Annotated in this window: 110 protein-coding genes and 1 riboswitch (1 of these 111 running past the window's edge); of the genes, 52 read left to right on the plus strand and 58 right to left on the minus strand. The window is 27.2% G+C overall.

Annotation, left to right across the window (positions count from 1 at the left end; translation table 11 throughout):
• Window positions 1-1,207 (plus strand): N-acetylglucosaminidase (locus tag Q1K13_RS06885; RefSeq protein WP_300348766.1); only part of this gene is annotated, 1,207 nt, incomplete at its 5' end.
• A gap of 167 nt (window positions 1,208-1,374) precedes the next feature.
• Entirely contained in the window at window positions 1,375-1,680 is a 306-nt protein-coding gene (locus Q1K13_RS06890; RefSeq protein ID WP_300348767.1) for a hypothetical protein, read from the plus strand.
• Window positions 1,681-1,700: 20 nt separating this feature from the next.
• On the opposite strand, the gene Q1K13_RS06895 is transcribed toward Q1K13_RS06890, so the two are convergent.
• Window positions 1,701-2,942, minus strand: coding sequence for a 3D domain-containing protein (locus tag Q1K13_RS06895; RefSeq protein ID WP_300348769.1), 1,242 nt, complete (start codon window positions 2,940-2,942; stop codon window positions 1,701-1,703).
• Between the two features lie 320 nt (window positions 2,943-3,262).
• On the opposite strand from Q1K13_RS06895, the gene pepV reads away from it, so the two are divergent.
• The gene (gene pepV / locus Q1K13_RS06900; protein ID WP_300348771.1) at window positions 3,263-4,657 is read left to right on the plus strand and encodes a dipeptidase PepV; all 1,395 of its coding nucleotides are present in this window, start codon (window positions 3,263-3,265) and stop codon (window positions 4,655-4,657) included.
• 39 nt (window positions 4,658-4,696) lie between these two features.
• Here the strand turns inward: pepV and perR are convergent, their stop codons facing one another.
• On the minus strand, window positions 4,697-5,116 hold the full coding sequence (perR, locus tag Q1K13_RS06905; protein ID WP_300348773.1) for a transcriptional regulator PerR: 420 nt from the start codon (window positions 5,114-5,116) through the stop codon (window positions 4,697-4,699).
• Between the two features lie 615 nt (window positions 5,117-5,731).
• Here perR and Q1K13_RS06910 point away from each other — a divergent pair.
• Together Q1K13_RS06910 and Q1K13_RS06915 are read left to right on the plus strand one after the other, a co-directional pair.
• Window positions 5,732-6,067 carry a hypothetical protein gene (locus tag Q1K13_RS06910; protein ID WP_300348774.1) on the plus strand — a complete coding sequence of 112 codons (336 nt, stop codon included), beginning with the start codon at window positions 5,732-5,734 and terminating at the stop codon, window positions 6,065-6,067.
• 27 nt (window positions 6,068-6,094) lie between these two features.
• Window positions 6,095-6,265, plus strand: a complete 171-nt coding sequence (locus Q1K13_RS06915; RefSeq protein ID WP_300348775.1) for a hypothetical protein — start codon at window positions 6,095-6,097, stop codon at window positions 6,263-6,265.
• A gap of 40 nt (window positions 6,266-6,305) precedes the next feature.
• Here Q1K13_RS06915 and Q1K13_RS06920 read toward each other — a convergent pair whose 3' ends face one another.
• Window positions 6,306-7,778, minus strand: a complete 1,473-nt coding sequence (locus tag Q1K13_RS06920; protein WP_300348777.1) for a nicotinate phosphoribosyltransferase — start codon at window positions 7,776-7,778, stop codon at window positions 6,306-6,308.
• A 145-nt stretch (window positions 7,779-7,923) separates the two neighbouring features.
• Between Q1K13_RS06920 and Q1K13_RS06925 the strand changes: the two genes are divergently transcribed.
• From Q1K13_RS06925 to Q1K13_RS06940, 4 genes are all read left to right on the plus strand, one after another.
• Entirely contained in the window at window positions 7,924-9,915 is a 1,992-nt protein-coding gene (locus Q1K13_RS06925; protein WP_300348779.1) for an ATP-dependent helicase, read from the plus strand.
• Window positions 9,916-10,086: 171 nt separating this feature from the next.
• Window positions 10,087-11,283 (plus strand): M20 metallopeptidase family protein, encoded by a 1,197-nt coding sequence (locus Q1K13_RS06930; protein WP_300348781.1) that lies wholly within the window; start codon window positions 10,087-10,089, stop codon window positions 11,281-11,283.
• 50 nt (window positions 11,284-11,333) lie between these two features.
• Window positions 11,334-12,308, plus strand: a complete 975-nt coding sequence (locus Q1K13_RS06935) for an RluA family pseudouridine synthase (RefSeq protein WP_300348782.1) — start codon at window positions 11,334-11,336, stop codon at window positions 12,306-12,308.
• Between the two features lie 21 nt (window positions 12,309-12,329).
• Window positions 12,330-13,946, plus strand: a complete 1,617-nt coding sequence (locus tag Q1K13_RS06940) for a putative polysaccharide biosynthesis protein (RefSeq protein ID WP_300348784.1) — start codon at window positions 12,330-12,332, stop codon at window positions 13,944-13,946.
• Window positions 13,947-13,985: 39 nt separating this feature from the next.
• Here Q1K13_RS06940 and Q1K13_RS06945 read toward each other — a convergent pair whose 3' ends face one another.
• Window positions 13,986-16,589, minus strand: a complete 2,604-nt coding sequence (locus Q1K13_RS06945) for a cation-translocating P-type ATPase (protein WP_300348785.1) — start codon at window positions 16,587-16,589, stop codon at window positions 13,986-13,988.
• 328 nt (window positions 16,590-16,917) lie between these two features.
• Here Q1K13_RS06945 and Q1K13_RS06950 point away from each other — a divergent pair, with 328 nt between their 5' ends.
• The 6 genes from Q1K13_RS06950 to Q1K13_RS06975 all read left to right on the plus strand — a co-directional run bounded on the left by Q1K13_RS06950 (window position 16,918) and on the right by Q1K13_RS06975 (window position 27,237).
• On the plus strand, window positions 16,918-18,297 hold the full coding sequence (locus tag Q1K13_RS06950; protein WP_300348787.1) for an MATE family efflux transporter: 1,380 nt from the start codon (window positions 16,918-16,920) through the stop codon (window positions 18,295-18,297).
• A gap of 187 nt (window positions 18,298-18,484) precedes the next feature.
• A complete protein-coding gene (locus Q1K13_RS06955) occupies window positions 18,485-20,473 on the plus strand; it encodes a YgiQ family radical SAM protein (RefSeq protein WP_300348790.1) in 1,989 nt (662 codons plus the stop codon).
• A 261-nt stretch (window positions 20,474-20,734) separates the two neighbouring features.
• Entirely contained in the window at window positions 20,735-23,662 is a 2,928-nt protein-coding gene (locus Q1K13_RS06960) for an acyl-CoA dehydratase activase-related protein (RefSeq protein ID WP_300348791.1), read from the plus strand.
• Window positions 23,663-23,670: 8 nt separating this feature from the next.
• Window positions 23,671-24,930 (plus strand): 2-hydroxyacyl-CoA dehydratase, encoded by a 1,260-nt coding sequence (locus Q1K13_RS06965; RefSeq protein ID WP_300348793.1) that lies wholly within the window; start codon window positions 23,671-23,673, stop codon window positions 24,928-24,930.
• A 187-nt stretch (window positions 24,931-25,117) separates the two neighbouring features.
• The gene (locus Q1K13_RS06970) at window positions 25,118-25,804 is read left to right on the plus strand and encodes a response regulator transcription factor (protein ID WP_300348794.1); all 687 of its coding nucleotides are present in this window, start codon (window positions 25,118-25,120) and stop codon (window positions 25,802-25,804) included.
• A gap of 17 nt (window positions 25,805-25,821) precedes the next feature.
• Window positions 25,822-27,237: a HAMP domain-containing sensor histidine kinase gene (locus Q1K13_RS06975; protein ID WP_300348796.1), complete on the plus strand. Its 1,416-nt coding sequence runs from the start codon at window positions 25,822-25,824 to the stop codon at window positions 27,235-27,237.
• Window positions 27,238-27,267: 30 nt separating this feature from the next.
• Here Q1K13_RS06975 and Q1K13_RS06980 read toward each other — a convergent pair whose 3' ends face one another.
• Window positions 27,268-27,846, minus strand: coding sequence for a metal-binding protein (locus tag Q1K13_RS06980; RefSeq protein ID WP_300348798.1), 579 nt, complete (start codon window positions 27,844-27,846; stop codon window positions 27,268-27,270).
• A gap of 315 nt (window positions 27,847-28,161) precedes the next feature.
• On the opposite strand from Q1K13_RS06980, the gene Q1K13_RS06985 reads away from it, so the two are divergent.
• From Q1K13_RS06985 to Q1K13_RS07000, 4 genes are all read left to right on the plus strand, one after another.
• Window positions 28,162-29,496 carry an APC family permease gene (locus Q1K13_RS06985; protein WP_300348800.1) on the plus strand — a complete coding sequence of 445 codons (1,335 nt, stop codon included), beginning with the start codon at window positions 28,162-28,164 and terminating at the stop codon, window positions 29,494-29,496.
• A gap of 232 nt (window positions 29,497-29,728) precedes the next feature.
• The gene (gene yjeM / locus Q1K13_RS06990; RefSeq protein WP_300348803.1) at window positions 29,729-31,228 is read left to right on the plus strand and encodes a glutamate/gamma-aminobutyrate family transporter YjeM; all 1,500 of its coding nucleotides are present in this window, start codon (window positions 29,729-29,731) and stop codon (window positions 31,226-31,228) included.
• 123 nt (window positions 31,229-31,351) lie between these two features.
• The gene (locus tag Q1K13_RS06995) at window positions 31,352-31,762 is read left to right on the plus strand and encodes a hypothetical protein (RefSeq protein WP_300348805.1); all 411 of its coding nucleotides are present in this window, start codon (window positions 31,352-31,354) and stop codon (window positions 31,760-31,762) included.
• A gap of 12 nt (window positions 31,763-31,774) precedes the next feature.
• A complete protein-coding gene (locus Q1K13_RS07000; RefSeq protein WP_300348806.1) occupies window positions 31,775-32,545 on the plus strand; it encodes a putative ABC transporter permease in 771 nt (256 codons plus the stop codon).
• Window positions 32,546-32,573: 28 nt separating this feature from the next.
• On the opposite strand, the gene Q1K13_RS07005 is transcribed toward Q1K13_RS07000, so the two are convergent.
• Window positions 32,574-33,839: a VanW family protein gene (locus Q1K13_RS07005; protein ID WP_300348807.1), complete on the minus strand. Its 1,266-nt coding sequence runs from the start codon at window positions 33,837-33,839 to the stop codon at window positions 32,574-32,576.
• A 254-nt stretch (window positions 33,840-34,093) separates the two neighbouring features.
• Here Q1K13_RS07005 and Q1K13_RS07010 point away from each other — a divergent pair, with 254 nt between their 5' ends.
• On the plus strand, window positions 34,094-35,002 hold the full coding sequence (locus tag Q1K13_RS07010) for a DUF2156 domain-containing protein (RefSeq protein WP_300348809.1): 909 nt from the start codon (window positions 34,094-34,096) through the stop codon (window positions 35,000-35,002).
• 103 nt (window positions 35,003-35,105) lie between these two features.
• Here the strand turns inward: Q1K13_RS07010 and Q1K13_RS07015 are convergent, their stop codons facing one another.
• From Q1K13_RS07015 to Q1K13_RS07035, 5 genes are all read right to left on the minus strand, one after another.
• On the minus strand, window positions 35,106-35,324 hold the full coding sequence (locus Q1K13_RS07015) for a hypothetical protein (RefSeq protein ID WP_300348811.1): 219 nt from the start codon (window positions 35,322-35,324) through the stop codon (window positions 35,106-35,108).
• 16 nt (window positions 35,325-35,340) lie between these two features.
• Window positions 35,341-35,529, minus strand: coding sequence for a hypothetical protein (locus Q1K13_RS07020; RefSeq protein WP_300348813.1), 189 nt, complete (start codon window positions 35,527-35,529; stop codon window positions 35,341-35,343).
• 84 nt (window positions 35,530-35,613) lie between these two features.
• Window positions 35,614-36,597 (minus strand): YbgA family protein, encoded by a 984-nt coding sequence (locus Q1K13_RS07025; protein ID WP_300348816.1) that lies wholly within the window; start codon window positions 36,595-36,597, stop codon window positions 35,614-35,616.
• A gap of 159 nt (window positions 36,598-36,756) precedes the next feature.
• Window positions 36,757-37,488 carry a type 1 glutamine amidotransferase gene (locus tag Q1K13_RS07030; protein WP_300348818.1) on the minus strand — a complete coding sequence of 244 codons (732 nt, stop codon included), beginning with the start codon at window positions 37,486-37,488 and terminating at the stop codon, window positions 36,757-36,759.
• A gap of 18 nt (window positions 37,489-37,506) precedes the next feature.
• A complete protein-coding gene (locus Q1K13_RS07035; protein WP_300348819.1) occupies window positions 37,507-38,862 on the minus strand; it encodes a Mur ligase family protein in 1,356 nt (451 codons plus the stop codon).
• A gap of 297 nt (window positions 38,863-39,159) precedes the next feature.
• On the opposite strand from Q1K13_RS07035, the gene manA reads away from it, so the two are divergent.
• The 4 genes from manA to Q1K13_RS07055 all read left to right on the plus strand — a co-directional run bounded on the left by manA (window position 39,160) and on the right by Q1K13_RS07055 (window position 43,608).
• The gene (manA, locus tag Q1K13_RS07040; RefSeq protein WP_300348821.1) at window positions 39,160-40,137 is read left to right on the plus strand and encodes a mannose-6-phosphate isomerase, class I; all 978 of its coding nucleotides are present in this window, start codon (window positions 39,160-39,162) and stop codon (window positions 40,135-40,137) included.
• A 239-nt stretch (window positions 40,138-40,376) separates the two neighbouring features.
• Window positions 40,377-41,291, plus strand: coding sequence for an undecaprenyl-diphosphate phosphatase (locus Q1K13_RS07045; protein WP_300348823.1), 915 nt, complete (start codon window positions 40,377-40,379; stop codon window positions 41,289-41,291).
• A 211-nt stretch (window positions 41,292-41,502) separates the two neighbouring features.
• Window positions 41,503-42,603: a 6-phosphofructokinase gene (locus tag Q1K13_RS07050; protein WP_300348825.1), complete on the plus strand. Its 1,101-nt coding sequence runs from the start codon at window positions 41,503-41,505 to the stop codon at window positions 42,601-42,603.
• Window positions 42,604-42,828: 225 nt separating this feature from the next.
• Window positions 42,829-43,608 carry a serine hydrolase gene (locus tag Q1K13_RS07055; RefSeq protein ID WP_300348827.1) on the plus strand — a complete coding sequence of 260 codons (780 nt, stop codon included), beginning with the start codon at window positions 42,829-42,831 and terminating at the stop codon, window positions 43,606-43,608.
• A 208-nt stretch (window positions 43,609-43,816) separates the two neighbouring features.
• Here Q1K13_RS07055 and Q1K13_RS07060 read toward each other — a convergent pair whose 3' ends face one another.
• The gene (locus Q1K13_RS07060; RefSeq protein ID WP_300348828.1) at window positions 43,817-43,981 is read right to left on the minus strand and encodes a hypothetical protein; all 165 of its coding nucleotides are present in this window, start codon (window positions 43,979-43,981) and stop codon (window positions 43,817-43,819) included.
• A 402-nt stretch (window positions 43,982-44,383) separates the two neighbouring features.
• Here Q1K13_RS07060 and pyrB point away from each other — a divergent pair, with 402 nt between their 5' ends.
• From pyrB to pyrE, 7 genes are all read left to right on the plus strand, one after another.
• A complete protein-coding gene (gene pyrB, locus Q1K13_RS07065; protein ID WP_300348829.1) occupies window positions 44,384-45,307 on the plus strand; it encodes an aspartate carbamoyltransferase in 924 nt (307 codons plus the stop codon).
• Between the two features lie 4 nt (window positions 45,308-45,311).
• Window positions 45,312-45,467: an aspartate carbamoyltransferase gene (locus Q1K13_RS07070; protein ID WP_300348830.1), complete on the plus strand. Its 156-nt coding sequence runs from the start codon at window positions 45,312-45,314 to the stop codon at window positions 45,465-45,467.
• Between the two features lie 17 nt (window positions 45,468-45,484).
• Window positions 45,485-46,684, plus strand: a complete 1,200-nt coding sequence (locus Q1K13_RS07075) for a dihydroorotase (RefSeq protein WP_300348832.1) — start codon at window positions 45,485-45,487, stop codon at window positions 46,682-46,684.
• Window positions 46,685-46,694: 10 nt separating this feature from the next.
• The gene (pyrF, locus tag Q1K13_RS07080) at window positions 46,695-47,558 is read left to right on the plus strand and encodes an orotidine-5'-phosphate decarboxylase (RefSeq protein ID WP_300348833.1); all 864 of its coding nucleotides are present in this window, start codon (window positions 46,695-46,697) and stop codon (window positions 47,556-47,558) included.
• A gap of 22 nt (window positions 47,559-47,580) precedes the next feature.
• A complete protein-coding gene (locus Q1K13_RS07085) occupies window positions 47,581-48,321 on the plus strand; it encodes a dihydroorotate dehydrogenase electron transfer subunit (RefSeq protein ID WP_300348835.1) in 741 nt (246 codons plus the stop codon).
• 17 nt (window positions 48,322-48,338) lie between these two features.
• Window positions 48,339-49,238, plus strand: a complete 900-nt coding sequence (locus Q1K13_RS07090) for a dihydroorotate dehydrogenase (RefSeq protein ID WP_300348837.1) — start codon at window positions 48,339-48,341, stop codon at window positions 49,236-49,238.
• Window positions 49,239-49,326: 88 nt separating this feature from the next.
• Entirely contained in the window at window positions 49,327-49,905 is a 579-nt protein-coding gene (pyrE, locus tag Q1K13_RS07095) for an orotate phosphoribosyltransferase (protein WP_300348838.1), read from the plus strand.
• Between the two features lie 158 nt (window positions 49,906-50,063).
• On the opposite strand, the gene Q1K13_RS07100 is transcribed toward pyrE, so the two are convergent.
• Window positions 50,064-50,486, minus strand: coding sequence for a GNAT family N-acetyltransferase (locus Q1K13_RS07100; RefSeq protein ID WP_300348839.1), 423 nt, complete (start codon window positions 50,484-50,486; stop codon window positions 50,064-50,066).
• A 254-nt stretch (window positions 50,487-50,740) separates the two neighbouring features.
• On the opposite strand from Q1K13_RS07100, the gene Q1K13_RS07105 reads away from it, so the two are divergent.
• Together Q1K13_RS07105 and Q1K13_RS07110 are read left to right on the plus strand one after the other, a co-directional pair.
• On the plus strand, window positions 50,741-51,862 hold the full coding sequence (locus Q1K13_RS07105) for a DEAD/DEAH box helicase (RefSeq protein WP_300349155.1): 1,122 nt from the start codon (window positions 50,741-50,743) through the stop codon (window positions 51,860-51,862).
• Between the two features lie 340 nt (window positions 51,863-52,202).
• Window positions 52,203-52,955 carry an exodeoxyribonuclease III gene (locus tag Q1K13_RS07110; protein ID WP_300348840.1) on the plus strand — a complete coding sequence of 251 codons (753 nt, stop codon included), beginning with the start codon at window positions 52,203-52,205 and terminating at the stop codon, window positions 52,953-52,955.
• Between the two features lie 140 nt (window positions 52,956-53,095).
• Here Q1K13_RS07110 and Q1K13_RS07115 read toward each other — a convergent pair whose 3' ends face one another.
• Window positions 53,096-53,632 carry an ECF transporter S component gene (locus Q1K13_RS07115; RefSeq protein WP_300348842.1) on the minus strand — a complete coding sequence of 179 codons (537 nt, stop codon included), beginning with the start codon at window positions 53,630-53,632 and terminating at the stop codon, window positions 53,096-53,098.
• 167 nt (window positions 53,633-53,799) lie between these two features.
• Between Q1K13_RS07115 and Q1K13_RS07120 the strand changes: the two genes are divergently transcribed.
• From Q1K13_RS07120 to Q1K13_RS07130, 3 genes are all read left to right on the plus strand, one after another.
• Window positions 53,800-54,531 (plus strand): HAD-IB family hydrolase, encoded by a 732-nt coding sequence (locus Q1K13_RS07120; RefSeq protein WP_300348844.1) that lies wholly within the window; start codon window positions 53,800-53,802, stop codon window positions 54,529-54,531.
• A gap of 343 nt (window positions 54,532-54,874) precedes the next feature.
• The gene (locus tag Q1K13_RS07125; RefSeq protein ID WP_300348845.1) at window positions 54,875-55,261 is read left to right on the plus strand and encodes an NUDIX hydrolase; all 387 of its coding nucleotides are present in this window, start codon (window positions 54,875-54,877) and stop codon (window positions 55,259-55,261) included.
• A gap of 74 nt (window positions 55,262-55,335) precedes the next feature.
• Window positions 55,336-55,554 (plus strand): hypothetical protein, encoded by a 219-nt coding sequence (locus tag Q1K13_RS07130; RefSeq protein ID WP_300348847.1) that lies wholly within the window; start codon window positions 55,336-55,338, stop codon window positions 55,552-55,554.
• Window positions 55,555-55,608: 54 nt separating this feature from the next.
• Here Q1K13_RS07130 and Q1K13_RS07135 read toward each other — a convergent pair whose 3' ends face one another.
• Window positions 55,609-56,256, minus strand: coding sequence for a YczE/YyaS/YitT family protein (locus Q1K13_RS07135; protein WP_300348848.1), 648 nt, complete (start codon window positions 56,254-56,256; stop codon window positions 55,609-55,611).
• Between the two features lie 277 nt (window positions 56,257-56,533).
• On the opposite strand from Q1K13_RS07135, the gene Q1K13_RS07140 reads away from it, so the two are divergent.
• The gene (locus tag Q1K13_RS07140) at window positions 56,534-56,866 is read left to right on the plus strand and encodes a hypothetical protein (protein ID WP_300348850.1); all 333 of its coding nucleotides are present in this window, start codon (window positions 56,534-56,536) and stop codon (window positions 56,864-56,866) included.
• Between the two features lie 130 nt (window positions 56,867-56,996).
• On the opposite strand, the gene Q1K13_RS07145 is transcribed toward Q1K13_RS07140, so the two are convergent.
• A complete protein-coding gene (locus tag Q1K13_RS07145) occupies window positions 56,997-58,217 on the minus strand; it encodes a dicarboxylate/amino acid:cation symporter (protein WP_300348851.1) in 1,221 nt (406 codons plus the stop codon).
• 271 nt (window positions 58,218-58,488) lie between these two features.
• Window positions 58,489-58,665, plus strand: a riboswitch (Lysine riboswitch).
• A gap of 121 nt (window positions 58,666-58,786) precedes the next feature.
• Here Q1K13_RS07145 and Q1K13_RS07150 point away from each other — a divergent pair.
• On the plus strand, window positions 58,787-60,226 hold the full coding sequence (locus Q1K13_RS07150; protein WP_300348854.1) for an amino acid permease: 1,440 nt from the start codon (window positions 58,787-58,789) through the stop codon (window positions 60,224-60,226).
• Between the two features lie 55 nt (window positions 60,227-60,281).
• Here the strand turns inward: Q1K13_RS07150 and ilvA are convergent, their stop codons facing one another.
• Window positions 60,282-61,481 carry a threonine ammonia-lyase gene (ilvA, locus tag Q1K13_RS07155; protein WP_300348855.1) on the minus strand — a complete coding sequence of 400 codons (1,200 nt, stop codon included), beginning with the start codon at window positions 61,479-61,481 and terminating at the stop codon, window positions 60,282-60,284.
• 123 nt (window positions 61,482-61,604) lie between these two features.
• Between ilvA and Q1K13_RS07160 the strand changes: the two genes are divergently transcribed.
• Window positions 61,605-61,823 carry a DUF3892 domain-containing protein gene (locus tag Q1K13_RS07160; RefSeq protein WP_300348857.1) on the plus strand — a complete coding sequence of 73 codons (219 nt, stop codon included), beginning with the start codon at window positions 61,605-61,607 and terminating at the stop codon, window positions 61,821-61,823.
• Between the two features lie 798 nt (window positions 61,824-62,621).
• Window positions 62,622-63,707, plus strand: a complete 1,086-nt coding sequence (locus Q1K13_RS07165; RefSeq protein WP_498038040.1) for a tyrosine recombinase XerC — start codon at window positions 62,622-62,624, stop codon at window positions 63,705-63,707.
• A 105-nt stretch (window positions 63,708-63,812) separates the two neighbouring features.
• On the opposite strand, the gene Q1K13_RS07170 is transcribed toward Q1K13_RS07165, so the two are convergent.
• Window positions 63,813-64,211: a hypothetical protein gene (locus Q1K13_RS07170; protein WP_300348860.1), complete on the minus strand. Its 399-nt coding sequence runs from the start codon at window positions 64,209-64,211 to the stop codon at window positions 63,813-63,815.
• A gap of 165 nt (window positions 64,212-64,376) precedes the next feature.
• Between Q1K13_RS07170 and lexA the strand changes: the two genes are divergently transcribed.
• Window positions 64,377-64,988 (plus strand): transcriptional repressor LexA, encoded by a 612-nt coding sequence (gene lexA, locus Q1K13_RS07175; RefSeq protein WP_300348862.1) that lies wholly within the window; start codon window positions 64,377-64,379, stop codon window positions 64,986-64,988.
• Between the two features lie 63 nt (window positions 64,989-65,051).
• On the opposite strand, the gene Q1K13_RS07180 is transcribed toward lexA, so the two are convergent.
• From Q1K13_RS07180 to citC, 15 genes are all read right to left on the minus strand, one after another.
• The gene (locus tag Q1K13_RS07180) at window positions 65,052-65,957 is read right to left on the minus strand and encodes a coiled-coil domain-containing protein (protein ID WP_300348864.1); all 906 of its coding nucleotides are present in this window, start codon (window positions 65,955-65,957) and stop codon (window positions 65,052-65,054) included.
• 180 nt (window positions 65,958-66,137) lie between these two features.
• Complete coding sequence (locus tag Q1K13_RS07185; protein WP_300348866.1) at window positions 66,138-67,418, minus strand: methionine gamma-lyase family protein; 1,281 nt, start codon at window positions 67,416-67,418, stop codon at window positions 66,138-66,140.
• A 100-nt stretch (window positions 67,419-67,518) separates the two neighbouring features.
• A complete protein-coding gene (gene hfq / locus Q1K13_RS07190; RefSeq protein WP_300348868.1) occupies window positions 67,519-67,761 on the minus strand; it encodes an RNA chaperone Hfq in 243 nt (80 codons plus the stop codon).
• A 45-nt stretch (window positions 67,762-67,806) separates the two neighbouring features.
• Window positions 67,807-68,739, minus strand: a complete 933-nt coding sequence (miaA, locus tag Q1K13_RS07195) for a tRNA (adenosine(37)-N6)-dimethylallyltransferase MiaA (protein WP_300348870.1) — start codon at window positions 68,737-68,739, stop codon at window positions 67,807-67,809.
• A gap of 17 nt (window positions 68,740-68,756) precedes the next feature.
• On the minus strand, window positions 68,757-70,841 hold the full coding sequence (gene mutL / locus Q1K13_RS07200) for a DNA mismatch repair endonuclease MutL (protein ID WP_300348872.1): 2,085 nt from the start codon (window positions 70,839-70,841) through the stop codon (window positions 68,757-68,759).
• Between the two features lie 209 nt (window positions 70,842-71,050).
• The gene (gene mutS, locus Q1K13_RS07205; RefSeq protein ID WP_300348874.1) at window positions 71,051-73,771 is read right to left on the minus strand and encodes a DNA mismatch repair protein MutS; all 2,721 of its coding nucleotides are present in this window, start codon (window positions 73,769-73,771) and stop codon (window positions 71,051-71,053) included.
• Between the two features lie 196 nt (window positions 73,772-73,967).
• On the minus strand, window positions 73,968-74,675 hold the full coding sequence (gene pflA / locus Q1K13_RS07210; protein ID WP_300348875.1) for a pyruvate formate-lyase-activating protein: 708 nt from the start codon (window positions 74,673-74,675) through the stop codon (window positions 73,968-73,970).
• A gap of 85 nt (window positions 74,676-74,760) precedes the next feature.
• Window positions 74,761-76,995: a formate C-acetyltransferase gene (gene pflB / locus Q1K13_RS07215; RefSeq protein ID WP_300348877.1), complete on the minus strand. Its 2,235-nt coding sequence runs from the start codon at window positions 76,993-76,995 to the stop codon at window positions 74,761-74,763.
• A 250-nt stretch (window positions 76,996-77,245) separates the two neighbouring features.
• The gene (locus Q1K13_RS07220) at window positions 77,246-78,586 is read right to left on the minus strand and encodes a 2-hydroxycarboxylate transporter family protein (RefSeq protein WP_300348878.1); all 1,341 of its coding nucleotides are present in this window, start codon (window positions 78,584-78,586) and stop codon (window positions 77,246-77,248) included.
• A gap of 25 nt (window positions 78,587-78,611) precedes the next feature.
• Window positions 78,612-79,757: an NAD(P)-dependent malic enzyme gene (locus Q1K13_RS07225; RefSeq protein WP_300348880.1), complete on the minus strand. Its 1,146-nt coding sequence runs from the start codon at window positions 79,755-79,757 to the stop codon at window positions 78,612-78,614.
• Window positions 79,758-79,801: 44 nt separating this feature from the next.
• Complete coding sequence (citX, locus tag Q1K13_RS07230; protein ID WP_300348882.1) at window positions 79,802-80,314, minus strand: citrate lyase holo-[acyl-carrier protein] synthase; 513 nt, start codon at window positions 80,312-80,314, stop codon at window positions 79,802-79,804.
• 20 nt (window positions 80,315-80,334) lie between these two features.
• The gene (gene citF / locus Q1K13_RS07235; RefSeq protein WP_300348884.1) at window positions 80,335-81,894 is read right to left on the minus strand and encodes a citrate lyase subunit alpha; all 1,560 of its coding nucleotides are present in this window, start codon (window positions 81,892-81,894) and stop codon (window positions 80,335-80,337) included.
• Window positions 81,895-81,897: 3 nt separating this feature from the next.
• The gene (gene citE, locus Q1K13_RS07240; protein WP_300348886.1) at window positions 81,898-82,788 is read right to left on the minus strand and encodes a citrate (pro-3S)-lyase subunit beta; all 891 of its coding nucleotides are present in this window, start codon (window positions 82,786-82,788) and stop codon (window positions 81,898-81,900) included.
• Window positions 82,776-83,081 carry a citrate lyase acyl carrier protein gene (citD, locus tag Q1K13_RS07245; RefSeq protein ID WP_300348888.1) on the minus strand — a complete coding sequence of 102 codons (306 nt, stop codon included), beginning with the start codon at window positions 83,079-83,081 and terminating at the stop codon, window positions 82,776-82,778. Before citD ends, citE begins: the two co-directional genes overlap by 13 nt.
• 23 nt (window positions 83,082-83,104) lie before the next feature.
• Window positions 83,105-84,142, minus strand: coding sequence for a [citrate (pro-3S)-lyase] ligase (citC, locus tag Q1K13_RS07250; protein ID WP_300348891.1), 1,038 nt, complete (start codon window positions 84,140-84,142; stop codon window positions 83,105-83,107).
• A gap of 267 nt (window positions 84,143-84,409) precedes the next feature.
• Between citC and citG the strand changes: the two genes are divergently transcribed.
• Entirely contained in the window at window positions 84,410-85,279 is an 870-nt protein-coding gene (gene citG / locus Q1K13_RS07255) for a triphosphoribosyl-dephospho-CoA synthase CitG (protein ID WP_300348894.1), read from the plus strand.
• A gap of 47 nt (window positions 85,280-85,326) precedes the next feature.
• Window positions 85,327-86,292: a sugar-binding transcriptional regulator gene (locus Q1K13_RS07260; protein ID WP_300348896.1), complete on the plus strand. Its 966-nt coding sequence runs from the start codon at window positions 85,327-85,329 to the stop codon at window positions 86,290-86,292.
• A gap of 92 nt (window positions 86,293-86,384) precedes the next feature.
• On the opposite strand, the gene Q1K13_RS07265 is transcribed toward Q1K13_RS07260, so the two are convergent.
• The 3 genes from Q1K13_RS07265 to Q1K13_RS07275 form a co-directional block, all read right to left on the minus strand.
• The gene (locus Q1K13_RS07265; protein WP_300348899.1) at window positions 86,385-86,621 is read right to left on the minus strand and encodes a YcxB family protein; all 237 of its coding nucleotides are present in this window, start codon (window positions 86,619-86,621) and stop codon (window positions 86,385-86,387) included.
• A 292-nt stretch (window positions 86,622-86,913) separates the two neighbouring features.
• The gene (locus Q1K13_RS07270) at window positions 86,914-87,093 is read right to left on the minus strand and encodes a hypothetical protein (RefSeq protein WP_300348902.1); all 180 of its coding nucleotides are present in this window, start codon (window positions 87,091-87,093) and stop codon (window positions 86,914-86,916) included.
• A gap of 14 nt (window positions 87,094-87,107) precedes the next feature.
• Window positions 87,108-87,437, minus strand: a complete 330-nt coding sequence (locus Q1K13_RS07275; RefSeq protein ID WP_300348905.1) for a hypothetical protein — start codon at window positions 87,435-87,437, stop codon at window positions 87,108-87,110.
• 1,205 nt (window positions 87,438-88,642) lie between these two features.
• Between Q1K13_RS07275 and Q1K13_RS07280 the strand changes: the two genes are divergently transcribed.
• A complete protein-coding gene (locus Q1K13_RS07280) occupies window positions 88,643-89,320 on the plus strand; it encodes a lysozyme inhibitor LprI family protein (RefSeq protein WP_300348908.1) in 678 nt (225 codons plus the stop codon).
• Window positions 89,321-89,390: 70 nt separating this feature from the next.
• On the opposite strand, the gene Q1K13_RS07285 is transcribed toward Q1K13_RS07280, so the two are convergent.
• From Q1K13_RS07285 to miaB, 6 genes are all read right to left on the minus strand, one after another.
• Window positions 89,391-89,597: a hypothetical protein gene (locus Q1K13_RS07285; RefSeq protein WP_300348910.1), complete on the minus strand. Its 207-nt coding sequence runs from the start codon at window positions 89,595-89,597 to the stop codon at window positions 89,391-89,393.
• A gap of 517 nt (window positions 89,598-90,114) precedes the next feature.
• Entirely contained in the window at window positions 90,115-90,954 is an 840-nt protein-coding gene (locus tag Q1K13_RS07290) for a hypothetical protein (protein ID WP_300348912.1), read from the minus strand.
• 239 nt (window positions 90,955-91,193) lie between these two features.
• Entirely contained in the window at window positions 91,194-91,724 is a 531-nt protein-coding gene (locus Q1K13_RS07295; RefSeq protein ID WP_300348913.1) for a tyrosine-type recombinase/integrase, read from the minus strand.
• A complete protein-coding gene (locus tag Q1K13_RS07300; RefSeq protein ID WP_300348914.1) occupies window positions 91,725-91,889 on the minus strand; it encodes a hypothetical protein in 165 nt (54 codons plus the stop codon).
• 195 nt (window positions 91,890-92,084) lie between these two features.
• Window positions 92,085-93,698, minus strand: coding sequence for a phosphoenolpyruvate carboxylase (gene ppcA, locus Q1K13_RS07305; RefSeq protein WP_300348915.1), 1,614 nt, complete (start codon window positions 93,696-93,698; stop codon window positions 92,085-92,087).
• 382 nt (window positions 93,699-94,080) lie between these two features.
• On the minus strand, window positions 94,081-95,427 hold the full coding sequence (miaB, locus tag Q1K13_RS07310) for a tRNA (N6-isopentenyl adenosine(37)-C2)-methylthiotransferase MiaB (RefSeq protein ID WP_300348916.1): 1,347 nt from the start codon (window positions 95,425-95,427) through the stop codon (window positions 94,081-94,083).
• Window positions 95,428-95,783: 356 nt separating this feature from the next.
• On the opposite strand from miaB, the gene Q1K13_RS07315 reads away from it, so the two are divergent.
• Both Q1K13_RS07315 and Q1K13_RS07320 read left to right on the plus strand, forming a co-directional pair.
• Window positions 95,784-96,302, plus strand: coding sequence for a hypothetical protein (locus Q1K13_RS07315; protein ID WP_300348919.1), 519 nt, complete (start codon window positions 95,784-95,786; stop codon window positions 96,300-96,302).
• Window positions 96,303-96,491: 189 nt separating this feature from the next.
• Complete coding sequence (locus Q1K13_RS07320; RefSeq protein ID WP_300348922.1) at window positions 96,492-97,010, plus strand: hypothetical protein; 519 nt, start codon at window positions 96,492-96,494, stop codon at window positions 97,008-97,010.
• A 171-nt stretch (window positions 97,011-97,181) separates the two neighbouring features.
• Here the strand turns inward: Q1K13_RS07320 and Q1K13_RS07325 are convergent, their stop codons facing one another.
• Complete coding sequence (locus Q1K13_RS07325; RefSeq protein WP_300348924.1) at window positions 97,182-97,898, minus strand: hypothetical protein; 717 nt, start codon at window positions 97,896-97,898, stop codon at window positions 97,182-97,184.
• Between the two features lie 224 nt (window positions 97,899-98,122).
• On the opposite strand from Q1K13_RS07325, the gene Q1K13_RS07330 reads away from it, so the two are divergent.
• The 3 genes from Q1K13_RS07330 to Q1K13_RS07340 all read left to right on the plus strand — a co-directional run bounded on the left by Q1K13_RS07330 (window position 98,123) and on the right by Q1K13_RS07340 (window position 101,893).
• Window positions 98,123-99,901: a transglutaminase domain-containing protein gene (locus Q1K13_RS07330; protein WP_300348927.1), complete on the plus strand. Its 1,779-nt coding sequence runs from the start codon at window positions 98,123-98,125 to the stop codon at window positions 99,899-99,901.
• Between the two features lie 584 nt (window positions 99,902-100,485).
• Window positions 100,486-101,223 (plus strand): YjgB family protein, encoded by a 738-nt coding sequence (locus tag Q1K13_RS07335; RefSeq protein ID WP_300348930.1) that lies wholly within the window; start codon window positions 100,486-100,488, stop codon window positions 101,221-101,223.
• Between the two features lie 343 nt (window positions 101,224-101,566).
• Window positions 101,567-101,893: a hypothetical protein gene (locus Q1K13_RS07340; protein WP_300348933.1), complete on the plus strand. Its 327-nt coding sequence runs from the start codon at window positions 101,567-101,569 to the stop codon at window positions 101,891-101,893.
• Window positions 101,894-102,107: 214 nt separating this feature from the next.
• On the opposite strand, the gene Q1K13_RS07345 is transcribed toward Q1K13_RS07340, so the two are convergent.
• Window positions 102,108-102,689: a hypothetical protein gene (locus Q1K13_RS07345; protein WP_300348935.1), complete on the minus strand. Its 582-nt coding sequence runs from the start codon at window positions 102,687-102,689 to the stop codon at window positions 102,108-102,110.
• A gap of 129 nt (window positions 102,690-102,818) precedes the next feature.
• On the opposite strand from Q1K13_RS07345, the gene Q1K13_RS07350 reads away from it, so the two are divergent.
• A complete protein-coding gene (locus tag Q1K13_RS07350) occupies window positions 102,819-102,965 on the plus strand; it encodes a hypothetical protein (RefSeq protein ID WP_300348938.1) in 147 nt (48 codons plus the stop codon).
• A 153-nt stretch (window positions 102,966-103,118) separates the two neighbouring features.
• Here the strand turns inward: Q1K13_RS07350 and Q1K13_RS07355 are convergent, their stop codons facing one another.
• The 7 genes from Q1K13_RS07355 to Q1K13_RS07385 form a co-directional block, all read right to left on the minus strand.
• A complete protein-coding gene (locus Q1K13_RS07355) occupies window positions 103,119-103,913 on the minus strand; it encodes a GNAT family N-acetyltransferase (protein WP_300348941.1) in 795 nt (264 codons plus the stop codon).
• Window positions 103,914-104,017: 104 nt separating this feature from the next.
• Entirely contained in the window at window positions 104,018-104,866 is an 849-nt protein-coding gene (locus tag Q1K13_RS07360; protein ID WP_300348944.1) for a 4-hydroxy-3-methylbut-2-enyl diphosphate reductase, read from the minus strand.
• 2 nt (window positions 104,867-104,868) lie between these two features.
• Complete coding sequence (gene cmk / locus Q1K13_RS07365; protein WP_300348947.1) at window positions 104,869-105,522, minus strand: (d)CMP kinase; 654 nt, start codon at window positions 105,520-105,522, stop codon at window positions 104,869-104,871.
• Between the two features lie 49 nt (window positions 105,523-105,571).
• Window positions 105,572-106,792, minus strand: a complete 1,221-nt coding sequence (locus Q1K13_RS07370; protein WP_300348950.1) for a BaiN/RdsA family NAD(P)/FAD-dependent oxidoreductase — start codon at window positions 106,790-106,792, stop codon at window positions 105,572-105,574.
• A 143-nt stretch (window positions 106,793-106,935) separates the two neighbouring features.
• On the minus strand, window positions 106,936-107,811 hold the full coding sequence (locus tag Q1K13_RS07375; protein ID WP_300348953.1) for a MurR/RpiR family transcriptional regulator: 876 nt from the start codon (window positions 107,809-107,811) through the stop codon (window positions 106,936-106,938).
• 137 nt (window positions 107,812-107,948) lie between these two features.
• Window positions 107,949-108,497: a tRNA 5-(aminomethyl)-2-thiouridylate-methyltransferase MnmM gene (gene mnmM / locus Q1K13_RS07380; RefSeq protein ID WP_300348956.1), complete on the minus strand. Its 549-nt coding sequence runs from the start codon at window positions 108,495-108,497 to the stop codon at window positions 107,949-107,951.
• Window positions 108,498-108,502: 5 nt separating this feature from the next.
• Window positions 108,503-109,213 carry a pseudouridine synthase gene (locus tag Q1K13_RS07385; RefSeq protein ID WP_300348959.1) on the minus strand — a complete coding sequence of 237 codons (711 nt, stop codon included), beginning with the start codon at window positions 109,211-109,213 and terminating at the stop codon, window positions 108,503-108,505.
• Between the two features lie 215 nt (window positions 109,214-109,428).
• Here Q1K13_RS07385 and Q1K13_RS07390 point away from each other — a divergent pair, with 215 nt between their 5' ends.
• Complete coding sequence (locus tag Q1K13_RS07390; RefSeq protein ID WP_300348962.1) at window positions 109,429-110,247, plus strand: TIM barrel protein; 819 nt, start codon at window positions 109,429-109,431, stop codon at window positions 110,245-110,247.
• Between the two features lie 62 nt (window positions 110,248-110,309).
• Here Q1K13_RS07390 and Q1K13_RS07395 read toward each other — a convergent pair whose 3' ends face one another.
• On the minus strand, window positions 110,310-110,522 hold the full coding sequence (locus tag Q1K13_RS07395; RefSeq protein ID WP_300348965.1) for a hypothetical protein: 213 nt from the start codon (window positions 110,520-110,522) through the stop codon (window positions 110,310-110,312).
• Window positions 110,523-110,647: 125 nt separating this feature from the next.
• Here Q1K13_RS07395 and Q1K13_RS07400 point away from each other — a divergent pair, with 125 nt between their 5' ends.
• Window positions 110,648-111,037: a PadR family transcriptional regulator gene (locus Q1K13_RS07400; RefSeq protein ID WP_300348967.1), complete on the plus strand. Its 390-nt coding sequence runs from the start codon at window positions 110,648-110,650 to the stop codon at window positions 111,035-111,037.
• Window positions 111,038-111,096: 59 nt separating this feature from the next.
• Here Q1K13_RS07400 and Q1K13_RS07405 read toward each other — a convergent pair whose 3' ends face one another.
• The 6 genes in view from Q1K13_RS07405 to fabF are tightly spaced (at most 11 nt apart) and all read right to left on the minus strand, a layout consistent with a single transcriptional unit that may run on beyond the window.
• On the minus strand, window positions 111,097-111,912 hold the full coding sequence (locus tag Q1K13_RS07405; RefSeq protein WP_300348970.1) for an acetyl-CoA carboxylase carboxyltransferase subunit alpha: 816 nt from the start codon (window positions 111,910-111,912) through the stop codon (window positions 111,097-111,099).
• Complete coding sequence (accD, locus tag Q1K13_RS07410; RefSeq protein ID WP_300348972.1) at window positions 111,905-112,783, minus strand: acetyl-CoA carboxylase, carboxyltransferase subunit beta; 879 nt, start codon at window positions 112,781-112,783, stop codon at window positions 111,905-111,907. Before accD ends, Q1K13_RS07405 begins: the two co-directional genes overlap by 8 nt.
• Window positions 112,776-114,128, minus strand: a complete 1,353-nt coding sequence (locus tag Q1K13_RS07415) for an acetyl-CoA carboxylase biotin carboxylase subunit (protein ID WP_300348975.1) — start codon at window positions 114,126-114,128, stop codon at window positions 112,776-112,778. Before Q1K13_RS07415 ends, accD begins: the two co-directional genes overlap by 8 nt.
• 11 nt (window positions 114,129-114,139) lie before the next feature.
• Window positions 114,140-114,559, minus strand: coding sequence for a 3-hydroxyacyl-ACP dehydratase FabZ (gene fabZ, locus Q1K13_RS07420; protein ID WP_300348978.1), 420 nt, complete (start codon window positions 114,557-114,559; stop codon window positions 114,140-114,142).
• A gap of 2 nt (window positions 114,560-114,561) precedes the next feature.
• Window positions 114,562-115,059 carry an acetyl-CoA carboxylase biotin carboxyl carrier protein gene (accB, locus tag Q1K13_RS07425; RefSeq protein WP_300348980.1) on the minus strand — a complete coding sequence of 166 codons (498 nt, stop codon included), beginning with the start codon at window positions 115,057-115,059 and terminating at the stop codon, window positions 114,562-114,564.
• An 11-nt stretch (window positions 115,060-115,070) separates the two neighbouring features.
• Window positions 115,071-115,343: the 3' end of a beta-ketoacyl-ACP synthase II gene (fabF, locus tag Q1K13_RS07430; RefSeq protein WP_300348982.1), read on the minus strand. Its footprint extends 969 nt past the window's final position; 273 of the gene's 1,242 nt are visible here — the last part of the coding sequence; its start codon lies beyond the right edge, outside the window; its stop codon occupies window positions 115,071-115,073.

Consider the following 115,343-nt stretch of genomic DNA (forward strand, 5'->3'; position numbering starts at 1 on the left):
AACTAGCTCATTAAATGTAAGAGAGGGAGCTAGTACAAGTAGTAAAATAATAGGAAGTTTAAAAGGACAAACACAAGTAACAATAGTTGGAGAGTCAGGAGCATTTTATAAGATAGAATATAAAGGATCACATGGATATGTAGCTAAGGAATATATAACAAATATAAAAGATATAGAAAAGCCAATAGAACCGAGTGAACCGGTAGAACCTGAAAATAAAGTAGGAATTGTTAATTCTACAAATGGATTAAATGTAAGAAAAGAAGCTAATACTTCTTCTCAAATACTTGGTGTTTTAAGCTCAGGTGAAAGTATTGATATATTAGGAGAGGAAAATGGATTCTATAAGATAAATTATAAGGGGAAAGAAGCTTATGCTTCATCTAAATATATAAGTATATTTGATGGAGATTCAACTGTTAATCCAAATTTAGATTTAGGAAATCATACTACAATTCCATATGGTGTATCAATGCAAGAATATATAAAAATGCAACAAAAGAGTAATCCTGTTAATTACTCATATTCTGAATTTGAAAAATATATAAATCCTGCAAAGGCTACAAATAGACTTCAATTTTTAAGAATTGATAAGTTTAGATCAGTAAATGTAGAAGAACTAAGTAGTAGATTAACTAATAAAGGTATTTTAACTGGGCAAGGCCAAGCTTTTGTAAATGGTGCTAAAGCGTACAATATAGATCCTATATATTTAGTTGCTCAATGTTTGCATGAAACAGGAAATGGCACAAGTAAACTTGCAAAAGGAGTTACAATAACTGAAATTGCAGATGAAAGTAAACCTATATACAATAGTTATGGTCAATTAATAGGATATCATATGATTAAATTGCCAAGTCCAGTTAAAGTATATAATTTATTTGGAATAGGAGCTAAGGATAATTCATCTGTATTCCCTAACAGAGCTTTGATATTAGGAACAACTTATGCATATAACAAAGGATGGACAAGTGTAGAAAACGCAATAAAAGGAGCAGCACAGTTTGTTTCTTTAAATTATGTTCATAGTTCAAGATATGAACAAAATACACTTTATAAGATGAGGTATAATCCTAATATTGCTAATATGTGGCATCAATATGCAACGACTCCTTGGTATGCATCAAGTATAGCAAATATAATGAGTGGTTATGAAGATTTATATTTAGATAAAAACTTTACATTTGAAGTTCCTAAATTTTCATAATGCAAATTAAATTAGAAATTAAAATTAGTCAAATTAAGTATTGTTTAATCATATATATAAGGAGTCTTTTTTAAGACTTCTTTTTTTTATTTAAATTAAGAGAGAGTAATAATTAATCACCATGAAAAGTAAAATAATAGTGATATTATTTTAGGGAGAAATATAATTTGGAAATTTTAGATTTGAGATTTATTTTTGTAATAATTACCTTTGCTATCATAGGCATAGTCTGTATAGTAAATAGGTCTAAAATAGGTTTAACAGCAGCATCTTTTAGTGTTGTTGCTGCTTTGGTGATTTGGGGTGTTATTAAAATAAATATTAAGATGCAGAATATATTAAAACAAGTTGGTCTTACTTTTAAAGATGTTTTAGCTTTTTTAGTAATAATTTTAATGTCAATTCTTGTATTTATGTTAATACTTTTATTTCTTAAAATTTTTAATAAAAATAAAGGTATTAAAAAAAGATAAGACAAAATGTCTTATCTTTTTTACCATTCTCCAGGGTATGCTACTATATTAAGAGTAACTTGACGTCTTCCCCAAGATATACATTCATCATGAGAATTCATATATAAGTCTATTATATTTCCTTTAATAGCTCCACCTGTATCTGATGCAATTGCATATCCGTATCCAGGTATATAAACCTTTGAACCTAAAGGTATTACACTAGGATCTACAGCGATGGTACTTATTCCATTAGGATTTCTAACAGGTGTTAATCCCATTTTAGTGATTGTTCCTCCAGAATAAGCTGTTGCTTGTACAGAAAGCGTCTTTTTATAACTTCCACTACTAGGTTGGTTTGAACTACCATTAGAATCACTAGATGGATTATTAGAAGTTTTATTTTTAGCAGCCTTTTCTTCAGCTTTTTGTGCTTCTTCTTTAGCTTTTTCAGCCTTTAAAGTGCTTATCTTACTATTAGCGGCTTGTACAGCATTAGTGGCTGTAGTTTTTACTGAATCAATATTAAGTTGTGGTATTAATTGATTTAAAGTGTTTACAGCACTTTCAAGTTCATTAATAGCATTTGATGAATTAATAGTTGAAACTGAGTGAGAAATAAGAGAATTTTCATTTTCTTTTATTAATTCTAAAACAGCTTCTTTTTGATTGTTTAATTCTTTTGCTTTTTCTTGTTCTTCAGACTTTTTACTATCTAACTCTTTTAATGAGTTTTCTGTTGAAACCTTAAGTTCATTAAGTTCGAGTTTTTCTCTTTCTAATTTGGAAATATCATTATTAAGATTTTCTTTTTGAGAATCTAAGCTATTTATAAGGTTTTTATCTAAGGCAGTAACCTTAGCTAAGGCCTCTATTCTGTTTATTAAATCTGCTAAATTATCTGATTTAAGTAAAAAAACTATTGGATTCATAGAATCTTTAGTTTTGTACATAGCTCTTAATCTTTGGCCTAGAATATTCTGTTTTTCATTAATTTTTTCTTTAATAGAACTAACCTTACTTTCAGTTTCTTTTAAATTTTCTTCTGTAGCTTTAAATTTTGTCTTATTTTCTTCAAGTTTAGAATTTAATTCTTCTATTTGAGTAGTTAATTCTGCAACTTGAGAGTTAAGAGACATAATTTCGTTATCTAGTTGTACATACTTTACTTTGTTTTCCTGTATTGTTGATTTTGTTTCACTAACTGAATCGGCAAGTACTATTTGAGAAGTTGAAAGACTAATGGTAATTACCAATAAAGTTGATAAAATCTTTTTTTTCATAATAAAGTACACTCCTTTTATTATTATGTCCACAACTTAAGTATAGTTAACACTATATTATTGAATTATATCACAATATTGAATAAATAAAAAATAAATTGTATAAAGAAATATAATAAAGAAGAAATTAAATTTTATAAAAATAGAGAGTTTGTTTTTAAAAATTGTAATTTTAATATGGGTTATTGTGAGAGAATACTAATATTAGGTTAAAATTTAAGTTTATATTTATAAATAATAAATTGGAAATATTTATAGTGATATGATATTATATTTTTAATAAATATTAATAAGAAGTTAAGTTATAAGGAAGTGTAATAATGGATTTAAATAGTAAAATTGATGAATTAAGAGATGAATTAATTGAATCAGTACAAGGGATTATTAGAATAAAAAGTGTAGAAGGTGAAGCTAAAGAGGGGATGCCTTTTGGAGAAGGAGTTTCTAAATCTTTAGAATATGCATTAAAGGTTTCAGAGGAACTAGGATTTAAAACAGTAAACTTAGATGGTAATGTTGGATATGCTGAATATGGTGATGGAGAAGAATATGTTGCATCTTTAGGACACTTAGATGTTGTTCCAGAAGGTGATGGATGGAAGTACCCAGCTTATGGTGCTGAAATACATGATGGAAAGATATATGGAAGAGGAACAACTGATGATAAAGGTCCTATAATGGCATCTTTATATGGTTTAAAAGCAATAAAAGAATTAAACTTACCTTTATCTAAAAGAATTAGAATAATATTTGGAACTAATGAGGAAACAGGAAGTAAGGATATTGAATATTATATGGAACATGAAAAAGCACCAGTTTCAGGATTTACTCCAGATGCGGATTTTCCAATTATAAATGGAGAAAAAGGAATTACAATTTTTGATATAGTTAAATCTTTTGAAAATATAGATAAAGATGCAGAAGTTATTATTGAAAGTATAAAAGGTGGAGTAGCTTCTAATGTTGTTGCAAGTTTATGTGAGAGTAAGTTAAAAGCTAAAGATTCTAAAAAGGTATGTTCTATACTAGAAGAAAATATTAAAAAACTTGGAATAAAAGCAGAAGTAAGTTTAGAAGAAAAGTCAATATTATTAAAGGTATTTGGAGTATCTGCCCATGGAAGTACTCCTGAAAAAGGAGTAAATGCCATTATGCAAAGTATTAAGCTTTTGACAATGCTTGATTTGTCAAATGATGATTTAAAAGAGTTTTTAGTATTTTTAGATAAGAATATAGGCGAAGATGTTTATGGAGAAAAGTTTGGAATATTCTTAGAAGATGAAGCATCAGGAAAAGTAAGCTTTAATGTAGGAATTATAGATTTAAATAATAAAGAAGGAAAACTTACTTTAAATTTAAGATATCCTGTTACAAAAACTTTAGCTGATATGATGGATCCATTTAATGATAGAATACAAGGAACAGGAATAAAAATTGAAAACTTTGAACATCAAAAACCATTATATTTCTCACCAGAAGAGGATTTAATTAAAACACTTCAAAAAGTTTATAAAGAAGAAACTGGAGAAGAGGCTAAATTAATGTCAATTGGTGGGGGAACTTATGCAAAAGAAATGCCTAATATAGTTGCATTTGGACCAATATTTCCTGGAGAACCAGATGTTATACATAAACCAAATGAGTATATAAAAATTGAGGATTTAGTTTTAATAAGTAAAATATATGCTAAAGCTCTATATGAATTAGCAAAATAATAAAATTTAAAAAATAAAAGAGTGGAGAGTTCCACTCTTTTATTCATGTCTATTTTGACAGTCTTCACAGATTCCATAAAAATACATTTTATTTGAAAGTACTCTATAATTTGAATGTTTCTGTGCCTCTTCATTTAAATGTGTATAATCTAAATGTTCTATGTCATCAACCTTACCGCATGCTAAACATTGAATATGACAGTGATCTTTAGCATTACCATCATATCTAAAGTTACCTTCCCCAACATTTATTTCTTGAATAAGTTCTACTTCTACAAGGGTTTTTAAAGCTTTATACACTGTAGCAAGTGACATTGTAGGGTAATCTTCTTGTAAAGCTTTGTAAATTGTCTCAGCTGAAGGATGTTCTTTTGTACTTTTTAAGTATTTATAAACAGCGATTCTCTGAGGTGTTAATTTTAATTTTTTTTCTTTAAAAATAGTAGTTATATTGTCCATTTGCACCATTCCTATCATATTAATAATTAATCTTATTATATAATAATAATTATTATATGTCAAAAATTATCTTTTAATATTAATGATAATTTTTGAAAGTTTTAAAAATAACTTGCAAAAAAACATATTATATGATAAAATTAATATAAAAGTTGTTAATTAATTAACAAAGTTTTTCCGTGTTCATTTCATTTTCCTTTAAGAACAGTAAAACTGTTCTTTTTTTTATTTTATAAAAATATTTATAACAACATGCATTTTGTTTAGTATAATAAAAATTTTCTTTGAAAGAAAAAAAGGTATTAAAGTGTTAACTTTAAATACCTCTAAAAATTATTTGCTTAACCAATAGAATTTTAAGTTGAATATTTTAAATCACTATTAATATTTTACTCGATAAAAAAATAATTGCAAGCATAAGTAATTATTTTTTTATAATAATATGTTATAAATGAAGTGTATTTTTAAGTAATTTAAAATGTAAATTACTTAAAAATAAGAAAAAAAGACTTTATAAGAAGTAATATAAGTTGTATATAAAGGTATAATTACTTTACTTGTGTTTCAATAAGTGGTAAACTTTACTATATAAATTAATTACATAGGAGGTTAATTATGTCAAAGTATAAAGTTGGAGATGAATTAATAATTGTTACAGATCCTAATCAAGAAAAAGAGAGATTAAAGGATTTAAGTCTTCTAAAGAAAGAAGGGGATTATGCTTCTTTATCTTGGGGAATTAAAATCGTAGATGTAGAATATGACAAACCTAATGTTACATTAACTTATAGAAATGTTATGGGTGAAACAAATAAAGTTTTTGCTGTATGTAAAGATGTAGAAAACTTTGATCATGAAAAAGTTTTAGAAAAAGCTTTACTTAAAGCTTTCCAAAATGAACTTACAAATATAACTGTTATTAAAAATAGTGGATTAAACACTAGGTTATAATTTTTAAGAGGGGATTGAGGGTATAATATGGCGCATTGTCCATTTTGGTCCAATGAGAGGGCAAAGGTTGGATGTTATAAAGAATGTCCAATGAATGAGAATAATACAGGTGAAGAGTGTATTTTTTCTCTGTATTTAGATAAGAGTTTTGAACAAGAGGATGATATAAATCTTGTTTTAAATTGTAAAGCCAACTAATAAAAAATAGACGCTTCATATTTTAGAAGCGTCTATTTTGTTATTTATAGATATTCAAATATCTATGAAGTAAGTTATGTTTTAAATTCCAAAGTCCAGTTGATAAATCTACATAATAAGTATGAGGATTTTCAAATCTTAAAATTTCAGGCCAAAGCTTAGCACATTCTTCTTTAGCATATTCTCTTATTTCCATAACTGAAGGATTTGAATAACAAACCTTTCCTTTATCAAATATTTTAACAAGTAAATCTTTTATATAATAGTTATTAAGTGTTTTTCTCTTCCAAACATGTATTGGATCAAATATTTCTAAAGGTTTACTTGAGTCTATATTTTCGCTATTTAATAATATTAAATCTGCTAAAGCTGTATTATTATCTTTATCAAAGATTCTCACTAATCTTTTAAAGCCTGGGTTTGTTATTTTTTCTTCATTTTCACTTATTTTAATTCTTGGAATTATGTTTCCTTCTTCATCTTCAACGGCAACTAATTTATAAACTCCACCAAAAACAGGCTCGGATCTTGCTGTTATAAGTCTTTCTCCTACACCAAAGACATCAATAAAAGCACCTTGGCTTAAAACATCTCGTATGATATGTTCATCTAATGAATTTGAAACTATTATTTTACAATCAGGATAGCCAGCATCATCTAACATTTTTCTACATTTTTTAGAAAGGTAAGTTATATCTCCACTATCAATTCTTATTCCTTTTGGTCTTTTTCCCATAGGCTTCAATATTTCATCAAAAACTTTGATTGCATTAGGTATTCCAGATTTTAATACATTGTAAGTATCTATTAATAATGTACAATTATCAGGATATGCAACAGCCCACGCTTTAAATGCTTCATATTCATCACCAAACAATTGAATCCAACTATGAGCCATAGTTCCTATGGCTGGAATATTAAACATTTGGTCAGCTATTGTACAAGCTGTAGAGTGACATCCGCCTATTGCAGCAGCTCTAGCTCCATAAATAGCTCCATCATATCCTTGAGCTCTTCTAGAACCAAATTCCATTACTGTTTTACCTTCTGCAGCCCTACATATTCTATTAGCCTTTGTAGCTATTAGAGTTTGGTGGTTTATAGTAAGAAGTATCATAGTTTCAACAAATTGTGCTTGTATTACAGGACCTTTTACTATAACTAAAGGTTCATTAGGGAAGACTGGATTTCCTTCTGGAATTGCCCAAACATCACAAATAAACTTGAAATTTATTAAAAATTCTAAGAATTCATCACAAAACATGTTTTTTGATTTTAAGTATTCTATGTCATCTTCTGAAAATTTTAGGTTTGATAAGTATTCCATTAATTGTTCAACACCAGACATAATACAATATCCACCGCCATCTGGCACTCTTCTAAAATACATATCAAAATAGGCAATTTTATTTTCTATTCCATTTTTAAAATAACCATTTGCCATTGTAAGTTCATAGAAATCCACTAGCATTGTAAGATTTCTAGGGTTTTTTACATCAAACTTATAATCCATATAAAAATTATCTCCTTTTAATAAGTTTCACTAACTATTGTAACCACTTGGAAGAATTATTACAATATATATGTTATTAAAATTATGTTTTGATAATATAATTTTAGTCAATAATTAAAGTTAATTTATAAACTAGGAGAAGTATATGCTTAGATTAGATAAATTTCAAATGGAAGCTGTTAAAGCTTCTAGAAAGAGTGTTTTAGTTGTTGCACCACCAGGTGCTGGGAAAACAACTGTTATTTTAGGTAGAATAAAACATTTGTTAGAAGAGAAAAAAGTAAGTGGAATAAATATTATAGTTATAACATTCACAAAAGCCGCAGCAGAAAATATGAAAGAAAGATTTAAGGGAAGTTATAAAGAAGGAGTAATACCTTTCTTTGGAACTTTTCATGGTCTTTTTTGTAAAATACTTCTTAGGAATAAAGAAGAAATAAGGATTATTGAAAGCAGAGATTCTTATAATGTTATAAGGAAAGTATTAAGTAATTATACTGAAGAAGTAAGTGATGATAAAATAAAGGAAGTTTTAAATAATATATCAAGAACTAAGACATCTAAGTATGAAATAGATGTGTCAATGCCAAATGATATATTTTTAAAATGTTACGAGGCTTATGAGGACTTTAAAAATCAAAGGGGACTTTTAGATTTTGATGATCTTCAGATAAAGGCTTTGGAACTTTTGAAAAGTAAACCTCACATTTTAGCATATTATAGGAATTTAATAAAACATATATTAGTTGATGAGTTTCAAGATTGTGATGAAATTCAGTTAGAATTTTTAAGGCTTATAAATAACAATGTTTTTTGTGTTGGAGATGAAGACCAAAGTATTTATTCTTTTAGAGGAGCTTCACCTAAATGCATGATAAACTTTAAAGAACTTTTTGAAGAAAATGAAAATGTTTATTTAAAATATAATTATAGAAGTCTTAAAAATATTGTTGATTTATCAAAGGAGATAATAAAACATAATAAGGAAAGATATAAAAAAGAAATACTTTCAAACAATAGTAATGAAGGGAAAATAGATCTTAAAAAACCTTTTAATGAATCAGAAGAGGCAAATTTAATAGTTAAGAGAATAATTGAATCTAAAAATTCAGGAGAAAAATATTCAGATAATGCTATTTTATATAGAACTAACCTAGAAAGTAGAAGTTTTATAGATGCTTTTATTAGAAAAAAGATACCTTTTAAACTTCTAGATAAGGAGTATAATTTCTTTAATCACTTTATATGTAAGGATTTAATCGCATATCTTAAATTATCTATAGACCCTTATGATAAGGAGGCCTTTGGAAAAATAATAAACAAACCTTTTAGATACGTTTCTAAAGGGGCAGCTTATGAAGTTAAAACTTCTAAAAAAAAGGATAATGTTTTTGATATACTTATGGAATCAAAAGGAACTCATCCTTTTCAAAAAAGAAAGCTTGAAGAACTTAAGTGTGATATCGCCTATTTAAATAAACTATCATTAAATAGTGCCATAGACTTTATATTAAGTGATTTAGAATATAGCCAATATATAAGAGAATATTGTACAAAGTTTAAGCAAAATCAGGATGAACTTTTAGAAATTGTTGAAGAGTTTAAAAGTTCAGCAAGTGATTTTAAAACAATAATTCAGTTTTTAACACATATAGAAAGTGTTGAAGAAAATTTAGAAAATTTAAATTCAAAGGGAAATATAGATGAAGTTATATTAAGTACTATGCATGGTGTTAAGGGAATGCAGTTTAAAAATGTGCATATAGTTAATATTGTAGATGAGAGTATTCCACATAAAAATAGCATGGAAAACTTAGAGGAAGAGAGAAGATTATTTTATGTTGGGGTAACAAGGGCTATAAATAATGTTTATCTATATTCTCCTAAAAATATAAGAGGTAAATTTAAAGAGGAATCTATTTTTTTAAAGAATATAGGCCTAGAAGAAATAGAAAAAATAGATTTTGGAATTATGGAGGGGGATGTTATACAACATAATTATTTTGGCAAAGGAGAAATAATAGCCATAGAAAAAGATACTGTTGAAATTTTATTTATAAAGGGAGAGAGTAAAAAATTTTCATTAAAAACCATAGTACAAAATAATTTAATAGAAAAAATAAACCATAAAATATAAAAACAAAGCAAATTTTGCTTTGTTTTTTTGTATTTTACATCTTAAACAATATACTCGTAAATGATGATTATATAAAAAGAAATAATTTGAATAAAAAAAAATAGTGATATATAATCAAAAATATAAATAAATTGAATATAAATAAAAATTTATACAAAAGTAGGTGGAAAAATGAATAAAGATTTATTAAATGAAGCTAAAGAAATAAAAGATATTTTAATAAATTTAAGAAGAGATTTTCATGAAAATCCAGAACTGGGATTTGAAGAGTGGAGAACTTCAGGAAAGATAAAAGAATTTCTGAAAAATGAGGGGATAGAATATTTAGAAACAGCTAAAACTGGAGTTTGTGGAATAATAAGAGGAACTTTAGAAGATAGAAATAAAGAAAAAAGATGCATAGCCTTAAGAAGTGATATAGATGGTCTTCCTATGACTGATAAAAAATCATGTCCTTATTCATCTAAGGTAAGTGGTAAAATGCATGCTTGTGGACATGATGCTCACATGTCAATTTTATTAGGTGCAGCTAAGCTTTTAAATAAGCATAAGGATGAATTTAGTGGAACTGTTAAATTGTTATTTGAACCAGCAGAAGAAACAACAGGTGGTGCTCCACTTATGATAGAAGATGGAGTTTTAGAAAATCCAAAAGTTGATAAAATTATTGGCTTACACGTTGAGGAGACATTAAATGTTGGAGAAATAATGATAAAAAAAGGAGTTGTAAATGCAGCTTCTAATCCTTTCACAATAAAAATAAAAGGAAGAGGAGGTCATGGTGCATATCCTCACATGGCAATAGATCCAATAGTTATGGCCTCACAGGTTGTTTTAGGATTACAAACAATAGTAAGTAGAGAGATAAAACCAGTAAATCCTGCTGTTGTTACTGTTGGAAGTATAAATGGGGGAACAGCTCAGAATATAATACCTGATGAAGTTGTTTTAAAGGGTGTTATAAGAACTATGACATTAGAAGATAGAGCTTATGCAAAAAAAAGACTTGAAGAGATTTCAACTTCAATATGTACTGCTATGAGAGGAGAATGTGAAGTTATTATAGAAGAAAGTTATCCTTGCCTTTATAATAATGATGAGGTTGTTGACTTAGTTTCAGAAACTGCTAAGGAAATAATAGGAGAAAAAAATGTTAAAGAACAACCAGCACCAAAGCTTGGAGTTGAAAGTTTTGCTTACTTTGCCTTAGAAAGAGACTCAGCATTTTATTTCTTAGGTGCTAGAAATGAAACTAAAGATATAATTCATTCAGCTCATAATAGTTTATTTGATATAGATGAAGACCTACTACCAATAGGTGTTGCCATTCAAAGTGGTGCTGCATTAAATTATTTGACAAGGGAGTAATTTAATATTAATCTATAATAATGAAAAAGATTTATTAGGAGTGAAGTAATTTGAAAATAGAAATAGGTACGAATGAAGCAGGTCAGAGACTTGATAAGTTTTTAAGAAAATATTTAAAGGATGTACCTTTAAGTGCGATTTTTAAAGCTTTAAGAAAAGGCGATATAAGAGTAAATGGAAAAAAACAAAAGGAAAAATATGCTCTTGAAGAGGGAGACATCATAGAAATAAGATATCTTCAAAGTGTTGTTACAAAAGAAAAAAGAAAGATGAATTTCCAAATGGTTGATTCTGGTTCTCTTCAAGTTGTATATGAAGATGAAAATATGGTATTAGTTGAAAAATGGCCAGGAGTATTAGTTCATTCAGATAAGAAAAATGGTGAACCTACTTTAACAGATTATGTACTATCTTATTTATTTAAAAAAGGAGATTATGTTCCAGAAAATGAATTAACTTTTACACCAGCATCTTGTAATAGATTAGATAGAAATACTTCAGGAATAGTATTCTTTGGAAAGACTTTTGAAGGATTAAAGCTATTAAATGAGATGATAAGAGAAAGAAAAGTTAAAAAATATTACTGTGCATTAGTAAAAGGTAAAATAGCTCCTGGAAAATATGAAGCTTATATATCAAAAGATGATGAAATTAATAAATCAAAAGTTTATGATACACCAAAACAAGATACAAAGAAAATAGCAATGGATGTAAAAGTTATTCAAACTAACGGAGCATTCTCATTACTTGAAATTGAGCTTATAACAGGAAGAAGTCATCAATTAAGAGCTCATTTAGCTCATTTAGGAAATCCTATAGTTGGAGATTTTAAATATGGAGATAATAAAATGAATTCATTCTTTGAAAACAAATTCGGTTTAACATATCAATTCCTTTATGCTTTCAAAGTTACATTTAAGGAAGTTCCAGATAAATTTAGCTATTTAAAAAATAAAACAATAGCCCAAGGATTACCTCCAATGTTTAAAAAAATAAAGAAAGATGTATTTAAATTTAGAATTTAGTTTTTAAGATGGGAGATTTTTATGAAAGAGCAGTCTATAACTAAAGGATTTGCAATAATTTCTATTGCAAGTATTATTGCTAAGGTATTATCTTTAGTTTATGTACCAATACTTACTAGTATTATAGGGGATGTTGGTATGGGAATATACGGCAAAACCTATGATATATTTGTTTTTGTATATGCATTAACCAATGTAGGATTACAAACAGCAATATCAAAGCATGTTTCAGAATTAAATGCAGTAGGGAATTATAGGGATGCCTTAAGAAGTTTTAAGATTTCAAGAACATTCTTACTTATAGTAGGAACTTTATTTACAATTGGATTAATGTTAAGTGCTAATTTTATAGCCACAATAAGTGAAACACCAGAAATGGTTTATCCTATAATATTCTTAGCACCTACAATAATGGTTACAACTGTTTTAGTTACTTACAAAGGATATTTTTTAGGAAGATCTCAGGCTACACCAATATCTATAGCAACAATTATAGAGCAGATAGTAAATGTAGGTTTAAGCTTAATATGTGCTTATTTTCTTATTAAATATAGTGTTTCATTAGGTGTTGCTGGTGGAACTATAGGTACTTCAATTGGAGCCTTAATAGCCGTTATATATTTAATTTATATATATAATTTATATGGAGTTGAAAAAGAGGCTAAAAAGAAACAGAATCCAGAAGTTAAAAGATTAAGAGGAAAAGAAATAGCAAGAACTTTATTTAAGTATGCACTTCCTATAACTTTAAGTACAGGACTTCAGAATCTTGGAAATATCATAGACATGTTAACTGTAAGTAATAGGCTAGTTGGTGCTGCGGGATATTCACAAAATGCAGCCAATGCTTTATATGGATATTATTCAACTAGATATAAGACTTTATTTAATGTACCTATGGTATTTATAACATCTTTAGGATATATGGCTTTACCTGCAATTTCTAAAGCTTACATACTAAAGGATAAGAAAGAGATAAAGAATAAAATAAATTTTTCAATGAGGGTTACATATCTTGTATCAATACCATCAGCAGTTGGATTAGCTTTATTAAGTGAAAATATTTATAATTATATTTTCCCAGATACAAATGGACATATGATGATGGTAATTGGAGCAGCCGTAATTCCTTTAATGGGAATAGTTCTTATACAGAATGTAATACTTCAAAGTGTAAGTCAGTTTTATTATGTTTTATTTACACTAGCTTTAAGTATAGTTGTTAAGTTTACACTTAATATGACTTTAGTTGCCAATAGAAGTATAAATATATATGGAGCTGTAATTTCAGGTATGGTTGCTTTTTCAATATCTTTAATATTAAATCATTTTAGAATGAGAAAAACCTTGAAAATGAAATTATCAATCTTTAGAAATGCATTAAAGCCTTTATTAGCATCAGCTTATATGGGCGTTGGAATATTTGTTATTAAATTTATTTTAGCATTCTTTATTGATTTAAATTCAGTTAGGACTTTAGTTGGTATTCCAATATTACTTGTAATAATAGCAATAAGTGGATTTATGTATCTTCATGCTATTATAGTTTTAGGTGGAATTAAGAAAGCTGATATTGAAGAAATATCTCCAAAACTTCTTAAGGTTATGCCTAAGTTCTTAAAGAAGAATATTAAATAAAAAATAAGGTCAGTATTTAAACTGGCCTTATTTTTTTTATTACTTTTTAAATAATTTTAACATCTCATTTATCATGAATGGAATAAGTGAAGTTAATATAATTACAATCCAGTCATATAACAAAAGTGGTGTTACTTTAAATAAACTTGCAATCGGATATACAGATATTATTATTACTTGAAGAGTTATTCCTAAAATTATTGAGTAAACTAAATATTTATTAGAAAATAAACCGAGTGAAAAAGCAGATTTTTTATTACTTCTAATAGAAAGTGAAAGGAAAAGTTGAGATATACTTAAAACTAAAAATGTCATTGTTTGAGCATGTAATAAAGAGTCTTTATATAATTTTTCACCTAATTTAAAAGCAAAAAGTGTTATTCCTCCTATTAAAAGTCCATTTATTACTAGCTGGAATTTATCTACTTTTGTAAATATACTTTCTTTTGGATTTCTAGGTGGTTTATCCATTACATTTTCTTTTGTTTCATCAACACCTAAAGCTAAAGCAGGAAAACTATCTGTAATAAGGTTAATCCAAAGTATATGAATAGGCTGAAGTGGAGAATTCCAGTTTAACAAAATGGCGGTAAATAGTGTTATTATTTCTCCTAGGTTACAAGAAAGAAGGAAAACAATAGATTTTTTTATATTTAAATAAATTTTTCTTCCTTCCTCTATAGCAGATACAATAGTTTTAAAATTATCATCAGTTAAAATCATATCTGCAGCGCCTTTTGATACATCAGTTCCTGTTATACCCATGGCAACTCCTATGTCTGCAGCTTTTAATGAAGGTGCATCATTTACTCCATCACCTGTCATAGAAACAATATTTCCATGTGATTTAAATGCCTTAACTATTTTAACTTTGTGTTCTGGTGATACTCTTGCAAAAACTCTATATTTTATTATTTCTTTATTGAAAGTTTCCTGGTTTATTTTATCTATCTCCTTTCCAGTCAAGGATTGAGAAATATCTTCTGCTATTTTAAGTTCATGTGCTATAGCAAAAGCAGTATTTTTATGATCACCTGTAATCATAATAGGAGTTATTCCAGCTCTCTTACAAAGTGTTATAGAATCTTTAACTTCTAACCTAGGAGGGTCTATCATTCCAATCATTCCTATAAATATTAAATCATTTTCAAGTGAGTTTAGTATTATATTATCTTTAGAAATATCTTTGTATGCAAAAGCTAAAACTCTAAGTGCTTTATCAGACATTATATTAGAGTTTTCTAAAATTTTATTTTTATATTCATTAGTAAATTCTAAAAGTTTTCCATCTATTTGTATTTTATTGCATATAGGCAATATAGAATCTAATGCACCTTTAGTAAATACTCTTGTTTTATCATTTATAATATTTACAGTAGTCATTAATTTTCTATGAGAATCAAAAGGAATTTCATCAATTCTTTTATACTTATTTTCTAAATCTTCTTTAAATATGTTTAATTTAAAAGAATATTCTAAAAGTCCTATTTCTGTAGGATCACCAGTTTGATTCTTTTCTGAATATGTTGCATCATTACATAAGGTCATACAGTTTATTAATAGTTTTGATTCTTTTGATTTACTTTGAAAATTTTCATCATTGAAAAAAGAATCATTAACATAAAGGTTTTTTATTGTCATTTTATTTTGAGTAAGGGTTCCAGTTTTATCTGAACATATAATACTTACAGAACCTAAGGTTTCTACGGCAGGTAATTTTCTTATAATAGCATTTTTCTTAACCATTCTTTGAACACCTAAAGCCAAAACAATAGCTACTATAGCAGGCAAACCTTCAGGAATTGCTGCAACTGCCAATGAGATAGAGGTTAAAAGCATTTCTAAAAGATTTCTTCCTTGGAAAAATGAAACTGTAAATATTAATAAACATATACTAATAGCTAAAATGCCGAGAATTTTACCAAGTTCGCTTAATTTTTTTTGAAGAGGAGTAGCTTCATTTTTTTCATTTTCAATCATTTTAGCTATTTTACCTATTTCTGTGTTCATACCTGTTCCAACAACAACCCCAGTACCGCGACCATAGGTTGTTAGAGTTGACATGAAAGCCATATTCTTTCTATCTCCAATAGGTACATCTTTTTTAGGAAGAAATAAAGAATCTTTTTCAGTTGGAATAGATTCTCCTGTAAATGCAGATTCCTCTATTTTTAAGTTAGCAGTTTCTATAAGTCTTAAATCACCAGGAACATATCTTCCTGCATCTAAGATTACAATATCACCTAGAACAACTTCTTCTGATAAAATCTCTTTTAATTCACCATCCCTTTTAACTAAAGCCTTAGGAGTTGATAATTCTTTTAATGCTTCTAAGGCTTTTTCAGCTTTAGATTCTTGAACAATACCTATAATTGCATTTATTAATACTACTAAAAGTATGATTAATGCATCACTTATTTCTCCTAGAGAAGCTGAAATTATTGCAGCTGCTATAAGAATATATATCATTACATCCTTAAGTTGGGAGAAAATTTGATGAATTAAAGATTTCTTTTTCTTAGAGGAAATTTTATTCTTACCATATTTATTAAGTCTATTTAAGGCTTCTTGTGAGGTAAGGCCATTATTTTTGTCAGCACCTAATTCTTTTAATACGTCTTCGTTAGATTTTTTATACCACAAATAAATCACATCCTTTCTCATTATATTAGCTTACAGATTTTTAAGGAAAAAATACGGATATATTAAAATTTATATAAAATATTGTATTTAAATAGGTTATAAAGTAATGATTTAAAATAATATTTTAAATTATTATAAATTTTTTACAAAATGAAAGTATATAATTATGAATCTTAGTAAAATTAATTTATATATTTAAAGTATTAAATAATAAATTAAGTAAGGATTTAAACCTAGTACTTTTAAAGAAATAGAATAAAAGTTTGATTTAGGTATATTTAGGAAACTATTTAAATTGGCTAAAGATATAAAAAAGAAAGGGGTTAATATGAGTAGAAAGTCATCAGATTTAGGAAATGGTAGTATAGGTAAATTACTTTTTAGATTAGCTACTCCAGCTATTGTAGCTCAGTTAGTTAATGTGCTTTATAACATAGTTGATAGAATTTTTATAGGAAGATTGCCAAGTGGAGATATGGCTATGGCTAGTATTGGAGTTGCCTTTCCAATAATAATGATAGTTTCGGCATTTAGTGCATTGATTGGGATGGGAGGTGCACCTCTTGCAGTTATTAAAATGGGTAAAAAGAAAAATCATGAAGCAGAAGAAATTATGACTAACAGTTTTTCCACTCTTATTGGGTTAGCAGTTATTTTAACCTTATTTTTCTTAGGTTTTAAGGAACCTATTTTGTGGGCCTTTGGGGCAAGTGAAGCTACAATTGGCTATGCCTTAGATTATTTAGGAATATATTTGATAGGTACTTTATTTGTTCAAATAGCTTTAGGAATGAATCCTTTTATAAATACTCAGGGCTTTACAAAGGTTGGAATGATCACAGTCATTGTAGGGGCTGTTATAAATATAGTTTTAGATCCAATTTTAATATTTGGATTTAATATGGGAGTTAAGGGAGCTGCTTTAGCAACAATAATTGGACAATTTGTTTCAGCATTATGGGTTATACATTTCTTATTTGGGAAATATAGTACCTTGAGAATAAGAAAAGAATTCTTAGTACCAAAGTTTAATATTATGTTTTCTGTAATAGTACTTGGAATTTCTCCATTTATTATGCAAGTAACTGAGAGTTTGGTAATTATAAATATGAATAATAGTTTGCTTAAATATGGTGGGAATTTAGCTGTAGGTTCAATGACTATAATGAGTAGTCTTATGCAAATTGTATTATTACCACTTGTTGGACTTTCTCAGGGGGCTCAACCTATTATAAGTTATAATTATGGTGCTAAACAAATAAATAGGGTTAAAAAGGCCTTTAAATTACTTTTAATATCTTGTATGGTATTTACAACTACTGTGTGGGTTTTTTTAATGATTAGACCTGAATTGTTTGTAAGAATATTTAATAATAATCAAGAACTTATGAAAATAACATCTTGGAGTATAAAAATATACTTTTCAGGTGCATTGCTTTTAGGAGCTCAAATAGCATGCCAACAGACATTTCTAGCATTAGGACAAGCTAAAATTTCTTTAATATTAGCATTACTAAGAAAAATAGTGCTACTAATACCATTTATATATATACTTCCTTTATTATTATCTTCAGATAAATTAAAGGGAGTTCTTATGGCAGAGCCTTTCGCAGATATAATAGCTTCACTATCTACCATAGTATGTTTTATTGTTTTCTATAAGAAAAGTCTTTCAAAAAAATCAGAGGAAGATATTGTTTTTAGGTAACCAATAATAATTTTCAAAAAATTTAGAATAGACAAATAGTATCATTCTTGATTCTAAGTTATTAGATTAAAATGGTGTAAAATAAAACTTTGTTTTATATCATTTTTAATGTTATAATCATATGAAGATTTATTTAGAAGTTAATTTAAATATAGATAATCTTAAGAATAGACAAGTAGGTGAATAAATGAGTGAAAATAAATTTTTGCCAATTTGCAAAGAGGATATGATAGAAAGAGGTTGGGAACAGTGTGACTTTGTTCTTGTAACAGGAGACGCATATATAGACCACCACAGTTTTGGAGCAGCCATTATATCAAGGATTTTAGAGAACGCTGGATATAAAGTTGGTATAATTGCTCAACCAGATTGGAAAAGTGTAGATGATTTTAAAAAGTTGGGAAGACCAAGAATAGGTTTCTTAGTTAATGGGGGAAATATGGATCCTATGGTTAACCACTACACAGTAAGTAAGAAGTTAAGAAAGAAAGATCTATACACTCCTAAAGGAGAAATGGGTAAGAGACCAGATAGGGCTACAATAGTTTATTGTAATAAAATAAGAGAAGCATATAAAGATGTAAATATTGTAATTGGTGGAATAGAGGCAAGCTTAAGAAGATTTGCTCACTATGATTACTGGGAAAACAAGGTAAGAAAATCAATATTGGTTGATAGTGGAGCAGACCTTTTAATATATGGAATGAGTGAAAAACAAATAGTAGAGGTTGCAGATCTTTTAAATCAAGGATTTGAAGGGAAATACATAAGACATATACCAGGAACTTGTTACATAGCAGATAGTTTAGATGAAATATATGAAGAGCATATAGTTCTTCCTTCATTTAAAGAAGTAGCAGCAGATAAAAGGACTTATGCAGAATGTTTTAGAACTCAATATGAGGAACAAGACCCTATTAGAGGAAGAACTTTAGTTCAAGAACATAATGGAAAATATGTTGTTATAAATAAACCTCAAGTACCTTTATCAAGAGAAGAGTTAGATAAAGTATATGCACTTCCATATCAAAAAACATATCATCCTATATATGAAAAAGATGGTGGTATTGCAGCTATAGAAGAGGTTAAATTTAGTTTGGTAAGTTCAAGAGGATGTTCAGGTAACTGTTCATTCTGTGCTATAACATTCCACCAAGGGAGAATTGTTACTAGTAGAAGTGAGGATTCTATAGTAGAAGAAGCTAAAGATATTACAAAATATAAAGATTTCAAAGGATATATTCATGATATTGGAGGACCAACAGCTAACTTTAGAAAACCTGCATGTAAAAAGCAATTAACATTAGGTGCATGTAAACATAAAAAATGTATGGAACCTGGAATTTGCAAAAACATGGAGGTAGATCACAAAGAATACTTACATTTATTAAGAAGGGTTAGAAAATTACCAGGAATAAAGAAAGTATTTATACGTTCAGGATTAAGATATGATTACATAATGGCTGATAAAGATGATACATTCTTCAAAGAATTAGTTGAACATCATGTAAGTGGTCAGTTAAAGGTTGCACCAGAGCATGTGTCTCCAAATGTTTTAAAATATATGGGTAAACCTGCTGGTAAAACTTACGAAGAATTTAGAAAGAAATTTTTTAGAATAACAGAAAAAATAGGAAAGAAACAATATATAATTCCATACTTAATGTCAAGTCATCCAGGTTGTGAGTTAAAAGATGCAGTTATGCTTGCAGAATATTTGAGAGATATTAATTATCAACCAGAACAAGTACAAGATTTTTATCCAACACCAGGAACAGCATCAACTACAATGTTCTATACAGGATTAGACCCACTTACAATGGAAGAAGTTTATATTCCAAGAAGTAAGGAAGAAAAAGCAATGCAAAGAGCATTACTTCAATTTAGAAATCCTAAGAACTATAATATAGTTTATGATGCCTTAGTTAAAGCTGGAAGAGAAGATTTAATAGGGGACGGTCCTAAATGTTTAATAAGAGATAAAAATAGTAGAGGATATAATAATTACCATAGAAATCATAGTAAAAATGAAAAAAATAATAATAGTAATGTAAGAAGAGATGGAAGAAAATCTTCTCAAGGAAGAGGAAAAGAAGGGGAAGTTTCAAAGAGAAAGAGTTCTCATAGTAAGAAACAAAGAACTGGAAGAAGTTCTTCAAGAGGAAAAAGAAGGTAAGAAAAAGATACTAGGATTTATTCAAATTCTAGTATCTTTTTGTATATTTTTTGTATTATATAAGGAATAAGTTTTTTGTGATAATTGAAAATAAACTCAAAAAATAAGTTTAAGCATTTCTTGAAATAATAAATTTTTTTTGATGATATAATTATTTATTTATGATATAGTTAATAAAGAGTTAACAAAAGATGAATAATAAACCAAAAAAATTATTCGTTTAAAAAAATAATTAATAAATAATAAAGAGGTGGCATTAATTTGTATTATAAAATAGGTATTGATGCAGGTTCTACTACGCTAAAATGTATTGTATTAGATAAGGACGATAATGTTATCTATTCAAATTATGAAAGACATTATTCAAAAGTAAGAGAAAAACTTATAGAAGAACTTGAGAATATAAAAGATCTAATTAAAGATGAGAAATTTAAAATAGCAATAACAGGTTCTGCTGGATATGGAATAGCTACTGAATATAATCTGCCTTTTGTTCAAGAGGTATTTGCAACAACACTTGCTATAAAAAAAGATTATAATGATGTTGATGTAGCCATAGAACTTGGAGGAGAAGATGCTAAAATAATATTCTTAACTGGTGGATTTGAAGAAAGAATGAATTCAAGTTGTGCTGGTGGTACAGGAGCTTTTATAGATCAAATGGCTCATTTAATGGGCTTAACTGTTAATGAGATGGATAATTTAAGTTTAGAACATGAAAATATATATGAAATAGCATCAAGATGTGGAGTTTTTGCAAAAACTGATATACAACCTTTATTAAATCAAGGTGCTAGAAAAGAAGATATATCAGCTAGTGTATTTCAATCAGTAGTCAATCAGACTATTGGAGGGCTTGCACAGGGAAGAAATATAGAAGGTAAGGTAATGTTTTTAGGAGGACCTCTTTATTTCTGCAAAGGACTTAGAGAAAGATTTGTTGAAACATTAAAATTAAGTGATGAAAATGTAGTTTCTCCTAAAAATGCTCAGGTTTTTGTAGCCATAGGAAGTGCTTTATATTCTAAAGAAGAAAATAAAGAATACATATATGATGAACTTTTAAAAATAATAAAACAGAATCATAAAGAAATAAAAACTATGAATACTATTGAACCTTTATTTAATAGTGAAGAGGAGTATGAGGAGTTTTTAAAAAGACATAGTAAGGCTAAGGTTCTTTCAAAACCTATAGAAAACTATACTGGAGAGTCATATATAGGTATAGATGCAGGTAGTACTACAACTAAGGTTGTTTTAATAGATAAAGAAGATAATATTTTATATGAATATTATGGTTCTAACAAAGGAAATCCTGTAGAGGTATTAAAAAAAGAGTTGAAAAAAATATATAAAATATGTGGTGAAAAGATTAAAATAGTTGGTAGTGCTGTTACTGGATATGGAGAAGAGCTTGTAAAAAAAGCCTTTTCTATAGATTATGGAATTGTTGAAACAGTAGCTCATTATATAGCAGCTAGTCATTTTAATCCAAATGTAGACTTTATACTTGATATAGGTGGACAAGATATAAAGTGTTTTAAAATAAAAAATGGAATAGTTGCAAACATAATGCTTAACGAAGCTTGTTCATCTGGATGTGGTTCATTTATAGAGAGTTTTGCAAATCAAATGGGATATGATGTAGAAACTTTTTCTAAGCTTGGTTTGTTTGCTAAAAATGGTGCTGATTTAGGTTCAAGATGTACTGTGTTTATGAATTCATCTGTAAAACAGGCTCAAAAAGAAGGTGCCACAGTTTCAGATCTTTCAGCAGGACTTTCTGTTAGTGTAGTAAAAAATGCTTTGTATAAAGTTATAAGAGCAAGAAGTATAGATGAATTAGGCAATAATATCATTGTTCAAGGAGGAACAATGTATAACGACGCAATATTAAGAGCTTTTGAAAAAGAACTTAATAAAAATGTTATAAGACCTAGTATATCAGGACTTATGGGGGCATATGGATGCGCACTTTATGCTAAAAAGAAAAGTAAAGGAATAAGTAAGATAAAATCTAGTGAGGAATTAGAAAAATTTACTCATAAATCTAAAATAGCTAAGTGTGGATTATGTACTAATAGATGTAATCTTACAATAAATATTTTTAATGAAGGTGAAAGATATATATCAGGAAATAGATGTGAAAGACCAACTGGGAAAAAAGTTTGTGATGAACTTCCTAATATGTATCAATATAAATATAAAAAAATAAGAAGTTATGAATCATTAGAAGGAGGAAAAAGAGGAATAATAGGAATACCTATGGTTTTAAATATGTATGAAAATATTCCTCTTTGGGCTACCTTTTTTAAAGAACTTGGATTTAATGTGGTCTTATCAGATGAATCTAATAAGAAAATTTATCTAAAGGGGCAACATACAATACCTTCAGATACTGTGTGTTATCCTGCTAAATTAGCTCATGGTCATATAGATAATCTCTTAGATAAAGGAATTAAGAATATATTCTATCCTTGTATGAGTTACAATTTTGATGAAGGAATATCTGATAACTGTTTTAATTGTCCAGTAGTTGCATATTATCCTGAACTTTTAAAAACAAATGTTAAAAGACTTCAAGAATCTAATTTTATTATGGATTATTTAAGTTTAAATAATAGAAAATTATTAGCTAAGAATTTATATGAAATTTTAAAAAAATTAAAAGAAGATATAAAATTAAGAGAAGTTAAGAAAGCCTTAGAAATAGCATTTAATGAGTACTATGAATATACTAAGGATTTAAAGGAAAAAGGAAAAGAATTTTTAAAATATGCAAAAGAAAACAATTTAACTTCAATTGTATTAGCTGGTAGACCATATCATGTGGACCTTGAAATAAATCATGGAATAGATAAGCTTTTAACAGGTCTTGGAGTTGTTGTTCTTTCAGAGGATTCTTTAGATATTATAGATGAAAAGCCAGAAATTCATATACTTAATCAATGGACATATCAAGCAAGACTTTATAACGCTGCAGCTTACGTGGCTTCTCATAAAAATATTGAACTTATACAACTAGTATCTTTTGGATGTGGAACAGATGCTATAACATCAGATGAAATTAAAGACATATTAGAGAGAAATAATAAAATATATACTCAGCTTAAGATTGATGAAACAAATAACTTAGGTGCAGCAAAAATAAGAATTAGAAGTTTACTAGAGGCAGTAATACAGAAATAGGTGATAATATGACGAAAAGTGAAAATAATGGATTTGCAGTGTTTACTAAGGAAATGAAAAAAACACATACAATTTTAGCTCCTACAATGCTACCAATACATTTTAAGCTTTTATCAGGAATAATGAAAAAGTATGGATATAAATTAGAATTTTTTAATGGTGACACAAATAGTGCAATTGAAGAAGGATTAAAAAGTGTCCATAATGATATATGCTATCCAGCTATGATTGTAATAGGGCAGCTTATGGAGGCTATAAAAAGTGGGAAATACGATAAAAATAAAATAGCTTTAATAATGAGTCAAACAGGTGGGGGATGCAGAGCGTCAAACTACATCCATCTTCTTAGAAAGGCATTAAAAGAAAATGGATTAGAAAATATTCCTGTAATTTCTTTAAATGCTAGTGGCTTAGAAAAACATGAAGGTTTTAAGATGTATCCTGGACTTTTAATAAAGTGTGTATATGCTCTTTTTTATGGAGATATGTTAATGTGGTTATATAACCAATGCAAATCTTATGAGAAAAATAAAGGAGAAACTGATATTCTTTTAGATAATCAGATAGAATATTTAAAAGAAAAATTTGAGGGAGTATCTTATATTAGAGTTAGAAAAATATATAAAGAAATAGTAGAATCTTTTTTTAAATTAGAGCTAAAAAAAGAAAAGAAAGTTAAAGTTGGAATAGTTGGAGAAATATATCTTAAATATTCACCTCTTGGCAATAATGAATTAGAAAAGTTTTTAAGAGGAGATAATGCAGAGGTTGTTATGTCTGGAGTTACTGATTTCTTTATGTATTGTCTATCAAACTCAGAAATTGATAGAAAGCTCTATGGAATGAAAAAAATGTCTAGTAAGATAACTAAAATAGCAAATTCTTATTTAGAACACTTGCAAAAGTTAATGATAAAGTCAATAAATAGCTATTCTAATTTTAATGCTCCAACTCCTTTTAAAGAACTTAAAAATTCAGTTGAAGAATATATTGGAAGAGGAGTTAAAATGGGAGAAGGATGGCTTATGACAGCTGAAATGCTAGAACTTATAAATAGTGGAGTGAATAATATAGTTTGTGCCCAGCCTTTTGGATGTCTTCCAAATCATATAGTGGGTAAAGGTATGATTAGAGGAATAATGGAAAAACATCCAGAAGCTAATATTGTAGTTGTTGATTATGATCCTTCTTCAACAAAGGTAAATCAAGAAAATAGAATAAAATTAATGCTTGCAAATGCAAAATTAAGTGAATATCTCTCAAATTAATTTGAATAAAAAAGAAGAAGATAGAGTTTAATAATTCTTATCTTCTTCTTTTTATTTGATTTTTTATATTAAAGTGATTTTATGTTCAATATAATCTTAAAAGTATCTTAAATAAGAAAAATACTTTTAGAAATGATTAAATTTAATATTATAATATAGGTAACAAGATGTTAGGAGGCTATTTTTTATGAATATTTTAGTTGCTGAAGATGAACAAGATATAAGAGAACTTTTAGAATTACATCTTTTAAAAGATGGGTATGAAGTTTTTAAAGCAAGAAATGGATTAGAGGCTTTAGAAATATTAAAAAGAGAAAAAATACATTTAGCATTATTAGATGTTATGATGGAGGGTATGGATGGATTTAATTTATTAAAGGAACTTAGAAAGTGGAGTGAAATACCTGTAATATTTTTAACTGCCAAAATAGAAGATGATGATAAAATATTAGGATTAGGCCTTGGGGCTGATGATTATGTAATAAAACCATTTAAACCTGTTGAACTTATGGCTAGGATAAAATCTAATTTAAGAAGATGCTATAAATATTCAGGGGAAGAAGAAAATAAGATAATAAAAATATATGATTTAGAGTTATATAAAGATAGTTGTATAGTTAAAAGAAATGGTGAGGAACTTTCTTTAAATGCAAAAGAATTTAAAATATTAGAAATGCTTATGGGTAATATAGGGAGAGTATTTACTAAGAAACAAATATATGAAAATGTATGGAAGGAATACTATTTAGGAGATGATAATACTATTATGGTACATATAAGTCATTTAAGAGAAAAAATAGAAGAAGATCCAAAAAAACCATTGAAAATTAAAACAATAAGAGGAATTGGATATAGATTTGAGAAAAATAAATAAAGCAAAGGAATTTTAATATGAAAAAAGGAAGATATAAGGTATCTAATATACTTCTTAGAAATTACTTGAAAGTATTTATTCTTATAAGTTTAATAACAGTAATTATAATATCATTTACATTTATTATTGGAATAAGTATTTATGTTAAAAAGGCACCCTTAGAAAAAGAAACCACTTCAATTATGTTAGGGGATATTGAAAATAAAGATTATAATAGTATAAAAGAAAATTATATAACTCAAAATAATGGATGGATAGAGGTTATTGATTCAAATTTAAATGTTGTTAAAGTTTTAGGCAATCCTAAAATAAAGAGAAAAAAATATACATCTGAGGAATTTGGAAAGATACTTGTAAACGAAATAAATGGAAATGATGAAGATGGAGAGCTTATGTCTTTAGGATATAGCGAAAAAGGAAAGTTTTTTGTAATAACAAGAATACCTAAAGATGAGCTTGTAAATATGTTCATAAAGAATCCTAGAATAGGCCTTAAGGGGTTTTCTTATGGTATGATAATTATTTATATATTTTTGTTTATTATAAGTTTAGTTATTTATTCAAGGCTAACATCTAAGACATTTACAAAACCTCTTGATAAGCTTATGAATGGAGTAAGAAAGATAGGATCTGGAGATTACTCAACTAGAATAAAAATAGAGAAAAATAATGAATTTGAAGAACTTGGAGAAGCTTTTAATAATATGGCTTCAAAGATAGAGGAAGAAAGAAAATTAAAAGAAAAGTCAGAAAAACTTAGAAAAGATTTTATTAGAAATATAGCCCATGATTTAAAAACACCATTGTCTAGTGTGGTTGGATATTCAAATATAATAAAAAATACTAAAGATTTAGATAAAAAAACTTTGATTAAGTATGTAGAAATCATTGAAAAAAATGGGGAAAGAGCTAATGAAATGATAATGGAACTTTTTGAATTTTACACTATACAAAGTTCAGGGTTTATCTTAGATAAAAAAAGACATGACTTAAGTGAGTTTTTAAGAAATTTAATAGCTGATTATTTATATTTATTAGAAGAGAAAAATTTTAAGTTTGATTTTGATATATGTGAAGAGGAAATTTTCTTAGATTTTGATTCTAAAAAGTTAGAAAGGGCTTTAGGGAATTTAATAATAAATAGTATTAAGTATAATAAAGAAGAAACTGAGTTTTTAATAAAATTATATAAAGAAAATAATATTGCTAAAATAATTATAAGTGATAATGGAATTGGGTTAAGTGAGGATATTAAAAAAGATATATTTAATCCATTTGTAAGGGGAGAAAAATCAAGAAACTCTAAAAGTGGAGGATCAGGTCTTGGTCTTACAATAACAAAAGAAATAGTTGAAAAACATGGAGGAAGAATATATCTAAGCAATCATCCATTGAATGGATGTAATTTTATAATAGAATTACCAATAAAATAAGGACTAGTTTAAAAAACTAGTCCTTTTAAATTAAGCAGCCTTTCTGACTGATTTTCTACTTTTACTATAATTTTTACGATTTCTTCTTTTCTTATAAGAAAATTTCTTTTTAAAATAACTATAAATTAAATCTGTAATAGTATGAAGTCCAGAACCTAAGAATAAAGCGAGTAATATATTTGAAAACAATATTTTATTCTGAACTAAGAATCTTCCAACTATTTTAAGTAATTCAGGAGTTGAAAGATGTGTTATAGAGAATGAATATAATAGTGATGAAATTGTTATAGGAATTATTGAAACATAAAGTATTCTTATAATAGGACCTAATACAAATCCGTGAGTAAACACACTTCTATGTTCAAAAATCTTTTGATATGGTATCCATATAAACTTAAAATAACCCCATCTTCTAAATTCTCTACTTTTTATATCTAAATCTCCAGAAAACATATAACCACCAAACATATATATAGATACGCCTAATATGGAAAAAGCTAAACTACTTCCTAAATCATTTAATATAAGCATATTTATAAATAAAAATAAAGAGGCTACAAAAGGGGTCATAATAACCGTAATTTTGTCATGTGTTTTTCCTGATGCCATGGTATCACCCCGCTAAAATTTTTTATAATAATAATATAACATATTTTGGAGAAATATCACAGAACTTTATTATATTAATCATATAAAATTTAAATATACAAAGATAATCATAATTAATTTAATTATAGTCACTAAAAAATATTTTGTTAGTTTATTAATAAAATTTTTAAATAATAAAAAATACTCAAAATTTCATGAAAATTATTAAAATATTATTTGAAAAATGGAATGTTTTATGATATATTAATAAAAAATCTTTTTTGGGGAGTAGTTTTTACTAAAGTGAAAATAATTTCATAGATTGGAGGAGTATATTTGAATAAAAATAAATATGGATTATTTACAGCAATAGGAATGATAGTTGGAGTTGTAATAGGTTCTGGAATATTTTTTAAAAGCGATAATATTCTTATAGCAACTGGAGGAAGCATAAGTTTAGGTGTTTTGGTATTTGCTATAGCAGCTATTGGAATAATATTTGGAAGTCTTACAATTTCAGAATTAGCTTCTCGTAATTCAAAAGCTGGTGGAATTATTACTTATGCAGAAGAATCTTATAATAAATCTATAGCATGTTCTTTTGGATGGTTTCACACGCTTTTATATTATCCAACACTTATATCAGTTGTTTCTTGGGTTGTAGGAATATATATATGCATGCTTTTTGGTGTTAAAGGAAATTTGGAAATTCAAGTTTTAATTGGAACTTCTATAACAGGAATTTTATTTATATTTAACATATTATCATCAAGATTAGGAGCATATTTTCAAAATGCTTCAACAATAATAAAGTTAATCCCATTAATTCTTATAGCATTTGTAGGAATAGCCTATGGAGATCCTAAAAGCATAGTTCCATCAGATGTTACTAGTATGCATTCATTAGGATGGTTGTCTGCTATAACACCCATAGCATTCTCATTCGATGGATGGATTGTTGCTACATCAATAGGACATGAAATTAAAGATCCAAAGAAAAATTTACCTAAGGCACTAATTATAGCTCCCTTATTTATTTTAGTTATGTATATAGCATATTTTGTAGGCATAAGTACTTTCATTGGTCCAGAGATGGTTATAAACCTTGGAGATGCTCATGTTGATATGGCAGCTAATAAAATATTAGGGCCTATGGGAGCTAAAATATTTATTGTATTTGTTATAATTTCAATTATGGGAACGGTAAATGGGCTTCTTATGGGGCTTATTAGACTACCTTATTCACTAGCAATTAGAGGAATGTTTCCTAAATCTCATAAAATATCAAAAATTAATAAAGATGGTGAAATACCATTAAATTCAGCTCTTGTAGCTTTGTTTTTAATATTTTTCTGGATTTTAATTAATTATTTAACTCAAAAATATAGTATTCTTCCAAATTCAGATATTTCAGAAATATCAATAACAATAAACTATGTATTATATATTTTTTTATATTTAAAAGTGTTTAATATGGGAAGAAGTGGTGAAGTAAAAGGAGTATGGAGAGGATTTTTAAATCCTATATTAGCTATTTTAGGCTCTTTAATAATACTAATTGGAAGTATGAATAATCCTTTATTCTTATTATATACTAGCTTCTGTTTAGCTTTATTAATATCAGCTATTTTATTTTGGAAGAGTAAAGAAAGAAAATTAAATTTAACATAGTAATAAAGAAATCATGTCTAATATAGATGTGATTTCTTTATTTTTTTATAACTTTAATAAAAAAATTGATGTTTTTCTATTAAAGTTATAAAAAAATAAAAAATTAACTGAATTATAATAAATTATTGTAATAATATGACTTGATTATTTAAAGTTATAAAAAAACATGGTATTATATTATAGTATATATAAATGTACATAAAATTTAATAGTTTAACCAAGGAGGAAAAATATGGGCTCAGAAAATAAGGGTAAATTAACTTTAACAGCGCTTATATTAATGATTTTCACATCAGTATATGGTTTTGCTAATATGCCAAAGGCATTTTACTTAATGGGGTATGGAGCTATTCCATGGTATATAATATCTGCATTAGCATTTTCAATACCTTATGCTTTTATGATGGCTGAATATGGAGCAGCTTTTAGAAAGGAAAAAGGAGGTATATACTCATGGATGGCTAAGTCTGTTGGACCTAAGTATGCATTTATTGTAACTTTCATGTGGTATTCATCAAATCTTATTTGGATGGTAAGTAACTCATCATCAATATGGATTCCTTTTTCAAATGTAATTTATGGACAAGATATGACAAGTACATGGTCTTTATTTGGCTTAACAGTTCCTCAGACTATGGCTGTACTTGGATCAATTCTTGTTATAATAATTACTTATGCAGCCTCTAAAGGATTAGAGAATATAACAAAGGTAACATCAATAGGAGGTACAGTTGTTGCATTGTCTAATATTGTACTTATAGTTGGTGCTATAATTGTTTTTGTAGGTAATGGATTTAAACCAGCGGAACCATTAACACTGCATTCATTTGTACATGCACCAAATCCTTCATATCAATCACCAATAGGTGTTTTAGGATTTTTAGTTTTTGCAGTATTTGCTTATGGTGGATTAGAGGCTATTAGTGGATTAGTTGATGAAACTAAGGACGCTAAGAAAAACTTCCCTAAAGGACTAATGATAGCATCAATAATAATAGCTGTTGGATATGCTGTAGGTATACTTTGTATAGGATTATTTACAAACTGGCAAGCAACATTATCAGGAGATAATGTAAACTTAGCTAACGTAGCATACATAGCTATACAAAATTTAGGAGTTCAACTTGGACATACTTTTGGAATGAGTGTGGAAGCATCACTTACTTTAGGTGCGTGGTTTGCTAGATATATAGGACTTTCAATGATGTTAGCTTTAATGGGAGCATTCTTTACATTAAGTTATGCACCAATAAAGCAGTTAATAGAAGGAACTCCAAAAGAAATATGGCCTAAAAAATGGACAAGACTAAATGAAAATAACATGCCTGTAAATGCTATGTGGATACAATGTATAGTTGTTGTTATATTTATATTAACTGCTTCATTTGGAGGAGAATCTGCAAACAAATTTTTCGGTTACTTAATATTAATGGGTAATGTTGCTATGACAATTCCATATATGTTCTTATCAGGTGCTTTCCCTTCATTCAAAAAGAAAGAAGAGATTGAAAAACCATTTGTTATGTATAAGTCATATAAGGTTTCAGTAATATGGTCTGTAATAGTGACAGCAACAATAGGATTTGCAAACTTCTTCACAATTATAAAACCTGTAATTGATGATAAGGATTATGTAGCTATGGCGTTCCAGATAACTGGACCTATAATATTTGCCATAATAGCATTTGTTCTTTATCATAATTATGAGAAAAAGACAAAAAATAAAAAATAAACTTATAAGAAAAACAACATCTTTAAGATGTTGTTTTTCTTATATATTCTTTATATGGATTCTTTTTCAAATTTTATAGTATAATAAAAATATATTAATTTTTAATAGAAAGGACTAAAGTAAATGAAAAAGAAGATTTTTATAGTCTTAGGGATAATAATTGTTTTAGCTTTAGGCATAACAGCTTATATTGTTAAAAACAAAAGTGGATATTCACTTACAATAACTAATAAAACTAAAAAAGAAATTACAGGACTTCAGATAAGTTATGGAAACAATAGTTATAACCTAGATGTTCCATCAATAGCCCCTAACAAATCTGTTAGTATGCGAATTAAGACTAATACTAATGGATCTTTATTTATGTACTATACTGATATTATAGGAAATTATCATAAAGAGATATTATCAGGATACTATCAAAAAGGTGCAAAGGGTAAGATAAATGTTAATATAACAGCTCAAGACAACTTAGGGGTTTATGGAATTGAAGTTGAATCTCCAGAGGCAGAGCAAGATGTAAATGGAAAATAAGAGAGGTGTTTTATGGATGTTTTAATTTATAATGCATTGTATATAATAATATATAGCTTTTTAGGATGGATATGTGAAGTTATATATTGTTATATATTAGATCATAAGTTTACTAATAGAGGATTTTTAAATGGGCCTTTATGTCCTGTATATGGATTTGGAGCTATATTTGTATTAACATTTTTAAATCAATATAAAAACAATGTGTTTTTAGTATTTATAATTGGAATTATAATAACATCTGTGCTAGAATATGTTACATCAGTTGTTTTAGAGGTTTCTTTTCACACAAAGTGGTGGGATTATTCAAATCATAAATTTAATATTCATGGAAGAGTATGTTTGCTAAATTCTACAATGTTTGGAATATTATCTGTTGTTCTTATTGAGGTTATAAATCCTATAATAGTTGGTTTTGTTCATAAATTTTCAAAAGAAAGTATATATTTTGTTACGTATATTTTATTAGGTATGATAACAATAGATTTTATAATTACAGTAGCTACAATGATTAAATTAAATTCTAAACTTGAGAAACTAAATGCCTTAGCTTATGAATTTGAAGAACTTGGAGTATCTTTCATAGAAAAAACAGAAAAAGATTTAGATTTTGCAATTAGTAAATTTAAAAGTGAAAAATCAAATAGAGAAGAATTATTATGTAGAATTAGGGAATTAAGAAAAGGTGGAATAATTCAAAGAAGACTTTTAAAAGCATTCCCTAATATGAAGCATAAAATTCATAATGATATATTGCAAAGATTAAGAAAATTAAACAAATAAAAAGAAGCCAGTAAATGGCTTCTTTTTATTAATGATAATTGTCTTTGGATAATAATTCTTTTTTTACTAAAACTCCATTTTCATAAATTTCTCTATATGTTGTTGCTGATTTAGGGCCATGTTGGTCAACAGCAATAACTATCTTTTTGTTAGGCTGTTCATTTATTCCCCATATATTAGCTTTAACATGTCCATTATTTGTTATATAGGTTTGTACAATTACTGGGTTTTTAAGATTATTCTTAAATTTAAGATCTACAACCCCACTAGCCATTGTTGCATCTCTTCCTATAGGAGCATAAGTTACTGGAAGGCTGTGAGGAGCTCTTTCAACTATCTTTAAATCTGCATAAAGAACAGCATTGTAAAGAGTAGTTACTCCTTGACATATACCACCAGCCATTATATCAACAACTTTGTTGTTAATAAAACCTGGTGCATATGTGTAGCCATTACTAGCATTTCTTTCTTCTCCTTCTTTATCAGCAGAGAAAATCTCACCTGGCATTAAAACAGTTCCATTAAGTTTGCTTAAATAAGTACGTATATTGTGAGTACGTCCTCCTTCTAAGCTAGGAAGTTTAGTTTCATAAGTTCCAAGTATAGTCATTTTTTGAACTTCAGCTTGAGTTAATTCAGGCTTAAGTTCTTCAACTGGTATTTCTATTTTACAACTATTAGTATCATGTCCATGATCATCTATGTCTTTAACAATGATCTTTGTAAGTTTTTCTAAATCAACTTTATAACCTATAGCTTCTTTAGTTGCAGAAACTGAATTACCAGAAAAAGAAAGTTTAGGCTCTACTTTTTTCTTATCAATTTTTCCACTTATTTGAGCTAACTTTTCTTTAAGTGCTTCTGGATTGGATTGTGGATTAAAATTAAAATAATAAGGTGTAGATTTTAACTTTAATCTTTCTACTGAGTTTGAAATTATATTTCCACCTTTACCAAAATAAAATACTTCATTTGATATCTTTTCGAAATCGTAATAAAAACCTAAATCTTTTGCAGAATAAGTTTCGTTAAACATATCTTTATAAGTAAAAGTAACCTTAAAATTATCTAATAAATTAGAGTAATGATTGCTAACTTTTTCTTTAAGTTCATTTTCACTTAAATTAGATACATTAACATCGCTTACGAATATTCCATCATAAGTTTTGTCCTTGTAGGAATAGGTAGTGTAACCTATAACTGATAATATAGCTAATATTATTATCAACACAGCAATAGCAATTCCTAAACCTATTTTTTTAGGACTAAATTTGTCAATTCTCTTACTTCTCACTTTTACTACCTCAACTTATACTTAATTAATATTATAAAAATATGTACATATAACCTATCAAATAAATATAAATAAAATATGGAGATTATTCTTTTTTTATCCTAATAAGACATTTTAAAACATTATTTAAATTATAACATTTTTATGGATTTATTTCCAATTAATATAATTATAATATAAATTTTTAAAATAATATACAACTTAATGCAAATTTTCATATGATATCTAATGAAAAAAATAAGGGGGGATTATTTATGTTTAATAAATTAAGTATTCATATTAAAGAGATTTATGATAAGGCAGTAAATAAAGATGATTTTATAAGTTGTGAATATTCTTTTTCAACATTGTATATGTGGAGAGGAGCATATAGATTGTTATATTCTTTATTTAAGGATATTTTTATTATTAAAAAATGTGATGATAATTATGGAACTTTTTTTATGGAGCCTTTAGGAAATTTTAATGATGATGAGCTTATAAGGATTATTTATTATCTAGAAGACATAAGGAAAGAAGATAAAAATATTTGGCTTTTAGGAGATGTAACTAGGCAAGGAAAAGAAAGATTAGAAAGAATTATAGGAGAAAAAATAATAATAGAAGAAGAAAAAAACAATTTTGATTATATTTATAAGTGTGAAAAATTAATAGATTTAAAAGGAAACATTTATAGAAATAAAAGAAATAAAATTAATCACTTTAAAAACACTTATGATTATAAAAAAAATATAATAAATAGAAATTTATATGAAGAAGAGTTAGTTAAGTATAGAGAGTTTTTAAATTTATGGAGCAAAGAACATAGCGTAAATCATATGAAGAAGTTTTTAGATTATGAAATAAAAGCAATAGAGGATTTACTTTTAAATATTGGATATTTAGGACTTGACCTTATAGAGATTTATGTAAATGAAAAACTTATAGGATTTTCTATAGGAGAACAATTTAATAAGAATTTGTGTATAATACATGTTGAAAAATGTTTAAAGGAATTTAATGGTGCATATGCTTTTATAAATAATGAATTCTTAAAAGAATGTTATCAAAATATAAAGTATGTAAATAGAGAAGAGGATTTAGGAATAGAAGGACTTCGACGTTCTAAAATATCTTATATTCCAGATTTTTTAGAAAAGAAGTATTTAATAAGACTAAAATAGAGAAAATATCCTATTTTAGTCTTATTAATTGATGAGTAGTTAAAAAATTAAAAATGCAAATCATTTATAGAAAGTAAATATTGATAATATTTTGACTAAATATTTAGTCCTTATATCCATAGAATGATGTTTTAGTAAGCTCTAAAGAATTATTTATTTGGTTTAAGGTATTTTGTATTAATTGTCTATTATCATTTTTTTCAACAGTATTCAAAGCAAGATTAATATATTCTTGTGCATGAAGTGCATTTTTCATTGCTAAATCTAATTCTCTTTTTATGTTAACTTTTTCTCTTTTTATGTTAACTTTAGAATTTTCCATAAAAATCCTCCTAAGATTAATCTATATAGTTATTAAAATTATGTTGAGCTGAATTTAGTGCGGAAGCAACAGTTTTTAAGGCTATATGAACTTCTGTTTTATTATCATATTCATCCATGTTCATATATGCTGTATTCAAATGATTTTGACAAGCGCATAATTCATCTATAGCTAGTCTAAAATTATCTCTTGCATTGTTTTTCAAGTAAAACACCACCTTTTATAACATTATATCTTTATTATATGTAGATTCCTTTTAAATAATGAGTAGAAATAATTGCTTGAAGAATTAATCCCTAACAATTCCTTTTCCAGAATCACTTATATCTAATAGAGCTTCAGGGTAAGGTTCTAGAATACTTTGAGAAAGTAGATATTTATTATTAAATCTTATGGCATAACTTTTTAATAAACTCGTTATGACACTTCTTGGAACCTTTCCTATCCTAAACTTATTTAAAGTTTCTAGGAAAAACGCTTTTTCATTTTTGGGTAAGTTCTTTGAAAAATATCCAAAAGCATGATTATAAGTATTTATTAAAGAAGTATATTTTGGTTGTTTCTTTAATAAAATAATTAGATTTACATGATATTCATTTAAAATTTCATTTATTTTTTTATGCTTATGATTTGCAACTATGTTACCTAGTCTTTTTAAACCAGCTTGATTATAAGCCATAAATAATAACTTGTTAGTAGAATGAAATTTTATTAAATCATTTATCTTTTTTGTATTTTTTATTTCATCAAATTTAGCAAAAAGAAATAATCTTATTAAGAAATGTTCTCTTATGTCAAAATTATTTAATCTTCCTTCTTCTTCAATAGGTGTATTAGGAAATCTTTTTAGGATTTCATTAGCAAAAATTCCTTTTCCTTTTTTAGATGCTGCTCCTTTTTCAGGTCCTTTATAGATTTTAACACCCTGTATTCCACAAGAGGGTGAACGACCTTTTAGTAAAAAGGCATGAGGAGAAAGTGTTTTATACTCTACACACATTTCATTTGCAAATTCACACATGTTTTTTGTATAATCCTTAAGTGTTTTAGGATCTATTAAATTTACAGAGTTATTATTTGATGAAATGAGCCTTATGGCATTTCTAGGAGTAGGCAATCCAATTCCTTCTTCAGGGCAAACTTCTATTATTGTAGAATAATTTTTTAGTTTATCAATAAATTTACATGGTGTAGCCTCTCCGTTATATCTGCAAGGTGTGTTGCCTAAACATTTACTAATAATTAACGTCGGTTTTGGCCAGTAAGTCTTCATAATAAAATCACTCCTATAAAAGTATTTACTTTTATAATTCCAATTTGATAGTAGAATATTCTTTTTTATTCTTAAATAATATACTCGTAAATGAATGTTAAAATTAAAAAAATATTAAAGAAAAAACAGAGATAAAATCTCTGTTCTCTAAAATAAAAATTACTTATTTTCACCGTTTAATCTATTAATCATAGCATTCTTAGCTTTTATTTCAAATGTATCATCTAAAGGCTCTAAATGAACATTTTCATATTTATTACTAAGTGCTAAATTTAATAATCTATCTGCAAGCTCTGGGTTTTTAGATAATAATGACCCATGGAAGTAAGTACAAAATGTGTTTTTATATATGCAACCTTCATAACCACTTTCTCCATTGTTTCCATATCCATGAACACATTTTCCAAGTGGTTTTAAGTTTCCAATAAATGTTCTTCCAGAGTGATTTTCAAAACCAACATAAGTTTCATTGTAATCTTCGTTATGAATTACAGTATTACCTATAAATCTTGTATTTCCACCTTCTGTATATATATCTAATATTCCTAAACCATCTATTTTTTCTCCAGTTGGAGCAGTATAGTAATTTCCTAAAAGTTGATATCCTCCACAGATAGCTAAAAGAACTTTTCCTTCTTCAACATATTCTTTTAAGGCATCTTTTTTTAGGTTTACTAGGTCATCTGAAACTATTGATTGTTCAAAGTCCTGTCCACCACCAAAGAATACTATATCATAATTATCTTTATCAAATTTATCTCCCATAGAAACATTCATTACATTTACTTTTATTCCACGTAATTTTGCTCTATGTTTTAATATTAAAATATTTCCTACATCCCCATACACATTTAAAAGATCAGGATATAGATGACATATATTTAATTCCATATAAATATCTCCTTTAAATTACCAAAGCTTTTCAATGTAGCCTTTTGAATGTAAGTATTTTCTGTAGTTAATCATAGCTGTATAAGTTGCAAGAATGTAGATTTTATTTTCTTTAGACTTTTTAATAGCTTCTGTTAAACATTCATATTCTTCTTCTATTATAAATTTATCAGTTGAAAGATCAGCTATTTTTAATCTTACAGCCATATCATAAGCTCTTATACCTGATATGAAGATTTCATTTAAATCCATAGTATTTAATTTTTCAAAATCAACATCCCATATCCAAGATACATCTTTACCATCTGCATAGTTATCATTTAATAAGAATGCAGCAGAAAAACTTTCTGAATTTAAAAGTAGAGTATCTAAAGCTTGGTTATATCCAGCTGGATTTTTAACTAATATTATTCTAGCTTCTTTATCACCAATTTTAATAGTTTCTTGTCTACCAAATGATGAATTTTGACTAGAAAATGATTTTTGGATTATATCATCATTAATATGTAATTCTTTTGCAGCTGAATAGGCACATAATGCATTATATATGTTATAAGTACCTGGTTGAGTTATTGTAAACATTGAACCATTTATAACAACCTTTGAACTTTCAGGAGTAAGCTTAACTATTTCTTCAACTTTATATTTTAAATTTTCTCTTTTGAATCCACAGTTTGGACAATAGAAACTTCCTAAGTGATTATATGTTATAAAGTTATAGGAATATGGATTTTTGCAGAATTTACAGAACTTAGCATCTGCATTAATATCTATATTCTTATTAGTATTTGGAGAAGCTTCAAAACCGTAGTAAACTTTAGGATTTTTAACTTCAAGTTTACCAAGAAGAGATTCATCTCCATTTAAAAGAAGTGTAGTAGTTGGTACTTTTACAACTCCTTCTAATATTTTACTTAGAGTAGTATATACTTCGCCGTATCTATCTAACTGATCTCTAAATAGGTTAGTTATGGTTATTATTTCTGGAGTTATGTATTCAGTTATGAATTTTAAGTTAGCTTCATCAACTTCAATAACTGCATATCTTTCTTTCTTAGAAGAAAATTTGTAGTTTGAAATGAATGTACTAACTATTCCTGGATAAAGATTTGCTCCAGTAGCATTAGTTATAACATCTAATCCATTACCTTTAAGGACATTATATATCATTGAAGTAGTAGTAGTCTTTCCGTTAGTTCCAGTAACTAATATAACTTTATAATTTTTAGAAACTACCTTTAATATGTTTCTGTCAATTTTTAGAGCTATTTTACCTGGAAAGTTTGTTCCACCTTTAAAAACTTTCTTTGAAATAAATTGTGTCATTTTAGATAAGATTATGCTTATATAAGATTTAATAGCTATTTTAAACACCACCTTACAAGTACTTTTTAGTCAATCTTCTTAAACTATTATAGTATAGCATAAAGTTTTTCAAAAATAAATTAATAAAAATCAATTATAAGTTTAATTTAAAGAATTTTATTTAGAAAAATTAACAATTAATTAAAAATCAATTAGATAAGAAAAGAATCAATAATTTATTAGGTTTTAACTAGAAATTTTACAATGCAATATATTTTAAAATATTGTATTATATATAAGGAAAGATATAATTAAACTATTAATTATACAAATGATTATAAATAAACTATACTAGGGGGAATAATAATGTATCCAATAAGATTTGAAAATCTATACTATGATAAGGTTTGGGGTGGAAGAGATTTCGAACTTTTTAGAGATAATATGCCAGATGGAATGATAGGAGAAACTTGGGATGTTGCTTGTCATAAAAATGGAATGAGCATAGTTGAAAATGGAGAATATAAAGGCTTAAGATTAGATGAATTAATAGATAAATTAGGAAGCGATTTAGTAGGAACTGAAATATCAAAAGAGAAATTTCCTCTACTTGTTAAATTAATAAATGCCAAGGATAAATTATCTGTACAAGTTCATCCAAATGATGAATATGGAATGAAAGTAGAAGGAGAACTTGGTAAAACTGAAATTTGGTATGTAGTTGAGGCTTTTGAAGGGGCAAACTTAATAGTTGGAACAAAAGATTGTACAAAAGAGCAATTTGTTAAAGCTATTGAAACTGGTGAATTTGATAAATATTTAAATAAAGTTCCAGTAAAAAAAGGAGATACTTTTTTTGTAAGAAGTGGGTTAGTTCACGCTATATGTGAAGGGGTTATAATTGCTGAAATTCAACAAAATAGTGATACAACTTATAGAGTTTATGATTATAATAGAGGAAGAGAAATTCATGTTGAAAAAGCTTTAGATTGTATAGATTTCTCATTATCAGGTGAAAAAGCTAAAGGGTTAAAAGTTTCATATGATCAATATGATAAAACTTATCTTTCATTATGTGAATACTTCTCATTAGAGAAATATGATATAAATGGATTTTGTGAAGAAGAAAGTGATAAGGAAAGATTCTTCATATTCACATGTGTTGAAGGAGAAGGGTTAATAACTTCTGAAAATGGAGAATTATTAATTAAAAAAGGAGATAGCATATTTATACCTGCTTCATTAGGAAAATATGCTTTAAAAGGAAATATGTCTTTATTAAAAAGTTATGTTCCTAAAAATGGTGCAGTTGAAGAGGAAATTCTTTCAATAATAAAAGAGTAGTTATTAAAATATAATATCTATTTAAAAGCATATGATGTTTATATTTAAGGTTAAATCATTAAGAAGCTGTATCAGATTAGTTAAGCTATAAATCTTGATACAGCTTTTTTTTGCTTTTGAAAATATATAAACCCTCTTCACTTTCATTTATATAATGAAAAAATAGTAAATGTGGACAAATTCTCTCAATGAAATTATAATAAAAAGGTAAAACTAAAAAGAAGAAAGCGAGTGTGTTTATGGGAATTAATTTTTTATTCATACTTAAGGCCATAATAATTGCAATTGTTGAAGGACTTACAGAATTTGTACCTGTATCATCAACAGGACATATGATTCTAGTTGGAGAGCTTATACATTTTAATACCCAATCAGGTGGTTTCCCTGAAATGTATGAGGTTGTTATACAACTTGGTGCCATTTTAGCAGTTGTAGTTTTATACTGGAAAAAAATCAGTGACTCAGTAGTTGAATTCTTAAGTTATGTATTTTCCTTCATTGGTTTAAAGACATCAAATGATAAAAGAAAATATGAGAAGAAACTTGCTGAATCAAAAACTGGTTTTATATTTGGTATAAATGTAATTATAGCTACAATACCAGCAGCTATTTTAGGATTCTTATTTGATGATGATATTAACAAGTATCTATTTTCAACAAAAACAGTTGCAGTTGGATTTATAGTAGGTGGTATTTTACTTATAGTTATAGAAAATAATTTCAGAAGAAGAGCTAAAAGAAGTAAGGTTGTTAAAGATATAGACAAGATGTCATATAAACAATCATTACTAGTTGGATGTTTTCAATGCCTTTCTTTATGGCCAGGTATGTCAAGAAGTGCTTCAACTATCATGGGAGGTTGGATTTCAGGATTAAGCACAACAGTTGCAACTGAATTCACATTCTTCTTAGGAATACCAGTTATGGTTGGCGCATCAGGATTAAAATTAGCAAAATTTGATTATTCTCAAATGAATGCAACAAATTGGATTGCATTAATTTTAGGATTTATTATTGCTTTTATAGTATCATTAGTAGTTATAGATAAGTTCATAAACTACTTAAAGAAAAAACCTATGAGAGTGTTTGCAGTTTATAGAGTATTTGCAGGTATAATATTAGCAATATTAATATTTGCAGGCTTTATAAGTTAATTTTAAAAAGACAGGAATTTTATTCCTGTCTTTTTTGATTTTACAATTTAATTTTTTTATTTCACTTAATTTAAATAAAAGATGGTAACTTTTCTAATTATTTAGATTAATTTTACTTTCCATGAAAACATTTATATGATATTATTTATTTGAGATTGATTGTAATAATTTTACAATTAAGATGTGATATTGTTTAAAAGGGGGATTCTATATGACACAGCCAATAAAAAAAATCGCTATACTAACAGGCGGAGGAGATTGTCCAGGTTTAAACGCAGTAATAAGAGCCGTTACAAAAACTGCAATTTTGCAATACGGATATGAAGTTATAGGATATAAATTTGGATACAGAGGATTATATAATAATGACTTTGTTAAGTTAGATTTAAACTCTGTTTCTGGAATACTTCATAGAGGTGGAACAATTCTTCACAGTTCAAATAAGGACAACCTATTTGATTATCAAATTGAGGATGAAAACGGTAAAATTGTTAAAAGAGATGTATCAGATGTAGGGGTTGAAAATCTAAAAAAAGAAGGCGTTGATGCGCTAGTTGTCATTGGGGGAGATGGAACCTTAACATCAGCAAGAGACTTTTCTAGAAAAGGGATAAATGTTATTGGTGTTCCTAAAACAATAGATAATGACTTACTTGCTACAGATGTAACATTTGGTTTTAACACAGCAATAGAAATTGCTACTGAAGCATTAGATAGACTTCATACTACTGCAGAATCACATCATAGAATAATGCTTTTAGAAGTTATGGGAAGAAATGCAGGGTGGATTGCTTTAGAATCTGGAATAGCAGGTTCAGCAGACGTAATCTTATTGCCTGAAATACCTTATGATATAAATAAAATAGTTGATAAAATAAAAGAAAGAGAAGAAGCTGGTAAACAATTCACAATAATTGTTGTTGCAGAAGGTGCAAAACCAAAAGATGGTGAAGTTGTTGTGTCTAAAATAGTTGGAGATAGTCCAGATCCTATAAGACTTGGAGGAATAGGAAATAAATTAGCTAATGATTTAGAAGTTTTAATTAAAAATCATGAAATTAGAAATACTGTTCTAGGACACCTTCAAAGAGGGGGAAATACTTCAACTTATGATAGAATACTTTCTACTAGATATGGAGTTAAAGCTGTTGAACTTATAAATAACAATTTATTTGGTAATATGGTTACATTAAAAGGAAATAATATTTCATATGAAAGTTTAGAAAATGTAATTGGATATACAAAAAATGTTGATCCTGAAGGAGAAATAGTTAAGGCTGCTAAAAGTATTGGAATTTCATTTGCTGATTAAAATAAAAGCACTCACTTTAAAAAGTGAGTGCTTTTATTTTTTATTTAGTAAAATTTTACTTATATTATTTATTAAATTTGCTAATACTTTAAAATAAATAAGAAATAGTATTCAAAGGTTAACAGGAAAAAAATTATAATTAAGACTTTAAAATTTTAAGAAAATATGTTAAAATTTAACTAAAACAACATAAAAGCAACATTAAAAGAAAGCTGGTGGGTATTTATGAAAGAAGTTCAAAAATATTTAGAGAGCAGAATTGGTTCGTATAGCTTTTTCTTTGAAGATTTAAAGAGTGGTTATACTTATGGTTATAATGAAAACGTTAAAATGGTTTCTGCAGGATGTATGAAATTACCTATAGCTATTGCTCTTACAAAACAAGTTGAAGAAGGTAAGATAGACTTTTTAGATAAAATTAAGATAGAAAGCTCAGATAAAGTTTATGGAACTGGAATAATACACGAATTTGGAGAAAGAGATTATACTGTATTTGAACTTTTAGTAGCTATGCTTATTCAAAGTGATAATACTGCTGCTAACAAAATAATAGATCTAGTTGGTATGGATAAAATAAATGAAATAATAAAAGATTTAGGAATGAAAAATACTGTACTAAATAGAAAGACTGCTGATGAAAGAAATTTCAAATCAGATATAGAAAATTATGCTACAGCTTATGACTTAACTTTAGCTTGGAAAAAATTAAGTAAGGGAATTTACTTAAGTAAAGAAAATTCTCAGATGATTATAGATATACTGACAAGACAACAAATAAAAAACAAACTAGCTTTATATATACCAGACAATCTTAAATTTGATATATCAAGTAAAACAGGAGATAAAAAAGGGGTAGAAAATGATACTGAGTTAATTCATACTAATAAAGGGAACTTTGCATTTACAGTAATGTCTAGTGGAATACCTAATTCAGTATATGGAACAGTAACCTTAGCAAAATCAGGTAAAATGATGTGGGATAATATAATGAACAATTGGCATTAAGTCCTAGGCTTCTGTAGTAAATAGAAGTGTACAATTTTATTTAATGGATACTCATTTAGTTTAAAATTATAACTATATTCTAAGTTAATCTTAGTATATTATTAGGGATAAATTAAAAGGTATAGTAAAGATACTATACCTTTTTAGTTGTTTTATTATAAATAATTACGAGTAAGAATTAAGTATAATAAAACAAATATAAAAAAATCTATAATCCTATAATAGAAAGTATGCTAACAGGAAGAATGTTTAAATAAATACAAACAATTAATACTATTGCACAAAAGGCAATTATTTTTATTATTTTTGTTGCAACCTTTATTATTATGAATACACATAAAGCTACTAATAATACTGATATTAGAGTTTCCATAATTAACCTCCTTTCAAATTCTATTTAATTTATATAGATAATTTACCATGTTTTCATTTTGTTCATATTAACATTATACATTCAAATATAAAATTTAACTAGAATATTTAGTTAATAAATAAAAAATATTTATATAAACTTTATTGACATAAAAATTTTAATATGATATCATAAGCACAATGAAAGTAGTCCAGTGAGGCTGAGTAATAAATAACCTTTAAATTTGATCCAGAGAGGTCAATAAGGAAGTTATATAGTTTGAGTATAATCTTTTAAGATTAAATAGAGATTTATATATAAAAGTCTTCCTTATTCAAGGGAGACTTTTTTTTACACGTAACTAGAATTATATAACTTTTCTTCTTTAAATTAACACAGAGAGGTTAAAAAGGAGTGAAAAATATGTTAAAAAACAAAAACTTACTAGATCCATCAGACTTCACAATAGAGGAGTTTGATGAAATTTTTAAGTTAGCACATCAAATAATGGCAAATCCAAAAGAATATCAAGACATATGCAAAGGTAGAGTTCTAGCAACACTTTTCTATGAACCAAGTACTAGAACAAGATTATCCTTCGAAACTGCAATGCTTAGATTAGGGGGACAAGTTGTTGGTTTCTCAGAGCCAAATTCAAGTTCAGTATCTAAAGGGGAAACTTTGGCAGATACAATAAAAGTAGTAAGTTGCTATGCAGACTTAATAGCAATGAGACATCCACTTGAGGGATCAGCAAAGGTTGCATCAATGTATTCAGATGTTCCAGTAATAAATGCTGGGGATGGTGGTCACCAACATCCAACTCAAACCTTAACAGATCTTCTTACAATCAAAGAGTACAAAGGTAACTTAGAAGGAAATACAATTGCATTATGTGGAGATTTAAAATTCGGTAGAACAGTGCATTCTCTTATAAAAGCACTTTCAAGATATAAGAATAACAAATTCATCTTAATATCTCCTATAGAACTTAGAATCCCAAATTATATTAGAGAACAAGTTTTAGAAAAAAACAATATAGAATATGTAGAAATAACTAGCTTAGAAGAAGGAATTAAAGAAGCTGATATTTTATACATGACAAGAATTCAAAGAGAAAGATTCCTAGATCAAAATGAATATGAAAGATTAAAGGATGTCTACGTCTTAGATGAAAGTAAAATGAGTGAAGCTAAAAAAGATATGATAGTTCTTCACCCTCTTCCAAGAGTAAATGAAATAGCATATGAAGTTGATAAAGATAAGAGAGCATTATACTTTGAACAAGCAAAATGCGGAATGTATGTACGAATGGCTTTAATGGCAAAACTTTTAGGGGAGGCTTAAGAATATGAAAAATAAAGAAATAGAAAGAAAATGTAAAAATCCTAAATGCATAACTCAGGTTGAAAAATACGTTCCTCAGAGTTTCACACTATTTGATAAGAAAAATAATATTTATCACTGTGATTACTGTCATGGAGAAAACCAATTTCCCAAACTTTAATTTAAGGAGTATATAGGATGAAGTTATTAATTAAAAATGTAAATTTAATAGATGAAAGCATTAATTTCTTTGGGGATATATATCTAGAAAATGGATTAATAAAGGAGCTTGGTTCAGAACTTCATAAAGAATGTGAAATTTTAGATGGAAAAGGATTAGTTCTTATGCCAGCATTCATAGACACCCATGCACACTTTAGAGATCCTGGATTTCAATATAAAGAAGATATAGAAACTGGCTCAAGGGCATCAGTAAGAGGAGGTTATACAACCGTTACATTAATGCCAAACACTAAACCAGTATGTAGTTCAAAGGAAGTTTTAGATTATGTAATAAATAAAGGAAAAGAAGTTGGACTAGTAGATTTATATCAAACTGTTTCTATAACTAAAGATTTAAGTGGACAAGAAATAAATCACTTAAAAGAATTTTATGGAAATAAAGAAGTTAAGGCAATAACAGATGATGGTAAGGGAGTATCAGATTCTAAAATAATGATGGAAGCTATGAAGGTTGCCAAAGAAAATAATTGGATTGTAATGTCACATGCTGAAAGTCCAGAATTTTCAAAAGTTGACATGCGTCTAGCTGAGAATATGATGACTTGGAGAGATATAACCCTTGCAAAGTTTGTTGGATGTAAGCTTCATATGTCTCATGTTAGCACTAAGGAAGCTATGAAGTATATAATAGATGGAAAAAATGATGGGGTAAATGTAAGTTGTGAGGTAACACCACATCACTTAGCCTTAAATAAAAAGATTAATAACTACAGAGTTAATCCTCCAATAAGAGAAGAAGAGGATGTTAACTTCTTAATAAAAGCAATAAAAATGAACTATGTTGATTGTATAGGAACAGATCATGCTCCTCATTCAAAGGAAGATAAGGAAAAGGGAGCACCTGGAATGATAGGTATAGAACAAGCCTTTTCAATATGCTACACAACATTAGTAAAAGGAAATCATATTAATTTAAATAAATTGAGTCAACTTATGAGTGGAAATGCTGCTAGTTTATTAAATATAAATAAAGGAAAACTTCAACCAGGATTTTCAGGAGATTTAGTTCTTGTAGATTTAAATAAGAAAAGATTTTTCAATGAGGAGAGTATAGTATCTAAGAGTAAAAACACGCCATTTAATGAAATGGAGTTTTATGGAGATGTGGTTTTAACAATAAAAGGTGGAAAAATAGTTTATAAGGGTGAATTCTAGGAGGTATATGATGATAGCAGATAAATTATTTGAAAAAATAGAAAAAAACGGAGTAGTTTGTGTTGGATTAGACACTAGCCTAGATTATATACCAGAGGAATTTAAAAGTAAGTTTTCAAATGAATCTGACATGTTATTTAACTTCAACAAGGAAATCATAGACGCAACATTAGATGTATCTGCATGTTTCAAAGTTCAAATAGCATACTACGAAGCCTTAGGACTTAAGGGATTAGAAGCTTACAAAAGAACATTAAGCTACTTAAGAGAAAGAGAAGCCTTAATAATAGCTGATATAAAAAGAGGAGATATAAAAGCTACTGCAAAAATGTATGCAAAGGCTCACTTTGAAGGAGATTTTGAAAGCGACTTTATAACACTAAATCCATACATGGGAATGGATAGTATAGAACCATACTTACCTTATATAGAGAAGAATGAAAAAGGAGTTTTTGTTCTAGTAAGAACTTCAAATAAAGGTGCTGAAGATATAGAGTACTTAGATACTGGAAATTCCAAAAAAGTTTATGATGTAGTTGGAGAAAAATTACACGATTTAGGTAAAAGCTACTTAGGAGAACATGGATATAGTTCAATTGGAGGAGTTGTTGGATGTACTCACCAGGAAGAAGCTAAGGAAATGAGAAAAAAATTAAACACAATGCCATTTTTAATACCAGGATATGGGGCACAAGGTGGAACTTCTCATGATGTGGCAGCTTACTTAAATAATGGAAATGGTGGAGTTGTAAATTCATCAAGAAAAATATTACTAGCATATAAAGAGATGGGAGATAGTAAAAACTTTGCAGAATGTTCTAGAAAAGAAGCAATAACAATGAGAGATGGTATAAGAGAAGCAATATTAAAATAGAAAAAATAAGGGAGGAAAAGTTATGGCTATGGAATATTTCAAAAGCAAAGTAAAAGAAAATGTAAAATTAGTAGATGGAATATACTCACTAACAGTAGAACATGATACAAAGGTAAATGCAGGACAGTTTTATATGATAAAAACTTCAAATACTTTTTTAGGAAGACCAATAAGTGTATGCGAAGTAAATGGAAAAGATATACGTTTTGTATATGCAACTGTTGGAAAAGGAACTAATGAAATGATGAAAATGGTTCCTGGAGATGAAATTGAAATAATAGGTCCTTTAGGAAATGGATTTGATGTAAATAAGAAATATGGAAAAGTAGCCTTAGTAAGTGGAGGAATTGGAACTGCTCCAATGTTAGAACTTGCAAAAATACTTAGGAAAAATAATCCTGAAATGAAAATGGATTTCTTTGGTGGATTTAGAGAGGATATTTATTTAGTAGATGAAATTAGAAAATTTGTTGGAGAGACTAAAGTTTCAACTAACAGTGGGAAATATGGACATAAAGGATTTGTAACTGAAATTCTTCCTCTTAATGAATATGACACAGTACTATGCTGTGGACCAGAGATTATGATGAAAAAAGTATGTGAAATGTGCAAAAAAGCAGGAGTTAATGTATATATATCAATGGAAAAACATATGGCTTGCGGAGTAGGAGCTTGCTTGGTTTGTACATGTAAAACTAAATCAGGAAATAAAAGAACTTGTAAAGATGGTCCAGTATTTAACGGATTAGAAGTTGAATTCTAAAATAGGAGGGGTTAAATGTGTTAAAAACAGTTATAAATGGAGTAGAATTTAAAAACCCTGTTATAGCAGCATCAGGAATTTTTGGATTTGGGGATGAATATAGCAATTTCTATGATGTAGGACAATTAGGAGGAATAAGTTCAAAAGGACTAACTCTTAATAGAAGAGAAGGAAATGAAGGTATAAGAATATATGAAACACCTCAAGGAATTATGAATTCAGTAGGACTTCAAAATCCAGGAATAGAAAAGTTTATAGAAATAGAGCTTCCTAAAATGAAAAAATTAGGAACCAATATAATAGCTAATGTAGGGGGAGCTACTATAGAAGATTATGAAAAAGCAGTTTCACTTTTAAATAAAGAAGCAATAGATATGATAGAACTTAATATATCATGTCCAAATGTAAAATCTGGTGGAATGGCCTTTGGAATAAAATCAGATGTAGCTTACGAAGTTGTATCAAAAGTAAAAAAAATATGCGATAAACCACTTATGGTTAAATTATCACCAAATGCTGAAAATATTTGTGATATGGCTTATAGATGCCAAGAGGCTGGTGCAGATTCAATCTCACTAATAAACACATTAAAAGGAATGGCTATAGATATAAAAAATAGAAAGCCAGTATTTAATAATGTATATGCAGGACTTTCAGGTCCAGCAATTAAACCAATAGCACTTAGAATGGTGCATGAAGTAGCTAAAACAGTGGATATCCCAGTAATAGGCTTAGGTGGAATATCTACAGCTTATGATGCCATAGAATTTATGATGGCTGGAGCATCAGCTATACAAATAGGAAGTATAAACTTTGTAAATCCAAATGCAGGTATAGAAATAATAAAAGGATTAGAAGATTTCTGCAAAAAAGAAGGATTAAAAAGCATAAACGAAATCGTAGGATGTATAAAGTAGTAATTGTGTTTTAAAACATAAGGGGATTGTACTCAATTATAAGTTAAGTAGATTTAATAAAAGATTAGAAGTCTTGGAGGAATTAGATATGAAAAATACAGATATTATGGTTATAGATACATTAAAAGAGGTTGGAGCATTATTAGAAGGGCACTTTTTATTATCATCAGGAAGACACTCAAATAGATATTGCCAATGTGCACAATTATTAAAACACCCAGATAAAGCTTATAAGGTATTAAAAGTTTTAGCAGATCAATTAAAGGATATTGATTTTGACTTAGTTGTTGGACCAGCTATGGGTGGAGTTATAGTAGCATACGAATTAGGAAGACAATTAGAAAAACCTGCAATCTTCACTGAAAGAGTAGATGGAGAAATGACCTTAAGAAGAGGATTCACTATAGAAAAAGGGCAAAAAGTAATAATAACAGAGGATGTTGTAACTACAGGTAAGAGCTTTAAAGAAGCAGCTAAAGTAATAGAAGAACAAGGTGGAGAAGTTGTAGCAGTAGTTTGCATAGTAGACAGAACTCCAGGAAATGTAACAGACTTCCCAATGTATAGTTCAATCAAATTAGATATAGAAAGCTTTGAAGCAAGTGAATGTCCACTATGTAAAGAAGGAATTCCTTACGTAAAACCAGGAAGCAGAAACATAAAATAATAAATTTATCTTGATTTATATGATAATTTGGAATTTATCAAAAGAATATTATCTTATAGCGATAAGTTTATAGTCAATTAACAATCTTATTATAAATAATATATTATTTTGTATAAAAAGACACAACTAAAAATTAAAATTAGTCGTGTCTTTTTATACTATAAATCTTTTCTAAAGAACACCTCACCAACACCCTCTTCATTTATTGAAGAGATAAATCCACATTCTTTAAATCCTCTTCTCATATGCCATTTTTGAGCTTTAGTTGCATCTGTCATTGATGAACTTAATAAAAATTCAACTTCTTTTTCGTCTCTTAAGTATTTTTCTAAAAAGCTAAGAAGAGCTAATCCAATTCCTAATCCTCTAAACTCCTCTTTAACTATTATATAGCTAATAAAAGGCATGTGCGTCCAAAGGTATTCTATTTTTAAACATCCAACTATCTCCTCTTCAACTTCTGCAATAATAACCTCTTTCATATCTATTTTATTAGAAATTACTTTTTTATTTCTGTGTAAATCTAGTTCAATATCCCTTTCTAAATCATTTTGATTTGCAAATCTAATTTTAACATTCATAAATATCTCTCCCTCTATTTCTATTTATTTGACTTATTCTAATTATTATGATACTCTTATATAGCAGTTGGTACGTATAGTGCTATATAAATAAAGCATGGATCTTTCGCGGGAGCCATGCTTTATTTTTTTGTCTTAAATATAATTCTAGAGTATTAAAATATTTTTCACAAGAAAAAATATATTATATAAAATTTAACAAGTGCTTAATTTATAAAGAATAAATTAAAAATGAAATGAAAGTAATTAGAAATTTGAATTTTTTAGAACTTGGAATAAATGAAAGATTATCAAAAAGATTATTAAAAAGTGGAATTAAAACTCCTACTAAAATACAGGAAGATAGCATACCTTATATATTAAATGGAAATGATTTGATTGGGGAAGCAAAAACAGGAACTGGAAAGACTTTAGCCTTTCTTTTACCTACAATACAAAATATTGATGAAAATAATAAGGATACTCAGGTTCTTGTTATTTCACCTACTAGAGAACTTGCTCTTCAAATAACAGATGAATCAAAAAACTTAACTAAAGGAACTTACATAAAAGTTTTAGCAGCTTACGGTGGAAAAGATGTGGCATCACAAGCTAATAAATTAAAACACTCTATACATATTGTAATAGCAACACCAGGAAGATTATTAGATCATATAGAAAGAAAAACTATAGATTTAAGTAAGATTAAAACTGTCATAATAGATGAAGCTGACCAAATGCTTCTTATGGGATTTAAAAATGAAATAACAGAAATAATGAAGCATATTCCAAATAAATCACAAACTCTTTGTTTTTCTGCAACCATGGATTCATCAGTAAAAAAACTTGCGTATAGATATATGAATGATCCAATATTAGTAAAAGTAGAAGAGGAAACTCTAGTAGTTGATAAAATAAAACAAGAAGTTGTTGAAACAACAGATAGATGGAAGCAAGATGCACTTTGTACAGTATTAGAAGAAGATAATCCTTTTATGGCCATAATATTTTGTAGAACTAAAAGAAGAGCTGATGATTTAGAAAAGGGATTCTCAAAAAGAAAAATAGCATGTGAAAAAATTCATAGTGATGTATCTCAAACTAAGAGAGAAAAGATAATGAATCAGTTTAGAAAATGTAATATTCAATATCTTATTGCCACAGATGTTGCATCAAGAGGAATAGATATAACAGGAGTAACTCATATATATAACTATGATATACCAGAAACAGTAGAAAGTTATGTTCATAGAATAGGTAGAACAGGAAGAGCTGGGGATAAGGGATATACTTGTATGTTTATAGATCCAAAGAATCTTCCTATGTTAAAACAAATTGAGGATGCATTAGAAATAAGTATAGATAGACGAATTGTGGATATAAAGAAAACTAAGTAATAATTATATGATAGCTATATTTTGCTATTAAAATTAGTAGAGTATAGCTATTGTTTATTTCTGCATGGAACTTATTATCTAAAAACTACAAAATTAAGTAAGAACAAGGTTTTTGTTAATATTTAGCTTTATTTTAATAAAGTGTTTATTTTATATGGCCTTTAAGCTCTACTTATTTCGCAGAGAGTTGATATTTAAATTTGTTTAGATTATAATTACTAATAAATAATTATTATTTTCAATTGAAAGATAAATTATCTTATAATTTTTTTTTATTAAAATAAGTTATATAAATATTGTCTAAAAAAAACGTCTAGATGAATATGGAGGATTTTTAAATATGAAATTAATATCATGGAATGTTAATGGTATAAGAGCCTGTGTTAAAAAAGGATTTTTAGATTATTTTAAAGCTGAAGATGCTGATATATTTTGTTTACAAGAAACTAAACTTCAAGAAGGTCAAATAGATTTAGATTTAGAAGGATATCACCAGTATTGGAACTATGCTGAGAAAAAAGGATATTCAGGTACTGCTATATTTACTAAAAAAGAACCTTTAAATGTTTATTACGGAATAAATATGGAGCACCATGATAAAGAAGGAAGAGTAATAACTTTAGAATTTGAAGATTTCTTCATGGTAACTGTTTATACTCCTAATTCACAAAGTGCCCTAGCTAGATTAGAGTATAGAATGGAATGGGAAAATGATTTTAAGAACTACCTTTTAGAACTTTCAAAATCTAAAGGAGTAGTTGTTTGTGGTGATTTAAATGTTGCTCATAAAGAAATAGACTTAAAAAATCCTAAGTCAAATAGAAAAAATGCAGGATTTACAGATGAAGAAAGAAATAAATTTTCAGAGCTTCTTCAAAGTGGTTTCATAGATACATACCGTTATTTCTACCCAGATTTAGAAGGAACTTATTCTTGGTGGTCATATAGATTTAATGCAAGAAAAAATAATGCAGGATGGAGAATTGATTACTTCTTAGTTTCAAATAATTTAGAGTCAAGAATAAAAGATGCAAAAATAGATACTGATATTTTAGGTTCAGATCATTGTCCTGTTAAACTTATAATGGAATAATAATATTAGATTTTAAAAAATATAAAACTAAATATATAAATAAAAGACACATTAAGAAGAGGAATTCTATTCTTAATGTGTCTTTTATTTATATAAATGTTATTTTGTTTTAACTAAAAGAAATATTTATTATAAAAAGTTTAATTAAAAGATTTTTTCTCTTCTTTATATAATACCTTTGAAAGTGGAAGAGCTATAACTATTCCAACCCCTACTTGAATTATATTTCCAAATATGTCTTTAGCAGAGTACATTAAAGCTCCAATAAGTGTATTAGAGCTTCCAGTAAATAAGAAGGCTATAATTGCACCAGATAAAAAATAAGCTATGACCATAAATACTCCAGATACTAAAAAAGGAACTAAATATCCTCTTCTATGATTAACTTCTATTAAATATCCTGTAATATAGGCCATAAGAGCCTTTATTATGAATGTAAAAGGTGCCCAAATTAAATATCCACCATATAAATCTACTAAGGCCATTCCAAATCCACTTGCTACTGCCCCTCTTTTTTTACCAAGTAGAACGGCTGAAAGAAGGACCATGCAATCTCCTAAGTGAACAAAGCCTCCTACTGTAGGTATTTTTATTAAATTTCCAGATATAAATATTATTGCTATCATAAGGGCAGTAAAGACTGTTTTTTGAAAACTACTTTTTGAACTAATATCCATAATATACTACCTCCCAATTAAATATAATTATATAGTAAATTATTATTATATTTTTATCAAATGTATGGGTACAATTTTATTTTTTTCATGCTTTTTAAATTTTATTAATTTGTGTTATACTTTTAATAATATACAAATGGAAATTTTACATAAGAGGAGTGAATAATATGAAAAAAAATATAGCAGCATTTTTTGATATTGATGGGACAATATACAGAGAAGGGTTAATAACAGAAGTTTTTAAAAAGATAATAAAATATGAATTAGTTGATGAAGAAAAATGGTCTAAAGATGTAAGGCCTGCATTTATTAAATGGGATAAAAGACAAGGTGATTATGATGAATATCTTTTAAAAATGGTGGATATATATACAGAAGCTATAAAGGGAATAAGCAACCATCATATAGAATACATAGCTAAAAAAGTAATAGAACAAAAAGGGGATAGAGTTTATACTTTTACAAGAGAAAGAATTAAATGGCATAAAGAACAAGGACACATTGTAATAGCTATATCTGGTTCTCCGTATGAACTTGTAAAAGAAATGTCTGAAAAATATAATATGAATGATTTTAAGGGAACTATATATAAATTAGATGATAATAATACATATAATGGAGATATAATTCCAATGTGGGATTCAGAAAGTAAGGAAAATGCAATCTTAGAGATGAAGAAAAAGTATAATATTGACTTAGAAAATAGTTATGCTTATGGAGATACTTCAGGAGATTTTACAATGTTTAAAAATGTAGGGATCCCTTACGCTATAAATCCAACAAGGGAACTTATAACTAAGGTTTTAGAAAGTGATGAAATAAAAGATAAGATTAAGGTTATAGTAGAGAGAAAAGATGTTACATATGATTTAGATATAAACAACTTAAAATTATTATAGTTTATGTAGAAAATATTAAAATTAAGTTTATTAAATTTTTTATAGAAATGTTCGTTGTATTATAAAAAATACCCAGGGTTATAATTTTTAGCATTAAAACATAGTTCGTAATAATACGAATTTTTTATAAATATAAAATTAAAATATTTGGAGTCATACTTCAGATAAATATTACTTTTATGATTCAAATGTAACAAAGAATATAGTAAATTTTATTATTCTGAAAATATTATAATAAATATATGAAATTTTATATAAACTTATATTAAAACGTAGAAAGTCTATAAAATAATTTAGTATAATATGCATATAAAAAGCGAATTATGTAAAAGGGGAGAGAATCATGAGTTGTGTTAAAAGTTGTTCTGTTATAGTAAAAGATGACTTCAATAATATTCTTATTGCAAAGAGAAAAGGAAAGAAAAGTGAAAGAAATCTTTGGTATATATTTGATAGGAAGATAAAAGGAAGAGAAACTCCTGAGAAATGTGCTAATAGAATTATAAAAGAAGATTTAAAAACAATAATTTTTGATTTAAAAGAAATATGTGATTTTAAAGGCAATGAAGAGGAAAGTCTAAGACTATTTTCAGGTATATTAAAAGAAAAGATTACATGTGGAACAAATATAACCACTTTTAAATGGGTAAATAAAAATGAGTTATCTGATTATACATTTGCAGAGGGTGAAATAGAGAAAATTAATGCTTTTTTTGAAAGTATATTATAAAAAATCTAAAAAAACATGCTAATTATTGGCATGTTTTTATTTTATTGCTATAATAAAGATGAGAGGTGATTATTATGACGTTATTAAGAAAGAAAATTTTAGGAGAAGATTTTCATGTTACTATAAAACCTATATACAACAGAGAAGATTCATTAGCATTCACTTTTTCTCCTAATCAGAAGAAAGTTGAAATTGGAGAAGAAATAAAGATAAGTGTGAAATATCCTACAGAAAAATATGATGCTTTTTGTGATGAGTTAGTAGAATTAATATCAAAATATCAAGAGTTATAAAAATCAAATAAAAGTGCATATAAAAAAACAGCCCTTAAGGACTGTTTTTTTATATTATTCTGTAGCAGTTTTTCCTATAAATTTATGTACGATCTTCTCACATGGTGGCATAAAGAATTGTATAGCTGGACCTGTGAAAAGAACTGCTATTATTGTACCAATACCTACAACACCTGCTAAAGCATAACCAATTATTAAGAAAGTTAAATCTAAGCAGATTCTTATCCAACGATATTGGAAGTTAGTTTTATCTCTTATTATAAGAGGAACTAAGTCGTTTGGTGCAACACCTAAATCTGTACTAACTAAGAATGAGAATCCTATAGCAATTACTATACAGCTTAAAGCAACAATTATAGCTTTCGCAAATAAGTTAACATCATTAAGCATTGAATCTAAACCAAATTTCTTTAAAGTTTCCATAATTAAGTTAATAGTAGGTCCTATAACTAGAACTAAAACAAAAGTACCAACTTGAAGTCTTTTTCTATCTACAATGAAAATACCTATAACTAAAGTAACAAGTATTATCATGTTAGCATTTCCAACAGAAACGCCTAAAGCATCTGAAAGACCTTGAGTAAATACAGTAAAAGGATCTGATCCTGCATTAGTTAATAAGAATATTACAACTCCTAATTGTATGATTGCCATTCCTAATAAGAAAAATATCAGTTTAGGAATAAAGTTTCCTTTTTTCATTTTTAATACACTCCTTGTTTTTTCTTGAGTTTGTGAATCGTATTATTGAATGTGAATTTAATATTTAATGTGTATTTAAAAACTTAAAGGAATACCAAACAAAGATGATTATACAAGTTGTTCATCAATATGTCAAATATATTAATAATTTAACAAAGTTTATTCATAATTTAATGTAAAAATGGATAAAAAACCTTATTATTATGATAAATGTTAAAATTGAAATGTTATTAATTTTATTTTATAATAAGTACGTTAGATTAGAGAGGTGAAAAATATGAGTGATAAAACAGCAAAAGAACATATTGCAAGAATTGCAAAAGGCTCTGCCTATTTCATTTTTAAAAATGGACCAGTAAACAAATTACATAAAGAAAATAGGATTTCTGATGAGGAAATCAAAAATATGCAAGAATATCTACAAAACCACTTAGCATATCTTTATGAAGTTTTACTTGAAGAAGGAAACCTAAAAAAATACGAGTTAGTAATGAATACAATGAATCAATTCTATGTAAATGATGATACTGAAGTAACTTTAGAGGATGAAGGTTTTGATTCTTTATATGAGCAACTATTTCCTAAAAGCAGTAATATAGTTATTAAATAATAGATATATTAAGACAATTTAAACAACTAAAATGAATTGATATATCTTTTTACTTTCATAAATTATATAAAAAAATAAACTAAAAATAATAAAAGGTGAATAAACTAAAATTTATTCACCTTTTAAATATTTAGTTATAACTTATGTTTGGAATAAATTCCTCTTCAAAGTCAGACTTTTTTTCTAATTTTTTAGATTTTCTTTTTAAAATCGCTTCTACTATTATGGCAATAGCTCCATCTCCAGCTACATTGGTAGCAGTACCAAAGCTATCTTGAGCACTATGTAATGCTATCATTAAAGATTTTTCTATATTTCCAAAACCAAGCATACCTTCAAGTAGTCCTAAAGCTGCCATAACTCCACCACCAGGTACACCAGGTGCTGCAACCATTGTTACTCCAAGCATAAGTATAAATGGTAACATAAGTTCAAAAGTAGGAACTTGTCCTTTCATATACATTATAGCCATAGATGTCAAAACTAAAGTAATTGTATCACCAGCTAAATTTATAGTTGCACCAAGTGGAATAACAAAATCACATACATCATCATAAACTCCATTTTTCTTAGTACAATTTAATGTAACAGGAATAGTGGCTGCTGATGATTGAGTTCCTAAAGCAGTCATATAAGCAGGAATCATGTTTTTTATAAGTTTTATAGGATTCTTTTTCTTTATAGAGCCTGCTAAAAGATATTGTACTAATAAATATAATCCTTGAATTGAAAATAACACCCCATACACAATTCCAAAAGATTTTAAAGTTGTAAATATTTCTCCACTAAAACTTAATTTAGCAAATATAGATAATATGTAAAGTGGAACTAATGGAATAAGCACATTTTTTATTGTTAATGAAACAACATGATTAAATTCTTCGGATACTTTTAATAAGTAACTATTTTTTATTCTTGATATTCCAATTCCTAATAAGAAAGAAAAAACTAATGCGGACATTACACTTATCATTGGTGGGATATCTATTGAAAAATATGGTTCAATATTTACATTACTGCTAGCCAAAGTAGTATTTATAATAAATTTAGGAAGAATATATTTTCCTATAAGGAAAGTTATAAATCCTATTAAAAATGTTGATATATATGAAACTAAAGTAGTTACTAAAAGTCCTTTTCCTGATTTATTTCCTAAAGAAGCTATTCCAGGAACTATAAATCCAATCATTATAAGTGGTATTAAGAAGCTAAGTAAACTTCCAAACAAACCATTAAAGGTTACTAATATCTTAATCGGTATTTCTATATTTATATAGGAAGATCCTAGCCCTATGAATATTCCTAAAATTATTGCTAATAAAATTTTACTTATTAAAGATAAATTTTTCATAATTGCCCCCCTTTTTTGTATTTTATTTAAATACATTTGTTCTTGATATGAATACATATTACTATAGTTAGAGTCTAAAGTCAAGAAATATTAAATATTATCTATAAATATTGCTTAAAGGTTTAAAATGTTATTTAGCATATAAACAATCCTAAATAACCACTTAATTAAACTTAAATAATTATATATTTAGTACTATTTTCTAAGTTTATATTAAATTTTACTTGACTTTTCATTAATAAAACTTCATAATTGTTAATGAAAAGTGAATAACTGAGATAGAGGCGCGATGATTAAGAGTAACTTTGCTGAGGAAAAGTACTGTTGAAACAAAGTGAAAGGATGATTCGCCGAAATCAATAGAAGAAACTTTAATTCTATTAGGTTGGGGTTACATAGAATATATGTAACACTGTCACAATTAATTTTGTGGTGTGCTATCATGAAAGAGAGTATTGTATTAGACTTTACAAACCCTTAAGCATGAAACCACGCTTAAGGGTTTCTTTTGTTAGCGAAACTTAGTTATCACTTATGGCTAAATAAAAAACCATAAGGAGGACTAAAAAATGAGTCAAAAACAAAATACTGAGTTAAAAAGAGGTTTAAAATCTAGACACCTTAGTATGATTGCTATGGGAGGTGCCATAGGAACTGGAATATTCCTTGCTATGGGAGACACATTACATCAAGCTGGAGTTGGTGGTGCTTTCGTAGCATATGGAGTGATAGGGGTAATGGTTTATTTCCTATGTACAAGTTTAGGAGAAATGGCAACATATATGCCTGAAACTGGATCTTTCGGTACTTATGCTACTAAATTTATTGATCCTGCTTTAGGATTTGCCTTAGGATGGAACTACTGGTATAACTGGGCTATAACAATAGCTACAGAAATGGTTGCAGGTTCTTTATTAATGAAATTTTGGTTTCCTAATGTTCCAGCAATAGCTTGGAGTGCTTTATTTTTAGTAATTATATTAAGTCTTAATCTTTTATCAGCAAAAGCATATGGAGAATCAGAATTCTGGTTTGCAGCAATAAAAGTTGCTACTGTTATTATATTCCTTATTATAGGTGTACTTATGATATTTGGAATAATAGGCGGAGAAAAAGTTGGTTTCAAAAACTTTTATGCAAATGGTGGACCTTTCATTGGAGGAACAAAATCAATATTTATGATATTTTTAATAGCTGGATTCTCATTTCAAGGAACTGAGTTAGTAGGAGTAGCAGCTGGAGAAAGTGAAAATCCAGAGAAAAATGTACCAAAGGCTGTTAATACAATATTCTGGAGAATATTATTATTCTACTTAGGAACAATATTAGTAATTGGAGCTTTAGTACCAAACTCACAAGCAGGTGTTGAAACAAGTGCATTTACAGTGGTATTCCAAAAAATTGGCTTAGCAGGGGCTGCTTCAGTAATGAATGCCATAATTCTTACATCAGTTTTATCAGCTGGTAATTCAGGAATGTATGCATCAAGCAGAATGCTTCATGCTATGGCTAAGAGTGGAATGGCACCAAAAATTTTTGAAAAAACAAGTAAAAATGGAGTTCCTGTTAATGCTATTATATTAACAACAATAGTTGCTAGTTTATGTTTCTTAACAGGAATATATGCAGAGAATGTAGTTTATGTTTGGCTTGTAGCAGCTTCTGGACTTTCAGGATTTATAGCGTGGTTAGGAATTGCAGTTTGTCATTATAGATTTAGAAAAGCTTATGTTGCACAAGGAAAAGACTTAAACAAGTTAGTTTATAAAGCTAAATTCTTCCCGTTTGGTCCTATAATTGCATTACTATTATGTGGTGTTGTAGTTTTAGGACAAGGATATGCATACTTCGATGTGTCAAATGGAATAAATTGGGGTGGATTAATTTCATCATACATAGGAATTCCTTTATTCTTAGCTCTATACCTATATTATAAAATTAGATATAAAACTAAAGTAATAGATTTAGAACATGTTGATTTAACTAGAGATGAAGTTAAATATAACTAAAAGGAAGAGGTATAATTACCTCTTCCTTTTAGTTTTCAAACAAGTATATAATGTATTAATAAATTTGTTTTATTATATAATTTTCTTTGGTTAATGCTTCTTTAATTTCATCTATATGTGCCTTTCCGTTAGTTTCCAATGTTATTTCTATAACCATATTTTTAAGAGCATCTGTAGCTTTGAAATGATCATGCTCAAGTTTTACTATATTTGCATTAACATTTGCTAATATTTTTGAAATTCTTAATATTTGTCCAGGTTTATGAGGTACTTCTAAGCTAAATCCAAATAATCTTCCTTTTGATACTAAGGCACTGTTTATAAGAGAGGTTATAGTTACCATATCTATATTACCACCACTTATTATAGAAACTATATTTTTATCTTTGCAATTTAATTTGGAAGAGGCTGCTAATGAAACGGCACCTGAAGCTTCAGCCAAAAGTTTATGCTTTTCACTTAACGTAAAGAATGCTTCAACTATTTCATGATCTGATACTGTTATAATATCATCTACATATTTTTTTATGAATTCAAATGTTAAATCCCCAGGCCTTTTAACTGCAATCCCATCAGCTATGGTATCTACGGATTCTAAATTAACTATTTTCCCAGCTTTGAAGCTTTGAGCCATAGCATTAGCACCCTCAGCTTGAACTCCGATTATTTTTATATTAGGATTTATTTCTTTAGCAACTAAAGAAACTCCGCTTATTAATCCACCACCACCAATTGGGCATAATATAACATCAACATCTTTTAAATCTTCAAATATTTCTAATGCTACAGTACCTTGACCAAATATTATATCTCTATCATTAAAAGGGTGTATAAATAAAACTCCTTGTTCTTTTTCAATTCTCTTAGCTTCGTTATATGCATCATCATACACATATCCAGATAAAACAACATTTCCACCTAAATCTTTAGTAGATTGAATTTTTATTAGAGGAGTTGTCTTTGGCATTACTATTGTAGATTTTACTTTGGCTTGAGAAGCAGCAAAGGCTACGCCTTGAGCATGGTTTCCAGCTGAAGAGCAGACAACACCTTTAGCTTTCTCTTCCTCTGATAGTGATCTTATCTTATTTAATGCACCTCTTATTTTGTAAGCACCAGTTAATTGTAAATTTTCACACTTCATATATACATTATTTTTTGATTTTCTTGAAAAAACTTCACTGTACATCAAAGGTGTTTTAACAACTACATCTTCTATGTTTTTTCTTGCTTTAACAATTTTTTCTAAATACATAATAATCACCTCTCATTTATGTAAACCTTTTATACAGTTTTATTATAACAAATTAAAGGAAATTTTTACATAGGATATTTTAAAGATTATATAAACAAACTAAGTATGAAAGAGGTGATACTAATGTCAGATTGTATAGTAAAAGTAAAAAAGAATAGTAATGGAGAAATAACTGACTATGTACTAAGTAATGGAAAAACTGTTTCAAAAATGGAAGGAGTTAAAATGGCTGAAGAAGGACTTCTTGATGGAGTTATAATTTCACATTCTAAAAAAGGTGAGGCTTATTTAAAAAGTATTCCAGATGGAAAAGAAAAAAATAACTTAGAAGAGTTATATTAATTGTACAAAATCCTATATGTTTCTATTTAAAGTTTAAAACCAAATAATAAATGGTAGAACACTAAAATGCTTAATTTTAAAATTAAGCATTTTAGTGTTCTTTTTAATTACTTTAATATCTAATTACGATATCAAAATAATTAAAAAAGAAGGAGTAGATTCTTTAATTTACTAATACTAAAGAATTAGATTAAATTTTTACTTAATGATTTAATATATAGTTTATTTGATTTAATAATAAAACTACAATTTGTATTACAAAACTAAGTAAATAAAATGTATTACATTTATTATATCGAAAAAACTAGAGTATATAGTAACTTGAGTTTTTAAATTGGTAAATCAACAAAGATATTTCTTTTAAATTAGAATTTATATCATTTTAAGATGATTGCTATAAACAGTTTATAAATCCAACTATTTTAACTTTCAACAACTTCGCAAAATGTAGATTTTGCGAAGTTGTTGAAAGTTTGAGTAAAATATGCTATAATCTAGTTATATCAAGGCTTTGAAAGGATTTTAACTATGGAAAATAAAGATGAAAATATTTTTGAAAACTTCAATTACTCGCCAAAGGTTAAAGAATTACTTGAATTTAATTTAACCAACGAAGATCTAACTAATCTAGATCATATTTATAACTATTACGACTCTTTAAACATACAACGTGATTACGAAGAAATAATTGAAGATTTATATATATTAGTTTTTAAAAGAGGTTTAAGTAATACGCAACTTTCAGAAATATATAATGTTAATCAAAGAATTATAAAAAGATGGTTTAAAGAACTTGGAATGGACAAGCTTTTAGAAGTAGAAAACTCTATTAATTCTGATAAAAAAATAAATTCTAAAACAAATTCAATTAACCATTTCAACTACATTGAGAATTTCAAATTTGATTTTTTACCAGAATACGAGCTTCCTAAAAGAGTTATAGACTTCTTGAATTACCTACATAATATAAAAGCTAAATCAATAAATACAATTAAAGGATATTCAATAGATTTAGGTTTGTTTTTTAAATTTTTAAAAATATATAAAGGTCTAGAAAAAACTGTACCTCTAGAGGAAATTGAAAAAGTTTTTATTGGAGATATTTCAGATGAATTCATAAAAGAAATATCATTATCAGATATTTATGCTTTTTTAGCATTTTTAGAAAAAGTAAGAAATAACGGAACTTACGCAAGAGCTAGAAAGGTTGCAACACTAAAATCTTTTTTCAAATTTTTAACTTCAAAATTGAAATTGATAAAAGAAAATCCTGCCACCGAATTAGAATCACCTAAAATAAACAAAAGACATCCAGTATATCTAACTTTAGATCAATGTTTAGAAGTATTAGATAATATGGATAAAAGTAATAAAAGCTATTTGAGAGATTATTGCATACTAACATTATTCTTAAATTGTGGTATGAGATTATCAGAACTTTGTAATATAAAAATAGAAAAAATTAAAGGTGATACTCTTACCATCATAGGTAAAGGGAATAAAGAAAGAACTGTTTATTTAAATGAAGCTTCTTTAAATGCCATAAATAATTATTTGAGAAATAGAAACGATTCAAAAGCTACAGAAGAAGCTAAAAAATATTTGTTTTTATCAAGCAAATATAGACCTATTAATAAAAGGAGCGTTGAGATTTTAGTAAAAAAACATATAGAAAATGCAGGTTTTAAAGATCAAAAATATACCCCTCATAAACTTAGACACACAGCTGCTACCCTTATGTATAAACATGGAAATGTCGATATAATGAGCATAAAGGATATATTAGGTCATGAAAGCATATCTACTACCCAGATATATACTCATGTAGATGATGAAACTCTTAGAAAAGCTGTAAAAACAAACCCTCTAGCTAATTTAAAATAACTTAAATACAACATGAAAATACCCTAAAACACATAAAAAATGCTAAAAACACGAGTGCAGAACATACGTTCTACACTCGTGTTTTTAGCATTTTAATAGTTTCAACTACTTTTTTATTTTAAGTTTTCTAACCCCTGGGAACACTTCTTCTGTCATCTCTTCCACTATTAAGTCATCATTTAAATCTATATCTTCAAGATATTCTATATGATCAAAAGCATCCTCATATTCTTCTTGTTTAGCTAGATATTCTTCCCAAGTTTCTGTTGTCAACTCTTCTTCTTCAAAAGATTCATCATTCATTTCAGCTTCAGTTTCTTCTTCTATAAGTTTCTTTAAAGCTTCTTCCATCTCTTTGTTTTCTTTAACTTCTTTTGCTATATCTGATATTTTTATAGCTTTTGTATCTATACCTTGCATTTCTAAGCAATCACCGCAGTTATCGCATATCTTACCTTCGTAAACATCACAAATATCATCATTGTTTAATAGTTTTTTATCCATTAAAAGTCACCTCTTAAGCTTAAAATCATTTTTCCATTATAACAAATAAAAAGAATTTTATCAAATTAAATTTAAATTATCACAAAACTTATATTAAGAGAACATAAGTTTGCTATGTTTTTGTTCATATGTTATAATATTATTAAATATTTGTGAGGTGCAATTGTGATGATTAAAGAAGGTTCAGATAAACAAAGTCAAATATATAGTTTTCTACTTGAATTTACAAGAGCTAAGGGATATCCACCTTCAGTAAGAGAGATATGTCAAGCTGTTAATTTAAAATCGACTTCCACTGTTCATGGTCATTTAAAAAGACTTGAAAGGAAGGGGTTAATATATAGAGATCCTACCAAACCTAGAGCTTTAGAAATCGTAGAATTATCTAAAGAAGAAAAGGAATTAATAGATATACCTATAATAGGTAAAGTTACAGCCGGAATGCCTATTTTGGCTACTGAAAACATAGAAGATATGTTTCAAATTCCTTTAAACTATGTTAAGCATAATAATGAATTGTTCATTCTTAGAGTTACTGGCGATAGTATGATTGAAGCCGGTATTTTGGATGGAGATTTAGCTATAATAGAACAAAAAAATATTGCTTCTAACGGAGATATTATAGTTGCTCTAATTGAAAACGAAGCTACTATCAAGAGATTTTTTAAAGAGGATGATTTCATAAGACTTCAACCAGAAAACAAAAACTACGAACCTATAATAGTTCAAAATTGTTCTATTTTAGGAAAACTAGTTGGTATATATAGAGCTTATTAAAACAAATCAGCATACAATTTATTCGTATGCTGATTTGTTTTAATTTTAATTTTTATAAGTATTTTAGTTGTTTAATTTACTTTCTAAAACAGCCTTTTCATGTTTCAAAGTCTTAATCTCCAACTCTAAACTCCTCTTCTCTAAATCAAGTCTATCCTCAAATGCGCTTTCTAGCTTCCTAGACTCTTTTTCTATCATTTTAGAATATTTATCCTCTAATAGTTCTAACTCTTTGTTGTGTTCCTTTCTCATAGCTTCTACAAACTTTTTGTATGATTCAACCTCTTCTTTATAATTCTTTTCTTTTTCTAAATAAAATTCTATTTTATCACCAAAAGAAAGTTTTTCTAATTCAAAGCTTTTTATTTTGTTTTCACATTCATTTTTAACTTTTAAGGCTTCCTCTAATGAAAGTTTTAACTTTTCATTTTCCTCTTTTAAAACTTCTAAAGACTTTAAATTAGCTATCTCCTCTTTATTCTTCTCTAATAACTCATAATTCCTAGCTACTAATTGAGATAAGGTGCTCTTATCCTTTTCTAGATTCTTAATATTTTCTAAATTCTCTTCTGAATCTTTCTTTAATTTCCTAAGTTCATCCTTTAACTTCTTTTCTCTTTCAATAAAATCCTCTTCTCTTCTTTGAAGCCTCTCTATAGTTGTATCTTTTATTGATAGTTTTTTTATAAAAGCTTCTTCTGCTCTTTTACCTGCATCTTCACTCATTTGCAATGAAGTTAAGAATAATTGATTTATCTTATTTAAATAATCTTGAAATGATTCTATTTCTAATTTTCTTTCTATTAATGTAGACTTAGAATTCTCCATCTCATAAAGGGATATTAAAGCATCTAAACATTGTCCTTGGTTCCCAAACTCATCAGAAGCTATTTTTTTAAATTTATCAAAAGTTTCTTCTGTAACCCTAAAACTTTTTACTTTTAATTCTTTATTTTTACTCTCTTCCATAATTAAAACCTCTTTATAATTGTAATACTTTTAGTAAAATAAATAATGTAATACGTAATTTATATATAATTATATAATATATATTTTGAAACTTCTAGTGAAAATTATATAAAATTATATAAATTAAGAGGCACATTAGAAAATCAAATCCCAATGCGCCTCTTAATTTAAGTTATTTTGTTATTTAAATATATTATTTAAAGCTATTAATACACCAATTTTAGCATGATCAAATGTTAATCCACCTTGTAGATATGCTATATAAGGCTCTCTTATAGGAGCATCTGCTGAAAGTTCTATTGATGAACCCTGTATAAATGCACCTGCTGCCATTATTACTTCATCTGAATATCCTGGCATAGCCCATGGCTCACATTCAACAAAAGAATCTATTGGTGATGCATATTGAACACCTTTGCAGAATTTTATAAGTTTTTCTTTGTCATTGAATTTTATAGCTTGAATTATATCACTTCTCTTATCATTATACTTAGGTAATACTTCAAAGCCTGCAAGTTCCATTATTCTAGCACAGAATATAGCCCCTTTTAAAGCTTCCATAGCAACGTGAGGTGCTAAGAATAATCCTTGGTAAAAATCTTTCATCACACCAAATGTACATCCACATTCTGCCCCTATTCCTGGAACTGTTAATCTATAGGAAGCCTGTTCTACATACTTTTCTTTTCCTACTATGTATCCACCAGTTGGAGCTATTCCTCCACCAATATTTTTTATTAATGAACCTGCCATTAAATCTGCACCCACATCTGTAGGCTCTATAATATCTATGAATTCTCCATAACAATTATCAACAAATACTATTAAATCCTCTCTTAATTCTTTAATAGCTTTAATAGCCTCTCCTAGTTCTTTAACCTTAAATGCGTTTCTCCATCCATAACCTGTTGATCTTTGCATATGTATAAGTTTTATTGAGTCATCTTCTTTTATAATTTCTAAAGCTTTTTCTATATCTATTTTTCCATTAACTAAATCAACCTGCTTATAGTTAACTCCATATTCTTTAAGTGATCCTATATTTTCTTCTCCACTTATTCCTATTACACTATGTAAAGTATCATATGGACTTCCTGTAACAGCAAGTATAGTATCTCCTGGTCTTAGGTTACCAAATAGTGCAGTTCCTAAGGCATGAGTACCATTTACAAAATGAGGTCTAACTAAAGCCTTCTCTGTATTAAATATTCTTGCATAAACTAAATCTAAAGTATCTCTTCCTATATCACCATATCCATATCCTGTTGAATTAGTAAAGTGATTATCTGATATTCTTTCCTCTTGGAAAGCTTTAAGAACTTTTAATTGATTGAATTCTCTTATTTCATCATATATTTGAAACTCTTTTTCTACATCAGTTATTGCTTTATTGTAAAGTTTTAAAGTTTCATCTGTGAAACCATATTGTGCTTTTAATAATTCTATAGTTGCATTAAGCATTATTATACCCCCGCATTAATTAAATATTTTTACATTAATAAATCTTAACATATAGAAAAAAAATAGGCAAACCAATATGGCTTACCTATATTCTCTCTATTTAGTTATCTGTAACTTGTGTATTGTTAAATAAAATAGGTTTAGCTGGTGATACTGTACTCATAGCATGTTTATAAACAAGTTGTTGTTTTCCATCGCTATCTAAAACCACTGTAAAACTATCAAATCCCTTAACTATCCCTCTTAACTGAACTCCATTTACTAAAAATATAGTTACAGGAATTCTTTCTTTTCTTGCATTATTTAAGAATATATCTTGTAGGTTATTGACTGATTTATTCATCTCTTTATTTCCCTCCATAAATTTTAATATAATTTAATTATAAACCTAAGATTTTATTATGTCATTAACAATTTTATTTGAAATTTCCTCTTCTGAAGAAAATTCATCCTTATTTATAAATATGGCTCTAGGATCTTTTCTAAACCAAGTAAGCTGACGTTTTGCATAATTCCTACTTCCTTGTTTTATCATTTCCTCACACTGACTTAAAGATATTTTGCCATCTAAATAGTATAAAACCTCTTTATAACCTATTCCTTTCATAGATTGCATATCATCTGTAAGTCCCATCTTCTTAAGAGATTTAACCTCTTCTAAAAGCCCTTTATTAAACATTAAGTCTACTCTTTTGTTTATTCTTTCATAAAGCTTAGCTCTATCCATATTTAGTACGTAATAATATATATTATATGAAGTTTTATAAATACTATTCTTAGCTTTAAAAGATGAGAAAGGTTTTCCAGTTAATTTGTAAGTTTCTAAAGCCCTTATAACTCTTTTTCTATTATTAAAATGTATTGACTCATAACTTTCAGGATCTATCTCTTTAAGCATTTCATGAAGATATTCATTTCCATATTCCTCTGCTATTTTATCAAGTTCTTCTCTATACTCTTCATCCTTGTCACTCTCAGCAAAATTCATATCACATATAATAGAGTTTATATAAAGTCCAGTACCTCCTACTAATATAGGTAGTTTTCCTCTCATTTGAATATCCTTTATTTTCTCTGTAGCAAGCTCTTTAAATTCTGCTACACTAAACTCTTTTTCAGGATCAACAAAGTCTATTAAATAATGAGGGATTCCACCCATCTCCTCTTTAGAAATCTTTGCTGAGCCTATATCCATATGTTTATAAATTTGCATTGAGTCAACAGAGATTATTTCTCCATTTAACTTTTTAGCAAGATCTACTGAAAGATCACTTTTTCCAACAGCAGTTGGTCCTGCTATAATAAGTAAATCATTATTCATTTAAACTTTCTCTCTCCTTAAGTTATTCTTTTAAATTTCTTATCTAATTCATAGCTAGTAAATTTTATTATGGTTGGTCTTCCATGTGGACAATGAAATGGATCATTTATATATCTAAGTTCTTCTACTAAATTATCCATCTCTAATAAACTTAAGACATCGTTGGCTTTAACAGCAGCTCTACAGGACATAGATGCTATTTTATTATATTTAACTTCCACTGTTTCTCCACTTCCCATTTTCTTTAGATTGTTTATCATAGAACTTATAAGTTCTGTAGGATTTAACTTATCTAAAAAGTATGGTACCTCTTCTATTCTAATTGAAGTATCACCAAAATCACTTATTTTAAATCCAGCTTTTTCAAAAACCTCTCTATTTTCATCATAATAAAGAAAATCTTCCATAGGCAACGTTACTAATATAGGCACAATTAAAGGTTGAATTTCAACCTTTCTATTTGAAATAGCCTCTGAATACTTTTCAAATAGGATTTTTTCGTGAGCTGCATGTTGATCTATTAAATAAAGAATAGAATCATGTTCTGCTAATATATAAGTCTTATTAAATTGACCTATTATTTTAAGTTTAGGAAACTTAGCCTCTTTATTAGTAATACTACTACTTACTTCTCTTTTACAAGAATCATATGAAACTGATTTTTTTTGAGAACTAGAATCATATTTGTAATCTTCTTTTGAAGAGGAAGAATCCTTAGCATAACAAGTAGCATCAATGCTTGTTAAATCTTCTTTAACTTCTGGTTTCAACTCATTTTTAATTAAAATAGGTTCATAAGTGAATTCTTTTTCAATTCTTTCAGATACTAAATTTTCCTTAGATTTATTATCCTCAATTTGATTTTCTATAGAAGATTCCTTATTATAATTATTCCTATTTAAATCTACAGGGATTTCAACTTCATTTTTAGAATACTTAGGCAAGTTAAAAGGATTTAATTCATACTCATCTTTCTTTTCTGAAAGCTTAATTGAAGCATCTTCCTTTAATTTTTCTAAAGTAGAAATTTCCTTATCTAAACTTTCTTGTATTACCTCTTCTTTTAATACCTCAAACTTTTTTTCTTCCTCAGGAAGGATAAAAGTATCCTTAACATATTCCCTCATGGCAGAATGAACAGCATCAAATACTGTTTTAAATATGAATCTTTCATCCTTAAATTTAATTTCAGATTTAGTAGGATGAATATTTACATCTATAAGCTCTGGATAGGTATCTATGAATAATACAAAGAAAGGAAACTTACCAGTTACATTAAATGATCTAAAGGCATTTTCAACAGCCACAGTTAAACTTCTATTTTTAACATATCTTTTATTTACAAAAAGACTTTGATTATTTCTAGAAGCTCTTGCTAAGGTATCATTTCCTATAAACCCATATACAGAAGCTGTATCCTTATGCTCTTCAAAGTAAATCACATTTTCTGATGTTGTCTTTCCATATACAGTTCTAATAACATCTATAAGTTTTCCATTACCATAGGTTCTCAAAACTTTTTTATTGTTATTAAATAGTTTAAAAGATACATCAGGATTAGCTAAGGAAAGTCTATTTATTAAATCGCTTATTAAAGCACTTTCTCTAGCTGTTGTTTTTAAAAATTTCTTTCTAGCTGGAACATTAAAAAATAAATCTCTAACTTCTATTTGAGTTCCTTTATTTAAAGAGCAATCTATTAAGGATTCTTTTTCTCCTCCAAAAATTATAATTTCTTTACCCATAGCCTCTTCTTCAATCTTACTTTTGAAAGAAACTTTAGATATGGAAGCTATACTTGGAAGAGCCTCTCCTCTAAAACCTAATGTGCTTATACTAAAAATATCATAAGTATCTTTTATTTTGCTTGTTGCATGAGGATTAAAAGCTTTTTCAACATCATCAGGATGAACTCCGTTCCCATCATCTATTATTTTAATAAGTGTTTCTCCACCATTTTGTATTTCAATAGTTATATTTTTAGCTCCTGCATCTAAGGAGTTTTCAACTAATTCTTTAACCACAGAAGAGGGTCTTTCAACAACTTCTCCTGCTGCAATTTTATTTGCAGTATCCATATTTAAAATATTTATTCTATTCAAAACTTCTTCAAACTCCTTTCTACTAAGCTTTAAAAAACACCTTATTAAATATTTTATAATTTGCTTCTATTTTAAACTAGAGTTAGATTTTAGATAACCCTTTAAGACCTACTTAATTTTAAGTGAAAATCAAAATTTTTAATTTTGTATTTAAGATGGTAAAAAAGTTCTATCTAAAATCAACACTCTATTAAAAAGGGGCCTATAATTTATAATAAATTTTTAACTTCTTTAACTAACTTATATAACTTATTCATAGCATCCATAGGATTTAAAGAAAGAATATCAATTTCTGAAATTTCTTTTAATAAATTATCCTTTTCTAAACTTGAAAAATCTAATTGCATTTGAGAATTTTTAAATTCCTCATTTTTCGCAGAAGTCTCTAAAATCTTAGTTTCTGAAACTAAAACTTCCTTTTCTACTTTTTCTTCAAGTTCACAAGAATTAGTAACCTTAGTCTCTTTTATTTCTTCAGAATATTTTCCATCTTTAATAATTTCATCTAGATTATCATTTGAGGCTTTACTTTCTAAAGTTTCTAATATTTCTTTAGCTCTTTTTATTACCTCATCAGGAATTCCAGCAAGCTTAGCAACTTCTATACCATAAGATTGGTCAGCTCCCCCTTCCACAATCTTTCTAAGGAATATTATGGTGTTTTCTACTTCCTTAACTGCAACAGAGTAGTTTTTAACTCCCTCTATTTCACCCTCTAATTTAGTAAGTTCATGATAGTGAGTTGCAAATAATGTTTTGCATCTTAAATCTTTATTTTTACAGATATACTCTATAACAGACCAAGCTATACTTAATCCATCATAAGTACTTGTTCCTCTTCCAACTTCATCTAAAAGAACTAAGCTTTTTTCAGTAGCATTCTTTAAAATATTTGAAACTTCCCACATTTCAACCATAAATGTACTCTTACCACCTGCTAAATCATCAGAGGCTCCTATTCTAGTAAATATCTTATCCACTATGCTTATATTAGCTTTTTTAGCAGGTACAAAAGATCCCATTTGACACATTAATGTAATTATAGCAACTTGTCTCATGTAAGTTGATTTACCTGCCATATTAGGACCAGTTATAATAAGAAGTTGATTATCCTCCTTATTTATTAAAGTATCATTTGGTATAAACTCTCCCTTTGGTATTACCTTTTCAACAACAGGATGTCTTCCATTTTCTATTTTAGTTTCTCCATCCTCTGTTATTTCAGGTTTAATAAAATCATTTTCTAAGGCAACAAAAGCTAAGTTGCTAACACAATCTAACTCAGCAATTATTTTAGCAGTAGTTTTTAATCTATCTATATGATTTTCAACTTCATTTCTTATTCCTATGAACACCTCATACTCTAAAGAACAAAGTTTTTCACTAGCACCTAGTAACTTCTCTTCTATTTCCTTAAGTTCTGGAGTTATGAATCTTTCAGCATTAGCTAATGTTTGTTTTCTTATATATCTTCCTTCTGGAATAGAAGTATAGTTAGCTTTAGATATTTCTATATAATATCCAAAGACCTTATTAAATCCAACCTTTAAGGATTTAATTCCTGTAAATTCTCTTTCTCTACTTTCTAAATTAGAAATCCAGTCTTTTCCGTTAGTTTTAGCAAGTCTTAATTCATCAATTTGAGAGTTAAATCCATCTTTTATTAAATCTCCATCTTTTATTGTAAGAGAAGGATCTTCCTTAATTGATTTATGAAGAAGTTCATAAATATCACTTAAATCATCTAAATTCTCATGATAATCTCTTAAAAGCTTAGAATCACAATTTTCTATAACTGATTTAACCTTAGGAATTTTACCAATTGATGATTTTAATGCAATTAAATCCTTAGCATTGGCATTTTTATTAGAAATCTTACCTAATATTCTCTCTATATCATATATATCATGTAATGCTTCCTTTAAAGAGTCATTTAAAGATATATCAGAGAATAATTCTTCCACCGCATTTAATCTTCCACTTATTTTTTCCCTATTAACAAGAGGTTCTTCAATCCATCTTCTAAGCATTCTGCTTCCCATAGAAGTTTCAGTCTTATCTAAAACCCATAAAAGAGATCCTTTTTTACCCTTTTCTCTTAAATTTTCTGTAAGCTCTAAATTTCTTCTAGAACTTAAATCTATAGTCATAAAATCAACTAAGCTATATACCTCAATATGATTTATATTAGTTAAACTTATCTTTTGAGTATCTAATATATATTTAACTAAGGCATTACTTGCCTTTTTAACCATAAGACTTAAATTAGAAATCTTTTCTCCGAACTGAGAAGTTAATGCCTCTTCAATCCCCTCTTCAAAGTAGCTTAAAGACTTTCTACTTATTAAAGCAGGAGTAGTTAAAGTAATTTCTCTTATAAGCTCTTGATCTAAGGAATCTAAAAGTATTATTTCCTTAGGATTAAATTTAGATATTTCATCTAATATAACTCCTTTATCTAATTCTCCTTCCGTAGCTAAGAAATCACCAGTTGATATATCTGTAATTCCTAATGAACATCTATTTCTTTCCATATCTGCATAAATAGTCATTATGTAATTATTCTTTGTTTCCTCAACAAAAGAAGAGTCTGTATATGTTCCAGGTGTTATAACCTTAATAACGTCTCTTTTAACTATTCCCTTAGCTACTTTAGGATCTTCAACCTGCTCACAGATAGCAACCTTATATCCTTTTGAAACTAATCTTCCTATATATGAATTAGATGCATGAAATGGAATACCACACATAGGTGCTCTTTTCTCAAGTCCACAATCTCTTCCAGTAAGAACTAATTCTAATTCTCTAGCTGCAGTTTCTGCATCATCAAAGAACATCTCATAGAAATCTCCAAGTCTAAAGAATAAAATACAATCCTTATAATTTTCTTTTATCTCAAAATATTGCCTCATCATCGGAGTAAGGGCCATTTTAAATACCTCCATTATCTATATGCCATATTATAAATTCGATACAAAATAATAAAAATTCATTTTTAAATTTATAAAATATAGCTTTTAATTTTTATAAATCTTATTTATATCATACTAGTTATTTTAACACACTTTTAATAATAGAAAAAACTAAAGTCTTAAAATAAGACCTTAGTTTTCATTAATAATTATATTAATTAAATATCTCTTTTTCAATCTCTTTTAACCAATTTTTATCTAAAGGTTCCACACCTTCTAGTCTATATGGTATATTTAAAACCTCATATTTATTAACACCTAAAACATGATAAGGTAAAAGTTCAACTTTTTCTACATTATTAAGTCCATCTATAAAAGTTTTAATTCTCATTAAATCTTCTCTATTATCAGTAAAACCAGGAACAACAACATGTCTTATCCACATTTTTTTATTCATATCTTGAGCTACTTTTAAAAATTCTAAAGATTTATCAATAGGAATACCAACTAAACTTTTATACTTTTCAGGGTCAGTTTCCTTAACATCAAAAAGAATTAAATCTACATATTTAAGTATTTCTTCGTAATCACCAAGTCCAACACCAGCTGTATCTATAGTTGTGTGTATTCCCTCATCTTTACAAAGTTTTAAGCATTCAAGTAAAAATTCTGGCTGAAGAAGAGGTTCTCCCCCTGAAAAAGTAACTCCACCATTTGAGGATTCAAAATATGTTTTAAATCTTTTAATTTTATTTACAAGTTCATAAGGTGTATATAAAGTTCCACCATCTTTACACCAAGTATCTGGATTATGACAAAAAGCACATCTAATACCACATCCTTGCATAAATACAACAAATCTAATTCCTGGCCCATCTACTAAGCCCATTGTTTCTAATGAATGAATTCTTCCTTTAATCATCTGCTTCCCCTCCTAATTAAAAAATAGTCTAAAAAAGAGTGTACAAAGTTTTTAGCAAAACTCTATACACTCTTATTATATAAGATTATAAAGACTCGTGGAATGTTCTACTTATAACCTCTAATTGTTGTTTTCTAGTTAATCTATTAAAGTTAACTGCATAACCAGAAACTCTGATTGTTAAGGTTGGATATTTTTCTGGATGTTCCATAGCATCTATTAAAGTTTCTCTGTTAAATACATTAACATTTAGGTGGTGAGCTCCTTGTTTGAAGTAACCATCCATAATAGCAACTAAGTTAACTATTCTTGATTCTTCCTCTTTACCTAAAGCATCTGGTACTATTGAGAATGTATTTGATACACCATCTTCACAAACTTCACAGTAAGGTATTTTAGCAACTGAGTTTAAGCTAGCTAATGCTCCGCTATTATCTCTTCCATGCATTGGGTTGGCACCAGGTGCGAAAGCCTCTCCAGCCTTTCTTCCATCTGGAGTTGAACCTGTTTTCTTACCATAAACCACGTTTGAAGTTATTGTTAATATTGATAATGTGTGCTTAGCTCCTCTATATAATGGATGTTTCTTAAGCTCACTTGAGAATTTCTTAACTATTTCTACAGCTAAGTCATCAACTCTATCATCATCATTTCCATATTTAGGAAAGTCACCTTCGATTTCAAAATCTACAGCTATTCCATTTTCTCTTATTGGCTTAACTTTAGCAAATTTAACAGCACTTAATGAGTCTGCTACAACTGAAAGACCAGCTATACCAAAGGCCATCATTCTTCCTACATGAGTGTCATGTAAAGCCATTTGTCCAGCTTCATAAGCGTATTTATCATGCATATAATGTATAACATTCATTGTATCTACATAAAGATTTGCAATATATTCTAAAACTTTATCATAATTAGCTCTTAATTTTTCATAATCTAAAACTTCATCAGTTATTGGTTCTATTCCTTCGATTACAACCTTTCCTGACTTCTCATCTATTCCACCATTTATAGTGTAAAGTAAAGCTTTAGCTAAGTTAGTTCTAGCTCCGAAGAATTGCATTTGTTTACCAATTTGCATTGCTGATACACAACAAGCTATTGAGTAATCATCACCATACATAGGTCTCATTATTTCATCATTTTCATATTGTATTGAATCTGTTTTTATTGATACCTCAGCACAGAATTTCTTGAATCCTTCTGGTAATCTATCTGACCATAATACAGTCATGTTTGGTTCTGGAGCAGGTCCTAAGTTAATTAAAGTTTGAAGATATCTAAATGAGTTTTTAGTTACTAATGGCTTACCATTAACTCCCATACCACCAATACCTTCTGTTACCCAAGTTGGGTCTCCTGCAAATAAATCATTGTACTCAGGAGTTCTTAAATGTCTTACTAATCTTAATTTTATTATAAATTGATCTATTAACTCTTGAGCTTCTAATTCAGTAATAACTCCAGTCTTAAGATCTCTTTCTATGAATATATCTAAGAAAGTTGATGTTCTTCCTAAGGACATTGCAGCTCCATTATTTTCTTTAACTGCAGCTAAATATCCAAAGTATAAGAATTGAACTGCTTCTTTAGCGTTTTTAGCTGGCTTAGATATATCAAATCCATACTTAGCAGCCATTGATTTCATCTCATTTAAAGCTTGAATTTGTTCTGAAACATTTTCTCTTAATTGAATGTACTCATTAACTGAACCTTCGCTTTCAAATGATATGTTATCATAATCTTTTTTCTTTTCTTCTATTAAATAATCTATTCCATAAAGAGCTATTCTTCTATAGTCACCTATGATTCTTCCTCTACCATAAGCATCTGGAAGACCAGTTAAAAGACCTGCAGATCTTGCAGCTCTTGTTTTAGCTGAGTATGCGTGGAAAACACCTTGATTGTGAGTTTTTCTATAAGTATTGAAATGTTCTCTTATATCACTATCTAATTCATATCCATACTCTTTTAAAGAACTTTCAACCATTCTCATTCCACCGTAAGGATTTACTATTCTTTTAAGTGGAGCATCTGTTTGGAAACCAACGATAACTTCATTTTCTTTATCTAAATATCCAGGTTCATATGCATCTATACCTGAAACTCTATCTGTAGCTACATCAATAATCCCCTTCTCTATTTCCTTTATTATTAATGCTTGAGCTTTAGCTAAAACAGCGTCTGTCTTTGATGTAGTACCTTCTAAGAATTCCTTACCACCTTCATATGGAGTGTAGTTTTTTTGAATAAAGTTTCTTACATCAATTCCTTCTTGCCAAGTTCCTTCTTTGAAACCTTCCCATTGCTTAAACATGTAGTTTACCCCCTATTTCTTAATTGAAAATCTTTTTCAATTCAAATTTAACACATTAAAATTGTTTTGTAAAGTGTTTGATAATAGTTTAATAATTATATTTTATAGTATTTTTTAATAAATATAAGTATTATATAGAAAGTTTTCATTTAATTAATATTTTGAATTTTAAAAATATTAAAATAGGAATAAAATTTATCTTAATAAAAAAACAAATCTTATTCCTATTAATCATTCAAAATATATTAAATTATTTTAGCCATAAACTGAAAAGTATTCCAGCTAAAACTAATATCATAGCACCGCCAAGTCTAGTAGCTATTTGTGCATACGCCATTAAATTCATTCTCTTAGCTGCACCTAATATTTCTAAGTCACCAGATCCTCCTCTATTAACATGGCATAATCCAGAGGCTATTGAAGCTTCTATAGGATAGAATCCAAAGAATTTTGATGACATCCAAGGGCCTAATATAGCACCTAATACTGCGCCTAATGATATTATTATTGTTGTCATATTAAAAGCACTTATTAATTCTCCAAAATCAACCATTGCTATACCAACACCAGCTATTAAAACATAGAATAAGTTACCAACCATAAATTTTTGAACTTGTTTTGCACCTACTCTTATTCTTTCCGGAACTAAGTTTAATCCATTAGCTAATAATACAAATACAACCATATAAGCAAATGGGTGAATTACAACTCCACCTATTGATGGAAAGAATCCTTTTCCAAATAAAGTTCCTAAGCAAAAGAATAACAATGTAATGAATAATCCTGCTGCTGCATCTTCAAATGTTGCTTTAAAACTAGATTTTGTAGATTCAACATTTTTAGCACCTTTAATTAATTCTCCATGTCCTGTTAACTCAGGTCTCTTATTACCTATACCATTTAATATAGCACCTGCTATAATTGCTATTATATTAGCTATAGTTAATATTGCCATTGCTGATGAATACCATATTTTAGGGTCTTTTCCTGTTACTTGTCCCCAAATTTGGCTCATAGGAATGGCACCAGCACCATTTCCACCACCCATTATTGGAAGGGCGTAATTTAATATAACTGTTTTAGGATCAACACCTGTTATAAATCCACCAATTATCGCTCCTAAACCAGCAGTGACTGTAGCAATAAGTACCATAGGAATAAATCCACCAATAGTTTTTGCTAAGAATTTTCTATCTATTGATAGTAAAGCACCACAAATCATCATTGAAATATATAATTCTAAGAAACCACTATGGAAAAGTGTTTTAACATTTTTTACATATACTGTAGGAATCCATCCTCTATATACGGCATAAGATGTTGCTAAGAAAGCTAATATAGCTCCTCCTCCTAAATAATCTTTCCAAATAGGAATTGAATCACCTATCTTACCTAAAATAATACCGCATGTAAATACTAAGAATATACTACCAACCATGTTCTTTGGTAATGAATTTGTTTGAAAACTTAATATAATTATTAATGCTCCAATTAAGAATAATATCATTGGAACTCCAAAAAGATTTATATCTAAAAATTTTTTGAATAGGTTTTCATTTTTGCTATCGACCTTTTTGTTTTGTAATTCCATATAAAACTCCCCTCCACAAATTTAATTATCTCTCAATATTTTCTACCACAGTTTTTGAAACAGACTCCACTATATTACCATCAAATACTCCAGGTATTATCTTTTCAGCAGTTGGATTTTCAACTAAAGATGCTAGTTTTTTAGCTATTGCTATCATTACATCCTGACTTACATCACTTGCTTTTGATTCTAATAACCCTTTAAATAATCCTGGGAAAACTAGTATATTGTTTATCTGATTAGGATATGAAGGTCCTCCAGTTGCTATAACTCTCGCACCAGCTTCTTTTGCAAGTTCTGGTTTTATTTCAGGAGTTGGATTTGCTAAAGCAAATATAATTGGATCACCATTCATACTTTCAACCATTTCTTTAGTAACAAGATTACCTTCTGATAAGCCTATAAATACATCCATTTCCTTAATAGTATCTTCTAATGAACCCTTTTTTAATTTTCTATTAGTTATTTTAGCCATTTCTTTTTGAGGATTATTCAATTTTTCATCCCCTTCAACCAAAGGGCCATTTTTATCAAATAATATCATATCTTTTATTCCAGCTTTTAATAATAGTTTTGCTGTTGCAATGCCTGATGCCCCAGCTCCTAATATTAAAACTTTTAATTTTGAAAATTCCTTATTAACAACTTTAGACGCGTTATATAATGCTCCTAAAACAGCAATAGCTGTGCCATGTTGATCATCATGATAAACAGGTATATTTAAAACTTTTTTAAGCTCCTCTTCTATATAAAAACATTCTGGCGCTTTTATATCTTCAAGATGAATTCCACTAAAACTTTTGGCAATATTTTTTATTGTTTTAACAAGTTCATCTTGTCCAATTTGATCAACACATAAAGGGATAGCGTTTACACCAGCTAAATCCTTATAAACTAAAGCTTTTGCTTCAACTATTGGATATCCAGCAAGAGTACCTATATTCCCAAGACCTAATACAGCTGTACCATCTGTTATTACAGCTATAGAATTTCCAACAGAAGTTAATTTTTTCACAAGTTTAGGGTCTTTTTCAACCTCTTTACAAATTGTTGATACTCCTGGAGTATACATTTGAGATAATTCTTCTCTATTTTTTATATCAAAATTAGGATTTATGCTTAACAATCCATGAGCTAATTCTCTTTGTTTTAATAACTCTTCTTTAGTCATATTAATACCTCTTTTCAAGCTATACCATTTTTTTATAATACCAATTAATTTTTACTTTCTTTATAATTAATAATTCTTTCTCTTATATTAGAAATAAGTTCTTCAAGGGAATGAGCTCTACTTCTACTACAAAGTGCAGCATCTTCTCCACATAAAAAGCATTTTCTTTTAGAAACTCCTAAATCTTCTCTACTTATTTTGTTTAAATCTTTATAAAAAATATCTATATCAAATAATCTACCAAGAGGGTGGGTTTCCTCTAAGGTTAATGCTGTTTTTTTTATGTCTTTTATATCTCTATCACATACAAAATAAGCTTCATACCCAGATAAAGGAGATCTTTCTTTTAAAAGATTTGTGTTTAGTGAAGCTTCTAATTCCTTAAAAGCTTCACTAAATGCATAATAGTAAAGTTCATCCAATTTATTTGGTCCTGGAATATTTAATGTTAAACATATAATAATTCCATCATGTTCCTTATTAAGTTTTCTAATTTCAAAGGCTCTCTCTTCCCTACCTTTTAATATTTCCATCAAAAACTTATTTTTAGGTTTCATAATTTAATCCTCTATTTATGTTAATCCTCTTTCACTTTATGTATAACATCTATTATTGATCCATCACGATACTCAACAATACCAACAATCCTATCTTCATATTTAATAGATTCTGGATTTCCTGTTATATTTATAGCTTTTTCATATAATTCATCTATTGAAAATACAGGAATATTCTTATTGGCTTCTAATCTTTCTTTTAATTCTTTATTTTTTGAAAGTTTATCATTTATAGCAACACCACGCTCAGTTACTACAACATCTATTGATTCACCGGGTGTTATAACTGTGTTTACTTTTTCAACTATTGTTGGTATTCTTCCACGAACTAAAGGAGAAACAATCATTGATAATTTGGCACTTGCTGCTGTATCTGAGTGTCCACCTGAAGCCCCTCTTATATAGCCATCAGAACCAGTTATAACATTAACATTGAAATCTTTATCAACTTCTAAAGCACTTAATATAACTATATCTAGTTTGTTTGCTATACATCCTTTATTATGAGGATTTGCATATAAAGAAGCATCTATTTCTACGTGATTATTATTTTTACCTATTGATTCAACAGCTTTTAAATCAAATCCTTGAACATCAAATAATGTTCCTATAAAGCCTTCTTCGTGTAAATCAACAAATTGTTTGCTTATTCCACCTAATCCAAAACTTGCTTTTATGTTTTTATTTTCCATTTTTTCTTTTAAGAAACGAGCTACTGCAAGTGAAGCCCCACCAGTACCTGCTTGAATTGAGAATCCATCTTTTAAATATCCTGAAGATTCAATTACTGCTGATGCGTATTTTGCAATTAATAATTCCTTTGGATCCTTTGTAAATCTAGTAGCACCAGAAGCTATACCATTTGAATCTCCTATTTCGTCAACTTCTACAACGTAATCTACATCTTGTTGAGAAATACTTGCTGGCACATTAGGATATGGCATCATAGTATCTGTAATAAGAACTACTTGGTCTGCATACTTAGAATCTATAATAGCATATCCTAAAGAACCACATTGAGATTTTCCATGTATTCCATTTGCATTTCCATATTCATCAGAACAAGGAACTCCTAAAAATGCTACATCTATCTTTGCATCACCTGATTCAATTGCACGAGCACGTCCACCATGAGAACGAATAATTACTGGTTTTTTCATTATTCCTTTTGAAATTTCTTCTCCTAATTTTCCACGAATACCACTTGTTTCTATGGCTGTTATAGTACCATCTTTTATATAATCTATTAAGAATTCGTGAGCACTTGTTAAAGAACTTACACAAAGTGTTAAATCTTTTATTCCAAGCTTAGATATTTCTTCCATGACCATGCGAACTACATAATCTCCTGCACGAAAATGGTGGTGAAATGAAATTGTCATTCCATCTTTTAACCCAGTTTTTTCAATAGACTCAGCTATTGATTTTAGCTTTTTATTTGTTCCACAAAAAGTTGCTTTTATTTTTCTTCCTTGAACATTTCCTTTAGGTTTTAAAGCATATTCTCCTCTAAACTCTACAGTTTTTCTATCTTTTAATATATCATCTGGTATATTTATATTGATACTATTAATTGCCATAAATTACACTTCCCTTTCATATGATATTCCTGAAGCATCAGCTAGCATTAAAACACGTTCAGCTCTTGCTATTACTGGCTTATCAATCATTTTTCCATTAAGAGATACAACTCCTGAACCACGTTTTTCTGCTTCTTTTGCAGCTTCTATGATTCTTATAGCTTTATCAATTTCTTTTTCAGTTGGTGTAAATACCTTGTGTAATAAATCAATTTGTCTTGGATTTATTAATGATTTTCCATCAAAACCAAGTTGTTTAATTAATGTGGCTTCTTTAATAAATCCTTCTTCATTATTAACATCAGAATAAACTGTATCAAAGGCTGATATTTTAGCGGCCCTTGAAGCTAAAATTATATGGCTACGAGCTGCAAAAAGTTCATTTCCTTCTGGATATCTATGAGTTTTCATATCTGTTACAAAATCTTCTGCACCTAAAGCTATTCCCATTAGACGTTTTGAAGAGGTTGCAATTTCATAAGCATTTAAAACACCTAATGCTGATTCTATGGCAGCCATCATTTTTGTTGTACCAACAGGTAATCCTATTTCTTCTTCAATAGATGCTATTACCTTTTCCATATCTAAAACGTCTTGTGCTGTTTCAGTTTTAGGTAAACGTATAACATCAGGCTGAGCTCTTACTATGGCCTTTAAATCTTCAACACCAAATTCAGAGTCTAAAGCATTAACACGCACTACAGTTTCTGTGTTTCCAAAATCCATGGATGTTAAAGCATGATAAACTAATCTTCTTGCAGAATCTTTCTCTGCTATAGAAACTGAGTCTTCTAAATCAAACATTATTGAATCGGCACCATATATAGTACAGTCTTTTATCATTGCAGGCTTACTTCCAGGTACAAACATCATTGATCTTCTTAATCTTGGCATTTATAATTCCCCCAATCAAATTCATTCATTTCTGAAGCTCTACATACTGCTGCTTCTATACGTGCTTCTATTACGCAGTTTAAAGCACCTTTATCATTTATTTCCATAATCACACTATTAACCCCTAAATTATTTAGTGTGTTTTTAGCAACTCTTATTATTTCATTTCCAAACTGCTTTTTAACAGTACTTGTTAAATTAATTTCAATAGTATTTTCACTTGAAGGCTCTACTGAAACCATACAATCACTTGATTCTAAAGTTCCAGCTAAAGCTGGTTTTTTAATTTCCATATGAAAACCCTCCAAAATCTCAATTATTTTTCACATATGTTTAATAAATACTCAAATGTTGTTTTAGGAACTAGATTTTTAACCTCATCTAAGTTACCTTCTTTTAATAATTTTCTTACATTAGAAGCTGAAATAAATTGTCCATTTTCTTTTAATCTAGAAATTTCAAATACTTGTATATTATACTTTGGAAGAATTTCTTTCATATAATGATTGTAGTCATTAGTTAAACTTGAGAAAGGTTCTTCTCCAACATATCTTGCTTTTATATTTAATGCTTCTCCTATGTATTTTGAAAATAAAGTTAAATCTAAGTAAGCATGAGCTTTAGTTATATTTTTTTGTTCCTTTATAAAGTATGATGGAAATGTAGCTTCTGAAATTATGTATCTTCCAGATTTGTGAACTATAACATTTTTTAAATCGTAAGTTCCAAGCTTCACCATATTTAATCTATCTTCACTAGAAAATTCTGATTTATCCTCTGTTAATATAAAAAGATGAACAACATCATTTTCTTTAGAAGCTTTTTCTATTAAATATCTATGACCTTTTGTGAAAGGATTACAATTCATAACTAAGGCTGCTACCTTATCTCCTTTTAAATAAGATTCTTTTTTTAACTTATTAATATAAGTGCTTATTCCATTTCTTTTATTTTCTAATAAAGACACTAAGTTAGGAATATTTATTAATTCATGGTAACCAAGACTTTTAAAAAGTTCTACATTCTCTGGTTTAGTATATATAAAAAGATGAGATTCTCCTCTTTCAAAAGCTTTTTCTGTTAGAAGTTGTACTATTTTTGAACTAATTCCTTTTTTTCTATAGTCACTTCTAATCGCAAAACATTTTAATGTATATCCATCTAATGATCCAGTAGCTATTAAATCTTTATTGTTATATACACATATAGTGAAGTCTATACTTTTTAAAAATTTAAGATTTTCTTTGTTTAAAAATTCTTCAACTTCTAAACTTTTTTTCTTATTTATTTGTGGATTAAATTTTACATAAGTTAACTCCTCTTCAAAGTCATCATTATAATTCCAAGCTGACATTTCACACCTCCTTTAACATTTGTTTTATTTTTTAACATTTGTTTTCTACAACTTTATTTTACCACATCCATAATAAAGTACAATAGGTTTTGTATATTTATAAAATTTATAACGTTTTCATAGTTTTCCTTATGTGTTTTTAACTAAAATATTCAGTTTTTTATATTGATTTTATCACATTGTTAATTTTATCACCATTTTATTATCAACATGCATTTGAAGAAGTTTAACATATGTGATATATTTTTCATATGTTAAAGAAAAGGAGTGGTTATTTTGAAAATTAACCAAGATTATTTTCTAGAAAAATTAAATAGTTTAGTTATAAAATCTTTATTATATGAAGTAAGTTGTTTCCCTTCACCTGGATTAGTTTCTCCAATATCAAATGGAGCTCATAATGATATGGACTACTATACTTTTTTAGATAGTATAGCTACCATAGGACCTAAATTCAAAAAAATAGCTGAAATAGGTTTTTTGGATATACCCACAGAAAATTTATTAAGTAAAATACGTCCAATAGGAATTGAAATAGAAAAAGATATGTTTGAAGCTACTAATAATATAAATACACATAAAGGATTGATTTTTTTAATGGGAGTTATATGTGTAGCTACATCAAGAGCTTTTTATGAAAATAAGTCTTTTTATGAAATAAGAAATATAATAAAAGAAATTACAAAGGGACTTGTAAGTAAGGAACTTACTAATAGAGAATCTAATAAAAAAGAAACTTATGGAGAGAAAATATTTAGATTATATGGGATTACTGGAATAAGAGGAGAGGTTGAAGCTGGATTACCTTCTGTATTTGATTATAGCCTTCCTTTTTATGAAGAACATAAAAGCTTAAAAAATAATGAAAGACTTTATCTTACTTTAATTTGTATAATGGCTAATTGTGATGATTCTACCTTATTACATAGGCATGATATATCTGTTTTAAAAGAAATTAAAGAAGAGGCTAATAAAATAATTTTAAGTTTAGACAAATTAAAGTCTGATGAAATAACTAATAAAATCTATGAAATGGATAGTATTTTCTCAAAAAGAAGAATTAGCCCAGGAGGAAGTGCTGATCTATTGGCTATAACTGTGTTTTTAGATGGAATTAAATCACTTTTTACTTTATAATTAAATTAGCAATAATTAGAAACACACTAAAAATAGAGGTAAAACATATGAATTTTGAAGAAAATTTTGAAGATCAATATAATGAATTTTTAGCTAATATATCAAATATGTATTATAACGAAAATAAAACTCAATCTGATATAGCAAAGGAGTTTAATACAACTCGTTTTAAAGTAGCTAAATATTTACAAGAAGCTCGTGAAAAAAATATAGTAAAAATTGAAATAAATCATCCTGAAATAAGACTTTCTTCTCTTGAGAAGAAATTTAAAGAACATTTTGGATTAAAGGATGCTATAATTTTAAAAGTTAAAAATAATGATATTTCAGAACACTCTCAAAGCCTAGGAAAAACTGCTGCTGAATACATTCAATCATTATTAACTGAAAATAGTATAGTTGGACTTACTTGGGGAAAAACTTTATATCATGCAATAAATAACATAAAGCCTTCAAAGAAGCTACCAATAACAGTAGTTCAACCTTTTGGTACATCTGGTAAGAAAATTATAAGCTATGATACACCAAGTTTAATTCACCTATTGTCAGATAAATATGATGCAAATTATAGATTACTATATTCACCCCTTTATATAATGGATGATATGGTAAGAAGAAATTTTGCTATGGAACTTGTAATAAATCAGTCTCTTTTAAAATCTAAAAAAATTAATATGTTACTAACTGGCTTAGGTACTCCAGATGCTGTGTACTCTACTATGCTTTGGAAAGAAGCTTTTTCACAGGATGATTTTATCAAACATGAAGCTGTTGGTGCTATATATGGTCGTCTTTATAATAAAGATGGGAAATTTTTAGATATAGATTTAAATAAAAAAGTATTTGGAATTGACTTAGATACAATAGGCTCAATAGAAAACAAAGTTTGTATTGTAACTGGGAAATTTAAATCTGGAGCTATATTAGGAGCTTTAAAAGGAAGGTTAATAGATACTCTAGTAACAGACGAATTAACTGCAGCTAAAGTCTTAAATCTTGAAGAAAATGAATAATAATTAATATACATAAAACTTGAGATTATATAATATGTATTTTTACTATTCTTAAATTTTTAATAAAAATAGATTAAGATTCAAATTGAATCTTAATCTATTTTTATTTTTTCTTTTATTAAATTAATATTAGGTAATATTATCTTTGCTTTTTTATTGTATTTAATAATTAAAAATTTTCTAAAGCTATATATCTTTTTTATTTCATCATAATAAATTTTATTTTCTATATTTTCATTAAACACAGTAAAAAACTCATTGTTATTTTCATCAATTTTTACAAAATATTCAGTATATACTTTAGGCATTCCTAAAAAGCCAAAAGTCATACCGCTCATATTACTATAGTAAAAAGGCCTTATTATTTTTTTTATAAAAATAATTAATATTACACTTTGTAAAATAAAAAATATAAATGATTCTAGCAAAAAAACTTTAATTGATATATAAAAAAATTTATAATATTTATTATAAACTAATAGTAGAATCAAGAAAATTTCTAAAGAATACATAATAGATAAAATAATTAAAGTTAATTTAAATATTGTTTTAACTAATATATGTCTATATTTATTGTATTCAAATTTATATATCATATTTTTTCTCCTTTATTTATTTTTATTATATTATTTTCCAAACTTTTCCATCTTGTATTTTTTCTATTGGTAATACTATCTTAAACCCATTTTCCTTAGTCAATACTAATACATCATCAATCTTTTTTATTTCACATTTTCTTAAATCGACAAAAAATTTTCTATATTTCGAATCTAATATAAGATTATTTCCATATATATACACTTCAAAATTTCCAATTAAATATGAATATTTAACTCTATAATAAAATCTTGAAAAAATAAAATAAACATAACGGGAAGGTAGATCATTATTAATAATATAATTTTTATATCTACATTACTTAAAGTTATTATCCTTTCAAATAAAATAGTTTTCATATCTATTCTCATATTTAAAGCAATTATTCCAAATGAGAATATAAAACATATACTTAGGGCAATTAGTGCTTTAAGTATATGTTTTTTATTATTTTTAAATGTTAATTTTACCTTTTCTTTTTTTAAATCATTTTTCAAAAAATCAAACCCTAAAAAATCTTCTTTACTTATAGTAAATGAATACTTCATAATACCTCCTAAAAATAATATTTTTCACATTTCATCATATAAAAATTACCAAAATAAAATATTTATCTGATAAAACTATTAACAAAAAAGAGTTGTATTTAATAAAATAATTAGAATTTACTTTATTAGAAGAACTACTCCATAAAGAGTATTTACTTAGAAAATTTAATGAAATAAGAGATTTTTATTTAAAAAGAGTATTTTAAATAAAATACTCTTTTTTAGATTATTTATTTAATATTAATTTTATAAGTAGTTAAAATTTTTTCTTATCCAACTTATAAAAAATGAAAGCTGTTGGAATAAGACTTAAGAAAACTATTAGCATCAATATACCTGTAACTTGAGGATTAGGCAATATCATTAAAACCATCTTCTTTCTTATGTAATTTATTAAAAAATATTAAAAATTTTTTCTAGTTAAGAGCTCTCCATATTCTAATTCATTTAAAATTTTTGCAAAATTAGATAACTCATTTTTAAACACTATTAAAATAGGCTTCTTTTTCTCTTTTAAATATATTTTAAAAATATGATTTTTGTAATCTAAATTTAAATAATCTATATCAGATTTTTTTATTAATTTAAAATTTCTATAAATATAATTTTTATTTATAGAAATAGAAAAGTTAAAAGCATAGGTTAAAAAATATAATAATAATATATTTAAAAGATTAATTTTATTGCTATAAAAATATAATATTAATTGAAGACCTGAAAATATAGTTAACTGTATGATTGCAGATAAAAATTTAAGTGATGTAAGATTTTTTTTACCATTTTTTGAACTTGGATTAATATAATAGGACTTATTTTTTAAAAATAATCTTTTATAAATAAACCAATTTTTTATGAGAATATATAAAAAGAATATAAAAAGTCCAAAGTTAAATAAATTAATAGCATATATTTTCATACAATTCTCCTTATAATAGTAAAGTCTTACTTTTACATTAACAAATTGTGTATATTTTGTAAAGTTTATAATGGTATAATTGTTTTAAGAAGATATATTGTTATTAATTTTATATTAATACTTAAATTATAATATCAACTAAAGTTTCTTTTTACTTAGAATCCTTTAAATAATAAAAAAACATCCATAGTTAAAATGTAAGAAATCTTAAAAGTTGCTTTAGAGAGATATATGGGAGATAATTAATATATAATTTTTAATTATATATAAAAAGAAAAGAGTGATATTTATGAAAAAAAAATTGATAGCTAGTTTAATAATCGGAACTTTTCTAATTTCTGGTTTATCTTTTATAGGATGTGATAAATCTGATAATTCAAAAGCTCAAACCAATACTACATCAGATAGTAATTCAAAAAAAGATTCAACAACAACAGAAGATATTAATACTCAGCAAAATAAACAAGAGTCTCCTAAAGGTTCAAATAAAGAAAATAAGTCATTAGAAACTGATAAAAAAGTTAATGAAAATAATGAAACTTCTAAGCCTAAGAAAGATATTAAACAAACAAATCATTCTGTTGTTTCAAAAGAAAAATCTAATAAAAAAGATAATTCTTCTAAAAAAATAGATTCAACTTCAAATGTTGAAAATAAAACTAATAAAACTTCAAATAACAATTCTAAAGAAAAAAATTTGAAAAATGAATATGAAAAAGCTGATAAGGAATTAAACGATCTTTGGAAAATAATTGTAAATTATAGTGCAGATTATCCAGAGTTAATTAAAAGTCAAAAACAATGGATAAAATATAAAGATAGTAAAGATTTAGCTACAAAAACTAAATTAACACAAGAGAGAATAAATACATTACAAAAATGGTTTGGCTATCAGAGAAGAATCCAAGGTGAAAAAGGATATCAATTTGCTCAAACACACGAATGTCCAAGCTTAGATTGGAATTAAAGTATTTGTAATTTCTAATTTTAAAATATAAAAAGGCAAAAATAGGTTAGGATGTTTATTTCCTAACCTTTTAATAAGTGTGTAATTGTAATATTATTTCATTTATAATCTGTTTATACCTTTCATTTAGCATACGTTCTAAATCATACTTACTAGCTTCATTTAGAGTTCCAATATATAAATCTGTTTTAATATTCCTATTTCTAGGTGTATCACTAGAATCAGTATTACTAGCATTACCAATAATACTATAGTTCTTTATTTTTATATTGTTCAAACACGCATTCCTTGGTAGTAAAATGGCTCTAATGTAAATTGGGACAATTTTATGAAAATGTAACTTCAAGTACAGTATCAGTATTTTATCTTTACACTCTCGGTATTTTATATTTTTTATTTAAATTAATTCTAAGAATGGCTTTATTACTAGGTTTTAAAAATACTAAAAGGATAATTATAGATAAATTACTGATGTAAAATATTAACTCAAGTATAATAACTTTTCCAAATATAGTCTCGTTTTAATATAAAAAGTCCTATTTTTGTTCCTTTTAAATTTTATATTCCCAAAATTACTCCTTATTAATGTACTTGAATTGATATTAGAATGGATAAAATACCGAGTTATTGTACTTCAATTTACATTATCTATTTTTCTCCATAATAAAAGAGCCTAGAATAATATAGACTCCTTGTTAGTTATTTTGTTTATTTAATTATTTTCTTTTTTATATTCAGTAATAATACTTATATCTTCTTCCGTTGTAATATAAATTTCGCCTATAATCTTGTTATTAATTAGATTTAATTAATAACAATTCAGTTAACTCTTTTAAATTTTTTAAATGCTTATCCGCTAATCTTTGATTGGTAGATACAATATGGTCAACTTGCGTTAATTCAATTATACTTAAACCCATTGCATAAGTATATAACTCTGAAGGGATTATATGTTTCACTGATAAAGGAATATTGCCTGTTGTAAACAATAAAGATTTTTGATACAAATCTAATATTTCTTGATATAATATAACTGTTTTTATATCAACAGTCCCCTCTATAGGATTTTTATTTGTTAAAAAACTATGTATTCCTTCTTTAATTGATATTGTGTTTGTTAAAAATATAGATAACAACAAACATTGCCTATATGTTAATTTTTCAAAAACCTTTAAAAGAAATAAAAACTCTTCACTATCAAGGTATTGAATAAATCCAATATTCGCTAACATATTACCGTAAAATATTTGTTTCATCTCTTCAGCTTCTCTTTGACTAGCTATAACTATTGATTCAAATACTTCTTCTGCATTTGCTTTTCCCTCTAAATTTTCTTCAAAAAATCCATCATCTCTTAATTTATTGCCATTATTTAATTGCTCTTTAACCTTATCTATAGCACTGACCATACAATTTACCACTCTTTGTTTTTCCCATTCTGTTAATTGGCAAGGATCAAGTTTATCAGCAATTACTTGTATCACTTTACATGAAGCATTTCCTCCTATAGTTCCACTAATACCAGTTGTATCACCTGTAACTGTGTTAATGGCTTCTGATATAATATTACTTATCAGATCTTGACCACTTTCTAGAACCTTTTTTGCGCCTTTTCTTATATTTCTTGTATTCATATAATTATCCCCTTTACCATATATACTAATTATAACATTCTTCATTTATAGTATATTAAAATATTTCTTTAAATCGAATATTTTAATGATATAAACTTGACTTTTAAGTGCCAAAGGCGTTATACTTCTGGCTTATTCTCAAAATATATATAGTTATCCTGTCGACAATAAAAAAATCAATAAGACAACTATATTGATAACTCTTATACTTCTGTATTTAAAGCCTCGCCACTTTAAACCTATGGTCTTGGTAATACCTCTCTTTTTGCAAAGTTATTTCTTAATGTATGAGTCCTATCTCTTCTTCCTTTATTTATTTCATCCGATATAAATATAGTTTTATTTTTAATATCTATATCTTCCTCTCTAATCTCTAAACATTCACCTGCTCTCATTCCTGTATCCATTAAAAATTGTATTACTATATAGTCACGATACTCTGAGAATAATGTTAAATCCAAACTCTTTAGAAGTTTATTAAACTCATCTATTGTTATTTCAGCCTTAGTTTTTCTAATATATTTAATCCTTTTTATTTTAAATGACGGATCTTTACTTATTAATTTATTGTCCTTGCACCAAGTAAAAAACATCTTAATATTTCCTAAGTAATTATCTAAAGTACATAATCTTACTTTCTTAACAAAGTCTTCTCTATTTTGTGGTACATTGGAGTTAATATTATTTTCATTAGCTACATAGCTATATTTATTACGTTCTTTAGTAAAGTCTATATAATTTCTTATATGTTCCTCTTTTACATCTTCCACTCAAATGACTTTGTAATCATCTTCTAAGAACTTAAATAACAGTCTTAAACTTTGGTCATACGCTCTAATTGTTGTTCTTCTAAGGTCTCTATATTTACAGTCTGTCATATAATCTTCTAATACATCTAACAACTCATTTTTATTCTTCTTTAAAATCCTAGTCATAATAAAAAACACTTCCCATTTAATTAGTAAAAAACTAACTAACAAGAAGTGTCTTATCACTCTATAAATTTAAGTGTTTATTGAGTTTTCATAAATATCATTTATTGGCTTCAAATCAATTTTATTGGCTTTTTTGTTATGGATAAATCTAATGAAATTTTATATTTCTAATTATATAAAATTTCATATTACCTTTTAGCCTATACTTCCTCTTACTTTACCCATTCTTACTATCCACTCGTTTAGGATTTTAAGTTCTTCTGTACTATTACGCATTACATTTTCCTCAAGTCCCATAAGATGCATTATAATTGGTTTTGTGGTTTTAAGTAATGTGTGGTAGAATTCATTTTCATTTAAGAAATCATAGTCTAAGCCAAGTTCAAGAATTTCATTTACATATTTCATATCTTTTTTGTATTCTTGTCTAGCCTCTTCATTTATTATCTTTTTAGATACGCTAGAATTTGCAAATCTAGCAGCGAAGGCTAAGTCTTTTCTTAATATTGGGTATATTTCAAGAAGTTTATCTATACCTTCTTGGCCATACTTATTTTTAATTTCATTTAATGCTCTTCCCATTCCTACAAGTTCTGGTGGCATTCCTAATGTGTACATAGCCCCAGTAAATGATATTGCTCTTGGAACTGCATATTCTTTTGAGTTATCTATGCTAAGAATTTCTTCTTTTAACTTTTCATCTTTTACAAGATTTGCAACATTATCTAAGTTTGCAACTTCTCTATTATATTCTAATCCAGTTTTAGCCTTTGTTAATCTATCTCTATTTTTAGGAATAAAGTCAGCTACAAATGAAACTGTATCTATAATTTTTAAGAATGTATGTAAGTAGTGTTTTGAGCATATTCCTATAAATTCTTTCATTAAATCTTTATCTTCTTCAGAAAGATTTCTTGGTTTTGAATCAACTATTCTTTCTTTTAGCTCATTTACTGCCCTTTTAGTAGCTTCTTCTCCATGATCATATCTTAAAGCTGATTGGAATGTGAATGTTTTTATTCCGCTATATGTAGCTATAATTTCATCTATATTTTCCTCAGAGAAATGTCCTCTAAATGGAAGTGAACCACACCCTAATATTGGACTTATTTCAACTCCATGTTTTTCTCCCCATTTATAAGCACAATCAACTGCCATAAGAACTGATAACACCCCAGAAATTAATCCATAAGACATGGCAGTATCTGATCTTGCAATCATTATTCTTAAATCTTTTATAATATTTCCTTTACTTTTTTCTATTTCATAATGTTCATCTAGTATTTTATCTATGTTTACTAATGCAGGAACATCCTCAACTAAAGGAATTATTCTAACTCCATTTAAGTCTAACTTAGTTTCATAATTTTTATTCCCCATATCTATAACTGAGTTAACTCTATCTTGGAATTCTGAAATTTCCTTACCAGTTTCTATCATAGGAACAACAACCTCTGATATTGCAGGTACTCCTGTTAATGTTTTAGATTGTACATTTGTTTCTATAATAGACATTATACTCATAAGCTGTCTAAATACTGATTCTTTATTAGCATTTGGTATTCTAGGTGTTACTCTAACATCCTTACCTGGGATTATTCCTTTTCCTATTAATCCAAGTGCTACTTGTGAAGTTTGATGATATGGAGTTAATTTTCCTTCAAAATCTATCATAACTTCCTCTATTCCTAAACCACCTTCACTTTGTGGTGATAATCCTTTTATAGCCTCAGCAGGCTCCTCTTGTATTGAAACATAAGTTTCTACATTATCCGGATGTTGTGTCATCATAGAACAAGGTATTTTCATAATATATCCCCCTCTTTTTATTACTTATTGCAATTTATATTTAGATTATATTGCATAATTTCATATTTTTCAAGTGTTTTATGATTTAAATTGCAATTTAATTTTAATATTTCTTGCATTTTTATATTTACAAGAAAACTTTCATTTAAATTCATAATAATTTTTCACGAAAATAAAAAATAAACCCATAATATAAAGTTCGCTATATATTTTTTTAAAGAAACATATATTATATTATTACCCAAATCAATATATTAATTAAACACTATTTATTATTTCATAAAAAAATAAAACTTATAAATGAATTTAGAGAAGATTTAATAATTCTCTTCATAACATTTATAAGTTTTATCTTTAATCTTTATTCCATTTTATAATAAAATTACTTTTCTATTATTTCTCCAATTAATGAGAATGGCTGCGCTCTTACTATTTTAAGGTTAACTAATTCTCCAATTAAGCTTATATCTCCAGCAAAGTTAACTAATTTACCATTTCTAGTTCTTCCAGTTAATTTAGTTTCATCATTTTTGCTTGGTCCTTCAACTAAAACTTCAACTACTTTACCTTCGTATTCTTTGTTCTTTAATATAACTTTCTTATTTATAGCTTCAACTACTCTATTAAATCTCTCATGCTTTATATCATCTGGAATTTGGTTTTCCATCTTGTCAGCAGGTGTATGGTTTCTTCTTGAATAGATGAATGTAAATGCTGAATCATATCCAACTTCTTCACAAAGGCTTAATGTATCTAAGAAATCTTCCTCAGTTTCTCCTGGGAATCCAATTATTAAGTCTGTTGTTAAAGTAACATCTGGAATCTCAGATTTTATCTTTTTAACTAAATCTAAGTAATATTCTCTGTCATAGTGTCTATTCATCTCTTTTAAAATTCTTGATGATCCACTTTGAACTGGTAAGTGAACTTGTTCACAAAGCTTATCACACTCTTTTATAGCTTTTATTACATCATCACTTAAATCTTTAGGGTGAGAAGTCATAAATCTAACTCTCTCTAATCCTTTAACTTCGTTAACCTTTCTTAAAAGACTAGCAAAGTCTATATCCTCCTCTAAGCCTTTTCCGTATGAGTTTACGTTTTGACCTAGTAAAGTGATTTCTTTGTATCCTTTTGATACCAATTCTTCTATTTCTTTAATGATGTCTTCTGATTTTCTACTTCTTTCTCTTCCTCTAACATAAGGAACTATACAGTAAGTACAGAAGTTATTACATCCATACATGATAGTAACAAAGGCTTTAACATCACTTTTTCTATCTATAGGTAACCCCTCAACTATTCCCTCTTCTTTATTTAAAATTTCCTTAACTTGAACTCCTTCTTGAAGAACTCTATTTAAGTACTCTGGGAATTTATGAGCATTGTGAGTTCCAAATATTATGTCAACATAAGGATAAGTTTTTAAAATCTTATCTGGCATACCTATTTGCTGCATCATACATCCACATATAGCAATAACTAAATTAGGATTTTTTTTCTTTAAACTTTTAAGTTGTCCAATATTACCAAAAACTTTGTTCTCAGCATTTTCTCTTACACAACAAGTGTTAAATATTATTATAGAAGCTTCTTCTTTATTTTCTGTTCTCTCATATCCTTGAGACTTTAACATTCCTGATAGTTTTTCAGAATCCTCTTCATTCATTTGACATCCATATGTAAAAATGTAGAAGAATTTTTTATCTAAATTATTTTCTAATGTCATTTCAGTTCCTCCAAAATAAAAAACGTTACTTATTGCATTATATCATAAAATTTATTCATATTAAAAGATAGAATTTTCTAAATATTAATAAAGTAATTTTAGGTAAAAACAAAAGTTAAATAAACTTAATTTATAAAAGTAATTTTTGAAATTCACTAAAAATCTCCTAAAAATTAGACTTTATATTGATAATAACCAAATTTTAATACACCTTTTTTACAAGTTAAATATAAAAAATAACCAGTTATTAAATCTTATTTACTAACTATTAAATATTCAGTAATATATATTTAACAATATTTTGCTATTAAAATAAAAATATTGTTAAATTATTGCTTTTTGAAAGGAGTTTTTATATGAATAATAAATTTAAAATTTTATTGATTATTGTAATAAGTTCATTTTTAATAAGTTGTAAGTTAGAAAATAGAAATGAAAATTTTAAACCTGAAGCTATAAAAAAGGAGAATTTCAAATTAAAAAACATAAATACTCCTACTAAAATAATCTTATATAAAAATGGGAAAGAAATAGTAATAAATTCTGATAATAAAAATTTCAAAAAGATATTAAATTATGTAGACAATGGGTTGTCTGGTATAAAAGGCGCTTTAAAAACTGAAATGGATTTTGATGTTGAGAAAAAGGGAACATTGCTTGAATTAGATTATAATAAAACTTATGAGTTTAATTATAAAAATGATTATGATTCTCACAAAGTAAACTATAATAAGATTTTTATAGATTTAGACTTAAAAAGGCCTAATTATTTAAATGAATTTTGCGTTGTTTCTTTCAAAGGCAATTTAAGTGGATTGCACGGTAATTTTTTAAACTACCATAAATTTTGTAAGTTTATTAATAATGAATTTTAATATGCTTTTCTTTTTTAACATTTTTAACAATCACCATAAATAGTTATGATTCACACTTAAAACTTCTTTTTTTTATTTAATTTCTTAAAAATTTGAAATTAAATATTGTATTTTTTGAAGTATTGTAAAATAAAGAAGTAATTTTAAAACATTCTAGAATTTTATTTAGGTGTATTGAAAGGAGTAAAAATGAAAAAAGCTAATGAAATAATAGATAATATAAAGAAAACCAAAATTAAAATAAGTTTAAAAGAGTTTGATAATCTTGTAAATTTAATAAATGATTTAGAGAAAAAACTTAAGGAAAGCAAGGAAGAAATATTAAAATTTAATAATGTGGATATGAAAGAAGATTTAAAGTTTTTAATTAATAATAATTTTATACAAAATATGTTAAACTACAATGTAGATTTTGATGGTGATTATTGGTATAAATTGAATATTAATTTGAATAAAGATATTATTTCATCATATAAATTAAATGATTTTGTTGTTATAAGGTTTAAAAATGAAGTGTCTTTATATGGTTTTTTAAAGTCAAAATTTAAAGGGATTGATATAAATAAATTCAATAGAAGTGACAAAACTCTTTCCTTTAGCGATGATACTCTTGATATTGTAATTTTCAACTTAAAAGATATAAATAAACATATGATTATTTATAAAATTTTTGAAGTACGAGATTCTATTAATTTTAATTGTAATTAATATATTTAAAATTTAAATCACATACATTTGAATTTTTAAGGTTTAAAAAATATGTTTAAACCTTATTTTTTTATATAAAAATATCTTGTCTTTTATAATAAATCAAAGTTCAATGTAAACTAAATAGCCACACACCAAATTAATTAGTGTGCGGCTCTTTTAAAGTCCCTCTTATCTTTTTTCCTTTGCAGTTCTAACTATACTATATATTTTTTTTAGAGCTTCTGTCTTAAATCTATTTATTCCAGATAAGTTTTCTTTTGAATCTATATCTCTTACTTTTTCACTAAATTCTCCTATTACTTTTCTTATTTCATCTTTAAACTTAGATTTTTCATCTGCATTTAAATTTTTAAGACTGCTTATCTCCTCTATCTTTTTAAAAGAAGCATTTTGTAGTGATTCCACAAATCTATAATTTTTATTGTTGTGGCTAATGTTTGCTATAGGCCTACTAATTTCATGTCTGTTTTCAACTTCAACCTTTTCTCTCACCACTTTATTTTTTGTTTCTTCTGAATTATTTCTTTCCTTTGCTTTTCTAACTATACCATATATATTTCTTAAGGCTTCTGCTTTAAATCTATTTATTCCAGATAAATTTTCTCTTGAATCTATATCTCTTACTTTTTCACTAAATTCTCCTATTACTTTTCTTATTTCATCTTTAAACTTAGATTTTTCATCTGCATTTAAATTTTTAAGACTGCTTATCTCTTCTATCTTTTTAAAAGAATTATCCTGTAATGATTCTACGAATCTATAATTCTGATGTATTCCACCTCCTAACTCCTTTGCTCCAACATTTTGTGGGGTTATAACAAACCCTAAAACACTAGAACTTATTAAAACATTTGCCACTAATACTTTTAAATTTAATATTTTCATAAAATTTCTCCTTTCCAACAAGAAATTGTTGTTATTATTTTGTAATAATTATTATAAAGGAGCATTTATTCTAATAAATTTCAAATATTTATAAAAATCAAAAAAAAAATAAAATTATTTTCACAAAAAAATATACTATCATTAAGGCATAGAATTCAAATTTTTGTATCGAGTAGTAAAAATCGAACAATAAAACAAAATTTAATTAAGGATGTGGTAAATATATGAATAAAAAGAAATTGACTATTTTATTGGCTTCTGCTGCAATTAGTATTGGTTTTGGTGGTTTTATTAACCCCCCACAAAGTGTTGAAGCAAAAGCATTGGTTTTAGAAGAGCCAATTAAGGCTGTTAGATTAGAAGCCTTAGCTAAAATTCACGAATTTAAGAATATAAAAAAGAATCTTAAAGAAGAAATTATGGTTAAAATTAAAGCTGCTGAATCAGAAGAGAATATAAAAAAGCTTCTTGAAGAAGCACAGAAAATAGAGTCTTCAAAACATCAAGTAAAATATACAATAAAATATATTGATGATACAAATAAGACTGAACTTAAAAGTGAAACTAAAATTTATTTTGCAAATAAAAATATAACAGAAAAAGGAGAAAAATTTAAAGGGTATGAATTAATTTCGGAAAATGTTAAAACTAAAACTTTAAATATAGATTATAATGAACCTATAGAATTTCATTATAAGAAAATTGACATTAACAAATTTAAAGAAAATACGACATCTGAAATTAGAAAAATGAGAAATATTAAAAAGAGTAAAAAAGATAACTTTATGGCTAAAATAAGTTCTTCCACTTCAGAAGAAACTATAAAAGAAATACTTGAAGAAGCAAAAAAAGAAAATGCTTCAAAACATCAAGTAAAATATACAATAAAGTATATTGATGATACAAATAATAAAGAGCTTAAGAGTGAAACTAAAATTTATTTTGCAAATAAAAACATAACAGAAAAAGCAGAAAAATTTAAAAAATATAAGTTAGTTTCTCCTAAAGAAACTCAAAGTAAGATTTTAAGTATCGATGGGGATAATGTGATAGAGTTCCATTACAAACTTTATGATGATTATATTTCTTTAGACAATTTTATTAAAGAAAAAGTTGATTTTGAAAAGCCATTAGACTATGAAAATACAAATTTTACTGGAAAATCTGAAGAACTAAAAGATTATATTATTAAAAACATTTATAAAAATTCATACACTATAAAATTTAAAGCTTCAGAAAAAGATAAAAATAATGCATATGATACTTTATTTAATAAAACTACAAAAGCTTCTCACGTTAGATATGCTAGAAACTGGGAAACAAGCAAAACTAACACAGACATTAAAGATGTCTTTGAATATACTTTAAAACCAAGTTATCTTGCAGTTAGAAGTAGACAAGTTGAAACTGAAGAAAAAATAGATAAAATTATAAAGAAAAACAAAGTTACAGAAATGTCTGATTTTGAAAAAGCTAAATTTATTCATGATTATATAATTAATAAAGCAACCCCAGCACCTGGTTCTTGGATGACAAAAGAAGGTAATAATGTTCATGAAACTCCAGCCTTAATTTTAGATGGAAAAGGTGTATGTGAAGCTTATACTATGGCCTTTAATAGACTTGCAGAAAGAGCGGGTTTAGAATCAATAATGGTAGTTGGACTTTATAATCCTTATTTGCAAAACGAAAGATATCGTAAAAATATAGAAAAAATATTGTATACACCTACATTTGACAGAAGGATAAACCATTCTTGGAATAAAGTAAAAATTGATGGAAAATGGTATAATATCGATACTTATCATGATGATTTTCGTTTTGAGTTAGCTAGTAAAGAAAGACTTTTAAGTAAAGATCAATATGGTTCTATTGAATTCTTGAAATCTGATGAACATTTTAAAAAATCTCATAAGATTTGGAATCCTGATTATGTTGAAAAATCTACAAACGATTATGATTTAGGAAAAAAATATGAAATGTTGACACAATTCTCTGAATAATTAATATAAAAGTTAACTAAATAAAAAGTCACACATTAATTTAATGTGTGACTTTTTTTGTGGGTGATTATCCTCCTGTTTTGCATTTTGTTTCGCGATTAAATCATAACGCAAGTTAATCCATCATGTATTTTGGTTTAGTTCAATTTCATTTTAAAATTAAGCAACAAAAAAATATGACTATAGATAAGAAAAAAGAATAAACTTAATCTATAGTCATATTAAATAAGTTTTATTATATGATTTATTCAGGCATATTGTATGTATCATATTCAAATTCAAAACTTAAAAGTTTGTAACTTTTAATCTAATAACTAGGAGTTAAATTAAACCAATTTAGAATTTTATAAAATCATATAATAATGATAGTAGCAATGTACCCTTGTTACTATCTAAGACCATTGTACAATTATTTTAAGCAAACAAAACATCAATATTTTTTTTATATAAAAAAATATTGATGTTAAACTTAAAATATAATTTTAGTAACCTTTTTGTTATTAAATATTAAATTTCTTTTAATTTAATATTTTTAATAACTAGGTATAATATACTTAAATTTTTTATTATAAGGAGTGTTTAATATGAAAAAAGTATTAATTTCTTTGTCTTTTATTGTCATATCTTCTGTTATTTTTTTAGGTTGTAGTAATTCTAAAGATATTGATAATAATAAACAAAAAACAATTTCAGAACAAACAGTTAATAAAAATGATACTGATAAAGAGAATAAGGTTTCAGAATCAGAAGTTGATGAACCTTGTAACAATAATGAATCTTGTAATAATACTCATATAAAAAAACATAAAAATGAAAATAAATCAGATAAGAAAAATTCTAATGATAATTCCTCAAATATAAATAAAAAAGACACTAGTTTCTTTAATAAAATAAAAACTTCTTCAGAAAAAGGAATGGTTATAAATTCAAACTTTAAAATTGGACAATCCATAGATACTGTAATTTCTAAATTAGGTAAATCTAATAGTGAAAATTTTATTCCTGATGCTAAGGGTACATATTTTACTTTTAATTCTCATAACTTAGCTTTTGGTTGCAACAAAGGAAGTCAAATTTTTGAAATACGTTCCTTCGATAAAAGTTTAAAAAATCTAAACTCTAAAGAAATTAAAAAATTTTTTGGTAAACCAAATTATACTAAAACTCTAAAAGAAACTGAAATAGTATATGGCTATAAGATAAACTCAGAATTTAAAATTTTATTTGTTTTTGACTCTAATGGATCATTAAAACACTATTCTGTTTTAAATCCTAGTTTAACTAAAAATTCTATGGCTAACGATCCAGGGCGTACTTGGTAAAAATATTAAAGTAAAAAGACCGGAATTTATATTTCTGGTCTTTTTACTTTAATATAAACGATTTAAATAGACCTTATAAAAGTCTTTCTCCTCTATAAATTATACATGAATCATGAAAATCTTAGCTAAATCTTAAATCTTAAATCTTAACATGTATTTTTTTAGATAAACTTAGTTATAATATAGATAATATAGTGTTCTTTCAAAACTGAATATTTAAGATTGCACAAGAAATTAGACTTGTAACTTAAAATATTCTTGGATATTGACCAAAAAGCTCCCACTTCTACAAGTGGTTAGCAGTTCACAAAATTAAAATATTATATTAAGTGGTGATGTAAATATGAAAAAGAAATTATTTATATTCGTTTTTTTGTTTTTCCTTTCAATTAACTTGGTGAATAAACCTGTTTTGGCAGTAAACTCATTTACAGAGGGAGTTTATAAGGTTGCTGATTTAAACTTTTCAGAGAAGAATAAATATATAGTACAAAATATTTCAAATAATGAAAGTACATATCTTCAGGTCTTTGATGAAAATCAAATAATACTACAATCTATAAGACTTGAACCAAATTCTGAAAAATTTAATCTAGTTAAATTATCACCTGATTATAGAATTGTATTAATTGGTAAGGGAACTACTTATATATTTTCTGCTAAGGAATAAAAAGGGTAAAGATATTCATTATCAAATTAAAGGTTTTCTATTGTGTTGAATAATTTTTCATGATATTATTAATTTGTGATTTTTTTCTTGAGTATCTTGATGAGGTGATGTGCGTCTTGATGCTCTTTTTTATTAGAATTATAAATATTTATTAAAATAAAAAATATGACTGAAAGAAAACCTCAGTCACATTTTTCATATATAATGTTAAAATCTATCTATTATTTTTTATTATTTCTAGCACATATTTTTTAAAATCTTCAAAAGACATACTTTCTATAGAAGCTCCTTTATTTATTTTCTTTGTTGCAAAATCATATGAAGCTGATCCATAGTTAAATGCAGGACTTCCAACAACAAAGTTACTTCCTGGGGTTCTGTAAGTAACTTTACATTTTAACACCTCTTCACAGAAGTTTAATACATCTAGGTAATTTTCTAAATGCTTTTCATCTATCATTTTAACTATAAAAGAAAATAGTTGATATCCACCTAATAGCTGTTGCATTTTTCCACCATGCATATTAAATACTTTATCTGTACTATAGAAATATTTCATATCTTTATATGTTAAAGTTTTAAACTCTGAATTCACCTCAAGTTCTTTAAGATTTAATCCTTTTAAGTCTTTTTCTATAAAATCCCATTCTATTGATTTTGGAATTGAGTTATTATTTACCGTTTGAGTAAATTTCTCTATTGCATTATCCATATATTTATTAACTGTAACAACTTTATCATTCATATATACAGTATATTCACCATTTTCAAATACTAAACTAATTTTATTATCCATATTAGCACCTCATTCTTAATTAATAATAATTATTATAAAATAATTTAAAAATTATGTCTAGTTAAATTTTATTGTCTTAATAATAAGATTTTTTAATATTGAGAATAATAAAAAAGGAGGTGAAATTTTATGTATGATTTAAAAGAATTAGAAAAACAAGAAACAAAACTAAAAAGTAACATAGAATTAAGTGATAGAGCATATTATGGAAACCACTTAACAGACAACATATTTAGAACAAAAACATCTTATATATCAACAGATTACTTATTATAAATGCACCAAAAAAATTCTCACAATCTAAATTAAAACTAATTTGATTGGTTTTAAGAAAACAAATAACAAAAACTCTATAAATAACATAAAAACCAAATTCAAATTAAAAATTATATTATTTATAGAGTTTCTTATTTTAATATATTGCTATTTTCAACTTAGAAATTCATAAATATTTACTTTAGAAGATTCTTTAAAACCTATCTTCTCATAAAGATTAACAGCTTTTGTATTATCTGATTTAACTTTTATATAAACCTCTTTTAACCCTAGTTTTTTAGCTTGGTTTAACATATATGTAATAAGTGCCTCACCAAACCCTTTTCCTCTAAACTCTTCCAATATTCCAAAATTGGCAACTGTATATTTTCCATTTAATAAAAGCACTTGCCCATATCCAATTTCTACCTTGTTATAAATTATAAAAAATGATAAATCTTCTAAAAAAGCTTTTCTACTGCATTCATAAACTATATCCTTAGTTTTTAAAGGAATTCTATTCTCCTCATAAAAAACTTCATTTTGTATATGACAGCGCAATTTTTCATCTTGTCCCTTAATAAATTTTCTAATTTCTACTTTAGGATTATCTTCTTTATTAAACTCATCTAGTTTTAGAGTCATTATCAAATTAGAAGCCTTCTTTATAAAACCATACATATTCAAATCAAATCCCTCATTTTCTTCATCCTCATATATAAATCTGTCAATTTCAAAGTCTGATTTAACTTCATGTGTAATTTTAAACTCTCTTTTACTATTATTTATGCGAAAAAGATACTTAATATATGCTTCCCTATTAAAGGCATAATCAATTTCCCAAATCATTAAAGGTTTATTATTATAATTCACCTTAAAAAAATAATTTGTAGCAAGCCTCTTTATAGGAAACTTCATAAGTTTTGCATATTTAATAAAATCCCACAACCTTAATCTCACTATTTCCATTTTTAATACCTCTAAAATTTTATAATAATAGTATAAAACAATTACCATGAAAATTCCAGTATAATGGAAATAATTAAAATTAAATTGTGGGATTTTGTTATAAATTATAACTCTTTAATTTTTTCTATAACTTCATTGATTATCCAGTCTGGAGTAGAAGCACCAGCTGTAATACCAATATTTTTTATATTTTCATCCTGTAGAAGTGTTTCATCTAATTCTTTAACATTTTCTATATGATAGCTTCTAGCACATTCTTTTTTGCATATTTCATATAATTTAGTTGTATTAGAACTATTCTTTCCACCTATAACAAAGACTATATCTGATTCCTTTGAAAGTTCTTGTACGCTCTTTTGTCTAACATCAGTTGCTGAGCAAATAGTATTAAAAGCTACAATTTCTTTACTTTCATTTACTATTTCATTTAAAACTTTATTCCAAGTTGATTTTTTTTCAGTTGTTTGAGAAACAACACAAACTTTCATAGGTATATTTTTAAGTTCTTCTTTTCCATTTGTTATTATGGCAGAATCATTACACCATCCATTTATTCCTATAACTTCTGGATGGTTTTCATCTCCTACTATTATTATTTTATATCCTTGTTCATAGCATTTTTTTACCTTCTGTTGGATATTAGTAACATATGGACAAGTTGCATTCTTAACTATTAATCCTTTACCCTCTAAATCTTTTATGACACTTTCTTTAACACCATGAGATCTTATTAAAACAACATCTCCTTGGCTTAAATTATTAGCTCCTAAAAGGTCTATAGCATATATATTATTATCCTCTAAATAGTTAACAACATCATTATTATGTATAAGAGGTCCTAAGGTATATATTTTTTTATCAAATTCTTTTTGATATTTTAAAGCTTCATCAACAGCTCTTTTTACTCCAAAGCAAAACCCTGCATTTTTTGCTAAAGTTATCTTTCTTTCCATAATTATTTCTCCATGTAACTAGATATCTTTTCAACTACTCCCATAATATCTATTCCAGTAGTATCTATTTCAATAGCATCCTCGGCTTTTCTTAAAGGATCTACTTCTCTATTAGAATCTAGATAATCTCTTTTTATTATATCTTGTAATATTTCGTCGTAATTAACCTCTAAGCCATTTTCTTTAAGTTCTTTAAATCTTCTATCTGCTCTCTCTTCTGCACTGGCTGTTAAGAAAAACTTATAGTTAGCATCCTTTAATACAACTGTTCCAATATCTCTTCCATCCATTATAACGCTATATTTTGAAGCCATTTTTCTCATAAGTTCTACTAATTTTTCTCTAACTTCTCTAATTGAAGCAAAAGCAGAAACATTTTTACTTATATTAGGCATAGTGATTTGTGAATTTATATTTTCTCCATTTAATATAAGTTCATCATTTTCAAAATGCATTTCCATTCCATTTATCATTTCTAATAATTTATCAACTTCTTCAGCTGAAATATTATTTTCTAAAGCTTTTAAAGTAACAGCTCTATACATAGATCCTGTGTTTATATACATTAAATCGAATTTTTTTCCTATAATCTTAGCGATTGTACTTTTTCCAGCTCCTGCTGGTCCATCAATAGCAACAGTTATTAATTTGTTCATATTCTTTAATTCCTTTCTCACAAAACATCAATTTTTATTTACCCTATATTTAAATAGACTTTCCTGCTAAATATCCAGTTGATAATGCAATTTGAACGTTATAACCTCCTGTAAAGGCATCAACATCTATAACCTCACCTGCAAAATAAAGATTATCTATAATTTTAGATTTCATAGTTGAAGGGTCTATTTCCTTAGTTGAGACACCACCTGCTGTAACTATAGCTTCTTTAATATCTCTTAGCCCTTTAACTTTAAATGTTAAATTCTTTAAAAGTTGTAAAAGAGTTTTTCTTTCTTCCTTAGTTATTGAGTTAACTTTTTTATTTTCATCTATTCCTGAAAGTTCTATTATAATTGGAATAATCTTTTTAGGAAGTAACTCATCTAAAGAGTTTTTAAAATCTTTATTTTGATATTTTTTAAAATCTTTTTGAAGTCTTAAATCTAATTGTTTATCATCTAAAGCAGGCTTTAAATCAAGTGAAACTTCAAACTTTTCCCCGTCTTTTATGAATCTACTTCCACTTAAAACAAGTGGACCTGAAATTCCAAAGTGAGTAAATAACATTTCTCCTTGATTTGTATAAACAATCTTTTTACTTTTCTTATTTTTTATTTTTAGTTCTATATTTCTAAGAGAAAGTCCTTGAAGTTCACGAACCCAATCCTCTTCTATTTCTATAGGAACTAAGGATGGTTTTGGGTCTATTATTGTATGTCCCATCTTTTTAGCTAAATCAAATCCAATTCCAGTTGAACCAGTCAATGGGTATGATTTTCCTCCAGTTGTTATTATGAAACAATCTCCCTTTATTTTAGTTCCATTTTCTAATACAACTGCCTCTATTTTATTGTTACTAAATATAACATCAATTACTTTACTATGTAATCTAATATTTACACAAGCTTCATCTAAAGCTCTTTTTAAACCACTTATTATATCTGAAGATTTATCTGAATTTGGGAAAACTCTAGATCCTCTCTCTACTTTTAACTTAACTCCTGCATTTTCAAAGAAATTCATTACATCAATGTTTGTATATGTATATAATGCACTATATAAGAAATAAGGATTTCCTGGTATAAAATCAAAAAATTCGCCTATATCTTTTGCATTAGTTACATTACATCTTCCTTTACCTGTAATAAATAACTTCTTTCCTAATCTTTCATTACCTTCTAAAAGAGTAACTTCATGATTAGAAGCTGCAGATATTGCTGCCATCATTCCTGCTGGGCCAGCACCTATAACTATTACTTTAGCCAAAAAAAATCAGCTCCTTAATTTAATTGAATCAAACTAATAATAAACTTTCTTAAATCTATTGTCAAATATAATTAAAACTTACAGATAAATAGCTTTTAGTAGATTTTATCTGTAAGTTTTAATATTTATTATATAAATCAGTATTATTCTATATTGTTTTTATTGTATGAATATACGTTATAATCTTTCCAAATTTTTTCTAATTCATTAAATGTTGAAGTAATCTTCTCTTTTTCTCTTATTCCAACAGCAATGATTAAAGCATTTATAACACTAAGTGGTGCAACTAATGAGTCAACAAAGGATGCCATATTACTTTGTGCTATAAGTGTGTGATCTGATTTAGATGCTAAAGGGGAGATTAAACTATCTGTAATAGAAACAATCTTAGCGTTTCTACTTTTAGCAAATTCTAAGGCATCTATTGTTTTTAAGGCATATCTTGGGAACCCTATACCTATAACTAAATCTCCTTCTCCTAAGTTAAGCATTTGTTCGAATGTGTCACTTATACCATTTGATATTACTCTTACATTATCTAGTATTAGATTTAAATAAAAACCTAAAAACTCGGCAAGGGCTGTTGAACTTCTAAGACCTATTATATATATTCTATTAGCTTTAAATATTTCATTTACAACTTCATCAAAAGTTTTATGGTTTATTTTTTCTAATGTAGCTCTTATATTTTCTATATCAGCCTTCAAAACTCCTTTTAATGCATTGTCTTCACTTATAAAATCATTTGATAGTTCTAATCTCTGAACTGAAGTTAATTTGTTTTTTATTAACTCTTGTAATGCTTTTTGTAATTTAGGATATCCTGAAAATCCTAATTCAGTTGCAAATCTAACAACAGTTGATTCACTAACTCCTACATTATTACCAAGCTTAGCAGCAGTCATAAAAGCTGCTTTATCGTAGTTTTTTAATATATATTCAGCTATAAGCTTTTGTCCTTTACTAAGTTTTGGAAACTTAACTTGAATTAATCTCATTAAATCTTGATTTCCATCCATATTTTTTAATCCTCTCTCATCTTATTTAAACTTGTTTTAATTCCCTATATTACTTTTAAAAACTTAATTTACTTTCAAAAGTTAGATTTTTAAAGTTAGAAGTTTTTTCCTATATATTATATATAAATTTTAATTGCTTATTTAAACTTTTTTTCAATTACAACTAAGGAAGGAGCATTCTTAGCTCTATTTATAAACTCAGTATGAAGTACACCGTATTTGTTTTTAGGAAGAGATTCAACTAGGTTAAGAACTTCATTCTTTTCCCTTTTTCCTTCTTCATGTCCACTATAAAGAGCTATTATCATTATTCCATTAGCATCTAATAAATCTAACCCTAGATTTATGCTTTTTAATGTACTTTCAGCCACTGTAGTAATATGTTTATTATTGCCTGGAAGATATCCTAAGTTATATACTATACATTGAACATCTTCTTTAATATATGTAGTGAAATTTTCATGAGAATCTAATATAACATTAACATTTCGTTTGTTTTTTTCATTATATGAATTTACAGCCTCTTTTTGTATATCAAAAGCATAAACTTTTTCAAATAAATCACTTAAAAAATCACAATCATGCCCGTTTCCTAAAGTTGCATCAATTGCAACCTTCTTTTCTTCTATAAATGTAGTAATTATATTATGATAAATATTACTTACATCTGTTACATATTTAAACATATATATTATAGAGATTTTATATATTTAACTTCTTCAGGGGTTAAATATCTCCATTCTCCTTTCTTAAGATTCTTAAGATTTAATTTTCCTATACGCTCTCTTTTAAGAGAAACAACCTCATGATTGAAAGCTGCACACATTCTTCTTATCTGTCTATTCTTTCCTTCATGGATTATTATTTTAACTTTTGAACTATTAGTATATTTATCTAAAATTTCAATTTCACAATCTGCTGTCTTATAATCTCCTATATCAACACCTGATCTGAACTTTTTCATCTCATCTTCTGTGAATACACCTTTTACTAAAGCTATGTATTCCTTGTTCAAATTAACTCTCGGGTGTATTATTTTATTATAAACATCACCATCATTAGTTAATAAAAGAAGTCCTGAACTATCATAATCAAGTCTTCCTATTGGGTATATTCTTTCATTAACCTTAACTATATCTAAAATAGTCTTTCTATTTTTCTCATCTTTGTTTGTTGTTACATATCCCTCTGGTTTATTAAGCATTATGTAAACTTTATTTTCTTCTGGCTTTATAACTTTATTATTAAAAGTTACAACATCTATTTCTGGATCAACCTTAGTGCCAAGTGAATCAATAACTTCATCATTAACTTTTACTTTTCCACTTAAAATTATCTCTTCACATTTTCTTCTTGATGCAACGCCACATCTAGCCATATATTTTTGCAATCTTTCTTCCATTTTACACACTCCAGATCTTAATTTATACTATAATTTTAAAGAAATATGCTTTAAAATGCAATATTTATTTAAAGTTATTGCATTTTTTCTCTTAAAAAGCGAAATATATATCTATATATTAACAAATTTGAGAGGAAATAATTCATATTATACAAGAATTATGTCCATTGAATAATTCCTACTATTTTGCTATACTTTTAAAAAGAGGTGATATTATGGAAAAACTTTTATTTGGAATTTCAGGCCTTCCAATAGGTGAAGAAGGTCAAAAATTCAATTATGCCACTGGAATAAATTATTTGAAAAATATAGGATTAGATGCAATGGAATTACCATTTGTTAGATCTGTAAATATTACAGCTAAAAATAGAGATAAGATAATAGAATCTAAAGAAAAAAATGATTTTTATCTTTCAGCACATGGTTCTTATTTTATAAATTTAAACGCAGTAGAAGAGGAAAAAAAAGAAAAATCTCTTGAGAGAATATTAAAAGGAGCTGAAGCTTTAAAAAGTGTTGGGGGAAGAAGTTTAATATTCCATCCAGGTTTCTATTTAAAATCTTCAAAAGAAGAGGCTTTAAAAGAAATAAAGAAAAATCTAAAAAAATTACCTTATGAGGGTGTTGATTATAGATTAGAAACAACAGGAAAAGGAACACAATTTGGTAATATACAAGAACTAGTTGAAATATGTAAAGAAGTTCCTTCTTGCAAACTATGTATAGATTTCTCTCACATACATGCAAGAGGAATAGGAGCCTTAAAAGATTATAAAGATTTTGCAGAAATTTTAGAATATATAAAAGATAACTTAGGAATGGAAGCTTTAGAAGATTTACATATTCATATGTCTGGAATTCATTACACAGATAAAGGAGAAAGAAATCATCTTCCCTTTTTAGAAAGTGATTTTAATTATGTAGAATGTTTAAGAGCTCTTAAAGATTATAAAGTAAAAGGCTGCATAATATGCGAAAGTCCACTTTTAGAAAAGGATGCTCTATTATTAAAAGAAACTTATGAAAAATTATAAGATAGGATAAATATCCTATCTTATATAAATAACTTTAAGCTATTAGTATATGATGAATGTTATTAGCAGCAATATCCTCCATTTCCGAATCCACCACATCCTAATAAATATAACCATATTAGAGGGAAACCACAATTTCCAAATCCACCGCAGTTTCCAAAGCCGCCATAATTACCGTATCCACCACAGTTACCATACCCACAACAATTATTTCTGCATCCACATCCACAATTTCTTCTGCAACAATTACATCCACAACAACATTTTCTTGACATAATAGTTCACCTCATTTCTTTTGTATAGTACAGTATATTCAATAAATCACAATTTGTTAATTACTTTAAGTAAGATTTTAGGTTATACTTATAATATAAAAAGTAAAATTGGAGGTGAGGTACTTTTGAATAAAAGAACTAGAATGGTTGCCCCAAGGAATATTATAAATGCTAAGCAGCTATATTCTTTCTATGTATTAAAAGAACTTTCAAAAGGACATGAAATTTTCGGAAATAAGGTTTTAGAAGCTTTTAGAGATGAGTTTTCTAGCGCACCACTTCCATTTCCAGTATCATCTAGCACAATTTACGATACCTTATATGATTTAGAGCAAAAAGGATTAGTAACAAGCTACTGGATTGGTGATGATTTCATAAATAAAAGAACAAAAAAAATGTATAAAATAACTGATGAAGGAAAAGAATATTATAAACTTCATGTAGCAGATTATGTTGATGCTTTAAAGAAAAATAAATCTATAATAGATATTCTAATTAAAATGCTAACAAACTAAATATATAAAAAGCTAAGTAAATTAAATTTACTTAGCTTTTCTATCTATATATACAATTATTATATTTCACACTGAATATCTCTATACTTATGATACCTTTTATCTAGTAGTTCTTCTATGCTTATACCTTTTATTTCTAAAAGTTCATCTAATATAGATTTCTTTATATTTTGAGCTACCTTAGAAGGATTCTTATGAGCTCCTCCTCTAGGTTCTCTTATAATCTTATCTATTATATTAAATCTTTTTAAATCTTGTGCTGTGATTTTCATAACTTTTGCAGCCTCTTCGGCTTTAGTAGAATCTTTCCATAGTATAGATGCAAAACCTTCTGGAGAAAGAATGGAATATACCGAATTTTCAAGCATATACAATTTATCAGCCACAGCTAAGGCTAAAGCACCCCCACTTCCACCTTCTCCTATAATTATTGAAAATATAGGTACCTTAAGACCCATCATCTCTACTAAATTCTGAGCAATCGCCTGTCCTTGACCTCTTTCTTCTGCACCTATGCCACAAAAGGCCCCTGGTGTATCAACAAAACAAATTATAGGTCTTTTAAATTTTTCTGCTTGTTTCATAAGTCTTAAAGCTTTTCTATATCCTTCAGGATGAGGCATACCAAAATTTCTTCTTATATTTTCCTTAGTATTCTCTCCTTTACATATTCCTATAACAGTAAAACTTACATTATTTAACATGGCAATACCACCAATTATGGCAGAATCATCACCAAAGTTTCTATCACCATGCAATTCTATAAATTCATCAAAAATTTCATCAATATAAAATTTAGCATTCGGACGCCCTGGATCCCTTGCTATTTTTACTTTACTCCATGCATCTGCTGTTCTTATTAGTTCTCTACTCATAATTCACCTCATGCATTCTTAAAAGAGAAGTTAAAATTTGCTTTAATTCTTTTCTCTCAACTATTTTATCAATGAATCCTTTTTCAAGTAAGAATTCTGCAGTTTGAAAATTATCAGGTAATTTTTCATTTATTGTACCCTCAATTACTCTTCTACCTGCAAATCCAACTAAACATCCAGGTTCACTTAGTATAATATCACCTTCCATGGCAAAACTAGCAGTAACTCCTCCTGTGGTAGGATTAGTTAGCACAGTAATATATAATAAATTTTCTTGGCTATGTCTATATATGGCTCCACTAACCTTTGCCATTTGCATAAGAGAATATATTCCCTCCTGCATTCTAGCACCGCCAGAACAAGTAAATATTATTAAAGGAAGTCTATTTTTAGTAGCATATTCAATGGCTCTAGTAATTTTTTCACCAATAGCTGTCCCCATGCTTCCCATCATAAAATTTGAATCCATGACACAAATAACTACTTTTCTATCTGCTATATTCCCTTCTCCTGTTACAACACCTTCTGTTATATTACTTTTTCTTTGATATCCCTTAATTTTTTCATCATATCCTTTAAAATTCAAAGGGTTTTTCCCAATCATATCCTTATCAAATTCAATAAAACTATTCTTATCAAGTATATGCTCAATTCTTTCATAAGCACCTAATTTAAAGTGATTTCCGCAATTATTACACACATTAAAATTTTCTTTTAAATCTTCTGTATATAATATCTTTCCACATTTTTCACACTTAGTCCACATACCAGAAGGTATATTAGGTTTTTCTTCAGAATGTAAATCAGTTTCTTTTAAATCTACAGAGCTAACCATTATATATTTTCTTTTATTTAATAAATTCTTAATCATACTTATCCACCAACTTTTCAGCTAAAAATGAAGTATTGTAAGTTCCTTTAAGAAATTCTTCATGTTCTAATATTAAAAAATGATAATCTATGTTATTTGTTATACCATCAATAGCAAATTCATCTAAAGCTCTCATCATTTTAGAAATAGCCTCTTTTCTATCTTTACCATGAACTATTAACTTACCAATCATAGAATCGTAACAGTGAGGTATTTTATAACCTGAATATATAGCTGTATCTAAACGCACTCCAAAGCCACCAGGAAAATTTACATCCTTTATTAATCCAGGACATGGCATAAAGTTTTTCTTAGGATCTTCAGCATTTATTCTACACTCAATTGAATGACCTGTTATTTTTATGTCTGATTGTGAAACTTCAAGTTTTCTTCCCGCTGCAACTCTTATCTGTTCTTTAACAAGATCTATTCCTGTTATCATCTCTGTTATAGGATGCTCAACCTGAATTCTAGTATTCATTTCCATGAAATAGAATTCCCCTGATTTATCTAATAAAAACTCTATTGTTCCAACGTTATTATAATTAACAGCCTTGGCGGCTCTTACTGCTATTTCTCCTAATTTATTTCTTTGTTCTTCAGTCAATATGCTTGAAGGAGCCTCTTCTAGAACTTTTTGATTTTTTCTCTGAACTGAACAATCTCTTTCAAATAGGTGAACAGCATTTCCATGTTTATCACATAAAAGTTGAACCTCTATATGCTTAGGTTTTTCAACAAACTTTTCTATATAGATTTTATCATCCCCAAAATTTGTCGCAGCTTCTGATTTTGCAGTATTATAGTTTGAAATAAAATCTTCTTCTCTATTAACTATTCTTATTCCTTTTCCACCACCACCTGAAGAAGCCTTAACTATTACTGGGAAACCAATTTTCTTAGCAATTTCTAAGGCAAACTCTGGACTCTCTATTGCACCTTCATATCCAGGAACAACAGGCACATTTGCCTTTTTCATTATTTCTCTTGCCATAGCCTTATTTCCCATAAGTTCTATAGATCTCCAGTTTGGTCCTATAAATTCTATATTACACTCTTCACACATTTTCGCAAATCTTGGATTCTCAGATAAAAAACCAAAACCAGGATGAATAGCTTCAGCCCCTGTTAAAACACAAGCACTTAATATATTTTGAATATTTAAATAGCTTTCCTTTGAATTCCAAGGTCCTATACAAATAGATTCATCAGCCAATTGTACATGAAGAGCGTCCTTATCTATTTCTGAATAAACAGCAACAGTAAGTATTCCCATCTCTCTACAAGCTCTTATTATTCTAACTGCTATTTCACCTCTATTTGCTATTAATATCTTTTTAAACATAATTAAATCACCTAACCTATTGCAAACATAATTTCTCCAGAACAAGCGATTTTACCATCAACAGTAGCTGTAGCTTTACCAAATCCAATGCTTCCTCTAAGTTTTATAATTTCAACTTCAAGTCTTAATGTATCTCCAGGTAAAACTTGCTTTTTAAATCTTAACTTATCTATTCCTGCAAAAAATGGAGTTTTTCCTTTAAACTCTTCTTTATTAAGAAGAGCTATTGCACCAGCTTGTGCTAAGGCTTCAACTATTAAAACTCCTGGCATAACAGGATAGTTTGGAAAATGACCTTGAAAAAAAGGTTCATTAGCTGTTACATTTTTATATGCAACAACCTTACTCTCTGTTATTTCTTCAACTTTATCTACAAGTAAAAAAGGATATCTATGAGGAAGTATTTCCTTTATCTCATTTATATTCATCATAATTAAGCTCTCCTAACTTTAAATAATGGCTGACCATATTCAACCATATTTCCATTTTGAACTAATACTTCTACTATTTCACCAGCTATTTCACTTTCAATTTCATTCATAAGCTTCATAGCTTCAATTATACATAAAACATCCCCAAAAGATATTTTACTTCCTACTGAAACATAGCTAGGTTCTCCAACACCTGGTGATTCATAAAATGTACCTACCATTGGAGAAGTTACTAAATATAAATCTTCTTCTGAAACAACCTTCTTCATTTCTTCTTTTACTTCTTCTGAAACTTCTTTAGATTTTTTAGAAGAAACTAAGGATTCTTCATTATCAACTTCTTTTGCTTCTAAAGTTTTAGAAACCTTATTTTCTTCTTTTAAACTTCTAGTTAATGATTTATCCATTTTAATATATGAATTGTCTACTTTAACTTCAAAATAAGCAATATTAGAAGAATCTATTTTTTCTATAAGCTCTTTTATGTCATTAAGATTCATTTTTTCAACTCCTAATCCCATTTCTTAAATAATAAAGAGGCATTATGACCACCAAAACCTAATGCATTATTTAATACATATTTTAACTTAGCTTCTCTACCTTCATTTACAACATAATCTAAATCACACTCTTCATCTTTAACTTTATAGCCTATTGTAGGTGGTATAAATCCTTCTTCTAAAGCTTTTATACAAATTACTGATTCTATTGCCCCAGCAGCTCCTAAAAGATGTCCTGTCATAGACTTAGTTGATGAGACTGGTATATCATATGCTTTTTCTCC

Origin of the sequence: Clostridium sp. (assembly GCF_029267215.1) — a bacterium.
Classification (GTDB): Bacteria; Bacillota; Clostridia; order Clostridiales; family Clostridiaceae; genus Sarcina.

Coding starts and splice junctions, on each gene's coding strand:
- Q1K13_RS07125 (WP_300348845.1), top strand. CDS start 54,875: ATGAGTTGTGTTAAAAGTTGTTCTGTTATAGTAAAAGATGACTTCAAT.
- Q1K13_RS07290 (WP_300348912.1), bottom strand. CDS start 90,954: ATGAATACAAGAAATATAAGAAAAGGCGCAAAAAAGGTTCTAGAAAGT.
- Q1K13_RS07085 (WP_300348835.1), top strand. CDS start 47,581: ATGGCTATGGAATATTTCAAAAGCAAAGTAAAAGAAAATGTAAAATTA.
- Q1K13_RS06980 (WP_300348798.1), bottom strand. CDS start 27,846: ATGGCATCAGGAAAAACACATGACAAAATTACGGTTATTATGACCCCT.
- cmk (WP_300348947.1), bottom strand. CDS start 105,522: ATGAACAAATTAATAACTGTTGCTATTGATGGACCAGCAGGAGCTGGA.
- Q1K13_RS06910 (WP_300348774.1), top strand. CDS start 5,732: ATGTCAAAGTATAAAGTTGGAGATGAATTAATAATTGTTACAGATCCT.
- Q1K13_RS07045 (WP_300348823.1), top strand. CDS start 40,377: ATGGGAATTAATTTTTTATTCATACTTAAGGCCATAATAATTGCAATT.
- mutS (WP_300348874.1), bottom strand. CDS start 73,771: ATGGCCCTTACTCCGATGATGAGGCAATATTTTGAGATAAAAGAAAAT.
- Q1K13_RS06955 (WP_300348790.1), top strand. CDS start 18,485: ATGAGTGAAAATAAATTTTTGCCAATTTGCAAAGAGGATATGATAGAA.
- Q1K13_RS07160 (WP_300348857.1), top strand. CDS start 61,605: ATGTCAGATTGTATAGTAAAAGTAAAAAAGAATAGTAATGGAGAAATA.
- Q1K13_RS07120 (WP_300348844.1), top strand. CDS start 53,800: ATGAAAAAAAATATAGCAGCATTTTTTGATATTGATGGGACAATATAC.
- Q1K13_RS07150 (WP_300348854.1), top strand. CDS start 58,787: ATGAGTCAAAAACAAAATACTGAGTTAAAAAGAGGTTTAAAATCTAGA.
- Q1K13_RS07170 (WP_300348860.1), bottom strand. CDS start 64,211: ATGGATAAAAAACTATTAAACAATGATGATATTTGTGATGTTTACGAA.
- ppcA (WP_300348915.1), bottom strand. CDS start 93,698: ATGAAAATACCTTGTTCTATGATGACACAACATCCGGATAATGTAGAA.
- pepV (WP_300348771.1), top strand. CDS start 3,263: ATGGATTTAAATAGTAAAATTGATGAATTAAGAGATGAATTAATTGAA.
- accD (WP_300348972.1), bottom strand. CDS start 112,783: ATGATTAAGAATTTATTAAATAAAAGAAAATATATAATGGTTAGCTCT.
- Q1K13_RS07345 (WP_300348935.1), bottom strand. CDS start 102,689: ATGGATAATAAAATTAGTTTAGTATTTGAAAATGGTGAATATACTGTA.
- Q1K13_RS07050 (WP_300348825.1), top strand. CDS start 41,503: ATGACACAGCCAATAAAAAAAATCGCTATACTAACAGGCGGAGGAGAT.
- Q1K13_RS07010 (WP_300348809.1), top strand. CDS start 34,094: ATGTTTAATAAATTAAGTATTCATATTAAAGAGATTTATGATAAGGCA.
- Q1K13_RS07335 (WP_300348930.1), top strand. CDS start 100,486: ATGAAAAAAGTATTAATTTCTTTGTCTTTTATTGTCATATCTTCTGTT.
- Q1K13_RS07280 (WP_300348908.1), top strand. CDS start 88,643: ATGAAAAAAAAATTGATAGCTAGTTTAATAATCGGAACTTTTCTAATT.
- accB (WP_300348980.1), bottom strand. CDS start 115,059: ATGAATCTTAATGACATAAAAGAGCTTATAGAAAAAATAGATTCTTCT.
- Q1K13_RS06940 (WP_300348784.1), top strand. CDS start 12,330: ATGAAAGAGCAGTCTATAACTAAAGGATTTGCAATAATTTCTATTGCA.
- Q1K13_RS07225 (WP_300348880.1), bottom strand. CDS start 79,757: ATGACTAAAGAAGAGTTATTAAAACAAAGAGAATTAGCTCATGGATTG.
- Q1K13_RS07320 (WP_300348922.1), top strand. CDS start 96,492: ATGAAAAAAGCTAATGAAATAATAGATAATATAAAGAAAACCAAAATT.
- Q1K13_RS07130 (WP_300348847.1), top strand. CDS start 55,336: ATGACGTTATTAAGAAAGAAAATTTTAGGAGAAGATTTTCATGTTACT.
- Q1K13_RS06895 (WP_300348769.1), bottom strand. CDS start 2,942: ATGAAAAAAAAGATTTTATCAACTTTATTGGTAATTACCATTAGTCTT.
- Q1K13_RS07115 (WP_300348842.1), bottom strand. CDS start 53,632: ATGGATATTAGTTCAAAAAGTAGTTTTCAAAAAACAGTCTTTACTGCC.
- Q1K13_RS07185 (WP_300348866.1), bottom strand. CDS start 67,418: ATGCTTAATGCAACTATAGAATTATTAAAAGCACAATATGGTTTCACA.
- Q1K13_RS07375 (WP_300348953.1), bottom strand. CDS start 107,811: ATGGATGGAAATCAAGATTTAATGAGATTAATTCAAGTTAAGTTTCCA.
- Q1K13_RS07300 (WP_300348914.1), bottom strand. CDS start 91,889: ATGACTAGGATTTTAAAGAAGAATAAAAATGAGTTGTTAGATGTATTA.
- Q1K13_RS07395 (WP_300348965.1), bottom strand. CDS start 110,522: ATGTCAAGAAAATGTTGTTGTGGATGTAATTGTTGCAGAAGAAATTGT.
- yjeM (WP_300348803.1), top strand. CDS start 29,729: ATGGGCTCAGAAAATAAGGGTAAATTAACTTTAACAGCGCTTATATTA.
- Q1K13_RS07220 (WP_300348878.1), bottom strand. CDS start 78,586: ATGGAATTACAAAACAAAAAGGTCGATAGCAAAAATGAAAACCTATTC.
- Q1K13_RS07000 (WP_300348806.1), top strand. CDS start 31,775: ATGGATGTTTTAATTTATAATGCATTGTATATAATAATATATAGCTTT.
- Q1K13_RS07055 (WP_300348827.1), top strand. CDS start 42,829: ATGAAAGAAGTTCAAAAATATTTAGAGAGCAGAATTGGTTCGTATAGC.
- pyrB (WP_300348829.1), top strand. CDS start 44,384: ATGTTAAAAAACAAAAACTTACTAGATCCATCAGACTTCACAATAGAG.
- Q1K13_RS07355 (WP_300348941.1), bottom strand. CDS start 103,913: ATGGAAATAGTGAGATTAAGGTTGTGGGATTTTATTAAATATGCAAAA.
- pflA (WP_300348875.1), bottom strand. CDS start 74,675: ATGATTAAAGGAAGAATTCATTCATTAGAAACAATGGGCTTAGTAGAT.
- citC (WP_300348891.1), bottom strand. CDS start 84,142: ATGTCAGCTTGGAATTATAATGATGACTTTGAAGAGGAGTTAACTTAT.
- Q1K13_RS07015 (WP_300348811.1), bottom strand. CDS start 35,324: ATGGAAAATTCTAAAGTTAACATAAAAAGAGAAAAAGTTAACATAAAA.
- Q1K13_RS07415 (WP_300348975.1), bottom strand. CDS start 114,128: ATGTTTAAAAAGATATTAATAGCAAATAGAGGTGAAATAGCAGTTAGA.
- Q1K13_RS07325 (WP_300348924.1), bottom strand. CDS start 97,898: ATGAAAATATTAAATTTAAAAGTATTAGTGGCAAATGTTTTAATAAGT.
- Q1K13_RS07180 (WP_300348864.1), bottom strand. CDS start 65,957: ATGGAAGAGAGTAAAAATAAAGAATTAAAAGTAAAAAGTTTTAGGGTT.
- citD (WP_300348888.1), bottom strand. CDS start 83,081: ATGGAAATTAAAAAACCAGCTTTAGCTGGAACTTTAGAATCAAGTGAT.
- Q1K13_RS06995 (WP_300348805.1), top strand. CDS start 31,352: ATGAAAAAGAAGATTTTTATAGTCTTAGGGATAATAATTGTTTTAGCT.
- Q1K13_RS06970 (WP_300348794.1), top strand. CDS start 25,118: ATGAATATTTTAGTTGCTGAAGATGAACAAGATATAAGAGAACTTTTA.
- Q1K13_RS07100 (WP_300348839.1), bottom strand. CDS start 50,486: ATGAATGTTAAAATTAGATTTGCAAATCAAAATGATTTAGAAAGGGAT.
- Q1K13_RS07025 (WP_300348816.1), bottom strand. CDS start 36,597: ATGAAGACTTACTGGCCAAAACCGACGTTAATTATTAGTAAATGTTTA.
- pyrF (WP_300348833.1), top strand. CDS start 46,695: ATGATAGCAGATAAATTATTTGAAAAAATAGAAAAAAACGGAGTAGTT.
- ilvA (WP_300348855.1), bottom strand. CDS start 61,481: ATGTATTTAGAAAAAATTGTTAAAGCAAGAAAAAACATAGAAGATGTA.
- mnmM (WP_300348956.1), bottom strand. CDS start 108,497: ATGTTTAAATATGTAACAGATGTAAGTAATATTTATCATAATATAATT.
- pyrE (WP_300348838.1), top strand. CDS start 49,327: ATGAAAAATACAGATATTATGGTTATAGATACATTAAAAGAGGTTGGA.
- Q1K13_RS07070 (WP_300348830.1), top strand. CDS start 45,312: ATGAAAAATAAAGAAATAGAAAGAAAATGTAAAAATCCTAAATGCATA.
- Q1K13_RS07140 (WP_300348850.1), top strand. CDS start 56,534: ATGAGTGATAAAACAGCAAAAGAACATATTGCAAGAATTGCAAAAGGC.
- pflB (WP_300348877.1), bottom strand. CDS start 76,995: ATGTTTAAGCAATGGGAAGGTTTCAAAGAAGGAACTTGGCAAGAAGGA.
- Q1K13_RS07405 (WP_300348970.1), bottom strand. CDS start 111,912: ATGAGTAGAGAACTAATAAGAACAGCAGATGCATGGAGTAAAGTAAAA.
- citF (WP_300348884.1), bottom strand. CDS start 81,894: ATGGCAATTAATAGTATCAATATAAATATACCAGATGATATATTAAAA.
- citE (WP_300348886.1), bottom strand. CDS start 82,788: ATGCCAAGATTAAGAAGATCAATGATGTTTGTACCTGGAAGTAAGCCT.
- Q1K13_RS07390 (WP_300348962.1), top strand. CDS start 109,429: ATGGAAAAACTTTTATTTGGAATTTCAGGCCTTCCAATAGGTGAAGAA.
- Q1K13_RS07330 (WP_300348927.1), top strand. CDS start 98,123: ATGAATAAAAAGAAATTGACTATTTTATTGGCTTCTGCTGCAATTAGT.
- Q1K13_RS07075 (WP_300348832.1), top strand. CDS start 45,485: ATGAAGTTATTAATTAAAAATGTAAATTTAATAGATGAAAGCATTAAT.
- Q1K13_RS07145 (WP_300348851.1), bottom strand. CDS start 58,217: ATGAAAAATTTATCTTTAATAAGTAAAATTTTATTAGCAATAATTTTA.
- Q1K13_RS07360 (WP_300348944.1), bottom strand. CDS start 104,866: ATGGAAAGAAAGATAACTTTAGCAAAAAATGCAGGGTTTTGCTTTGGA.
- Q1K13_RS07260 (WP_300348896.1), top strand. CDS start 85,327: ATGAATTTTGAAGAAAATTTTGAAGATCAATATAATGAATTTTTAGCT.
- Q1K13_RS06925 (WP_300348779.1), top strand. CDS start 7,924: ATGCTTAGATTAGATAAATTTCAAATGGAAGCTGTTAAAGCTTCTAGA.
- Q1K13_RS06920 (WP_300348777.1), bottom strand. CDS start 7,778: ATGGATTATAAGTTTGATGTAAAAAACCCTAGAAATCTTACAATGCTA.
- Q1K13_RS06930 (WP_300348781.1), top strand. CDS start 10,087: ATGAATAAAGATTTATTAAATGAAGCTAAAGAAATAAAAGATATTTTA.
- Q1K13_RS07385 (WP_300348959.1), bottom strand. CDS start 109,213: ATGGAAGAAAGATTGCAAAAATATATGGCTAGATGTGGCGTTGCATCA.
- Q1K13_RS07165 (WP_498038040.1), top strand. CDS start 62,622: ATGGACAAGCTTTTAGAAGTAGAAAACTCTATTAATTCTGATAAAAAA.
- Q1K13_RS06975 (WP_300348796.1), top strand. CDS start 25,822: ATGAAAAAAGGAAGATATAAGGTATCTAATATACTTCTTAGAAATTAC.
- perR (WP_300348773.1), bottom strand. CDS start 5,116: ATGGACAATATAACTACTATTTTTAAAGAAAAAAAATTAAAATTAACA.
- miaB (WP_300348916.1), bottom strand. CDS start 95,427: ATGACATTAGAAAATAATTTAGATAAAAAATTCTTCTACATTTTTACA.
- Q1K13_RS07340 (WP_300348933.1), top strand. CDS start 101,567: ATGAAAAAGAAATTATTTATATTCGTTTTTTTGTTTTTCCTTTCAATT.
- hfq (WP_300348868.1), bottom strand. CDS start 67,761: ATGAATAAATCAGTCAATAACCTACAAGATATATTCTTAAATAATGCA.
- fabZ (WP_300348978.1), bottom strand. CDS start 114,559: ATGATGAATATAAATGAGATAAAGGAAATACTTCCTCATAGATATCCT.
- Q1K13_RS06915 (WP_300348775.1), top strand. CDS start 6,095: ATGGCGCATTGTCCATTTTGGTCCAATGAGAGGGCAAAGGTTGGATGT.
- Q1K13_RS07030 (WP_300348818.1), bottom strand. CDS start 37,488: ATGGAATTAAATATATGTCATCTATATCCTGATCTTTTAAATGTGTAT.
- Q1K13_RS07315 (WP_300348919.1), top strand. CDS start 95,784: ATGAATAATAAATTTAAAATTTTATTGATTATTGTAATAAGTTCATTT.
- citX (WP_300348882.1), bottom strand. CDS start 80,314: ATGAAACCTAAAAATAAGTTTTTGATGGAAATATTAAAAGGTAGGGAA.
- Q1K13_RS07135 (WP_300348848.1), bottom strand. CDS start 56,256: ATGAAAAAAGGAAACTTTATTCCTAAACTGATATTTTTCTTATTAGGA.
- Q1K13_RS07275 (WP_300348905.1), bottom strand. CDS start 87,437: ATGAAGTATTCATTTACTATAAGTAAAGAAGATTTTTTAGGGTTTGAT.
- Q1K13_RS07265 (WP_300348899.1), bottom strand. CDS start 86,621: ATGACTTTTGGCTTTTTAGGAATGCCTAAAGTATATACTGAATATTTT.
- miaA (WP_300348870.1), bottom strand. CDS start 68,739: ATGAATAATGATTTACTTATTATAGCAGGACCAACTGCTGTTGGAAAA.
- Q1K13_RS07350 (WP_300348938.1), top strand. CDS start 102,819: ATGTATGATTTAAAAGAATTAGAAAAACAAGAAACAAAACTAAAAAGT.
- manA (WP_300348821.1), top strand. CDS start 39,160: ATGTATCCAATAAGATTTGAAAATCTATACTATGATAAGGTTTGGGGT.
- Q1K13_RS06965 (WP_300348793.1), top strand. CDS start 23,671: ATGACGAAAAGTGAAAATAATGGATTTGCAGTGTTTACTAAGGAAATG.
- Q1K13_RS07060 (WP_300348828.1), bottom strand. CDS start 43,981: ATGGAAACTCTAATATCAGTATTATTAGTAGCTTTATGTGTATTCATA.
- Q1K13_RS07110 (WP_300348840.1), top strand. CDS start 52,203: ATGAAATTAATATCATGGAATGTTAATGGTATAAGAGCCTGTGTTAAA.
- Q1K13_RS06950 (WP_300348787.1), top strand. CDS start 16,918: ATGAGTAGAAAGTCATCAGATTTAGGAAATGGTAGTATAGGTAAATTA.